110 protein-coding genes, 1 tRNA gene and 1 pseudogene (2 of these 112 cut by a window edge) are annotated in these 111,484 nt (G+C 63.3%); 54 read left to right on the plus strand and 58 right to left on the minus strand.

Annotated features, from left to right (window positions below):
• Positions 1-529, minus strand: partial view of an RNA polymerase factor sigma-32 gene (locus ACZ89F_RS34790; protein ID WP_109664843.1) — the 5' portion only. It extends 335 nt beyond the left edge of the window; the window shows 529 of its 864 coding nt (coding positions 1-529); it begins with the start codon at positions 527-529; its stop codon lies off the left edge, out of view.
• A gap of 323 nt (positions 530-852) precedes the next feature.
• Between ACZ89F_RS34790 and ACZ89F_RS34795 the strand changes: the two genes are divergently transcribed.
• From ACZ89F_RS34795 to ACZ89F_RS34805, 3 genes are all read left to right on the plus strand, one after another.
• Complete coding sequence (locus ACZ89F_RS34795; protein WP_476096724.1) at positions 853-1,626, plus strand: amino acid ABC transporter substrate-binding protein; 774 nt, start codon at positions 853-855, stop codon at positions 1,624-1,626.
• Positions 1,627-1,758: 132 nt separating this feature from the next.
• Positions 1,759-2,439, plus strand: coding sequence for an amino acid ABC transporter permease (locus ACZ89F_RS34800; RefSeq protein WP_476096725.1), 681 nt, complete (start codon positions 1,759-1,761; stop codon positions 2,437-2,439).
• Positions 2,436-3,209, plus strand: coding sequence for an amino acid ABC transporter ATP-binding protein (locus ACZ89F_RS34805; RefSeq protein WP_476096726.1), 774 nt, complete (start codon positions 2,436-2,438; stop codon positions 3,207-3,209). The genes ACZ89F_RS34800 and ACZ89F_RS34805 overlap by 4 nt, the downstream gene beginning before the upstream one ends.
• A 107-nt stretch (positions 3,210-3,316) precedes the next feature.
• Here ACZ89F_RS34805 and ACZ89F_RS34810 read toward each other — a convergent pair whose 3' ends face one another.
• The 6 genes from ACZ89F_RS34810 to ACZ89F_RS34835 form a co-directional block, all read right to left on the minus strand.
• Entirely contained in the window at positions 3,317-3,898 is a 582-nt protein-coding gene (locus ACZ89F_RS34810; protein ID WP_013529179.1) for a CarD family transcriptional regulator, read from the minus strand.
• 367 nt (positions 3,899-4,265) lie between these two features.
• The gene (gene fdxA, locus ACZ89F_RS34815; protein ID WP_476096727.1) at positions 4,266-4,604 is read right to left on the minus strand and encodes a ferredoxin FdxA; all 339 of its coding nucleotides are present in this window, start codon (positions 4,602-4,604) and stop codon (positions 4,266-4,268) included.
• 235 nt (positions 4,605-4,839) lie between these two features.
• Positions 4,840-5,226 (minus strand): RNA-binding S4 domain-containing protein, encoded by a 387-nt coding sequence (locus ACZ89F_RS34820; protein ID WP_476096728.1) that lies wholly within the window; start codon positions 5,224-5,226, stop codon positions 4,840-4,842.
• Between the two features lie 126 nt (positions 5,227-5,352).
• A complete protein-coding gene (locus ACZ89F_RS34825) occupies positions 5,353-8,787 on the minus strand; it encodes a helicase-related protein (RefSeq protein WP_476096729.1) in 3,435 nt (1,144 codons plus the stop codon).
• 731 nt (positions 8,788-9,518) lie between these two features.
• Complete coding sequence (gene phbB / locus ACZ89F_RS34830) at positions 9,519-10,244, minus strand: acetoacetyl-CoA reductase (protein ID WP_224700571.1); 726 nt, start codon at positions 10,242-10,244, stop codon at positions 9,519-9,521.
• 92 nt (positions 10,245-10,336) lie between these two features.
• Positions 10,337-11,515: an acetyl-CoA C-acetyltransferase gene (locus ACZ89F_RS34835; RefSeq protein ID WP_476096730.1), complete on the minus strand. Its 1,179-nt coding sequence runs from the start codon at positions 11,513-11,515 to the stop codon at positions 10,337-10,339.
• Positions 11,516-11,814: 299 nt separating this feature from the next.
• On the opposite strand from ACZ89F_RS34835, the gene phaR reads away from it, so the two are divergent.
• Positions 11,815-12,426, plus strand: a complete 612-nt coding sequence (gene phaR / locus ACZ89F_RS34840; protein ID WP_476096731.1) for a polyhydroxyalkanoate synthesis repressor PhaR — start codon at positions 11,815-11,817, stop codon at positions 12,424-12,426.
• A 79-nt stretch (positions 12,427-12,505) separates the two neighbouring features.
• On the opposite strand, the gene ACZ89F_RS34845 is transcribed toward phaR, so the two are convergent.
• Complete coding sequence (locus tag ACZ89F_RS34845; protein WP_476096732.1) at positions 12,506-13,645, minus strand: citrate/2-methylcitrate synthase; 1,140 nt, start codon at positions 13,643-13,645, stop codon at positions 12,506-12,508.
• A 93-nt stretch (positions 13,646-13,738) separates the two neighbouring features.
• On the opposite strand from ACZ89F_RS34845, the gene ACZ89F_RS34850 reads away from it, so the two are divergent.
• The 3 genes from ACZ89F_RS34850 (at position 13,739) to ACZ89F_RS34860 (ending at position 16,986) form a co-directional block, all read left to right on the plus strand.
• Positions 13,739-14,827, plus strand: a complete 1,089-nt coding sequence (locus tag ACZ89F_RS34850) for a citrate synthase/methylcitrate synthase (RefSeq protein ID WP_476096733.1) — start codon at positions 13,739-13,741, stop codon at positions 14,825-14,827.
• 196 nt (positions 14,828-15,023) lie between these two features.
• Complete coding sequence (locus ACZ89F_RS34855) at positions 15,024-15,806, plus strand: 3-hydroxybutyrate dehydrogenase (protein ID WP_476096734.1); 783 nt, start codon at positions 15,024-15,026, stop codon at positions 15,804-15,806.
• A gap of 49 nt (positions 15,807-15,855) precedes the next feature.
• Positions 15,856-16,986, plus strand: a complete 1,131-nt coding sequence (locus tag ACZ89F_RS34860; RefSeq protein WP_476096735.1) for a patatin-like phospholipase family protein — start codon at positions 15,856-15,858, stop codon at positions 16,984-16,986.
• Positions 16,987-17,019: 33 nt separating this feature from the next.
• On the opposite strand, the gene ACZ89F_RS34865 is transcribed toward ACZ89F_RS34860, so the two are convergent.
• On the minus strand, positions 17,020-17,616 hold the full coding sequence (locus tag ACZ89F_RS34865; protein ID WP_476096736.1) for a helix-turn-helix domain-containing protein: 597 nt from the start codon (positions 17,614-17,616) through the stop codon (positions 17,020-17,022).
• Between the two features lie 119 nt (positions 17,617-17,735).
• Between ACZ89F_RS34865 and ACZ89F_RS34870 the strand changes: the two genes are divergently transcribed.
• From ACZ89F_RS34870 to ACZ89F_RS34895, 6 genes are all read left to right on the plus strand, one after another.
• Positions 17,736-18,197 carry a (2Fe-2S)-binding protein gene (locus ACZ89F_RS34870; RefSeq protein WP_476096737.1) on the plus strand — a complete coding sequence of 154 codons (462 nt, stop codon included), beginning with the start codon at positions 17,736-17,738 and terminating at the stop codon, positions 18,195-18,197.
• 2 nt (positions 18,198-18,199) lie between these two features.
• The gene (locus ACZ89F_RS34875; RefSeq protein ID WP_476096738.1) at positions 18,200-20,473 is read left to right on the plus strand and encodes a xanthine dehydrogenase family protein molybdopterin-binding subunit; all 2,274 of its coding nucleotides are present in this window, start codon (positions 18,200-18,202) and stop codon (positions 20,471-20,473) included.
• Positions 20,470-21,078 carry a hypothetical protein gene (locus tag ACZ89F_RS34880; protein WP_476096739.1) on the plus strand — a complete coding sequence of 203 codons (609 nt, stop codon included), beginning with the start codon at positions 20,470-20,472 and terminating at the stop codon, positions 21,076-21,078. Before ACZ89F_RS34875 ends, ACZ89F_RS34880 begins: the two co-directional genes overlap by 4 nt.
• 154 nt (positions 21,079-21,232) lie before the next feature.
• Complete coding sequence (locus ACZ89F_RS34885) at positions 21,233-22,408, plus strand: efflux RND transporter periplasmic adaptor subunit (protein WP_476096740.1); 1,176 nt, start codon at positions 21,233-21,235, stop codon at positions 22,406-22,408.
• Positions 22,409-22,487: 79 nt separating this feature from the next.
• Positions 22,488-25,667 (plus strand): efflux RND transporter permease subunit, encoded by a 3,180-nt coding sequence (locus ACZ89F_RS34890; protein ID WP_476096741.1) that lies wholly within the window; start codon positions 22,488-22,490, stop codon positions 25,665-25,667.
• 119 nt (positions 25,668-25,786) lie between these two features.
• Positions 25,787-25,945 (plus strand): DUF3309 family protein, encoded by a 159-nt coding sequence (locus tag ACZ89F_RS34895; protein ID WP_269907514.1) that lies wholly within the window; start codon positions 25,787-25,789, stop codon positions 25,943-25,945.
• A gap of 60 nt (positions 25,946-26,005) precedes the next feature.
• On the opposite strand, the pseudogene ACZ89F_RS34900 reads toward ACZ89F_RS34895, so the two are convergent.
• Together ACZ89F_RS34900 and ACZ89F_RS34905 are read right to left on the minus strand one after the other, a co-directional pair.
• Positions 26,006-26,966 (minus strand): annotated as a pseudogene (locus ACZ89F_RS34900) (SDR family oxidoreductase).
• A gap of 47 nt (positions 26,967-27,013) precedes the next feature.
• Entirely contained in the window at positions 27,014-27,226 is a 213-nt protein-coding gene (locus ACZ89F_RS34905) for a DUF680 domain-containing protein (protein ID WP_476096742.1), read from the minus strand.
• Positions 27,227-27,321: 95 nt separating this feature from the next.
• On the opposite strand from ACZ89F_RS34905, the gene ACZ89F_RS34910 reads away from it, so the two are divergent.
• Complete coding sequence (locus ACZ89F_RS34910) at positions 27,322-28,230, plus strand: LysR family transcriptional regulator (protein WP_476096743.1); 909 nt, start codon at positions 27,322-27,324, stop codon at positions 28,228-28,230.
• Here ACZ89F_RS34910 and ACZ89F_RS34915 read toward each other — a convergent pair.
• The 3 genes from ACZ89F_RS34915 to ACZ89F_RS34925 all read right to left on the minus strand — a co-directional run bounded on the left by ACZ89F_RS34915 (position 28,194) and on the right by ACZ89F_RS34925 (position 30,620).
• Positions 28,194-29,369: an MFS transporter gene (locus ACZ89F_RS34915; RefSeq protein ID WP_476096744.1), complete on the minus strand. Its 1,176-nt coding sequence runs from the start codon at positions 29,367-29,369 to the stop codon at positions 28,194-28,196. The two genes, ACZ89F_RS34910 and ACZ89F_RS34915, sit on opposite strands and share 37 nt — an antisense overlap.
• A gap of 130 nt (positions 29,370-29,499) precedes the next feature.
• The gene (locus tag ACZ89F_RS34920; RefSeq protein WP_476096745.1) at positions 29,500-29,808 is read right to left on the minus strand and encodes a DUF1244 domain-containing protein; all 309 of its coding nucleotides are present in this window, start codon (positions 29,806-29,808) and stop codon (positions 29,500-29,502) included.
• 14 nt (positions 29,809-29,822) lie between these two features.
• Positions 29,823-30,620 carry an N-formylglutamate amidohydrolase gene (locus ACZ89F_RS34925; protein ID WP_476096746.1) on the minus strand — a complete coding sequence of 266 codons (798 nt, stop codon included), beginning with the start codon at positions 30,618-30,620 and terminating at the stop codon, positions 29,823-29,825.
• A gap of 287 nt (positions 30,621-30,907) precedes the next feature.
• Here ACZ89F_RS34925 and ACZ89F_RS34930 point away from each other — a divergent pair, with 287 nt between their 5' ends.
• The 3 genes from ACZ89F_RS34930 (at position 30,908) to ACZ89F_RS34940 (ending at position 33,958) form a co-directional block, all read left to right on the plus strand.
• A complete protein-coding gene (locus ACZ89F_RS34930) occupies positions 30,908-31,354 on the plus strand; it encodes a DUF1036 domain-containing protein (RefSeq protein ID WP_476097459.1) in 447 nt (148 codons plus the stop codon).
• Positions 31,351-32,787 carry a pyruvate kinase gene (gene pyk, locus ACZ89F_RS34935; protein WP_476096747.1) on the plus strand — a complete coding sequence of 479 codons (1,437 nt, stop codon included), beginning with the start codon at positions 31,351-31,353 and terminating at the stop codon, positions 32,785-32,787. The genes ACZ89F_RS34930 and pyk overlap by 4 nt, the downstream gene beginning before the upstream one ends.
• A 222-nt stretch (positions 32,788-33,009) precedes the next feature.
• Positions 33,010-33,958, plus strand: a protein-coding gene (locus ACZ89F_RS34940; RefSeq protein WP_476090555.1) for an IS630 family transposase whose coding sequence is annotated in 2 segments (ribosomal slippage) — positions 33,010-33,345 and positions 33,347-33,958 — 948 coding nt in all. Because the reading frame shifts where the segments join, the coding sequence is not laid out codon by codon here.
• 6 nt (positions 33,959-33,964) lie between these two features.
• On the opposite strand, the gene ACZ89F_RS34945 is transcribed toward ACZ89F_RS34940, so the two are convergent.
• The 3 genes from ACZ89F_RS34945 to ykgO form a co-directional block, all read right to left on the minus strand.
• A complete protein-coding gene (locus ACZ89F_RS34945) occupies positions 33,965-35,032 on the minus strand; it encodes an alpha/beta fold hydrolase (RefSeq protein WP_476096748.1) in 1,068 nt (355 codons plus the stop codon).
• A 227-nt stretch (positions 35,033-35,259) separates the two neighbouring features.
• Entirely contained in the window at positions 35,260-35,865 is a 606-nt protein-coding gene (locus ACZ89F_RS34950; RefSeq protein WP_476096749.1) for a tetratricopeptide repeat protein, read from the minus strand.
• Positions 35,866-35,979: 114 nt separating this feature from the next.
• Complete coding sequence (gene ykgO / locus ACZ89F_RS34955) at positions 35,980-36,105, minus strand: type B 50S ribosomal protein L36 (protein WP_006327841.1); 126 nt, start codon at positions 36,103-36,105, stop codon at positions 35,980-35,982.
• A gap of 229 nt (positions 36,106-36,334) precedes the next feature.
• Between ykgO and ACZ89F_RS34960 the strand changes: the two genes are divergently transcribed.
• A complete protein-coding gene (locus ACZ89F_RS34960; RefSeq protein WP_476096750.1) occupies positions 36,335-36,754 on the plus strand; it encodes a lysozyme inhibitor LprI family protein in 420 nt (139 codons plus the stop codon).
• A gap of 15 nt (positions 36,755-36,769) precedes the next feature.
• Here ACZ89F_RS34960 and ACZ89F_RS34965 read toward each other — a convergent pair whose 3' ends face one another.
• The 12 genes from ACZ89F_RS34965 to ACZ89F_RS35020 form a co-directional block, all read right to left on the minus strand.
• Positions 36,770-37,846: a 5-(carboxyamino)imidazole ribonucleotide synthase gene (locus tag ACZ89F_RS34965; RefSeq protein ID WP_476096751.1), complete on the minus strand. Its 1,077-nt coding sequence runs from the start codon at positions 37,844-37,846 to the stop codon at positions 36,770-36,772.
• Positions 37,843-38,340 (minus strand): 5-(carboxyamino)imidazole ribonucleotide mutase, encoded by a 498-nt coding sequence (gene purE, locus ACZ89F_RS34970; RefSeq protein WP_476096752.1) that lies wholly within the window; start codon positions 38,338-38,340, stop codon positions 37,843-37,845. Before purE ends, ACZ89F_RS34965 begins: the two co-directional genes overlap by 4 nt.
• Before the next feature lie 99 nt (positions 38,341-38,439).
• On the minus strand, positions 38,440-39,372 hold the full coding sequence (locus ACZ89F_RS34975; RefSeq protein ID WP_476096753.1) for an anti-sigma factor family protein: 933 nt from the start codon (positions 39,370-39,372) through the stop codon (positions 38,440-38,442).
• Complete coding sequence (locus tag ACZ89F_RS34980; protein ID WP_476096754.1) at positions 39,369-39,908, minus strand: sigma-70 family RNA polymerase sigma factor; 540 nt, start codon at positions 39,906-39,908, stop codon at positions 39,369-39,371. The genes ACZ89F_RS34975 and ACZ89F_RS34980 overlap by 4 nt, the downstream gene beginning before the upstream one ends.
• Before the next feature lie 46 nt (positions 39,909-39,954).
• Positions 39,955-40,299, minus strand: a complete 345-nt coding sequence (locus ACZ89F_RS34985; protein WP_476096755.1) for a cupredoxin domain-containing protein — start codon at positions 40,297-40,299, stop codon at positions 39,955-39,957.
• A gap of 24 nt (positions 40,300-40,323) precedes the next feature.
• A complete protein-coding gene (locus tag ACZ89F_RS34990) occupies positions 40,324-41,271 on the minus strand; it encodes a metallophosphoesterase family protein (protein ID WP_476096756.1) in 948 nt (315 codons plus the stop codon).
• Between the two features lie 156 nt (positions 41,272-41,427).
• Positions 41,428-42,633, minus strand: a complete 1,206-nt coding sequence (locus ACZ89F_RS34995) for an aminotransferase class V-fold PLP-dependent enzyme (RefSeq protein ID WP_476096757.1) — start codon at positions 42,631-42,633, stop codon at positions 41,428-41,430.
• A 27-nt stretch (positions 42,634-42,660) separates the two neighbouring features.
• Positions 42,661-43,122: a RidA family protein gene (locus tag ACZ89F_RS35000; RefSeq protein ID WP_476096758.1), complete on the minus strand. Its 462-nt coding sequence runs from the start codon at positions 43,120-43,122 to the stop codon at positions 42,661-42,663.
• A 38-nt stretch (positions 43,123-43,160) separates the two neighbouring features.
• Complete coding sequence (locus tag ACZ89F_RS35005) at positions 43,161-43,955, minus strand: amino acid ABC transporter ATP-binding protein (RefSeq protein WP_476096759.1); 795 nt, start codon at positions 43,953-43,955, stop codon at positions 43,161-43,163.
• Between the two features lie 4 nt (positions 43,956-43,959).
• Complete coding sequence (locus ACZ89F_RS35010; RefSeq protein WP_476096760.1) at positions 43,960-44,610, minus strand: amino acid ABC transporter permease; 651 nt, start codon at positions 44,608-44,610, stop codon at positions 43,960-43,962.
• Position 44,611: 1 nt separating this feature from the next.
• Positions 44,612-45,277: an amino acid ABC transporter permease gene (locus ACZ89F_RS35015; protein ID WP_056586659.1), complete on the minus strand. Its 666-nt coding sequence runs from the start codon at positions 45,275-45,277 to the stop codon at positions 44,612-44,614.
• Positions 45,278-45,492: 215 nt separating this feature from the next.
• Positions 45,493-46,365, minus strand: coding sequence for a transporter substrate-binding domain-containing protein (locus ACZ89F_RS35020; protein WP_136618361.1), 873 nt, complete (start codon positions 46,363-46,365; stop codon positions 45,493-45,495).
• A 240-nt stretch (positions 46,366-46,605) separates the two neighbouring features.
• Here ACZ89F_RS35020 and ACZ89F_RS35025 point away from each other — a divergent pair, with 240 nt between their 5' ends.
• Both ACZ89F_RS35025 and ACZ89F_RS35030 read left to right on the plus strand, forming a co-directional pair.
• Positions 46,606-47,688 carry a transposase gene (locus ACZ89F_RS35025; protein ID WP_123150424.1) on the plus strand — a complete coding sequence of 361 codons (1,083 nt, stop codon included), beginning with the start codon at positions 46,606-46,608 and terminating at the stop codon, positions 47,686-47,688.
• Between the two features lie 205 nt (positions 47,689-47,893).
• A complete protein-coding gene (locus ACZ89F_RS35030) occupies positions 47,894-48,607 on the plus strand; it encodes an IclR family transcriptional regulator (RefSeq protein WP_476096761.1) in 714 nt (237 codons plus the stop codon).
• A gap of 24 nt (positions 48,608-48,631) precedes the next feature.
• Here ACZ89F_RS35030 and ACZ89F_RS35035 read toward each other — a convergent pair whose 3' ends face one another.
• Positions 48,632-48,835, minus strand: coding sequence for a YdcH family protein (locus ACZ89F_RS35035; RefSeq protein WP_023757446.1), 204 nt, complete (start codon positions 48,833-48,835; stop codon positions 48,632-48,634).
• Between the two features lie 241 nt (positions 48,836-49,076).
• Between ACZ89F_RS35035 and ACZ89F_RS35040 the strand changes: the two genes are divergently transcribed.
• From ACZ89F_RS35040 to ACZ89F_RS35060, 5 genes are all read left to right on the plus strand, one after another.
• Positions 49,077-49,256, plus strand: coding sequence for a YdcH family protein (locus ACZ89F_RS35040; RefSeq protein WP_013529217.1), 180 nt, complete (start codon positions 49,077-49,079; stop codon positions 49,254-49,256).
• 331 nt (positions 49,257-49,587) lie between these two features.
• On the plus strand, positions 49,588-50,838 hold the full coding sequence (ispG, locus tag ACZ89F_RS35045) for a flavodoxin-dependent (E)-4-hydroxy-3-methylbut-2-enyl-diphosphate synthase (RefSeq protein ID WP_476096762.1): 1,251 nt from the start codon (positions 49,588-49,590) through the stop codon (positions 50,836-50,838).
• 5 nt (positions 50,839-50,843) lie between these two features.
• The gene (locus tag ACZ89F_RS35050) at positions 50,844-51,698 is read left to right on the plus strand and encodes a lytic transglycosylase domain-containing protein (RefSeq protein ID WP_476096763.1); all 855 of its coding nucleotides are present in this window, start codon (positions 50,844-50,846) and stop codon (positions 51,696-51,698) included.
• Between the two features lie 42 nt (positions 51,699-51,740).
• Entirely contained in the window at positions 51,741-52,292 is a 552-nt protein-coding gene (locus tag ACZ89F_RS35055) for a chloramphenicol phosphotransferase CPT family protein (protein WP_476096764.1), read from the plus strand.
• A gap of 60 nt (positions 52,293-52,352) precedes the next feature.
• Complete coding sequence (locus tag ACZ89F_RS35060) at positions 52,353-53,105, plus strand: Stf0 family sulfotransferase (RefSeq protein ID WP_476096765.1); 753 nt, start codon at positions 52,353-52,355, stop codon at positions 53,103-53,105.
• 18 nt (positions 53,106-53,123) lie between these two features.
• Here ACZ89F_RS35060 and ACZ89F_RS35065 read toward each other — a convergent pair whose 3' ends face one another.
• The 5 genes from ACZ89F_RS35065 to ACZ89F_RS35085 form a co-directional block, all read right to left on the minus strand.
• Positions 53,124-55,463 (minus strand): response regulator, encoded by a 2,340-nt coding sequence (locus tag ACZ89F_RS35065; protein WP_476096766.1) that lies wholly within the window; start codon positions 55,461-55,463, stop codon positions 53,124-53,126.
• Positions 55,464-55,691: 228 nt separating this feature from the next.
• The gene (locus tag ACZ89F_RS35070; RefSeq protein ID WP_476096767.1) at positions 55,692-56,498 is read right to left on the minus strand and encodes a class I SAM-dependent methyltransferase; all 807 of its coding nucleotides are present in this window, start codon (positions 56,496-56,498) and stop codon (positions 55,692-55,694) included.
• Positions 56,499-56,751: 253 nt separating this feature from the next.
• Positions 56,752-57,927 (minus strand): ComEC/Rec2 family competence protein, encoded by a 1,176-nt coding sequence (locus ACZ89F_RS35075; protein ID WP_476096768.1) that lies wholly within the window; start codon positions 57,925-57,927, stop codon positions 56,752-56,754.
• A gap of 10 nt (positions 57,928-57,937) precedes the next feature.
• A complete protein-coding gene (locus ACZ89F_RS35080) occupies positions 57,938-59,806 on the minus strand; it encodes a S8 family peptidase (protein WP_476096769.1) in 1,869 nt (622 codons plus the stop codon).
• Positions 59,807-60,272: 466 nt separating this feature from the next.
• Positions 60,273-61,190 carry a polyprenyl synthetase family protein gene (locus ACZ89F_RS35085; protein ID WP_476096770.1) on the minus strand — a complete coding sequence of 306 codons (918 nt, stop codon included), beginning with the start codon at positions 61,188-61,190 and terminating at the stop codon, positions 60,273-60,275.
• Positions 61,191-61,412: 222 nt separating this feature from the next.
• Here ACZ89F_RS35085 and ACZ89F_RS35090 point away from each other — a divergent pair, with 222 nt between their 5' ends.
• From ACZ89F_RS35090 to ACZ89F_RS35100, 3 genes are all read left to right on the plus strand, one after another.
• Entirely contained in the window at positions 61,413-62,174 is a 762-nt protein-coding gene (locus tag ACZ89F_RS35090; protein ID WP_476096771.1) for a transglycosylase domain-containing protein, read from the plus strand.
• A 141-nt stretch (positions 62,175-62,315) separates the two neighbouring features.
• On the plus strand, positions 62,316-62,498 hold the full coding sequence (gene rpmF / locus ACZ89F_RS35095; protein ID WP_008834724.1) for a 50S ribosomal protein L32: 183 nt from the start codon (positions 62,316-62,318) through the stop codon (positions 62,496-62,498).
• 244 nt (positions 62,499-62,742) lie between these two features.
• A complete protein-coding gene (locus tag ACZ89F_RS35100) occupies positions 62,743-63,144 on the plus strand; it encodes a hypothetical protein (protein WP_013529226.1) in 402 nt (133 codons plus the stop codon).
• A gap of 33 nt (positions 63,145-63,177) precedes the next feature.
• Here the strand turns inward: ACZ89F_RS35100 and ACZ89F_RS35105 are convergent, their stop codons facing one another.
• The 3 genes from ACZ89F_RS35105 to ACZ89F_RS35115 form a co-directional block, all read right to left on the minus strand.
• Entirely contained in the window at positions 63,178-63,609 is a 432-nt protein-coding gene (locus tag ACZ89F_RS35105) for a GlcG/HbpS family heme-binding protein (protein ID WP_476096772.1), read from the minus strand.
• A gap of 171 nt (positions 63,610-63,780) precedes the next feature.
• On the minus strand, positions 63,781-64,011 hold the full coding sequence (locus tag ACZ89F_RS35110; RefSeq protein ID WP_476096773.1) for a hypothetical protein: 231 nt from the start codon (positions 64,009-64,011) through the stop codon (positions 63,781-63,783).
• A gap of 77 nt (positions 64,012-64,088) precedes the next feature.
• A complete protein-coding gene (locus ACZ89F_RS35115; RefSeq protein ID WP_476096774.1) occupies positions 64,089-64,607 on the minus strand; it encodes a winged helix-turn-helix transcriptional regulator in 519 nt (172 codons plus the stop codon).
• 99 nt (positions 64,608-64,706) lie between these two features.
• Here ACZ89F_RS35115 and ACZ89F_RS35120 point away from each other — a divergent pair, with 99 nt between their 5' ends.
• From ACZ89F_RS35120 to ACZ89F_RS35135, 4 genes are all read left to right on the plus strand, one after another.
• Positions 64,707-65,543, plus strand: a complete 837-nt coding sequence (locus ACZ89F_RS35120) for an alpha/beta fold hydrolase (protein ID WP_476096775.1) — start codon at positions 64,707-64,709, stop codon at positions 65,541-65,543.
• 122 nt (positions 65,544-65,665) lie between these two features.
• A complete protein-coding gene (locus ACZ89F_RS35125; protein WP_476096776.1) occupies positions 65,666-66,322 on the plus strand; it encodes a glutathione S-transferase family protein in 657 nt (218 codons plus the stop codon).
• A gap of 5 nt (positions 66,323-66,327) precedes the next feature.
• Positions 66,328-66,663 (plus strand): ArsR/SmtB family transcription factor, encoded by a 336-nt coding sequence (locus ACZ89F_RS35130; RefSeq protein WP_476096777.1) that lies wholly within the window; start codon positions 66,328-66,330, stop codon positions 66,661-66,663.
• Between the two features lie 11 nt (positions 66,664-66,674).
• Entirely contained in the window at positions 66,675-67,139 is a 465-nt protein-coding gene (locus ACZ89F_RS35135; protein WP_476096778.1) for an SRPBCC family protein, read from the plus strand.
• 33 nt (positions 67,140-67,172) lie between these two features.
• Here ACZ89F_RS35135 and ACZ89F_RS35140 read toward each other — a convergent pair whose 3' ends face one another.
• Genes ACZ89F_RS35140 through ACZ89F_RS35150 form a run of 3 tightly spaced genes read right to left on the minus strand, consistent with a single transcriptional unit; the run spans position 67,173 to position 69,001 of the window.
• Positions 67,173-67,436 (minus strand): ArsR/SmtB family transcription factor, encoded by a 264-nt coding sequence (locus ACZ89F_RS35140; protein ID WP_476096779.1) that lies wholly within the window; start codon positions 67,434-67,436, stop codon positions 67,173-67,175.
• A 32-nt stretch (positions 67,437-67,468) separates the two neighbouring features.
• Entirely contained in the window at positions 67,469-68,806 is a 1,338-nt protein-coding gene (locus ACZ89F_RS35145) for an MFS transporter (RefSeq protein WP_476096780.1), read from the minus strand.
• On the minus strand, positions 68,807-69,001 hold the full coding sequence (locus tag ACZ89F_RS35150) for a DUF1192 domain-containing protein (RefSeq protein WP_476096781.1): 195 nt from the start codon (positions 68,999-69,001) through the stop codon (positions 68,807-68,809).
• A 113-nt stretch (positions 69,002-69,114) separates the two neighbouring features.
• Here ACZ89F_RS35150 and ACZ89F_RS35155 point away from each other — a divergent pair, with 113 nt between their 5' ends.
• Together ACZ89F_RS35155 and ACZ89F_RS35160 are read left to right on the plus strand one after the other, a co-directional pair.
• Positions 69,115-70,125 carry an NAD(P)H-quinone oxidoreductase gene (locus tag ACZ89F_RS35155; protein ID WP_476096782.1) on the plus strand — a complete coding sequence of 337 codons (1,011 nt, stop codon included), beginning with the start codon at positions 69,115-69,117 and terminating at the stop codon, positions 70,123-70,125.
• A 312-nt stretch (positions 70,126-70,437) separates the two neighbouring features.
• The gene (locus ACZ89F_RS35160) at positions 70,438-70,578 is read left to right on the plus strand and encodes a DUF1127 domain-containing protein (protein ID WP_091578925.1); all 141 of its coding nucleotides are present in this window, start codon (positions 70,438-70,440) and stop codon (positions 70,576-70,578) included.
• 460 nt (positions 70,579-71,038) lie between these two features.
• Here the strand turns inward: ACZ89F_RS35160 and ACZ89F_RS35165 are convergent, their stop codons facing one another.
• Positions 71,039-71,656 (minus strand): LysE family transporter, encoded by a 618-nt coding sequence (locus tag ACZ89F_RS35165; protein ID WP_476096783.1) that lies wholly within the window; start codon positions 71,654-71,656, stop codon positions 71,039-71,041.
• A 271-nt stretch (positions 71,657-71,927) separates the two neighbouring features.
• On the opposite strand from ACZ89F_RS35165, the gene ACZ89F_RS35170 reads away from it, so the two are divergent.
• Entirely contained in the window at positions 71,928-73,094 is a 1,167-nt protein-coding gene (locus tag ACZ89F_RS35170; RefSeq protein WP_476096784.1) for a helix-turn-helix transcriptional regulator, read from the plus strand.
• 43 nt (positions 73,095-73,137) lie between these two features.
• On the opposite strand, the gene ACZ89F_RS35175 is transcribed toward ACZ89F_RS35170, so the two are convergent.
• Complete coding sequence (locus ACZ89F_RS35175) at positions 73,138-74,277, minus strand: helix-turn-helix transcriptional regulator (protein ID WP_476096786.1); 1,140 nt, start codon at positions 74,275-74,277, stop codon at positions 73,138-73,140.
• Between the two features lie 526 nt (positions 74,278-74,803).
• Between ACZ89F_RS35175 and ACZ89F_RS35180 the strand changes: the two genes are divergently transcribed.
• From ACZ89F_RS35180 to ACZ89F_RS35190, 3 genes are all read left to right on the plus strand, one after another.
• Positions 74,804-79,006, plus strand: a complete 4,203-nt coding sequence (locus tag ACZ89F_RS35180; RefSeq protein WP_476096787.1) for an Ig-like domain repeat protein — start codon at positions 74,804-74,806, stop codon at positions 79,004-79,006.
• 326 nt (positions 79,007-79,332) lie between these two features.
• Positions 79,333-83,388: an autotransporter domain-containing protein gene (locus tag ACZ89F_RS35185; RefSeq protein WP_476096789.1), complete on the plus strand. Its 4,056-nt coding sequence runs from the start codon at positions 79,333-79,335 to the stop codon at positions 83,386-83,388.
• Between the two features lie 254 nt (positions 83,389-83,642).
• Positions 83,643-84,338: a DUF1013 domain-containing protein gene (locus ACZ89F_RS35190; RefSeq protein WP_056586700.1), complete on the plus strand. Its 696-nt coding sequence runs from the start codon at positions 83,643-83,645 to the stop codon at positions 84,336-84,338.
• A gap of 65 nt (positions 84,339-84,403) precedes the next feature.
• Here the strand turns inward: ACZ89F_RS35190 and ACZ89F_RS35195 are convergent, their stop codons facing one another.
• From ACZ89F_RS35195 to ACZ89F_RS35210, 4 genes are all read right to left on the minus strand, one after another.
• Positions 84,404-85,123 (minus strand): helix-turn-helix transcriptional regulator, encoded by a 720-nt coding sequence (locus tag ACZ89F_RS35195; protein ID WP_091578656.1) that lies wholly within the window; start codon positions 85,121-85,123, stop codon positions 84,404-84,406.
• A gap of 127 nt (positions 85,124-85,250) precedes the next feature.
• Positions 85,251-85,658, minus strand: coding sequence for a hypothetical protein (locus tag ACZ89F_RS35200; RefSeq protein WP_476096791.1), 408 nt, complete (start codon positions 85,656-85,658; stop codon positions 85,251-85,253).
• Between the two features lie 74 nt (positions 85,659-85,732).
• Entirely contained in the window at positions 85,733-86,323 is a 591-nt protein-coding gene (locus tag ACZ89F_RS35205) for a DJ-1/PfpI family protein (protein WP_476096792.1), read from the minus strand.
• Between the two features lie 83 nt (positions 86,324-86,406).
• Positions 86,407-86,574: a hypothetical protein gene (locus ACZ89F_RS35210; RefSeq protein ID WP_136618822.1), complete on the minus strand. Its 168-nt coding sequence runs from the start codon at positions 86,572-86,574 to the stop codon at positions 86,407-86,409.
• A 308-nt stretch (positions 86,575-86,882) separates the two neighbouring features.
• Here ACZ89F_RS35210 and ACZ89F_RS35215 point away from each other — a divergent pair, with 308 nt between their 5' ends.
• Both ACZ89F_RS35215 and ACZ89F_RS35220 read left to right on the plus strand, forming a co-directional pair.
• Positions 86,883-87,830 (plus strand): ring-cleaving dioxygenase, encoded by a 948-nt coding sequence (locus ACZ89F_RS35215; protein ID WP_476096794.1) that lies wholly within the window; start codon positions 86,883-86,885, stop codon positions 87,828-87,830.
• Positions 87,831-87,930: 100 nt separating this feature from the next.
• Positions 87,931-88,110 carry a hypothetical protein gene (locus tag ACZ89F_RS35220; RefSeq protein WP_056586713.1) on the plus strand — a complete coding sequence of 60 codons (180 nt, stop codon included), beginning with the start codon at positions 87,931-87,933 and terminating at the stop codon, positions 88,108-88,110.
• A 34-nt stretch (positions 88,111-88,144) separates the two neighbouring features.
• Here the strand turns inward: ACZ89F_RS35220 and ACZ89F_RS35225 are convergent, their stop codons facing one another.
• From ACZ89F_RS35225 to tkt, 7 genes are all read right to left on the minus strand, one after another.
• Positions 88,145-88,858: an SGNH/GDSL hydrolase family protein gene (locus tag ACZ89F_RS35225; protein WP_476096795.1), complete on the minus strand. Its 714-nt coding sequence runs from the start codon at positions 88,856-88,858 to the stop codon at positions 88,145-88,147.
• A 62-nt stretch (positions 88,859-88,920) separates the two neighbouring features.
• Positions 88,921-89,661 carry a DUF899 domain-containing protein gene (locus ACZ89F_RS35230; RefSeq protein ID WP_476096797.1) on the minus strand — a complete coding sequence of 247 codons (741 nt, stop codon included), beginning with the start codon at positions 89,659-89,661 and terminating at the stop codon, positions 88,921-88,923.
• Positions 89,662-89,895: 234 nt separating this feature from the next.
• Positions 89,896-90,921 (minus strand): class I fructose-bisphosphate aldolase, encoded by a 1,026-nt coding sequence (locus ACZ89F_RS35235; RefSeq protein ID WP_476096799.1) that lies wholly within the window; start codon positions 90,919-90,921, stop codon positions 89,896-89,898.
• A 135-nt stretch (positions 90,922-91,056) separates the two neighbouring features.
• Entirely contained in the window at positions 91,057-92,253 is a 1,197-nt protein-coding gene (locus ACZ89F_RS35240; protein ID WP_476096801.1) for a phosphoglycerate kinase, read from the minus strand.
• Between the two features lie 146 nt (positions 92,254-92,399).
• Complete coding sequence (locus tag ACZ89F_RS35245) at positions 92,400-94,289, minus strand: potassium/proton antiporter (protein WP_476096803.1); 1,890 nt, start codon at positions 94,287-94,289, stop codon at positions 92,400-92,402.
• Positions 94,290-94,506: 217 nt separating this feature from the next.
• The gene (gene gap, locus ACZ89F_RS35250; protein WP_476096805.1) at positions 94,507-95,517 is read right to left on the minus strand and encodes a type I glyceraldehyde-3-phosphate dehydrogenase; all 1,011 of its coding nucleotides are present in this window, start codon (positions 95,515-95,517) and stop codon (positions 94,507-94,509) included.
• A 158-nt stretch (positions 95,518-95,675) separates the two neighbouring features.
• Positions 95,676-97,667 (minus strand): transketolase, encoded by a 1,992-nt coding sequence (gene tkt / locus ACZ89F_RS35255; protein ID WP_476096807.1) that lies wholly within the window; start codon positions 97,665-97,667, stop codon positions 95,676-95,678.
• Between the two features lie 262 nt (positions 97,668-97,929).
• Between tkt and ACZ89F_RS35260 the strand changes: the two genes are divergently transcribed.
• From ACZ89F_RS35260 to ACZ89F_RS35275, 4 genes are all read left to right on the plus strand, one after another.
• Positions 97,930-98,202 (plus strand): DUF4164 domain-containing protein, encoded by a 273-nt coding sequence (locus tag ACZ89F_RS35260; protein ID WP_013529251.1) that lies wholly within the window; start codon positions 97,930-97,932, stop codon positions 98,200-98,202.
• 20 nt (positions 98,203-98,222) lie between these two features.
• Complete coding sequence (locus tag ACZ89F_RS35265) at positions 98,223-98,588, plus strand: cell division protein ZapA (protein WP_476096808.1); 366 nt, start codon at positions 98,223-98,225, stop codon at positions 98,586-98,588.
• A gap of 279 nt (positions 98,589-98,867) precedes the next feature.
• Complete coding sequence (locus ACZ89F_RS35270; protein ID WP_476096810.1) at positions 98,868-99,527, plus strand: peroxiredoxin; 660 nt, start codon at positions 98,868-98,870, stop codon at positions 99,525-99,527.
• 143 nt (positions 99,528-99,670) lie between these two features.
• Positions 99,671-100,543, plus strand: a complete 873-nt coding sequence (locus ACZ89F_RS35275; RefSeq protein ID WP_476096811.1) for an MBL fold metallo-hydrolase — start codon at positions 99,671-99,673, stop codon at positions 100,541-100,543.
• Positions 100,544-100,653: 110 nt separating this feature from the next.
• Here the strand turns inward: ACZ89F_RS35275 and rpoH are convergent, their stop codons facing one another.
• Both rpoH and ACZ89F_RS35285 read right to left on the minus strand, forming a co-directional pair.
• A complete protein-coding gene (gene rpoH, locus ACZ89F_RS35280) occupies positions 100,654-101,565 on the minus strand; it encodes an RNA polymerase sigma factor RpoH (RefSeq protein ID WP_013529255.1) in 912 nt (303 codons plus the stop codon).
• A gap of 190 nt (positions 101,566-101,755) precedes the next feature.
• A complete protein-coding gene (locus ACZ89F_RS35285; protein ID WP_476096813.1) occupies positions 101,756-102,805 on the minus strand; it encodes an RluA family pseudouridine synthase in 1,050 nt (349 codons plus the stop codon).
• A 26-nt stretch (positions 102,806-102,831) separates the two neighbouring features.
• On the opposite strand from ACZ89F_RS35285, the gene ACZ89F_RS35290 reads away from it, so the two are divergent.
• The 3 genes from ACZ89F_RS35290 to ACZ89F_RS35300 all read left to right on the plus strand — a co-directional run bounded on the left by ACZ89F_RS35290 (position 102,832) and on the right by ACZ89F_RS35300 (position 103,843).
• Positions 102,832-103,215, plus strand: a complete 384-nt coding sequence (locus ACZ89F_RS35290; RefSeq protein WP_476096814.1) for a fimbrial protein — start codon at positions 102,832-102,834, stop codon at positions 103,213-103,215.
• Positions 103,216-103,270: 55 nt separating this feature from the next.
• A complete protein-coding gene (locus ACZ89F_RS35295) occupies positions 103,271-103,678 on the plus strand; it encodes a VOC family protein (RefSeq protein WP_476096815.1) in 408 nt (135 codons plus the stop codon).
• 90 nt (positions 103,679-103,768) lie between these two features.
• Positions 103,769-103,843 (plus strand) — tRNA-Glu (locus ACZ89F_RS35300).
• 345 nt (positions 103,844-104,188) lie between these two features.
• Here ACZ89F_RS35300 and ACZ89F_RS35305 read toward each other — a convergent pair.
• Positions 104,189-104,401: a hypothetical protein gene (locus tag ACZ89F_RS35305; protein WP_476096817.1), complete on the minus strand. Its 213-nt coding sequence runs from the start codon at positions 104,399-104,401 to the stop codon at positions 104,189-104,191.
• Here ACZ89F_RS35305 and ACZ89F_RS35310 point away from each other — a divergent pair.
• From ACZ89F_RS35310 to ACZ89F_RS35325, 4 genes are all read left to right on the plus strand, one after another.
• Positions 104,393-104,725, plus strand: coding sequence for a hypothetical protein (locus ACZ89F_RS35310; RefSeq protein ID WP_476096818.1), 333 nt, complete (start codon positions 104,393-104,395; stop codon positions 104,723-104,725). The two genes, ACZ89F_RS35305 and ACZ89F_RS35310, sit on opposite strands and share 9 nt — an antisense overlap.
• 221 nt (positions 104,726-104,946) lie before the next feature.
• Positions 104,947-105,528: a VOC family protein gene (locus tag ACZ89F_RS35315; protein ID WP_476096820.1), complete on the plus strand. Its 582-nt coding sequence runs from the start codon at positions 104,947-104,949 to the stop codon at positions 105,526-105,528.
• Between the two features lie 22 nt (positions 105,529-105,550).
• Positions 105,551-106,414, plus strand: a complete 864-nt coding sequence (locus ACZ89F_RS35320; RefSeq protein ID WP_476096821.1) for a glutathione S-transferase family protein — start codon at positions 105,551-105,553, stop codon at positions 106,412-106,414.
• A gap of 287 nt (positions 106,415-106,701) precedes the next feature.
• A complete protein-coding gene (locus ACZ89F_RS35325; protein WP_476096823.1) occupies positions 106,702-107,070 on the plus strand; it encodes a hypothetical protein in 369 nt (122 codons plus the stop codon).
• 51 nt (positions 107,071-107,121) lie between these two features.
• Here ACZ89F_RS35325 and ACZ89F_RS35330 read toward each other — a convergent pair whose 3' ends face one another.
• A complete protein-coding gene (locus ACZ89F_RS35330) occupies positions 107,122-107,337 on the minus strand; it encodes a hypothetical protein (RefSeq protein WP_476096824.1) in 216 nt (71 codons plus the stop codon).
• 307 nt (positions 107,338-107,644) lie between these two features.
• Here ACZ89F_RS35330 and ACZ89F_RS35335 point away from each other — a divergent pair, with 307 nt between their 5' ends.
• From ACZ89F_RS35335 to ACZ89F_RS35345, 3 genes are all read left to right on the plus strand, one after another.
• Entirely contained in the window at positions 107,645-108,589 is a 945-nt protein-coding gene (locus ACZ89F_RS35335; protein WP_476096825.1) for a DUF2865 domain-containing protein, read from the plus strand.
• Positions 108,590-108,690: 101 nt separating this feature from the next.
• Positions 108,691-108,927 (plus strand): hypothetical protein, encoded by a 237-nt coding sequence (locus ACZ89F_RS35340; RefSeq protein WP_476096826.1) that lies wholly within the window; start codon positions 108,691-108,693, stop codon positions 108,925-108,927.
• A gap of 653 nt (positions 108,928-109,580) precedes the next feature.
• Positions 109,581-111,484 carry the 5' end (the start) of a PAS domain-containing protein gene (locus ACZ89F_RS35345; RefSeq protein ID WP_476096828.1) on the plus strand. Its footprint extends 2,677 nt past the window's final position, so only the first 1,904 of its 4,581 coding nucleotides appear in the window; its start codon is at positions 109,581-109,583; its stop codon lies off the right edge, out of view.

Here is a 111,484-nt window from a genome sequence, read left to right on the forward strand (position 1 = left end):
AGGAGTCGGGCGCCGACAGCCGCGAATCCATCATCGCGACATCGGCTTCGGAGACACCGAGTGCCTCCGACACTTCGCGATAGAGCGTTGCGTTGGACAGCGGCTCAGCGCCATTCGCCAGCCGCGCGCGCAGGCGCCGCAGGTTGAAGAACAGCGCCTTCTGCGCCGAGCTGGTGCCGCCGCGCACGATCGACCAGTTGCGCAGGATGTAGTCCTGCATCGAGGCGCGGATCCACCACGTGGCATAGGTCGAGAACCGCACCTCGCGCTCCGGCTCGAAGCGGGCGGCGGCTTCAAGCAGACCGACATGACCCTCCTGGATCAGATCGCCAAGCGGCAAGCCGTAATGGCGGAATTTGGAAGCCATGGAAATGACCAGCCGCATATGGGCGACGGTGATGCTGTGCAGTGCGTTCTGGTCGTTGTCCTCTTTCCAGAGCAATGCCAGCCGATGTTCTTCGTCACGTTCGAGGTAGGGGGCCCTCATTGCCGCGCGGACCATGATCCGTCCTGCCGTGTCTTCCATCATGAGGCGCTCCCTGGGCGATGCGGATGACTTTGCAACTTGGCTGGCGCCCGGGTTGAAATGGCGGCGTCGTGCCCTAGAACAGCCAGAACGTACGGCGCGCGGGAATGGTTCCCTGGTTGTTGCCAGGCGGATCGCTATGCTTGAACGATGTCTATACGGATCGGTAACGACTTCGAGTGCCGCCAGAAACCGCCATTTCGAGAATCTGATTTCAGAAACATTCTATTTTTGAAATCTTGTTCCTTATTTTTTCCGCTTGCATCTGCCATTTTCCAGCCCTCACAACATGCCGGATTTCAGGCCAAGGACGGGATCACAGAAAAATGAAATGGCTCAAGTCGCTCATCATCGCCGGAACGCTGCAGGCTCTGGCTGTCACCGCAGGCCACGCCGGTGCAAATCTCGACCAGATCAAGCAGGCCGGTGTGATCAAGGTCGGCACGGAAGGCACCTATGCGCCATTCACTTATCATGACACGTCCGGCTCGCTGGTCGGCTTCGACGTCGAAATCGCCAAGGCGATCGCCGACAAGCTCGGCGTCAAGGCTGAATTCCTCGAAGGCAAGTGGGACGGGCTGATCGCCGGCCTCGACGCCAATCGCTATGACGCCGTCATCAACGAAGTCGGCATCACCGACGCCCGCAAGGCCAAGTACGACTTCTCCGATCCCTACATCGCCTCCAAGGCGGTGCTGATCGTGCGCGGCGACAACACCGACATCAAGACCTTCGCCGATCTCAAGGGCAAGAAGTCTGCGCAGTCGCTGACCTCGAATTTCGGCAAGCTGGCCGAAACGAACGGCGCCGAGCTCGTCGGCACCGATGGCTTCGACCAGTCGATCCAGCTGCTCCTGACCGGCCGTGCCGACGCCACCATCAATGACAGCCTGTCGTTCCTCGACTTCAAGAAACACAAGCCCGACGCCAATGTGAAGATCGCCGCGCAAGAAGAAAACGCCGACTATTCCGGCGTCATCGTGCGCAAGGGCGATCCGGAGCTGGTTGCCGCGATCAACAAGGCGCTGGCCGACATCAAGGCCGACGGCACCTACAAGAAGATCGCCGACACCTATTTCGGGCAGGACGTTTCGAAGTAATCTTGTGAGGTGGGGCCGGTCTCCGGCCCTTGAGACATATCAGCGGCGAGCCGTCTTTGACGGCCCGCCGCTTTTGTCGTGATATGGCTGGCGCTTCGCGCCTCGACAAAGCGACCATCTGGAGGGTCTTACGTGCCGCACTGGCTGCAACTGATGCTGGAGTCGCTGCCTTCGCTCCTGTGGGCGGCGCTGATCTTCACCGTGCCGCTGACGCTGCTGTCCTTCGCTCTTGGTTTGACGGTCGGCCTGGGTGCTGCGCTCGGCCGGCTGTTCGGCCCCAAGCCGCTGGTCGCGCTTGTGCGCTTCTATGTCTGGATCTTCCGCGGCACGCCACTCCTGGTGCAGCTGTTCCTGATCTTCTACGGCCTGCCGTCGGTCGGCATCCTGCTCGACGCCTTCACGGCGGCGTTGATCGGCTTCACGCTCAACATCGGCGCCTACACGTCGGAAATCATCCGCGCGGCCATAGGCTCGGTGCCGAAAGGCCAGTGGGAAGCCGCCTATTCGATCGGCATGACCTGGAGCCAGGCGATGCGGCGCACCATCCTGCCGCAGGCCGGCCGGGTCGCGGTGCCGCCGCTCTCCAACACCTTCATCTCGCTGGTCAAGGACACCTCGCTGGCCGCCGCGATCACCGTGCCGGAAATGTTCCAGGCGGCGCAGCGCATCGTCGCCACCACCTATGAGCCGCTGATCCTTTATGTCGAGGCAGCGATCCTCTATCTGGCGCTGAGTTCGGTGCTGTCGGCCTTGCAGACGCGGCTGGAAACCCGGCTCAACCGCTATGGCGGCTTCCTGGAGGCACGCTCATGATCGGCCTCTCCAACATCGAAAAGCGCTTCGGCGACAATCTCGTGCTGAAGGGCGTGACGGTCACCATTGCCGAAGGCAGTGTCACGGCGCTGGTCGGCCCGTCGGGCGGGGGAAAAAGCACGCTGCTGCGCTGTATCAACCTCCTGGAGATCCCGACCTCGGGCACGGTGCGCATCGGCGACGAGACGCTCGAATTCCACCCCGGCGGCAGGGTTCCGGCCAGGGATATCCAACGCCTGCGGCTGCAGACCGGCATGGTGTTCCAGAACTTCCAGCTGTTTCCGCATCGCACCGCGATCGAGAATGTCATGGAAGGGCTGGTGACGGTGCTGAAATGGCCGCCTGAGAGGGCACGCGAGCGGGCGCTCGCGCTGCTGGAGAAGGTCGGCATGGCGCACAAGGCCGATGCCTGGCCGACGACGCTGTCCGGCGGCCAGCAGCAGCGCGTGGCGATCGCCCGCGCCTTGGCGCCGTCGCCGAAAGTGCTGCTCTGCGACGAACCGACCTCGGCGCTCGACCCGGAACTGGCGCAAGAGGTGGTCGACGTGCTTGGCAAGCTCGCCAGCGAAGGCACGACCATGGTGATGGCGACACATGATCTGCGCCTCGCCTCCAAGATCGCCCAGGAAGTGGTGTTCCTGGATGCCGGCGTCATCGTGGAGAAGGGGCCGGCCGCGGTGCTGTTCAACGACCCTGAGCAGCAGCGGACCAAGCGCTTCATTGCGACGCTGAAGCAGGAGGCGATGAAGGAAGGTGGCGGCGAGGTGTAAGCGCTGCCTTCGGTTTATCGTCACTTCCCAGAAAGCAAAAAACCCGGCCAGAAAGCAAAAAACCCGGCGCGAGGCCGGGTTTTTCATGAATTCAAAGGCGAAAAAGCTCAGGCAGCTTCTTCCTGCTCGGCTTCCTCATTGTCGGCCTTGGCGCCACGCTTAGGGCCCTTGTTGAGGTTGACCTCGATCAGGCGCACGGCTTCGGTTTCCGACATGCGGTTGACGGCCGCGATTTCGCGGGCCATGCGGTCGAGGGCCGCCTCATAGAGCTGACGCTCGGAATAGGACTGCTCCGGCTGGTTGTCGGCGCGGTAGAGATCGCGCACAACTTCCGAGATCGAGATCAGGTCGCCTGAATTGATCTTCGCATCATATTCCTGGGCGCGGCGCGACCACATGGTGCGCTTGACGCGGGCGCGGCCCTGCACGACCTTCAGCGCGCGCTCGACATAATCCTCTTCCGACAGCTTGCGCATGCCAATGGAGGTCGCCTTGGCGACCGGCACCTTCAGCCGCATCTTGTCCTTCGAGAAGTCGATGACGAACAGTTCCAGCTTGTGTCCAGCAACTTCCTGCTCGTCGATCGAGACGATCTGGCCGACGCCATGTGCCGGGTAGACGATGTACTCGCCGGTCTTGAAACCGTGACGCGCAGCGGTGGACTTCTTCTGCGGGGTGATCGTTGCCATTACGCCCTGAACTCCTTGTTGTGGTACCGGCGTCCTGCCGGCCCGAACTCGCGCGATCGGGGAAACCGATCGTTAGCCGCACAACAGATGAACCCATCGGAAAAGCCGGACCGGCAAACGCAACATTGCGGCCGCCTGGCCCAGATCGCTCTGGTCCGGAATGGGATTTTCACCTTTCAGTGATTTGGGGCGTCTGCGCCATAAATCGACGTTGTGTCACCGGCATGTTTGGCTGATGTAACACAAAAAGTCGGAAGAATCAAGGTTTTGCTGCATACGCGAAGGCCACAGCTCAACGCCGGCTGTCAAGCCGGTTAATGTGACGTGTCTCTTACCTTGCGTAATACCGGCCTTTGCGGCCGTGTTGTCAATCGCCTTCGCCGGGCTCTGCCGAGAAGTATTTCTCGAACTTGCCGGCCTCGCCGTCGAAGGATTTGGCGTCTGCCGGAGGCTCTTTCTTGGCGGTGATGTTGGGCCATTTATCGGCGTATTCGGTGTTGATCTGCAGCCATTTGTCGAGACCTGGCTCGGTGTCGGGCTTGATCGCGTCGGCCGGGCATTCCGGCTCGCAGACGCCGCAGTCAATGCACTCGTCGGGATGGATGACGAGCATGTTGTCGCCTTCGTAGAAACAGTCGACCGGACAGACCTCGATGCAGTCCATGTATTTGCATTTGATGCAATTGTCGGTCACGACATAGGTCATCGGTCGGCTCCGGGACGTCCCATTTTGTTGGGCTTTTTCCGTCAGGTAACGCCTTTATCGGCCGCTTGCAAGGGTAGCCATTGCGGGCGGTGCCGGTGTTTCCGGAATGGAATTCCAGACGGCAGGCCCGGCGGGAGTCAGTTATGTCCCGCGGACCGTCTTGTTTGCCGGGTTCAGTTCTTGCCTCAGGCGCGTCGTTGTCGCAAAATCGCTGCGTGTTTTTGAACGCCAGGCATCAATCTTCGCCGAGCAGTCGGTCGGTCTGGCGGCGTTCCTTCTTGGTCGGGCGGCCGCTGCCGGCCTCGCGCAGCCCCGGAATTGCATCGGGAGGGGCTTCGCCCTTCGGTGCGGGCGGTGGCGACATATCCTCGTAGAGCGTGCGGGCCTCCTCGGCCGGGCCGCGTCGAGTACCGGCGCTGAGCACCTTCCAGATGAAGATGCGCCGCTCGAGCGTGATGGTCAGCACGTCGCCTGGCTTGACCTGATCGGAGGCCTGCGCTGCTTTGTCGCGATTGATCCGCACGCGACCGGCAACCACCAGCTTTGCCGCCAGCGAGCGCGATTTCACGGCGCGAGAGAAGAACAGCCATTTGTCGATACGCTGGCGGCCTTCAGCAACCATCGAAGCGCCTAGAGCATGATGCCGAAAAGTGCGAAGCGGTTTTCGGACGGCATCATGCTCTATCTCTTGGTTTAGAGGCGGATTCAGATTTCAGGTCGATTCGACCTGAAATCATCCGGCTCTGGCCTACTTCTTCAGCTGGTCGCGCAAGGCGGCGAGCTTGGCGAAGGGCGAATCCGGATCGAAGCGCAAAGGGCGCTCCTCGCGTGGCTTCGGCTGGAAGGCGGGCTTTCCGCCTTGCGGACCACCCTTGCCATCCGGCCTGCCACCCTTCCAGTCGGGCCGGCCTTCACGGCGGTCGGGACGCTCGCCTTGCGGCCGGCCGTCACGCCGCTGTTCGCCCTCGGCCTGCGGCTTGGGTTTGAACTTCGAGCGGTCGAAGCGCGGCTTGCCGGCACCGTCACGCCGGCCTTCATGGGCCGGACGTTCTCCGGGTGCAGCCGCGGCCGGTGCGCCGGCGGCATCCGCGGGCGCATCGCTTCGGCCGCGCGCTTGTCCGTTGCGTGGGCGATTGTTCCTGCGGTTGTCGTCGCGGTTGCGCGGGCGCTGTTCGAAACGACCCTGACGCCACAACAGGATGGGTTTTGGCGCTTCGGCTTCCGGAGCGGGTTCGCCGACGGCTGCTTCAGCCACCGCTGCAGGTTCGTCCGGCGCGGCGTCCATTGCGGGCGCGGCATCTGCCGCCAGCTCGGCCGGTGCGGCTTCTTCTGCCGCTGCGGCTTCAATCTCGGCGGTCTCAGCCTCTGCCTGCGGTTCAACCGGCGCAGGTTCAGCGGCTTCGGCCGCAGCCTCGGCTACCGGTGCTTCGTCCTGCGCGGTTTCGACCGGAGCGTGCGCCTGTTCTTCCACGGCAGGCGCAGCAGGTTCCGCCGCGGCGTCAGCGATGATTTCGGCGGGAATTTCGGACGCCGTTTCCGAAACGGCCACTGCGTCCGATGCCGGTTCCGACCCTTCGACTGCTGCCTCTGCTGCGGCATCCGTTGCCGCGGCTTCGACCGCTTTGGCCTGCTCGGCTCGTGCAGCCTCTTCCGCCGCCAGTTTCGCCACCGCCGCTTCGCGCGCGGCACTGTCCTGTGCTTCGAGCCGCGCCTTGACCTCGACGGCCGGCTTCGGCTCGGCACGGTAGCCGAGACCTTTGAGGATCTCTTCCATGTCGTCGGCTGTGGCACCGAGGATCGACATCATCGGCGGCGTCACCATGAAGGACTGGCCGTCATAGGCGCCGTCCGGACGCTGGCCGAGGCCGGGCTTCCAGTTGGTTGCCGGACGGATCAGGTCGGCCAACCGTTCCAGGATGTCGATGCGCACGGCGCGGCGGCCGAGATTGCGGTAGCCGGCAAGCTTGTAGAAGGTCTTGTCGAAGGCCGGGTCGATGACCACCGAGGTGCGACCCGAGGCGAGCGCATGGACCACGTCGCCAAAGCCTGGCTTGTCCTTGCCGTCGTTCTTCAGCGCCCACAGCAGCGTCACCAGTCCGGCAGGCGCCGGCTTGATCAGCGCCGGCACGAAGACATGGTAGGCGCCGAAGCGCACGCCGAGCCGGCGAAGGGCGGCGCGGCCTTCCTGATCGAGCGACTTCATCTCCTCGGCGATGTCGCGGCGGTTGATGAGACCGAAATTCTCGACCAGCTGGAAGGCGATGCCACGGCCGATGCCGGAAATCTGATCGGCGTTCTTCAGGTCGACCAGCGGCTTCAGCAGCGTTTCGATCTGGAAATTGACGAACCGCTCGGCACGCGCGGCGACCTTGTCGCGCGCCGGGCCGGTCAGTTGTTCGTCGGCCAGCAGCACCAGGCGCGGCTTCAACGCGTCTTCGCCCGAGACCAGCGTACCGATCGGCGCGCCGATCCAGCGCAGCGTGCCGTCCGAGCCAAGCGCGATGTCGCCATTGGCCGAGGCGCCGAAGCGTTCGGCGCGCGCCTCGAACTCGGCGGCCAGCGCCTTCTGGGCCGCGGTGCGCACCGCCTTGGCGTCTTCACCGCCGGCGGTCTGGTCGGCGGTGAAGCGGAACCCTTGCAACTCGCCGACATGGTGGCCTTCGACAAGGACGGTTCCGGTAGGACTAATTTCGGCTTCAGGCATGGTATTTTCTCTAAGGCGCCGCATGAGGACGGAAGTCCTGCGGTCTACGAAGCGTTTCGTCAACCGCTCATGCAGCGCATCCGACAATCTGTCTTCGATTTCGCGCGTCTTTTCCTGCCAGTGTGCCTGATCGGCCAGCCAGCCGGGCCGGTTCGACACGAATGTCCAGGTGCGGATCTGGGCGATGCGATGCGACAGCGTGTCGATATCGCCCTCTGTGGTGTCGGCGCGGCGCACCTGTTCGGCCATGTAATTCTCGTCGACATGGCCGTGGCGTGCGAGGTCCGTGTAGATCGAGGCAATGAGGTCGGCATGCTGGGCCGGCGCGATCTTGCGGTAGTCGGGCAGCGCGCAGGCTTCCCACAGCAGCGCCACGCGCTTGGCGTTGGTGGCGAGTGCGCGGATGTCCTCGTCGCGCGACAGATGCTCGAGCGCCTGCGCGTCGACGGCAGGCAATGCCCGCGTCAGCCCCTCGACCGGGGCGTTGGTTTCGATCGAGCGCTTCAGCGCATCTAGGCTGGCAAAGTCGAAATGCGCGGTGCGCCACTGCAGCACCTTCACCGGATCGAAATCATGGCCTTCGATCTTCTTGATCAGTTCCTCGTCCAGCGGGTCGACCTGGCCGGTGACGCCGAAGGTACCGTCGCGCAGATGCCGGCCGGCGCGGCCGGCGATCTGGCCAAGCTCGGCCGCCGTCAGGTTGCGATACTGGAAGCCATCGAACTTGCGGTTCTGGGCGAAGGCGACGTGGTCGAGATCGAGGTTGAGACCCATGCCGATGGCATCGGTGGCGATGAGATAATCGACATCGCCGGACTGGAACAGCGCTACCTGGGCGTTGCGGGTGCGCGGGCTAAGCGCGCCGAGCACGACGGCGGCACCACCTTGCTGGCGGCGGATCAGCTCGGCGATGGCGTAGACCTCGTCGGCGGAGAAGGCGACGATTGCCGTGCGCCGCGGCAGGCGGGTCAGCTTCTTCGAACCGGCATAGGCAAGATGCGACAGCCTCGGCCGCGTCACCACCGAGACACCCCTCAGCAGGCGCTGGAGGATGCCGTGCATGGTGGCCGCACCCAGCAGAAGCGTTTCCTGGCGGCCGCGCAGATGCAGGATGCGGTCGGTGAAGATGTGGCCGCGCTCGAGGTCGCCGGCCAACTGCACCTCGTCGATGGCGACGAAGGCTGCGTCGGTCTCGCGCGGCATGGCCTCGACGGTGCAGACTGAATATCTGGCGCCCGGCGGCTGGATCTTTTCCTCGCCGGTGATCAGCGCGACCTTGTGGGCGCCGACCTTTTCGCAGACGCGGGCGTAGACCTCACGCGCCAGCAGCCTGAGCGGCAGGCCGATGATTCCGCTCTCATGCGCCACCATGCGTTCGATGGCGAGATGGGTCTTGCCGGTGTTGGTTGGCCCCAGCACGGCGGTCACGTCGCGGCCCGACAGGATCAGCGGCTCGGTGTGTTTGGGCTGGATGTTCATTGACCTAGAATAAGGCTTCCGGGACCTGGAAATAAGGCTTGCCGGCCTCTGGTTGTCGGGAGCGTGCCTCAAGTGGCGCGTATGACAGGCGACACATAGGGATTTCGGGCGCGAAGCGAAAGCGGAATGTTCCGCCGACGGCCAGAAGGTGGTTTTGTCAAGCTCTCAACCGGCTGCGGATTAACGGATAGAACGAGTCTGGAACGAATCGGCGACGAATCAGTGACTCCCGCAGATTCAGCTTTTGTTCACGGCTACATGTGGATTTTGCGACCGCGAGTCTCACCACATGCTGAATCGCTGAACTGGCCCGTTTCATGCTAAGAGGGCCTTGCCGTTAATCTTTGCCGATGAACGATCATAATGGCTTGGCGTGCCTCGGCCAAGGTTATGAAATTGTTGATCTTTCTTAATCGGCGTTAAGGAGTTGGCAGGCGATTCCGGCCGTCGGCGTTAACGTTCCGCTCAAAGCCGGAACGAATCGGCGACGAATCAGCGATGCCAGAATTTTCTTGGTTTGTTCACCCCAATATCTTGTGTTGTAAACAGCTTATCCACCGAGAATCCACAGGTTGCGAAGCAGCTTTCGCACAGGGCAGCGGCTGGCTGTTAACCTCTGCGTGCCGGATTGGGTCAACTGCCGTCGCGAGCACGTCAAAGGGACCATGCCGGCAACGAAAAACGGGCCGGTGTGCCGGCCCGTCGATCTCTCCGCCTACCTCGCCGCGTCGTCAGGCGAAGTATTGGCCGCCATTGGCTGTGAGGGTCGAGCCGGTGATGAAGCCGGCATCTTCGGATGCGAGGAAGACGACGCAGCGCGCGATTTCTTCGGGTTCGCCGAGGCGGCCGACGGGGATCTGCGGAATGATGCGCTCGTTGAGCACCTTCTCGTCGATCGCCTTGACCATCTCGGTGGCGATGTAGCCGGGGCAGATGACGTTGACGGTGATGCCGGCGCGAGCCCCCTCCTGAGCGAGAGCTTTGCTGAAACCGATGTCGCCGGCCTTGGCGGCGGAATAGTTGACCTGGCCGGCCTGGCCTTTCTGGCCGTTGATCGAGGAAATGGTGATGACGCGGCCGAACTTGCGGTCGCGCATGCCGCTCCACAGCGGATGCGTCATGTTGAAGACACCGGACAGATTGGTGTCGATGACCTCTTTCCACTGTTCGCGCGTGATCTTGTGGAACATGGCGTCACGGGTGATGCCGGCATTGTTGACCAGCACCGAGACCGGGCCGAGATCGGCCTCGACCTGCTTGATGCCGGCGGCGCAGGAATCATAGTCGGCGACCGACCATTTGTAGACGGGAATGCCGGTCTCGGCCTTGAATTTTCCAGCCGCGTCGTCATTGCCGGCGTAGTTCGCGGCAACCGAATAGCCGGCGGTCTTCAATGCGATCGAGATCGCCGCGCCGATACCGCGCGATCCCCCTGTGACGATTGCTACCTTGGTCATGCATTTCCCCTTTTTTGATATCGCCCTGTTGTCGGGCTTGGCAGGCACTGGATACAGAACGGGCGGCTCGCGCCGCCCGGTTAGTGACTTCTTCAGAGTGCTTCGATGCACATGGCGACGCCCATGCCGCCGCCGATGCATAGGGTGGCGAGGCCCTTCTTGGCGCCGCGCCGGCGCATCTCGAAGACCAGCGTGTTGAAGACGCGGGCGCCCGAAGCGCCGATCGGATGGCCGATAGCAATCGCGCCGCCATTGACGTTGACGATCGAGGGATCCCAGCCCATGTCCTTGTTGACGGCGCAAGCTTGCGCCGCAAAGGCTTCGTTGGCCTCGACCAGGTCGAGATCGCCGACCGACCAGCCGGCCTTTTCCAAGGCCTTGCGCGAGGCGGGAATAGGTCCGGTGCCCATGATCTGCGGATCGACGCCGGCGGTTGCCCAGGACACGATACGCGCCAGCGGGGTGATGCCGCGCCTCACCGCTTCCGCTTCGCTCATCAGCAGCGCGCCGGCCGCGCCATCATTGATGCCGGAGGCGTTGGCGGCGGTCACCGTGCCGTCCTTGTCGAAAGCCGGCTTCAGCTTGGTCATGGCGTCGATCGTGGCGCCGTGGCGGATGTACTCGTCCTGGTCGACGATGGTGTCGCCCTTCTTGCCCTTGATGGTGACGGCGACGATCTCGTCCTTGAACTTGCCGGCCTTCTGCGCGGCCTCGGCCTTGTTCTGCGAGGCGAGCGCAAACTGGTCCTGGTCGTCGCGGGTGATCTGGAACTGACGCGCGACGTTTTCGGCGGTGTTGCCCATGTGATAGCCGTTGAAGGCATCCCACAGCCCATCCTTGATCATGGTGTCGATCAGCTTGAAGTCGCCCATCTTGACGCCGGCGCGCAGGTGCTGGGCATGCGTCGAAAGCGACATTGATTCCTGGCCGCCGGCGATGATCACCTTGGCATCGCCGGTGGCGATCTGCTGCATGCCGAGCGCTATGGCGCGCAGACCCGAGCCGCAAACCTGATTGAGGCCCCAGGCTGTGGTTTCCTTGGGCAGGCCTGCATTGATCGATGCCTGGCGGGCCGGGTTCTGACCCTGAGCGGCGGTCAGCACCTGGCCGAGGATGACCTCATCGACCTCGCCTGGTTCGACACCGGCACGCGACAGCAATTCCCTGATGACGACGGCACCGAGTTCATGCGCAGGGGTGGCGGCGAAAGCGCCGTTGAAGGAGCCGACCGGCGTGCGCGCCGCACTGGCAATGACGATGGAAGCGGACATTTTCTTCTCCAGACTTCAAGGGTGTTGTTCTGTCGTTGAGGACTTTTCTTGCCCTTTCCCAACCCCAAGTCAAACCGGAAATGGGCATGGCGCCCATGCGCGGCAAGCAGGTCGCGCCTTGTCGTGGCGGCCGTTCGTCCATTGCTGCGCAGCATATTTTGCCCGCTATGCAGCATTTAGTGATCCCGCACTGCACAAACTGCTTGGAATTGTGAGGCTTTTGCGCATATCCTCAAAAAAGGCACAATCGTTATCGGCGGCTTACTCAGAGGCGCGCCGGTGTCCCCGGGAGGATGTAGATGGCCGCTAAAGACGATCCGATCATCATCAAGAAATACGCCAATCGCCGCCTCTACAACACCGGCACCAGCACCTATGTGACGCTCGAGGACCTCGCCGAGATGGTCAAGAAGGGCGAGGAGTTCACCGTCCAGGACGCCAAGACCGGCGATGACATCACGCATCCGGTGCTGACCCAGATCATCTTCGAACTGGAGAACAAGGACGGGCAGAACATGCTGCCGATCCCGTTCCTGCGCCAGCTGATCGCCTATTACGGCGACCAGATGCAGATGATCGTGCCGAGCTTCCTCGAACAGTCGATGCTCGCGTTCTCCAAGGAGCAGGAACGCTTTCGCGAGCAGATGAAGGGGGCGATCGGCAAGTCGCCGCTCGACATGATGAAGATCACCACGCCGATCAAGGCGCTGGAGGAACAGACACGCCGCAACATGGAAATGTTCCAGAATGCGATGCGGCTGTTCACGCCATTTCCGCCGGCTGGCTCCGTGCCAGCGGCTGCGCCAACGCCCGAGCCGGCCAGGAAGGAAACGCCAGAAAAACCCGACGACCTTCAGGAACTGAAGGACCAGATCGCGGCCATGCAGCGCAAGCTCGACACGATGTCGTGAGACGTTTGACGCAATTCCCAAGGGAAAGCGCTATCCGCTTTTCCCGGGAAAGCCGTTTCACGCTTTTCCTGGAATTGCTCTAAGGCAACACTCCCTCATAGCGGCCGCGCGGCCTGATGACACTTCCGCTTGTTATCTGTTCGACCGTGTGCGCGGCCCAGCCGACGCTGCGTGCGAGCGCAAACAGGCGGAACGGTGCATCGCGCGGCAAGCCTAGGCTGCGTGTCAGCGCGGCCAGCCCAAAATCGATGTTGGGAAGCGCGCCGGTCGCCGCAAGGGCAGCGTCGCGCAGCGACGATAGTGTGCCGTCAACCTCGATCACCGACAGCAGCACCGCCCCTCGGGGATCGCCGTCGGGATAGAGCTGATGACCGAACCCCGGCAATGGCCGATCGTGGCTGAGCCAGCGCCGGATCGTCGCATCGGCGCCATGTCGCGCCGCATCCTCGGCCAGTTGCATCACCGCCTCGCCGGCGCCGCCATGACGTGGTCCCGATAGCGTCGCGAGTCCAGCCAGCAGGCAGGCGGCCAGCGGCGCGCCGGTCGAGGCTGCGACGCGCGCGGCGAAGGTCGACGCATTCAGTTCATGATCGGCAAGCAGGACAAGCGCGCGGCGGATCGCGTCCGCGCCGCCGGCATCCACCGACCAGTCCTGCGCCAGCCGCTGATGGACCGGATCTGACCCTGCCGGTGCGCCCAGCGCACCGGCCAGCACGCCGACCGCGTGCGCGGCATCGGCATGCAGCGAGGCGGCGCTGCGCCCAAGCGATGAGCGCCCCTGGCCAGCAAGCACGGCAAGTCGGGCAAAGGCCGCGGCCCGGCCAGCCTGGTGGGGTGCATCCGGCGACGGTGCTTCGAAAGCCACCGGTTCCGGCAGAGCCCAGAGCACTGCGGCTGTTGCTTCCAATGTGGCATATGCAGAAAGCGCTGCGGCGTCCTGCCCGCGATAGATGAGCTGACCGTGCGATACGGTCGAAATCGCCGTTGCGATCGAGGGCTCGCCCCAGGCAATGGCGCTTTCGGCGATGACCGACGGGCTGCGGCCGCGTGCCCGGCGGGTTGCCAGGGCGGCAATGTCGTCAGCGCGATACTGGCTGCGGCGCGGATCGGCGCGGTCGGGCCGCATGCCGATTCGCCCACGGCTGACATAGGCGTACAGCGTCTGCGCCCGCACTCTGAGGCGCTCAAGCGCTTCTTCCCTGGACAACCACTCGGACATATCGAACTCTGATATTGATTCTATTGATCAAGATTGATGGACATGTTGCCCAGCCTTATCTCCGATCCGGAAATGCTTCAAGGAGACAAGGCTATGGCGAATGGGCTCGATGACGTGGTGGCGGCGGAAACCGTGCTTTCCGATGTGGATGGTCTCGGCGGCCGTCTGACGATCCGAGGTCATTCGCTGCCGGAGTTGGCCGGCCGCTGGAGCTATGCCCAGGTGGTGCGCCTGTTGCTCGACGGCTTCTTCGACGATCTTCCCGGCGATACGGACCTGACGCGGGCGCTGGGCCAGGCGCGTGCGGACGTGTTCGAGCGGCTTTTGCCCTCATTGCCCCTGCTGGCATCGCTCGATGTCTACAGCGCCATGCGCGCCGGCATGGCGCTGCTGCCGGACGGCGATACGCTGACGGACGCCTTGCTGTTGATCGCTGCGCCTACGGTGCTGACGCCGGCCCTGCTGCGCCTGCAGCGCGGCGAGGAGCCGATCGCGCCGGACAGCCAGGCCGACCATGCCGCCGACATGTTGAGGATGCTCAACGGCAGCGTTGCCTCGCCAGCGCTGGCGAAAGCGCTCGATACCTATCTGGTGACTGTCTGCGACCACGGCCTCAACGCATCGACCTTTGCCACCCGCGTGGTCGCTTCGACACTGGCCGGCCTGACGTCGTCCGTGTTGGCCGGGCTTGGCGCGCTCAAGGGGCCGCTGCACGGCGGCGCGCCTGGTCCTGTCATCGAGATGCTGGATGCGATCGCGGTGCATGGCGATGCCGCCGGCTGGCTGCACGACGAGGTCGCGCATGGCGAGCGCATCATGGGGTTCGGCCATCGCATCTACCGCGTGCGCGATCCGCGCGCCGACGTGCTGAAGGCGGTCGTGCGGCAACTCGGCGGCGAGGGCGAAACCGGCCGCCGGCTGGCCTTCGCGGAGACAGTGGAGCAAGCAGCGCTCGACGTGCTGCGGGTCGCCAAGCCGCAGCGCTCGCTGCAGACCAATGTCGAGTTCTACACCGCGCTGCTGCTGGAGGCAGCGGGCTTTCCACCGTCAGCCTTCAGCAATGTCTTTGCCGCGGGGCGTGTCGCTGGCTGGATTGCCCATGCACGAGAGCAGCAGACGACCGGACGGCTGATCCGTCCGCAGTCGCGGTATGTCGGGCCGGTGCCGGACCTCGTCGCCTGAGCCTTTTCGCGTTCGCTGGAGAGAGCGGCGCCTGCCAAAGCATCCGACGGATGTCCTTCCGGTGGGCGGCCGTGCGCCGCTCATGACGAAAATTTCATCTCGCCGCAAATTCTGGCCGCTGTTATTGCGTCGCATTGAGCATATATGCTGCACTGCAACATAAGTTCGCTCTTGCCACAACCAGAGGATTCCGCCCTTGGCCGCCAGAAAAACCGCAGTTGTCACCGGCTCCACGTCGGGCATTGGCCTGGCCATCGCTGAGGCGCTGGCGGCCGAAGGCCACACGATCGTCGTCAATTCCTTCTCCGACACGGCGGCCGACCACGCCATCGCCGATGCGATCGCCAGACAGCACAAGGTGAAGACCGCCTACATCAAGGCCGACATGTCGAAACCGGCCGAATGCCGGGCGCTGATCGCCAAGGCGGCCGAGACGTTCGGGTCGGTCGATATCCTGGTCAACAATGCCGGCATCCAGCATGTCGCGCCGGTGGAAGACTTCCCGATCGAAAAATGGGATGCCATCATCGCCATCAACCTGTCGTCGGCGTTCCACACCATCGCAGCCGCGATCCCACTGATGAAAAAGGCCGGCGGCGGCCGGATCGTCAACATCGCCTCGGCGCATGGCCTGGTCGCGTCACCGTTCAAATCGGCCTATGTCTCGGCCAAGCACGGCATCATGGGATTGACCAAGACCGTTGCGCTCGAATTGGCGCGTGAAAAAATCACCTGCAACGCCATCTGCCCGGGCTATGTGCTGACGCCGCTGGTCGAGGCGCAGATCCCCGACCAGATGAAAGCCCATGAGATGGATCGAGAGACCGTCATCCGTGAGGTCATGCTGGACAAGCAGCCGACCAAGGAATTCGTCACGGTCGAGCAGATCGCGGCAGCGGCGGTGTTCCTGTGTTCGGACGCGGCAGCGCAGGTCAACGGCACGCATCTCTCGGTCGACGGCGGCTGGACCGCCGCGTGAGGCGCAAAATCTTCTCATCTACCCAAACAGACAGATCAAGGACGACGCCATGACCAAAAACGGCAAGGCGGAGGAGACGAAGAAGATCAATGTGGCGCTTCAGGGCGGCGGCTCGCACGGAGCCTTTTCCTGGGGCGTGCTCGACCGGCTGCTGGAGGACGGACGGCTGGAGATATCAGCAGTGTCCGGCACCAGCGCCGGCGCCATGAACGCGGTGGCGCTGGCCGACGGTTTTGTCCGCGGTGGCGTCGAGGGAGCGCGGCAAAAACTTGACGATTTCTGGCGTGCGGTGGCGGCCAAGGGCCGGTTCAGCCCGGTGCAGCGCATGCCGTGGGATGTCGCCTGGGGCAACTGGTCGATCGAGAACACGCCGGGCTATCTCTTCTTCGACACCATGTCGCGGGTGTTCTCACCCTATGTCGCCAACCCGCTCGGCCTCAATCCGCTGCGCGACGTGGTTCAGCAGGAGATCGATTTCAAGAATGTCCGCGCCTGCAAGTCGATGGAACTGTTCATCTCGGCGACCAATGTCGAGACCGGACAGTTGCGCGTCTTTTCCGATGGCGAGATCGACCTCGACACGGTGATGGCCTCGGCCTGCCTGCCGCAACTGTTCCGTGCCGTCGAGATCAAGGGCGTGCCTTATTGGGATGGCGGTTATGGCGGCAACCCGGCGCTCTATCCGTTCTTCAAGACGGCTGCGACCGAGGACGTGCTTCTGGTGCAAATCAATCCGGTGGTGCGGGAGGGAACACCCAGGAGCGCCAACGAAATCCAGAACCGCATCGACGAGATCACTTTCAACGCCGGGCTGCTGCGCGAATTCCGCTCGATCGCCTTCGTCAAGGAACTGATCGCCGCCGGCCGCCTGCCACACGGCGAATACCGCGACATCCGCATGCACCGCATCGATGCCGACGAGGCGTTCAAGGATCTGTCGGCGTCGTCGAAGGTCAATGCCGAATGGGCGTTCCTGAGCTATCTCAGAGATCTCGGCCGCACCGCCGCCAGCGACTGGCTGGAAGAGAATTACGACGCCGTCGGCAAGCGTGCGACGCTCGATCTCTCCGGCGAGCTCGACGACGGCTTCAAGCCGGTGCGCGGTCCGGCACCTGGCCGCCGGGTCAAGGAATTCCTTGCTGCGCGCAAGAATCCCGAGGCGGAGCGCCGCCGGGCCTGAACGACCAATCGATGTTCATCGATCGGTTCGCGATCATGCTTTCAAGGTCAGGTTGATCACCCTGATCAGGGCGGCGGCCGCCTGCCGCTGTCCCTCCGGATCGCTGATCCGCGCCTTCATGCCTTCCAGACCGTCGAGCAGCATGTCGGCAAGCAGTTGCGTCGACAGGCCCCTGGCCGCCAGATCGACGCCGTTCCCGGCTGCTTCGCCTTCGATCGCGGCTGCGATATGTTTGCCAAGCCCGCCGCGCCAGCAGCCCACCAGATCGCCAAGGCTCGACTTCATGTCCAGCAGTTCGGCGCCGTGCGGCGAGGCAATGACGGCGCTCATCATCGAGATGAATGCCTCGTCGATGGCGTGCATCATGCGCTCAGTGAAGGTGCCGTCGCCGGCTAGAGCCATCTTTGCCGCCTCGACCGAGCGCGACAGGATCATCATGGCGATGGCGCGGAAAATGTCGGTCTTGTTCTTGAACAGGAGATAAAGCGCCGGGCGCGACATGTCGGCGGCGCGGGCGATGTCGTCCATGGTGGTGCGAGAGAAGCCATAGGCCAAAAACACCTTCATCGCCCCATCCAGGATACGGACGCGTTTGGGGTCTGCGGCGGCGATGTCTTCGATCTGATTCATGGAAAATTCCATCCTGCAAAATCCAGATTGACAAAATGACGTAATTTGTCAATCTGTTTGATGAAATGGCCGGTCGGCCATTTCGCCTTGGGCAGTGGACGACAACAAAGGGTATCCCCATGCGCCTCACCGTCGACGGTCAGTCATTCGATATCGATGCCGATCCGGACATGCCGTTGCTGTGGGCCCTGCGCGATCTCATTGGCAAGACCGGACCGAAGTTCGGCTGCGGCATCGCCGCCTGCGGCGCCTGCACGGTTCATGTCGATGGTCAGCCGGTGCGTTCCTGCTCCCTTCCGGTCGGCCAGGTCAGCGGCACTGTGACCACCATTGAAGGTATCGGCACTGCGGGCAAGCTGCATCCGGTGCAGCAGGCATGGCTGGAGGAACAGGTCGCGCAATGCGGCTACTGCCAGGCCGGCCAGATCATGAGCGCGGTGGCGCTACTCGACGAGGTCGCGGACCCGAGCGACGCCGATATCGACAACGCCATGGGCGGCAATCTCTGCCGCTGCGGCACCTATCCCAGGATTCGCTCGGCCATCAAGAAGGCTGCTGCGCTCAAGACGGCGGGGCTCTGACCATGGCCAGTATCGGAAAGATCGCCCGCCGCACGTTTCTGATTGGCGCTGCCGCCGTCGCGGGCGGCGTTGCCGTCGGCTACTACTATTATCGCAAGCCTTTTCCGAACCCGCTCGAGGCCGAGCTCGGCAAGGGCGAGGCGACCTTCAACCCCTATGTGAAGATCGGTGCCGACAACACCATCACCATCGTCGCGCCGCGCGCCGAGATGGGGCAAGGCATTTCGACGACGCTTGCCGTCATGGTCGCCGAAGAGCTCGATGTCGGCCTCGACCGGGTCAAGGTCGAGCATGGACCGGCCTCCCATGCCTATTACAACGCTGCGATCCTCGAAGAGGGCGGTCCATTCGCCTTCTTCGACGAGAGCATGACCGCGCAAGCGGTGCGCTCGGGTCTCGGTGTGGTCGGCAAATTCCTTGCCCTGCAGGGCACGGGTGGTTCGGCTTCGACACGCGATGGTTTTGACAAGATGCGGCAAGCGGGTGCAGCCGCCCGGCAGATGCTGATCGCCGCAGCGGCGCAAAAACTGGGTGTCGCCGCCGCCGATCTGGAAACGGCTGACGGTTCGATCCTGCACAAGGCGTCTGGCAAGTCGCTGACCTACGGCGCGGTCGCCGCGGCCGCCGCCGCGATGGCGCCGCCGGCCGAAGTCAGGCTCAAGGACCGGGCCGACTGGAAACTGCTGGGAAAGCCGCAAAAGCGCATCGACATGCTGGCCAAGGTCACCGGGGCGCCGATCTTCGGCATCGATGTCAGGCTGCCGGACATGCTCTACGGCACGGTCAAGATGAGCCCACGCTTCTGGGCCACGCCGGTCAAGGCGGACCTCTCCAGGGCCGGGAAAATACCCGGTGTGATCAAGATCGTGCCGCTCGAGACGAATTATGGCCATGGCTTCGGCATTATCGCCGACAATACATGGGCGGCGTTCAGGGCGGCCGAGGCGATCGACGCCCAGTGGTCCGATCCCGAATACCCACTCAGCAGCGCCGCCATTGCAGATGTGCTGAAGCAGGCGCTTGCCACCAAGGGCTCGGTGATGCGCGACAATGGCGACGTCGATACCGCCTTTGCCGATGCGCCGCGCGAAAGGATCCTCGAGGCCGACTATGAGGTGCCCTATCTGGCGCATGCGACGATGGAGCCGATGAACGCGACAGCGCAGCTCAAGGATGGTGTTTTGGACATCTGGTGCGGCAATCAGGCACCGACCCTGGTGCGGCAGCTTTGCGCCACTGCGGTCGGCATCGAGCAGGACAAGATCACCGTGCATACCACCTTCATGGGTGGCGGTTTCGGCCGGCGCGTCGAGATGGACTACGCGCTGTGCGCCGCGCTGATGGCGAAGGAGACAGGCGGGCGCCCGATCAAGGTGACCTGGACGCGTGAGGAAGACATGCGCCACGACGCCTATCGACCAGCCGCCATAGGCAAGTTCCAGGCGCGGCTCGGCGACGATGGCATGCCGGTCGCCGTCGACATGAAGATGGCCTCGCCGTCGGTGATTGCCGGCACGCTGCGCCGGCTGTTTCCTTCGATATCGCCGCTCGGTCCCGACAAGACCATTGTCGATGGCGCCTATGACCAGCCCTACACCATCCCGAATTATCGGGTCAGTGGTGTCGCGGCGCCCGTCTCCATCCCTGTCGGCTCCTGGCGCTCGGTCGGCAGTTCGGTCAACGGCTTCTTCCATGAAGGCTTCATGGACGAGATCGCCGCTGCCGGAAAAATCGATCCGGTCGAGATGCGCAAGAGACTGATGGCCGCCTATCCCTCGGCGGTGAAGGTGGTGGAGAAAGTCGCCGCCATGGCGAAATGGGGTGAGGCGCTGCCCGCCGGCAAGGCCAAGGGCATGGCCTTCACGCTGTCCTTCGGCAGCTGGGTCGGCGAGATCATCCAGGTGACGGACACACCGGCCGGCATTCGTATCGAGAATGTGTGGATCGCCGCCGATGTCGGCACTGCACTCGATCCCGGCATCATCGAGGCGCAGCTGATTTCGGCCGCCATCTACGGCCTGTCGGCGGCGATGGGTCAGGAAATCACCTTCGCCGACGGCATGGTCGAACAGTCGAACTTCCATGATTTCGATGCCATGCGGATCTTCCAGTGCCCGGTCTTCGAAGTCGCCATCCTGGAAAACTTCCACAAGATGGGGGGCGTCGGTGAGGTCGGCACGCCGCCGGCGGCTCCGGCGCTTGCCAATGCCATCTTCGCGCTCACCGGCAAGCGCATCCGCACGCTGCCGCTGTCGAAAACGGTGGCCTTCGCATGAAGAAGCTCCTCATCATGCTGACGCCTGCTGCCATGCTTGTCCTGGCAGTGCCGTTCGCGATCGCGCAAGAGAGCCAGACGCCGGCGCCGGTGACGGTCGACGCGGCGAAAGGCCTGTCCGAATGGGACAAGATCTATGCGGTGTTCTCGCATCCGCGCTGTGCCGACTGTCATGTCGCGGATGATCGTCCGCGCTGGTCCGGCGCGCATTACGGCGGCACCCGCGTTCACGCCTTCAACGTCCAGCGTGGCGCCGACGGTTCGGGCTTCGGCAATCCGGGCCTGCGTTGCACGACATGCCATTTCTCCAGCAATTCCAATGCATTGCATGGACCTCCCGGTGCCGAGAATTGGCATCTGGCGCCGGTCGAGATGGTCTGGTTCGGAAAGTCTTCGCCGGAAATCTGCGCCCAGATCAAGGATCCCGCCCGTAATGGCGGGCGCAGCCTGAAGGATATCGCGCTGCATGTTCGCGACGACAAATTGGTCGCCTGGGGCTGGGCGCCGGGGTCGGATCGTGAGCCGGCTCCGGGCTCCGCCGAAGCAACCTATCAAGCGATCGAAAACTGGGCGGCGGCCGGCGCATCTTGTCCGGTGGCGCAATGATCCCGCAACTTTCACACTATATTGCGATGCAACTTTGATGTAGAAGCGCGCTTCGCCGATCACGGCAAATTGAACACGGCCCGGCGCGCACCCATATCGGCGACGCGCCCGCGTTATGAGGACGCTGGCCGAACCCGCAGTGGAAAAAACGACGATGCCGAGAATCAGGTTTCACAAGCTTGCAGCCATTGTTGTGCTCATTGGTTTCGCAGCGTGGATGGCGACAGGCGAGTTTTCGTCGGTCGGCAGCGTAGCCGCCAACAAAGCCAAGGCAGCCGAAGTCGAGCAGGCCAAGGCGCCGGACGCGGCCAAGCCCAAGGCGGCGGAAGCCGAGCCGAAGGCACCGCTGCGCACCGTCGCGGTGGTGACGCCGCCGCGCAAGACCTATGCGCGCGCCATCCGCATTTCCGGACTGACCGAAGCCGACAAGCGGGCGGTGCTGGCAACGCGCGTCGCCGGCGTTATCGACAAATTGCCGGTCAAGCAGGGCGATCATGTCAAGACCGGCGATCTGGTGCTGATGCTGGCGGCGGAAGAAAAGATCTCGATGGTCGACAACGCCAAGCAGCTCGTGGTGCAGCGCCAGGCCGAGCTGGACGCGTCGCTGCGGCTGATGAAATCAGGAAATTTGCCCAAGCTGCAGCTCGACACCGCCCGCTCCAATCTGACCCTGGCGCAATCGCAGCTGGATACCGCGCAGGCCGAGCTTGACCGCAACGAAGTCAAGGCGCCGTTCGACGGCGTCATCGACCGGGTGCCAGTGGAACTCGGCAGTTCGATCATGCAGGGCGGCGAGGTGGCAACCATCCTCAAGCTTGATCCGGTGATTGCCCGCGGTGAAGTCAGCGAGCGCGACCTCGGCTACCTCAAGCTGGGCGATAAGGCCAATGTACGGCTGGTCAGCGGCCAGACGGTCGAAGGCACCGTGCGCTACATCAGCCGCGACGCATCGTCGGCGACCCGCACCTTCCGCGTCGAGGTGGCAATCCCCAATGGCGACGGCTCCGTACCGGCCGGCATGACGGCGGAAATCGCGCTCAACGCACAACCGACCGACGCGGTTCTGCTGCCGCGCTCGGTGGTGACGCTCGGCGACAAGGGCGACCTCGGCATCCGTGCTGTCGGCAAGGACAACAAGGTGGCGTTCTTCCCGATCGACCTCGTCGACGACACGCCGACCGGCCTCGTGCTCGGCGGTATCCCGGCAGACGCGCGCATCATCGTCGCCGGCCAGGAGTTGGTGACGGAAGGCGATCTGGTCAATCCGGTCGAGGCCGACCAGGCGACCATCAAGAAGCTGCTCGGCGAGGCAACTGCCGGCACGCAATAGCCAGGTCGTGGCGGACTAGCCCTGGGCGGGGACAATCGGCTGCGACGCAGCCCCTGAAATTCAAGAACAGGCGTTAGCCATGGATATCGTCAGACTCGCAATCAACAATGCCCGCCTGACCATCTCGGTGCTGGTCTTCCTCATCCTTGCCGGCGCGGTCGCCTACCAGTCGACGCCGAAGGAAGCGGAGCCCGACGTTCCGATTCCGATGATGTATATCAGCTTGATCTATCAAGGTATTTCGCCTGAGGATTCGGAACGGCTGCTGTTGCGGCCGATGGAAAGCAAGCTGAAGAGCCTGAAGGGCCTCAAGGAAATGCGATCGGCCGCCTTCCAGGGCGGCGGCTATGTGCTGGTCGAATTCCAGCCGCAGACCAACCTGGCCACCGCGCTGCAGGACACGCGCAGCAAGGTGCAGGACGGCAAGGCCGACCTGCCGCAGGCAGCCGAAGAGCCTGTTGTCACCGAGGTCAACATTTCCGAATTTCCTGTGCTTGTCGTCACGCTCTCGGGAAATCTGCCCGAACGCGTGCTGACAGCCGCCGCGCGCGAACTGCGGGACCGCATCGAGGAGGTGCCCGGCGTTCTCGAAGGCTCGCTGCAGGGGGCGCGCGACGATCTCGTCGAGGTCGTCATCGATCCGATGAAACTGTCTTCCTACGGGTTGCAGCTCGATCAGCTGATCGGAGCGGTCGGCGCTTCCAACAGCCTGGTCGCTGCCGGCAACATCGAGGGCTCGGAGGGCAAATACGCCGTCAAGGTGCCGTCGCTGATCGAGACGCCGGAGGATGTCGCGGCACTCCCGGTGGTCGCCGGTCCCAATGCCGTGGTGCAGGCCAAGGACATCGCGACGATCCGTTCGACCTTCGCCGATGCCGAGACGATCACGCGCCTCAACGGCAAGCCGGCCATCGCGATCGAAGTCAAGAAGCGCATCGGCTCCAACCTGATCGACACCATCGCCAAGGTGCGGACGGTGTCCGACGAGTTCGTCAAGACCATGCCTCAGGGCATGAATGTCACCTACACGCAGGACAAGTCGGTCTTCGTCAACCAGTTGCTGGGCGATCTGCAGAACCACGTCATGATCGCCGTCATCCTGGTGTTCATCGTCATCCTCTATGCGCTGTCCGGCCGCGCCTCGCTGCTCATTGGCCTGGCCATTCCGTCATCCTTCCTGATCGGCATCCTGCTGCTGGCGATGATGGGCTACACGATCAACATGATCGTGCTGTTCAGCCTCATCCTGGCCGTCGGCATGCTGGTCGACGACGCCATCATCGTCACCGAGTTCGCCGAGCGACGGATGAGCGAAGGCATGTCCAAGGAGGAAGCTTTCGCGCTTGCCGCCAAGCGCATGGCCGGTCCGGTCATCGCCGCGACGATGACGCGCATTGCCGCCTTCTCGCCGCTGCTGTTCTGGCCGGGCATCATCGGCGATTTCATGAAGTACATGCCGATCACGCTGATCGTCACGCTCTCGGCCTCGATGCTCTACGCGCTGGTCTTCGCGCCGACGCTGGGTGCGATCTTCGCCAAGGCGCCGCCGCATCACGAGGACGACAATCGCGACGGCTGGTACATGGCAATCGTCAAGCAGGCGGTGCGCTTCCCCATCACCGTGCTGGTGCTGACCGTCGCGCTCTTGTTCGGCGTCGGCTTTGCCTATTCGAAATACGGCGCCGGCGTCGAGTTCTTCCCAAATGTCGAGCCGGATTACGGCCTGCTCTACGTGCATGCCCGCGGCAATCTCTCGCTGGCCGAAATGGATACCGCAACCAAGATTGCGGAAAACAGGCTGCTCGGCTGGCCGGGTGTGAAGTCGGTCTATACCCGCGTCGGCAAGACGCAAGGCGGCGGCCAGGACGTTCCCGAAGACGTCGTCGGCGTCATCCAGTACGAATTCATCGACTGGCGCGAGCGTAAGTCGGCCAACCACATCCTGGACGATCTGCGCGGCGTCATGGCCGGCATTCCCGGCGTCGACGTCGAGGTGCGCGTGCCGGAGGCCGGTCCGCCGACCGGCAAGCCGATCCAGATCAGGCTCTCGGCCGTCGACCCCAAGGGGCTCGATGACAAGGCCCGTGCTGTCGCGGCGCGCATCGGCAAGGTGCCTGGCGTCATCGATATTTCCGATGGTTTGCCGCCGCCCGGCGTCGACTGGGCGCTCGAGGTCGACCGCGCCAAGGCAGCACAGTACGGCATCAGCCCGACTTCGGTCGGCACCGTGGTGCAGTTGGTGACCAACGGGCTGAAGCTCTCGGAATACCGGCCGGCCGGCGCCGACGATGCCGTCGACATCCGGCTGCGGCTGCCCGAAGACCGGCGCACGCTGTCGACGCTCGACGAACTGCGGGTGCAGACCTCGCAGGGCTCGGTGCCGATCTCGAACTTCGTTGTGCGCAAGCCCGAGCCGACGGTCGGCATCCTCAACCGGATCGACGGGGCGCGTACGGTGGTCGTCCAGGCCAATGTCGCCGCCGGCGCCCAGGTCGCGGCCGTGCAGGAGCAGGTCACCAAGGCCGTCTCGGAGATGGATCTGGGCAGCGGCATCCGCTGGAAGCTGGCCGGCTCGAACGAGGACAGCGCCGAAGCCAGCGCCTTCCTCAGCAAGGCCTTTGGAGCAGCAATCTTCCTGATCTTCCTGGTGCTTTTGGCGCAATTCAACAAGTTCACCAGCGTCTGGTTGGTGCTGTCCTGCGTTGTCATGGCGACGATCGGCGTGTTCCTCGGGCTGCTGATAACTGGCGAGACGTTCGGTATCGTCATGTCGGGCATCGGCGTCATCGCGCTGGCCGGCGTGGTGGTGAACAACAACATCGTGCTGATCGACACCTATGACCGGCTGCGTGAAGAAGGCTGGGACAAGGTCGAAGCGGTGCTGCAGACCTGCCGCGAACGCGCCCGCCCGGTGGTGCTGACGGCGGTGTCGGCAATCCTCGGCGTGCTGCCGATCGCCTTCGGCCTCGGCCTCGAAATCTTCCATCACGAGACGACGATCAACGCGCCGTCGACGCAATGGTGGATTTCGCTATCCTCGGCGATCGTCTTCGGCCTGTCGTTCGCCACGGTGCTGACGCTTGTGGTGACGCCGTCGATGCTGATGGTGTTCACCCGCGCCAAGGTCAAGCCGGGTGCACGGCGCGGCTGGTTCAGCCGACTGTTCCGGCGCGGCAAGGGCGAGATTTCTTCGACCGATGCGACGGGGCAGGATGTCGGAGCCGAGCCGGAGATCGCCTTTCCGAAAGCCGCCGAATAGACCATTGCCGATTTGACCGGCAAAGGCCGCCCGGAACAACCGGGCGGCCTTTTGCATTGTTCTTCCCGGATACAACGCAGAGCGTTGTCTCATAGCAACGTCAATGCGGGGAATTTCTTATGCCGATCACCACCATTATCATCATCGTCCTGATCCTTGTCCTCATCGGCGCGGTGCCGGCCTGGCCGCATTCGCGCTCCTGGGGATATGGGCCGTCGGGCATTGTCGGCGTGGTGCTGGTGGTGCTTCTGGTGTTGCTGTTGATGGGGCGGCTCTGAGCCGCCCCTTCAGTCTGTGGAGAGGCAGGCAGGCGCTAGTAGCCGCGCCCGCCTTGCCTGTCAGGCAGCCTTCGCAATGCCGTTCACGGTGGCGATGCCGATATCCCCGAGCGCCTCGGCGACCGCCTGATCGAGAGGCGTGTGGGGGATTTCGCCGATGATGCCCTCCAGCCTTGCCGAAGCCAGTTGGTGCGGCTCGAAGCGCAGATAGGACATCGACACGATCTCGCGCCACATCGCCACGAACGGGCTGCCGGCGCGCAGCACCCACCAGGCCATCGAGGTCATCTTGAGCGGGCGACCAAGTGCCTTTTCGGCTGCTGCCTTGATCTCCAGGTCGGTGACGGCATGGCCCGGAAAGTTCAGCGCTTCGTAGGAGCCGAGCCTGTCCAGGTTTTGCGCCAGTCCGACGAAAGCCTTGGCCAGGTCCGGCAGATAGGCCCATTCATGCACCAGATCGACCGGGCCGGGCGCGGTGTAGATGCCCTTGTTCATCTTGGCTGCGACGACCAGATCGAACCATGAGCCGCTGCCGGTGCCGCCGAAGAAGTCGCCAGCCCGCAGAAGAATGGTGCGAACGTGGCCGGCGTTGGCCTCACGGCGAAACAGGTCTTCCATGGCCACGCGGATGTGACCCTTTTCGGTCGTCGGGTGGAAGGGCGTATCTTCTGATATCACCGCCGGGATCGGCGAGCCGAAATTGTAGACGTTGCCCGGGTGCGAGGTGCAAAGCACCGTTTGCCCGGCAGGCGGCCATGACGTTCTCGGCCATCGGCATGCATTTGACCCATTCGGTGTAGATCGGGTTGAGGCCGTTGAAGATGATGTCGACGCCCTCCGTGGCGCGGATAAGCGCTTCGCGGTCGAGCCCGTCACCGGCAACGGCCGTTGCGCCCTTGAGTTCGGCCGGCACCTTGCCGCTGCGGGTAATGGTGCGGACATCATAGCCCGCATCGATGAAGGCCTTGGCGACCACGCGGCCGAGCCGGCCATTGGCACCGAGAATTGCGATCTTGGTCATTGGAAGTACTCCTGGGCTGGGATTGCGTGGTCGGACGGGAAACCTGATCAGCGGCCGAAAAGGTCGCGATTGCTGCCCTGAGCGACCGGGTGCTGGACGGTTTCAGCCGGCTTCGTGATCGACGTGGTGATCGTGCTGTCGGCGCTGGTGACAGGGGCAGCCGGCTGGCTGGCATTGTTCGAGCCAAACTTGTCGCTGCCGGCATAGGCGGAGGCGGTAGCAATAAGTATGGCGGCGGTGGTGAGTGCGATCTTTTTCATTTCTGGTCTCCTTGTTGGTGTTTGCAGTCCGAATATGATGGCCTCGAAGTTGAATTGAAATTGACTATGAATGGGGTTTCGATATTCATTTTTGAATGAGTGAAATCGACTGGAACCTGATCAAGAGCTTCGTCACCGTGGCGGAAACCGGCAGCCTGTCGGCTGCCGCGCGAAAACTCTCGGCAAGCCAGCCGACGCTCGGCCGTCACATCGGCGAGCTCGAACAGGCGCTGGGTGTCACGCTGTTCCGGCGTGGGCGGCGCGGCTATGAACTGACGGAGGCCGGCAGCACGCTGTTCGAACGCGGCAAGGCGGTCAGCGAGCAGGCAAGCGCCTTCTCACTGCTGGCGCTGGGTTCGGTCGAGGCCATCGAAGGTACGGTGCGCATCGCCGCCAGCGAGGTGGTGGCAGCCTATGTGCTGCCGCAGATGACGATGCGGCTGGGGATCGAGGAGCCCGGCATTGAGGTCGAGATCGTTGCTTCCAACCAGGTCGAGAACCTGTTGCGCAGGGATGCGGATATCGCCATCCGCATGGTCAAGCCGGCGCAGAATGAGCTGACGGCGCGCAAGGTCTGCGATATTCCACTCTGCGCCTGCGCCGCCAGATCGTATCTCGACAGGCGCGGCCGCCCGCTGAAGCCCACCGACCTTGTCGACCACGATTTGGTCGGGTTCGACCGCAGCGACGACATCATCAGAGGCTTTACCCAATATGGCATCCCGGTCACCCGGAGCAGTTTCCGCTTCAGGGCCGACAACCAGATCGTTCTGTGGGAGGCGGTTCGGGCGGGAAACGGCATCGGTCTCGGCCAGGAGCCGCTGGTCGACCGTGACCCATCGGTGGAGAAATTGCTGCCCGGACTGCCCCTGCCGGTACTGCCGGTGTGGCTGGCGATGCACCGCGATGTACGCACCAGCGTTCGCATCCGCCGGGTAGTGGATTTTCTCTACGAGGAGCTGAAACGCTATTCGGCGGGTGCTGCCGCGAATTCGGCGCGGTGAGCGAGCCCGGCCATCAGCAACACGACGATCAGCAGCCCTGACATAGCGACGAAGATCGGGCCGAAGCTGGAGTGCTCGGCAACGAAGCCGATCGCCGATGGCGCCACCAGGATGCCGGAATAGCCCATCGTGGTGACGACGCTCATGCCGGTGCCCGACGACATGCCTTCCTGGTTGCCGCCGGCCGAGAAGATGATCGGCACCATGTTGGCGATGCCGAAGCCGCACAGTGCAAAGGCGGCGATCGCAAGCCAGGGCGAGGGCGACAGTCCGGCGATCAGCATGCCGGCGGCCGCGACAACCGCCGAGCCGCGTAGCGTCGTCACCGCGCCGAAGCGATTGCGCACGCCGTCGCCGAAGAAGCGCATGATTGCCATGACACCGGAAAAGGCCGCGTATGCGAGGCCGGCGACGGCAAGGTCGGCGCCGAGTTCCTGCCTGAGATACAGCGCTGCCCAGTCGAGCACCGCGCCCTCGGAGATCATCGTCAGCAGGGCCATCAGGCCGACCAGATAGACCATCGGGTTTGCCGGCAGCGTGAATTTGTGATGCTCCGCCGCCTGCGGCCTGTCCTCGCCGACCAGATGGCGAACCGCCACCGCGATCACCGCGAAGGCGAGTGCGGTCACCACCGCCGCGTGAGTGAGATGGCCGTAAGTCTGGATGGCGAATCCGCCGAGGCCGCCGCCTGCGAATCCGCCGAGGCTCCAGAAGCCGTGCGACGACGACATGATGGCGCGGGAGAGCCGCCGTTCGACCACCACGGCATTGGCGTTCATGGCGACGTCCATGCCACCGATCGAGCCGCCAAAGATGAACATGGCTATGGCTGCCAGCGGCACGTTGGGCGCCAATGCCACGACCAGCAGGCCGAGGCTGCCGCAAAGGCCGAACCAACGCAGCACGGTGCGCGAACCATGTCTGGAGATCAAATGGCCGCACCAGGTCATGGCGGCGATGGCGCCGGCGCCGAACAGCAGGATCAGCAGGCCGAGCGTGAACTTCGAGATGTCGAGCCGGGTCAGGAACACCGGGATCTGCGGCGCCCAGCTGCCGGTCAGGAAGCCGTTGGCGAGAAAAATGGCTGCGACGGCCCATCGTCCACGAATGGCAGTCTGCATGGTGTTCGACGCGTTCATAAGGCGAATCCGGTCAGAAAATGGCTTCGCGCGGCAAATTAGATCGATTCAATTTTCAGTCAAGCGCTGTTCGGGAAAGCATTTAGCCCAAACAGACGATTGGAGGCGATTGAGGCTGTCGACGGTTGACCTAGTGGTCCTTGGGCCGCCTTGCCTCGAATTCGGCCTTCTTGGTGTCGGAGGCCTCGGTCTGGTTGAGCGCCTGCCATTGCGCATAAGGCATGCCGTAGACGATCTCGCGCGACTGGTCCTTGGTGAGGTCGATGCCGTCGGCATTGGCCGCCTCGCGATACCAGTTCGACAGGCAGTTGCGGCAGAAGCCGGCGAGGTTCATCAGGTCGATGTTCTGCACGTCTTTACGCTCGCGCAAATGCTCGACCAGCCGGCGGAAGGCGGCCGCCTCGAAATCGCGTTGCTGCTCGTCGCTGAGTTCAGTCATGGTCACAGCCTCCGTCATAGCGGCCCGGTGCGCGAGCCGAATTGCTTGACCACATGTATATCGGGACGGCGGTCGATGGCGTCAACGATCGGCGCCAACCGTTCGGCCCAGGCGAGCGCGCCCTTCTGGTCAGCGATCAGGTCCTGGCGGATCTCGATCAGCGCATGGGCGAAGCCGTTGACGATGGCATGCTTGTACATGGTGTCGCCGCGCAGAGCGCCGTCATAGGGCTCGTTGTCGCCGACAACGAGGTCGTTATCGGCGGCCAGCATGTCGATCAGCGGCCGCGCCACCCGGTCGTCGAGGTCCCACAGGATGCCGACATGCCAGGGACGCTGGATCCCTTGCATGGCAGGGGTAAAGGAATGCACCGAGAAGATGAAAGGCGCCTGGGCAGAGGCCTGCGCGACCGAGGCAATCATGGCGCCGACGGCGTCGTGATAGGGCCGGTAGAAGCCATCAAGCCGCCTTTCGCGCTCCTCGGGAGCGATGGGGTAATTCCCGGGCACGACGGTGCCGTCATAGAGCTGGCGAATGAGCGTCGGATCGTCCTCGCCACGATTGGGATCGATCAGCAGCCGCGAAAAATTGGCGAGCACCGCCGGCACGCCGAGCAAAGCGGCCAGTTCGCGCGTCACCGCCTCGACGCCGATGTCATAGGCGATGTGGCGGTCGAACTCCGCCGCCGGCAGGCCGAGGCTGCCATAGTCGTCGGGCAGGTCGCGGCGGGCATGATCGCCCAGGAGCACGATGCCTCGCTTGCGGTCGCCTTCGACAACATCGAAAGGCGCGAAAACTGTGGATCGGGTCATTGGCGGGAAATGGTCTGTTCGCTGGCTTCCGGGGAGGGTGCTATCGTCATTCCACGAAGACGACGCTTGCGCAATGCCGTTGTTTGGCCAAGGTTTCCCGAGAAATCTGGCAGCGGACGGCGAATTGTGCGCCGGAGCCTTTCTAAATCGATTGGAATTGAACAAAACGGTGCGTTGACATGCGCCCGGACTTTTCCGAAAAGGGGCGCAGAGAGATGCTGATGTGGTTCTTGAGGGGTTTTCGGATGAGTTCCGCCGGCAGGCAGCGCATGCGCTCTGCCTTTGCCATGCCGCTCCTCAGCCTTGCCGTGGGCCTGTCGGCGATGGTCATGGCCTCGCCGGCGCGTGCCGATTTCCGCGTCTGCAACGCCACGCAGAACCTCGTCGGCGTCGGCATCGGCTATCGCGCCAAGGCCGGCTGGATCACCGAGGGCTGGTGGCACATCGAGGGATCGAGCTGCAAGACGCTGATCGAAGGGCCGCTGTCATCAAGGTTTTACTATCTTTATGCAGAAGACGCCGAGCGCGGTGGACGCTGGGACGGCCCGATCAACATGTGCGTGGCCGAAAAAGAGTTCAAGATCGCCGGCGTAACCGACTGCGTCGCCCGGGGCTTCCAGCGCGCCGGATTCCAGGAATATGACACGGGCGAACAGGCAAGCTGGATGGTCCAGCTGACCGACGAGTCCACAACGGGAGGCGCTCCAGCCGCCCCGGGAACAAACAGTCAATGAGACGTAGCCGCAAGGTCAAGATCCTAGCCACCATCGGTCCGGCCTCCTCGTCGGAGGAGATGCTGAAGAAACTGTTCGAAGCGGGCGCCGATGTGTTCCGCATCAATATGAGCCATACCGATCACGAACTGATGCGCACGCTGGTCGGGCGCATCCGCGCTGTCGAGGAGGCGGTCGGCCGGCCGATCGGCATCCTGGCCGATCTGCAAGGGCCAAAATTGCGCGTCGGCAAGTTCGCCAATGGCAAGGAAGTGCTGACGCAAGGCCAGACCTTCACGCTCGACGACAATCCCGAGCCCGGCACCTCGACCAGGGTCTATCTGCCGCATCCGGAAATCCTGAGCTCGGTCGAAGCCGGTCACCGCCTGCTGATCGACGACGGCAAGCTCGAGCTGAAGGCAGTGAAGAGCGACGGCAAGTCGATCGTCTGCACAGTCGTTGCCGGCACCACGATTTCCGACAAGAAAGGCGTCAGCCTGCCCGACACCGACCTGCCGGTCGGCGCGCTGACCGAGAAGGACCGCAAGGACCTCGATGCCGTGCTGGCGACAGGCGTCGACTGGGTGGCGCTGTCCTTCGTGCAGCGGCCGGAGGATCTGGCGGAAGCGCGCAAGATCGCGCGCGGCCGGGCGCTGATCATGGCCAAGATCGAAAAGCCGCAGGCCGTTGCCCGGCTGGCCGAGATCATCGAACTGTCCGACGCGCTGATGGTCGCCCGCGGCGATCTCGGTGTCGAGATGCCGCTCGAGGCGGTGCCCGGCATCCAGAAGCAGATCACGCGCGCCGCACGCCGCGCCGGCAAGCCGGTGGTGGTTGCAACGCAGATGCTGGAATCGATGATCACGGCACCGGTGCCGACCCGCGCCGAGGTGTCCGATGTTTCGATCGCCGTCTTCGAAGGCGCGGACGCCATCATGCTGTCGGCGGAATCCGCGGCGGGTGCCTATCCCGTTGAAGCCGTGGCGATGATGAACCGTATAGCCACCAAGGTCGAAACCGATCCGACCTATGCCGGCATCATCAATGCCCAGCGCTCCGAGCCGGAAGCGACCGGCGCCGACGCCATTTCGCTGGCCGCGCGCGAGATCGCCGAAACGCTGAAGCTGTCGGCAATCATCACCTATACGGCGTCCGGCACCACAGGCCTGCGCGCCGCCCGTGAGCGGCCGCAGGTGCCGATCATCGCGCTGTCGCCGATCCTCAATACGGCGCGGCGGCTGTCGCTGTTATGGGGCACGCATTGCGTCGTCTCACCGGATGCAATCGATCTTGACGACATGGTCGACCGCGCCTGCCGCATCGCCTTCGACGAAGGCTTCGGCAAGCCGGGAGACCGCGTCATCATCACCGCCGGCGTGCCGCTGAGGACGCCGGGTTCGACCAACATGCTGCGCATCGCTTATATCGGGTCGGACACGCAAACCAGCCGCTAACCCTCTAGTGCAGTTCACCGTTTCACGGAAACGGCGAAGCGCTCTAACTCTTTGTTTTGACGCAATTCCCAAGGGAAAGCGCTATGCGCTTTTCCCGGGAAAACCGGTTCCCATTTTTCCTGGAATTGCTCTAGAGCGTTTCCTACTTTGAGAGAATCGTAGGATTCCCAAATCAGGCTGTTTGTGATTCAAGATGCAGGCTGGGTTGGAGGCCAGCATCTAATGACGCGAGCGCTTTCAAACGATCTTCGTGAGCGTGTTGTTGAAGCAGTTGGCGCAGGCGAGAATTGCCGTACCGTGGCATCGCGCTTTGGCGTTGCAGTTTCCTCTGTCGTGAAGTGGTCGCAGCGCTATCGAGCGACCGGCTCGGTGGCGCCGGGCAAGATGGGCGGACATCGCAAGCGCATTCTTGAGCCGCATCGGGCCTTCATCGTGGAGCGGATCAATCAGACCTCTGAGCTGAGTTTGCATAGGCTGAAAGACGAGTTGGAAGCGCGCGGGGTCAAGGTCTCGCACAATACGATCTGGATGTTCCTGCGCCGCGAGGGCCTGAGCTTCAAAAAAAACACTGTTCGGCCTTGAGCAGGCCCGCGCTGATATTGCCCGCAGGCGTCAGCGATGGCGGTCCTGGCAGGCGGGTCTCGATCCACAGTGCCTGGTCTTCATCGATGAGACCTGGATCAAGACCAACATGGCTCCGCTGCGCGGTTGGGGGCCGAAGGGCAAGCGGCTGCGCGGATTGGCTCCGCACGGCCATTGGCGCACGTTGACCTTCCTTGGCGCGCTGCGCTGGGATCGGCTCGCGGCACCTTGTGTCTTCGACGGACCGATCAACGGCCAATGCTTCCGGGCCTATGTCGAGCAACAGCTCATCACCGTTCTGAAGCCCGGCGACATCGTCGTCATGGACAATCTGGGAAGTCATAAGTCGGCCGCCATCAGGCAGATGATCAAGGCTGCCGGCGCCAGGCTTTGGTACCTGCCGCCTTACTCTCCGGACCTCAATCCGATTGAGCAGGCCTTCGCCAAGATCAAACACTGGATGCGCCAGGCCCAGAAACGCACTGTCGAGGAAACTTGGCGCCACATCGGCCACCTCGTCGAAACCATCGAGGCAGCCGAATGCAAGAACTACTTCGTAAATGCGGGATACGCTTCCGTCAAAACGTGAAACGCTCTAGGTCGGCGCCAGCTCGGCGTCCGGCACTTTGAGGTCGGCGCATTTGCCGGCACCGAAGGCGTCGTTGGCAATTCGTGCTTCCACCACCTTCGCCATCGCCTGCAGGTCGATGTCCTTGCCGGCGACCTTCTCGATGGCGCCGATGGCGAGGTCGGGCGCGATCCAGTCCGGCTTATGGCCAAGATTGTGCACCCAGACCAGTTCGGCGCCGGGGATATCGCGCACGAGGCCGACCGAATGGATCGTGGCATAGACCACCTTGTCGCGGTCACCGGAGAGGACAACTGTCGGCGCCTTGATCTCGCGGTAGTGCGGCGAGGCGTCGAGCGCATAGCGGTAAAGCCCCGCGACATCGGTGGCGTTGGCGCGAAAGGCCTTGGGCCTGAGCACCAGCGCAATCGAAGCCTCGCCGACATAGTTGTCCGGCACCCTGTTGGGCGAGAAGACGCAGGTGGTGGCGTCTGCCATCTGCAGCGTTCCGGCCGGGTAGGTCAGCGTTTCGGAAAACAGCCAGCCAACCACCGGCATGGTGGTCAGATTGTAATACCAGGACGTTGCGCCGCCCGGCCATGGGTGGGTCGCCGGTGCGAGGAAGACCAGGCCAAGCGTCCTGTCGGGATGCTCGCGGCCAAACGCCGTGGTCACGGCGCCGCCGAAGGAATGGCCGACGATGACAGCCTTCCTGATACCCAGACGGTCCATCAGCGCGGCGATGGTGTTGGCCTGCGCCGACGGGTCCTCGTTGTTGCCGGGGCCGCGTCCCGACCAGCCATGGCCTGGCCGATCGAAGAACAGCATTTCGGCGCGCCCTTGCAACAGCGGGCGCAGCGGTAGCATCTGGTCCCTGAGATTGGCGCTGGCGCCGTGGATGAAGACGATCGGCGGCAACTCGGCATTGGCGGGTGCCGGAACATGGACATAGTGGATGCGGGCGCCGTTGATGTCAGCGAATTCGCCGATCGGCGGATTGCGGCGCTCGATCAGCCATGAGCCGACGCGGGTGACGCCAGCCAGGCTGAACACAAGCGCCATCAGGAAAGCGAGGCCGGCGTAGAACAGGTTCATGGGGAGATATACGGGGGTGGAGGGGGATAAGTTGTAGGGCAGTAGGGCAGTAGGGCAGTAGGGCAGTAGGGCAGTAGGGCAGTAGGGCAGTAGGGCAGTAGGGCAGTAGGGCAGTAGGGCAGTAGGGCAGTAGGGCAGTAGGGCAGTAGGGCAGTAGGGTCGTGTGTTCCGCAGTGGAATCTATCCCCTACTGCCTTACTGCCCTATTGCCTTACTCCCTTCAGGGATCAAATGCCCTCGCCGGCAAGCTCTTCCGAAATCGTGCCGACCTGGTCCTGGGCGCTGCGCATCATCGGATAGATGGCCAGCACCTTCTGCCACGCCTCGAGCGCCGATTGCTTGTGGCCGGTCAGCGCCATGATCTGCGCCAGGCCGGACAGCGCACCGAAATGGCGTGGCTCAAGCTGCAGCGTATGGTCGATGTCGGACATCGACTTACCGTAGTTCTTCATCATGAAATGCACGGTGGCACGTCGGTTCCAGCCTTCGGCATAGGTCGGCTGCAAGGTCACCACCTGGTCGAGGAAATCGAGCGCGACGTCGAACTTCTGTCCTTCGACGGCCTTCTGCGACCATTGCATCATCAGGTCGATCGAGGCGCTGCCGGATTGCGACCACTCGTTCCAGATGTTGCCGGCAATGCGCTCGGCCGCCTTTTCGTTGCGCTCGCGTTTCAGGTCGCTGAACAACTGGTCGAGACGGGCCTGTTTCGTCGTTGCCACCGGCGGCGCGTCCTGGGTGGCCGGCGGTGCGACAGCATCATCCGCCCATGCCGGGTCATAAATGACGCCGGAAACGAGCAAAGATGTCAAAAATGCAAAAAGAATCCGCATCGCCGGACTCTAGTCCCGGGCGGCGGAAGGTCAAACTGAATTTGGCGTGAAAAGGCCGGCAGGCCGGCAACAAGCATCAATCGGGCGGAGGCAACGCGCCTCCGGCCGAAAACCTCAGCCCTGGCGTGCCTTGTAGCGCGGGGCGGTCTTATTGATGATGTAGACGCGGCCCTTGCGGCGAACCAGCTGGTTGTCGCGGTGACGCGCCTTCAGCGCCTTGAGCGAATTCTTGATCTTCATGGTCTTGCCTGTCGGTGTGGACCCGCTCCGGGTCGAAATTTTAAGGCGCGCCATAAGACGCGCCTTTGAACTGTGGGTGGCTCATAAACGAGGAGCCTTGTCCGTGTCAACCGCAAGCGTGCTTCGTCTCTCCATATCATCAAATATCCGCCATCTCCACCTGGCGGCATTGCGTGGCCCTGGGCCGGCTGGGATGATGCGGCTGCCGCGAAGTGATTTGGAGACGACCATGCGCCGAATGTTCCTGTCCGCCTGCCTTGTCCTGCTGGCGGGAGCCTCGGTTGCCCGCGCGCAGGAATGCGACCGCAGCGACGACAGCCAGCAGATGATGAACATCTGTGCCGGCGAGGATTACCGGGCGGCCGACGCCAGGCTCAACAGTGCCTACCAGGACCTCATCAGCTCGGATGACGCCGACGGCAAGAGGTTGCTGCAGGTGGCGCAACGCGCCTGGATCACTTTTCGCGATGCCGAGTGCGCGCATTCCACTGCGGCCAGCGAGGGTGGTTCCATCCATTCGATGGAGGTTTCGCAGTGCCTGACCAGATTGACCAATGATCGCATCAAGCAGCTCGCCGCCGCGGCCAATTGCGAGGAAGGCGATGCGAGTTGCGCCAGTCCCGACGAGGACGAGGGCGACATACAGTGAAGCGCGTTTCCCAGGTCAGGCGCGACGGCTGATCCGGGTGAAATGGCCCATCTTGCGACCGGCGCGCGCCTCGGCCTTGCCATAGAGATGCAGCATCAGATCGGGCTCGGCGAGAAGCTCCGGGACACGCAGCACATCGTCGCCGATGAGGTTCTCCATCACGCAGTCGGAATGGCGGCCCGGGCTGCCGAGCGGCAGGCCGGCGACGGCGCGGATGTGCTGCTCGAACTGCGAAACGATGCAGGCTGCCTCCGTCCAATGGCCGGAATTGTGGACACGCGGCGCTATCTCGTTGGCCAGCAGCGAACCGTCGGCCAGCACGAAGAACTCGACACCGATGACGCCGACATAGTCGAGCGCCGACAGGATCTTCGATGCCGCCGCTCGTGCGGCTTGCGCCGTTTCGGGCCTTATGCGGGCCGGCAAGGTCGATGTGTGGAGAATGCCGTTGCGGTGGACATTCTCGGCCGGATCGTAGGCGACGATCGCGCCGTCCAGCCCACGCGCCGCGATCACCGATATCTCGCGCTCGAACGGCACGAAGGACTCCAGGATCAGCGGCACATTGCCCATCGCCTCGCAGGTGCCGGCAAAGCCGCCGGCTTCCATGTTGCGGAAAACGCGCTGGCCCTTGCCGTCATAGCCCATGCGGCGTGTCTTCAGGATGCCGTTGCCGCCGAACGCCTTCAGTGCCGCCGTCAGCTGGTCATCATTGTCGACGGCGTGGAAGTCGGCGGTGGCAATGCCGATGCCATTGAGGAATGTCTTTTCGCCCACCCGGTCTTGCGCCACTTCCAGCGCGCGCGCCGGCGGATAGACCGGAACCTTCGCGGCCAGCGCGCTGGCCGCCGCGACCGGCACGTTCTCGAACTCGTAGGTGACGACAGAACTCGCCGCTGCCAGTTCGGCAAGGGCGGCCGGATCGTCATAGGCGGCTGTTATCTGCCGGTTGGCGACCTGTGACGCCGGGCAATCCGCTTGCGGCTCCAGCACTACGGTGCGGTAGCCGAGGCGGGCGGCAGCAACAGCCAGCATGCGGCCGAGCTGGCCGCCGCCAATAATGCCGATGGTCGATCCGGCGGGCAGGCTCACGGCGTGTCCGTCGGTTCGGTTGCGACCTTGGCGGTCTGCGCGGCGCGCCAGGCATCCAGACGGACGGCAAGCTTGTCATCGTTCAGCGCCAGCACGGCAGCGGCCAGAAGGGCTGCGTTGGTGGCACCGGCCTTGCCAATGGCCAGCGTTCCCACGGGAATACCAGCCGGCATCTGGACAATGGAGAGCAGCGAATCCTGCCCGGACAGCGCCTTCGATTCCACCGGCACGCCGAACACCGGCAGCGGCGTCATCGCCGCCGTCATGCCGGGCAGATGCGCCGCACCGCCGGCGCCGGCGATGATCACCTTGTAACCGGCCGCCTTGGCGCCCTTGGCGAAATCATAGAGCCGGTCCGGCGTGCGATGCGCGGAGATGATCAGCCGCTTGTGCGGGATGTCGAGTGCTTCCAGCGTTTCGGCGGCATGGCGCATCGTCGCCCAGTCGGACTGGCTGCCCATGATGATGACGACGTCGGCGCATTGATCGTCCAAGTCTGTGTTCCCCGGCGACAAAGGCGCGCCTTAGCGGAATTCGGCAGCCACGGCAAGGATGTGGAGCCACTGCCTCCGTTTGGCGAGACTGAAATCAGCCTATATCGCCGCCTTGCGGAAGCGGGCGACGAAGTCGTCGAGTTCGGGCCGCTCCATGTCGGAGATCGCCCAGTAGGAGAAGGCGCCGTCGCTCCAATGCACCAGCGAGAAGCCGCCCGACGAGAGATCGGCCGGCTCGGTGGTGCCGCCGCCCTGCTGCGGCTCGGCGACCAGCGTGATCAGGTGCTCGCGGTGGCGGTAGACCAGCGCCGGCACCGGCCGATCGGCGATCACCTCGACCCGCCCGCCGATGAGCGCATAGCCGTCCTGCGCGAGGTCGGGCGCCGGCGGCGATACGCCAATCCGGGCGTCGAGCCATGGCTTGACGGTGTGGCGGTCGGACGAAACGATGTCGATCGGGCTGGCGGCGAGCAGGCTGCGGCGATGGCCGCTGGCGACTCCCGCTGCGAAACTGTCGGACGCGTTGTCGACCATCACCCATTGCGTGGCTCCGCTGGCCAGTACCGCGCTGACCACGATCGACGCGGCGAGAGCGCGCCAGTCGAACGAGCCGAAGCGGCGCGCCCCTGGCAGCGCCCGCGTCTGCGATGGGCGTGTCTCGGCGTTTCGTCTCTGGCCGCCCCCGACCGGTGCATCCGCGATCAATCCCGGTTGCGGCGACGGTGTGCCCCGCTGCGGCCCGGCCGCTTCGTCCTGCGTCGGCACGTCTTGCGTCGGTTGTGCCGTGACCGTCGCGCCAAGTGCGGCGATGCGGGCCCGAAAGGCGTCGCTGACATCGGGGCGCGGCAAACGGCCGAGTGCGCCCCGCAAGGCAATGATGCGGGCGTGTTCGGCGGCAAGCTGCGGGTCGGCGGCAATGCGCCGCTCCACCGCAAGTGCGGCCGCTGCGTCGAGTTCGCCGTCGACCAAGGCGTGGATCATCAGCCTGATGCCCCCGGGATCGTTGGGCAGTCCGTCGTCATGGTTGGTCATGGCGCTCTCCCCAGTTCGGATACAAGCAGGCCGCGGGCGCGGGCCAGCCGCGACATCACGGTGCCCATCGGTACTCCCAGCATGGCCGCTATCTCGCGGTAGCTGAGGCCGTTGATGTCGCGCAGCACCAGCGTCTCGCGGAACGGCTGAGGCAGTGCTGCGATCGCCCCTTCCAGGGCTGCCGCATCGGCCCTGGCGATCAGGCTTGCTTCCGGGCCATCCTCGTCGGGCAGGCTGGTGCCGTGCGCTGCAGCCATCTCGTCGAGATCGCCGAGGTCACCGACAGCGAGGATGCCGCGCGGCCGGTTGCGCGACATCCAGGTATAGGCGGTGTTGCGCACGATGGTGAGCAGCCAGGCGCGGGCATTGCCGCCGGCATAGCCTGATATGCCGGCATGTGCCTTCACGCAGGCTTCCTGCACCACGTCCTCGGCGTCGGCGGCGTTGCCGGTCAGCCAGCGGGCGAGCGCAAGCGCATCACCGAGATGGGGCAGCACCACCTCGCCGAAGCGCTCGGCCAGGGCCTTTTCGCTCAAGTCAGCACCATGATCCGGCACTCCGGGCAGGATTTGCCGCGCCCGCTCAGGGAGCGACGGTGATTTTGCCCTGCATATGCGGGTGAAGCCCGCAGAAATAGGCAAAGTCGCCTGCTTTGGTGAAGGTGAATTCATAAGTGTCACCGGTGTCAAGCGCCTTGGAGCGGAAGGAGGAATCGTTGGCGACGACCAGATGCGGAATATCGTCGTCGTTTCTGAAGATCACGGTGGTGCCGGGCTTGACCGTCAGTACCGGCGGCGTGAAGGCGAAATTCTCGATTTTGACCATCGGCGCATCTGCCGCGCGCAGCGGCTGGCAGGTCGCCGTGGTCAAGGTGAAGGCGGTGAGGATCGCGGCCATGTGCCGGGCCGGAAGGCGTATGCAGAGCATGGTGATTTCCCTTGCTGTTCAGGCTCAAGCCAGCGTCGAATCGATGATGGCGAGATCCTGCCCGCCTTGCTTGACGGTGACGCTGCTGGTGCCGAGCAGGCCGCGCAGCTGTCCGGCCGGCACCGTCATTGGTCCGGGCGAAGCGGCGGTGCCTGGCGCCGGCTGTGGGAAGGCGGTCGAGCGCGCAGTGTGGAAGGTGATGTTGCCTTCCACTTTCTGCATGATCTGGTGGATGTGGCCGTTGAGCACGGTGACCGAGCCGAAGCGTTTGAGCAGGCTGAGCGCCTGTGCCGCGTCGTCGGTGCCCCAACCCCATTCGGGATAGACGGCCCATAGCGGGATGTGAGCGAAGACGACGATCGGCGTCGAGGCGCTGACCGCCTTCAGATCGTCCGCCAGCCAGGCCAGCTGTTCGGCGCCGAGATTGCCGAGCCCGCCCGCCTTGAGGTTGACGACATTGACCAGCGCCACGAAATGCACGCCGTTCTGGTCGAACGAATACCAGCCGGCACCCCTGGTGCCCTTGCCGTAGCGCTCGAGATAGGCCTTGCCGTTGCCATCGTCGATCAAATCGTGCTCGCCCGGCACGTAATGCACGTCGAAGCCGGCGCCGCCGATGATCTCAGCCGCATTGTCGAACTGTGCGGCCTTGGAAAGATGGGTGATGTCGCCGGTGTGGATCATGAAGGCGGGCTTTTGCGGCAGCGCCTGGATCTTGCCCATCGCTTCCTTCAGCGTGTCGATGGCATGCGGGTTGGCCGCCTTGTCGAAGCCGATATGGCTGTCGGATATCTGCAGGAAGGTGAAGCCGGTGGCCATGGCTTCGGCAGCTTGTGCTGCGCCCAGCAGGTTGAGCGACACCGGTATGCCGCCTGAAATCGTCCACAGCACGCCGGTGCCGGCCCAGATCATGCATTCCAGCGCATGGCGGCGGCTGATGTGCCCGTTCTCGTCGTCGTGATGATGGGTCATGTCGGTCTCCTCAACGCCAGGAGCGGCGTATGCTGAGGAGACCTGGGGCGGCGGCGGTTTATTCCCGGCTGGTGCTGATCCAGCCGTTCACGGTCGCGTGATGGCGTGTGCCGATCGTGGCCGGCGCATTTTCAAGCAAGTGGTCTGCCCGGTGTTTCAATCGGGCCAGCGCAAGACGCCGGATGAATCCTTGCGGGCAGGCTTCATGGCATCGGCGGGCCGCTCGGCCGCGGTCAGTATGGCGCGCAGCCGTTCCGCGACGATCTCGGCCTCGCCGGGATGGAGATTGCAGGGGTCGAGGAAGAAATGGCCGCGCTCCACCTCATGGTTGCGCACGATGATCGGGGGCGAGCCCGTCGCCAATGCCGAGGTGAGGCCGGCCGCCGTGAACCGGCTTTCGGGCAATACAAAAATCTGCAACCGGTCGAGAGGGTTGGCGGTCGGGTCGGGAATGATCTGGGCGACAATGCCCGGCAGCCCCCGCAACGTGTCCTTCCACAAATTGAGTGCCGCCTCTTCGCGGCGGCGGATGCCGGCGTGGTCGCGCTTTTCCCAGGCTTCCAGTGCGGCCATGGTACCGGCGATGCTTTCCTTGCCGACCTTCATGGCGCGCGCGACGCCGCGGTTCTGCAGATAGGCGGCTCGAACCAGATCCTTGCGCCCGGTGACGATGCCGCTGGTCGGTCCGCTCAGGAATTTGTGGCCGCTGTAGATGACGATGTCGGCGCCGCGCGCGAGGAAACGGCGCAAATCATATTCGGAAGCCGCGTCGACAATCACCGGGACGCCCCTGGCGTGGCAGATCTCGCAGAATTCTTCCAGCGACAGCATGCCGTACTGCACGGTGTGATGCGCCACGACATAGAGGCCCGCCGCCGTGCGGTCACGGATTGCGTCGCGGACGTGATAATCCTGCGTCACGCTGACCGTGCCGGCCGGGACAACCCTGGCGCCCGCCAGCCGGACCGACTGGTCGATCGGGGCGCCATAGTTGACGATGTGGCCGAGCTGGACGATCACCTCCGATTTGAGGTTCTCGGTGTCGTCAGGCAGGCGTTCGATGGCGAGCAGGTTGGTTCCCGTCATCGCGCCGGCGATCGCCATGGTGATGCCGCTGGCGCAGCAGGCGGTGATGAAACCGGCCTCGCCGCCGGTGAGGCGCGCGACGATCGTGCTTGCGGCACGCTGCAGATCGTCCATCTCGACCCATTGCGAGGCCATTTCCGCCATGGCGCTGATCGCTTCCGGGACGATGATCGACGCGCCGAGCGCCGTCATCGTGCCGGAGACATTGATGATCGGGCGAAGGCCTAGCCGTTCGCGGATCGTGGTGTTGGAGCCGTCGGTGGAATAGGTTTTCATCTCTGCGGGTCCCATTTTCTCGAGAGGTCAGGCGGCGATCTCGACGACCGCCTCGATTTCGACGGTGATGTTTCCAGGCAAGGAGCCGACGCCGATCGCCGAGCGCGCATGGCCGCCGATACTGTCGAACACATCGGCGAACAGGTCGGAACAGCCATTGACCACCTTCGGGTGGTCGCTGAAGGTCGGTATCGCATTGACGAAGCCAAGCAGCTTGACGATGCGCACGATACGGCCAAGGTCGCCAGTGGCCGCGTGCATGACGGCGAGAAGATTGAGGCCGGTGAGGCGGGCATGGCCATAGGCCTGCTCGACGGTGACATCGTCTCCCACCTTGCCGGTGAACAGCGTGCCGTCGGTCCGCAGCGGCCCCTGGCCGGACAGGAAGATCAGCCGACCGCTTTCGGCATGGGTGACGAAATTGGCGATCGGGGTCGGCGGCTCGGGCAGCGTCAGGCCCAACGCGGCGAGCCGGATATAAGGCGTCATGAAAAAAGGCTCCTTGCGACAGCGTTGGCTGTCCCGTTCTAGAAATGCGAGGCGCGGAAGCGTGCCAGGAAGGTGCGCAGGCGCTCGTTGTCGGTGTCCGCCGCCAGGATTTCGGCGGGTGGACCGGCCGCGCTGACGCCGCCATCGGCCATGAAGATGATGCGGCTCGAGGCATCGCGGGCAAAGGCCATTTCGTGCGTGACCATCACCATCGTCATGCCGTCCTCGGCCAGGCTGCGCACAACCTCGAGCACCTCGCCGACCAGTTCCGGGTCGAGGGCGGAGGTTATCTCATCGAGAAGCAGGATCTTCGGCCCCATGGCCACGGCACGGGCAATGCCGACACGCTGCTGCTGGCCGCCGGACAGCTCGGCGGGCAGGCTGTCGGCCTTGTGGGCGAGGCCGACCCGGCCGAGCCAGTGTTCGGCAATGGTGCGGGCCTCCGCACGGCTCTTGCCGCGCACCTTGGTGAGGCCGAGCATGATGTTGCCGGCGGCTGTCAGGTGCGGAAAGAGGTTGAAGCTCTGGAACACCATGCCGGTTTCAGCGCGCATCGCGGCGAGGTCGCGTTCGCTGCGGCGCTGGCGGGCTCCGGTTTCGCGAAAGCCGACCTCCTTGCCGTCGATGCGGATCGAACCGCTGTCATAGCTTTCGAGGAAATTGACGCAGCGCAATAGCGTGGTCTTGCCACTGCCCGATGGGCCGATGACCGTCACCACCTCGCCACGCGCCACCTGCAGGCTGACCGAACGCAGGACCTGGACGGTCCCAAAGGATTTGGAAACATCGGTGACATCGAGAAGGGCCGGGATGTTGGTCGAACTGGTGGACATCTTGCTATTCCCGGATGAAGGAGAAACGCCGCTCGAGCCGCCGGCTGGCCAGCGAAAGCGCGTAGTTGACCGCGAAGTAGATGAGCGCGCCGAGAACATAGAGCGGCATGGCTTCATAGGTGCGGCCGATGACCTGGTTGATGGCCTGCATGAGGTCGGTGATGCCGAGCAGCGACACCAGCGCGCTGCCCTTGACCGCGTCGGTGACGCCATTGATCCAGGGCGGCAGGAACCGCCTGAAGGCCTGCGGGAAGATGACGTAGGCCAGGCGCTGGCGAAAGGTCAGTCCGATCGCCATCGCCGCCTCGGACTGTCCCTTCGGAATGGATCCGACCGCACCCCTGAGATATTCGACGACCTGCGCCGTTTTGAACAGGGTCAGCGCCAGCACGGCGGCCCAGAAGGACGGCAGATGAAGCCCGATGGCCGGCAGGCCGTAATAGACAAAGAAGATGAGCACCAGGATCGGTATGCCGCGGATGGTGTCGCTGAAGATGCGCACGGCCCACTGCAACGGTACGGGGCCGTAGACGAGACCCACGCCCATGATCACGCCTGCGACCAGGGAGAACACCACGACCAGCAGGGACACCCACAGTGTCAGGGCAAAGCCCTGGGCGAGGAAAGGCAAGGCATAGGCGATCTGGGTGAGCATGTCAGCGCGCCGCCCTGAACCGGCGTTCGACAAGCCGAAGCGCAAAAAGCATGATGTAGCCGGTCACCAGATACATCGCCGTCACCACGAGATAGACCTCGACGATGCGGAAGGTGTTGAAGTTGATCCACTGGGCGCCATAGGTCAGCTCCGGCACCGAGATGACCGACGCGACGGACGTGTCCTTGAACAGTGATATGAAGGTGTTGGACAGTGCCGGCAGGGTAATGCGCAGCATAGTCGGCAGGCGCACGTTGAGCAGCCTTTGCCAGGGCGTCAGGCCGATCGCCTTGCCGGCATCCAGCTGTCCGCGCGGAACGGCTTCGAGCCCGGAGCGGAACACCTCGACCAGATAGGCGCCGCTGTAGAGCGACAGCGTCACGACAAACGAGGTCGGCGCGCTGTAAGCGATATCGACGACCGTCGGCAGGCCGTAGAAGACGAGATAGACGAGCAGGATCAGCGGCACGTTGCGGATGAATTCGACATAAGCGGCGATGATCGTGCGCACGATGCGCCCGGCAGACACGTACCAGACCGCCAGAACCAGGCCGATGACGATGCCAATGGCGATCGATATGACGGCGAGCTCGAGACTGAGCAGCAGGCCGCCCCAGAGCTTGTCGAAGTGCCGCCAGATCAGGTTGAAGTTGAGGGCATAGCCCATGCGTCCGCCTTAAAGGCTCGTTGATATTCAGGTGATGCCGGCCTGCAAACGCCGGTTTTCTGCGCTTCCGGTGCTCACGTACTTTAAGTACGCTCCGCTCCGGTTCTCGAAAACCACCGTTTTCGACTCGGCCTGACCTGAATCTCAACAAGCCTTGGTGCCGAGGGTTGTCGGAGGCGGAAGCGCGCTGAATACGCCCTTCCGCCTAGTGCAAGTCAGATAGCCGGGAAGCCGGGATGGCGCGCCGGCGGCTCCTGTCCGAAATAGTCCTTGAAGGCGGCATCGTAGAGTGCGTTTTCGTGGCCGAACATGGCTATGGTGAAGGTCGCGTTGACGAAGGTCAGCCAGTCGAGGTCACCTTGCCGCAGCGCTGCGCCATAAAGCATGCTCAGCCAGCTCTTGCCGGCGTCGAAATATTTGTCCGGATTGCGCGAAGCGAGCCAGCGCACCGTGGACAGATCGACAGCAGCGGCATCGACGCGTTTCGATTCCAGCGCCTGCAGCACGTTGGCCTGGGTATCGATCTGCATGACCTGGCACTGGGGCAGGACCGAATGCACCTGTGCCTCGGCATCGACATTCTGCAGGATGGAGATGCGTGTCGCCGCGCCGCCGGCAAGCAGCTTGTCGAAGGTCTTGTTCTCGGCGGTCGGAAGGCTCAGCAGGGCGACGCCCTCGACATAGTAAGGCCGGGAAAAATTGACCAGCTGCGAGCGCTGGGCGCTCATCGTCATGAACTGGATGGTGATGTCGACCTTGTTGGTGGTCACGTTGGGAATACGCTGAGCCGGATCCTGCATGACGAATTCGACCTTGGTCGGATCGTCGAAAAGGCCCTTGGCGAGAATGCGCCCCATGGTGATGTCCATGCCGACGAGTTCGCCGGCATCGTTCTCGAAATGCCAGGGTGCGTTGGTGCTGCCGGTGCCGACGATCAGCTTGCCGCGATCGAGCACGGTGCGCAGCAGGCTGTCAGGTGCTGCCTGGGCAGCGGCCTTCTGGGCATCGACGGTTGCGAGCACGCCAGCCGTGGCCAGCCCTGCCATTCCCAATTTCAGAAAATCACGTCTTCCGGATGTGTCGTTCACGGCGACCTCCTTTCGTGTTGTGTTCCCCTTGTGCACAGGCAAGGCACGCGTCGGTTATTTTGTCTCTTACAAGAGACGAGTGTATCCTGTACAGGACAGATATTAACACCGGGAATCGACAATGCAAGATGGCAATGGCTCGGCAGTTTCAGCCGGCGAGAAGATTTCGGGCTCCCGTGAAAAGGCATATGCGCTAAGATAGGTGTTGCAGCGGGGAATCGGTTGTGATTCTACGCTGCGATGACTCACGAATCGCTTGTAGATGACGGCTGGGCCGAGACGATTGAACTCCTCGGCGGTGAAGAGTTGATCACAGGGAGTGCTCGCGAGACGAGGGCGTTCCTGCGGCCGCGGGGTGTCAGGTCGGCTACTGATCTGTTGCGCCTGACGCTGGCTTATTGCCTTGGCAAGGTGGGCATGCGGGGCGTCGTGGCCTGGGCGGCGGCAAGCGGGATCGCCGACATCTCGGATGTGGCGTTGCTCGGCCGGCTGCGCAATGCAGGGCCGTGGCTGCAGCAGTTGATTGGGTATCTTTTGAAGCGCGAGGAGAAAGGCCTGGCCAAAGGCCGGCTGATCCGCATCCTCGATGCGACGGCGGTTGCCAAGGCCGGTGTGCATGAGAAGAAGAACAATGGCCTTTGGCGGATGCACTGCGCCTTCGAGCTTGAGCGCGAGCAGTTCGATTTCATCGAGATCACCGACCAGAGCGAGGCCGAGCTGATCGACCGCGTGCCGGTGATACCGGGCGAGATCCGCATCGGCGACCGCGCCTATCTGCAGGCCGAGCGGATCGCAAAGGTCCTGGCGCAAGGCGGCGACGTTCTCGTGCGCGCGGCGTGGAAGAATGTGCGATGGCTCGACGCCAGCGGCACGGCGTTCGATCTCATCGGCCACCTGAAGAGCTGCCGCGAGGAGGTCATCGAAACGCCTGTCTGGCTGGGCCTCAAGAAGGGCGATCCCCTGAAGATGCGCCTGATCGCCTTGCGCAAATCCGAGGCCGCGGCACAAGAAGCACGACGCAAGATCAACAAGGAAGCCAAGGCCAAGGGCACGCAGGTTCGACAGGAGACGCTGATTGCTGCCGGCTTCGTGATCCTTGTGACCTCGCTCGACCAGGATGAGTTTGACGCCGACACAGTTCTCAAGCTCTATCGCATGCGCTGGCGCATCGAGCTCGCCTTCAAACGTCTGAAGAGCCTGATCGGACTGCGCGCTCCCCCCGCCAAAGACCCAAGGATCGCAAAGCCTTGGATTCTTGCCCACTTCCTCATCGCGCTTGTGACCGAACCCCTCTCGCAGGAGTTTGGTGTCTCTCCCCCTTGAGCGACGGGCGCCCGCTACTGTGGCGCGCCACCCGCCAGATCGTCGCCTCTCTGATCGCAGCGATCTTTGCTCAACCTCCCTTGGCAATCCTGCGCCAAAATCTCCCTGCCTTGCGACATCGATGGCGTGAGCCACCACGAAAGCGCAAATTTCAGTCCATGCCAAAACTATCTTAGCGCATATGCGTGAAAAGGGGCTCAACCGGGTGCTCGAGATTCTGGAGTTTCTTCACACGACGCAGCGCGCGATCGGCATTGGCGACCTTGCCAAGGGCGTGAACGCGCCGCGCTCGACGACCTACACGCTGGTGCGGTCGCTGGTCGATGCGGGGCTGCTGGAAATGGAAAGCGACGGCAATCGCGTCTATTTCGGCAAGAAGCTCTATCTCTACGGAATGGACTATGTGCGGGGCAACGACCTCTTGAGAAGGGGGCGCCAGGAGGTCGACAATCTGTCGCGCGAGACCGGAGAGACCTCCGAACTGTGCATGCTGCAAAGCGGGCGCTATACGATCGTCCACGCGAGTCCCGGCACCAGGCCGTTCCGCATCAGTTCCGCCACCGGCTTGCAGATACCGCTGCCCTGGACGGCCTCGGGGCGGCTGCTTCTGGCGGGGCTGGAGAGGGCTGAGATCGAAGGCATGGTGTCGGACGACGATCTGGTGCTGCCCGACGGGCGCAAACTGCGGCTCGACGATTTCGTCGCCGACATCGCAAAAGCGCAGGTCACCGGCTATTGCGTTACCTCGGGCCTTGTCGATGCGTATACGAAATGTCTTGCCGCGCCGGTGTTTTCAGCACCCGGCAAGGTCGAGGCGACGATGTGCCTGGTGGTCCCCATCGATACGTCCGAGGTGCGGACCGGCGAACTCATCGGCCTGCTGCGTGATCGTGCCGCGAGGCTTTCGATCGCGGCCTAGGCGTGCCAACGAGCGAATGCTGGTTCAGGCAATGATGTCGGGAATGATCTTGTCCTCCAGCGCCATCAGCCGGTCCTTGAGGAACAGCTTTTTCTTCTTCATGCGCTGGATTTGCAGCGGATCGCAGGCCATGGCGATCATCGCGTTGATGGCCGCATCGAAATCCGCGTGCTCCTGCTTCAGCCGGGAATATTCGAGGCGGATATCAGCCTGTTCCTGATCGGACATTATCTACCGTCTGCACGTCTGCGGCGCCCAAGAATGGGCCTGATTGGGCGGGGCCGGCGGAATTTTGCAGCCGGCGCGCAGCCCATATCACATTTCACATTGTCGTGGAATGCTACCACGGATCATTCGACATCGTTGCCGGAAGGTGGCACACTGTCACCGTGCCGTCACAGAAAGCGAACCTGCGGTGGACGCGCCGTGACGGCTGCAATCGAGGAAACCATGAAAGGGAGAACCAATCATGTCTCTTGCATCCCATCTTGATGAGTTGCAGCGGAAACACGGCGACATCGAACGTGAAATCGATGACGCGATGAACCATCCATCGGTCGACGACCTCGAAATCGTGAATCTCAAGCGACGCAAGTTGGCACTCAAGGACGAGATTGAAAAACTAAGAGGGAAACCGACCACGCATTGATGCCCTCCTGATATAGCCGCTCACCATCCGCGGCCTCTTTCCCGGCGGTACCTGCCGCCGGTGCGGTGGGTTTTGATTTCCAGCGCCGGGTCATCAGCCTAAGCTGGACTTCTACCGGCTTAATTTCCGCTTCGGCCGTCGCCCGTTTTCTCCAGATCATCGATTGTTTCTGGCCACTGGCGGCGGATCGATTCCGGCCAGTGGCGACCTGTCGCCATTGACAAGCCATCTTTGCTCCTCCACCTCATGCCCGGACTTAGCGCATCGGCCCGGAGCGCATTTTGTGCGTTCAAGTGGACGCATGGCGCTCCAGAGACAAAAGGCTGCCGGCATGACCGGATATTTTTCCTCTCCTTTTCCCCGACGCACCTCGGTCGGCGTCGATGTCGGCGGCGTGGTCGTCGGCGGCGGCGCGCCCGTTGTGGTGCAGTCGATGACCAACACCGACACGGCCGATGTCGACCAGACTGTTGCGCAGGTTGCAGCACTCCACCGGGCCGGCTCCGAGATCGTGCGCATCACCGTCGATCGCGACGAGAGTGCCGCCGCCGTGCCGCGCATTCAAGAGCGGCTTCAGCGGCTTGGCATCAACGTGCCGCTGGTCGGCGATTTCCACTATATCGGCCACAAGCTTTTGGCCGATCATCCGGCCTGTGCCGAGGCGCTGGCCAAATATCGCATCAATCCGGGCAATGTCGGCTTCAAGGACAAGAAAGACCGGCAGTTCGCCGCGATCGTCGAGATGGCGATCAAACACGACAAGCCGGTGCGCATCGGCGTCAACTGGGGCTCGCTCGACCAGGAGCTTTTGACCCGGCTGATGGACGACAACCAGGACAAGGGTTTTCCGCTGACCGCGCAAGAGGTGACGCGCGAGGCGATCGTGCAGTCGGCGATCCTGTCGGCCGAGATGGCGGAAGAGATCGGCCTTGGCCGCGAGAAAATCATCCTGTCGGCCAAGGTCAGCGGCGTGCAGGACCTGATCGCCGTCTATACCGAGCTCGCCACCCGCTCCAACCATGCGCTGCATCTCGGCCTCACCGAGGCCGGCATGGGTTCGAAAGGTATCGTCGCTTCGTCGGCCGCCATGGGCATCCTGCTGCAGCAAGGCATCGGCGACACCATCCGCATCTCGCTGACGCCGGAGCCGAATGGCGACCGCACGCGTGAGGTGCAGGTGTCGCAGGAACTGCTGCAGACCATGGGGTTCAGGCAGTTCGTGCCGATCGTCGCCGCTTGCCCCGGCTGCGGCCGCACGACCTCGACCGTGTTCCAGGAACTTGCCCAGAACATCCAGGCGGATCTGCGCAAGAACATGCCGGTGTGGCGCGACAAATATCCCGGCGTCGAGAACCTCAAGGTCGCGGTGATGGGTTGCATCGTCAACGGCCCGGGCGAGTCCAAACATGCCGACATCGGCATTTCGCTGCCCGGCACCGGCGAGACGCCGACCGCGCCTGTCTTCGTCGACGGCAAGAAGGCGGCGACGCTCCGCGGGCCGTCGATCGCGGCGGATTTCGAGAAAATGGTCGCCGACTACATCGAGCAACGGTTTGGTCGCGGCAAGGCCGCGGCGGAGTAGGCGCGATGCGGCGTTTCCTCAGGGCGACGCTGGTTTTGCTTTGCGGGCTGGGCTGGTCGACAGCTGTTCAGGCCGATCCGCCGCAATCCGCCAAGCAGCGGCTGATCGACAGGGTCTGCACCCTGATCCAGGCCCATGCCGACCAGAACGGCCTGCCCAGGGATTTCTTCGCCCGGCTGATCTGGAAGGAGAGCCGTTTCGATCCCAACGCCGTCAGTCCGGTTGGCGCCGAAGGCATCGCCCAGTTCATGCCTGGCACCGCCAAGATGCGCGGTCTCGCCAATTCCTTCGACATCGACCAGGCGATCCCGGCCTCGGCCAGATATCTCGCCGAAATGAAAACCGGCTATGGCAATCTCGGCCTGGCGGCCGCCGCCTACAATGCCGGCGAGAGCCGGGTGTCGCGCTGGCTTAGCTCCGGCGGCTTCCTGCCGATGGAAACCGAAAGCTATGTCTTCGACATCATGGGCGAGCCGGCCGACAAGTTCACCGACCGGGCCTATGCCGGAAAGATCGAACCGCTCGATGCAAAGACGGATTTTGCCGTCGCCTGCCGCAGGCTGCCGGTGATCATGTCGCGGACCGTGGCGATGGCCTCGATCAACGTAAAGCCGTGGGGCATCCAGGTGGCCGGCAACTTCCGCCGCAGTGCCGCGATCAGCCAGTGGCTCAGGGTAAGGAGCCGGTTCCCGGCCCTGCTCAACGGGCACGATCCGGTGGTCAGCCGGGTGCGCACGCCAATCGGCCGACGCGGCATCTACGCGGTCAGGATCGGTGTCGACCGGCGCGCCGATGCCAATGTCATCTGCCAGAAATTGCAAAGTGTTGGTGGGGCATGCGTGGTGGTGCGCAACCGGTAATTTGACCCGTGCCGATGTTTTGTATGAGAGAGGCGTCTGAAGGTGAAAGCCAGGATCATTTTGCTCAATGGCGTCGGCAGTGCCGGCAAGTCTTCGATCGCCAGGGCGTTGCAGACAATCACCGCCGAGCCCTTCCTGCACGTCCAGATGGACACTTGCATCGCGATGCTGCCCGACGCCTTGCAGGACCATACGGATGGTTTCTCCTATGAAACCACGCGACAGGGCGACAAGCCTTCGGTCGAGATCAGGATCGGGCCGGTTGGCGCGCGAGCCGTGCGCGGCATGCGCCACGCCATCGCGGCGATGGCCGGGCAAGGCAACAATCTCATCGTCGACGACGTGCTCTGCAACGGCGAACTGCCCGACTATCTCGAGCTGCTGTCGGCCTTCGATCTCCATGTCGTTGGTGTCCGGGCGCCGCTGGAAGTGCTGGAAGCGCGCGAAGCTCGGCGGGCCGACCGGATGCCGGGGCTGGCGCGCTGGCAATATGAACGCGTGCACGAGAACATGGACTACGACCTCGAAGTCGACACCAGCGTCCTCACGCCACTCGAATGCGCCCGTCGCATCCAGCAAAGATTTCAGCTATAGCGGCGGCCATCTTTACCAGGGGCGACAGCCCTGCCTTTGACGAGCAGCATGGGCCGCAACATGTTCGATGGATACATTATCTGCGGCACGCCGCGGACCGGAAGCACTTTGCTGTGCAAGCTTCTGGAGTCGATGAAGACGGCCGGCACGCCTCACTCATTCTATCGGCGGCAGGACGTGTCGGAGTGGGCCGAAGAGTGGAAGCTGCCTGATCGCGGCACGATGAGTGAGCTCGAATTCAATGTCGCCTATCTCAAGGCGGCGATCGCAGCCGGCAAGGGTGGGACCGGCCTCTTCGGCCTTCGCTTGATGCGCGAAAATCTGGATGAGCTCTCGGCAATCCTCGACCGGATTTTCCCAAAACTTCCATCGGACAAGACTCGGTTCGAAAGAGCCTTTGGCCGCATTCTCTACATACACCTCTCCCGGGAGGACAAGCTTGCGCAGGCTGTCTCCCTGATCAAGGCCGAGCAGACCGGTCTTTGGCATATCGCTCCCGACGGCACCGAGATCGAAAGGGTCGCACCGCCGAAAGAGCCCCAATATGATTTCGAGCGGATCAGACGTGAGGTCACGGAACTAGAGACCTATGATGCGGCCTGGAACATCTGGTTCGCGCAGCAAGGCATATCCCCGCTGCGGGTCGGCTATGAGCGTCTTGCCGCGAACCCGGCCGCGACATTGCTAGACATCTGCGAAGCCCTGGGGGTCCGAGCCCCTGACGCCGAGGATGTAAGCCCCGGCGTTGCAAAGCTCTCCGACGAGACGAGCCTCGACTGGATGCGCCGCTATCATCTGGACGCAACCGTCTGACGCTTTGATGGATGCAGCCTAGGCGGTCTTGGCGACCACCGTCTCGCTGAGCCAGGTGCCGATCTTGGTGCCGAGGCGGTCGGGTGAAACGGGCTTCGGCAGGTAGTCGTCCATGCCGGCTTCGATGCACTTGTCGCGATCGCCCTTCAGAGCGTGCGCGGTGACGCCGATGATCGGTATGTGCGTGCCCGTCGAGGTCTCCATGGCCCGGATCGCGCGGGTCGCTTCGTAGCCGTTCATTTCCGGCATCGAGACGTCCATCAGGATCAGCTTGGGGCGAAGCGCCCGGTACATCTCGACCGCGGTGCGGCCGTTGCCGGCGATGCGGTAGCTCAAGCCCAACCCATTGAGGATCTGGCCGAACACCAGCTGGTTCACGTCATTGTCCTCGGCAATGAGGATGTCGATCGGTCCGTTCGGCGTGGTTGCCGATTCCGGCACTGAAGCGGCCGGCATTGCCGGGCCGCGAATGACGGTGAAGGCGGGAGGTGCTGCCGGGGGAGCCTGCACGATCGGTTCGCGGACGAACTGCGCCTTGCCGACCTGCGAGCGGGCCTTCTGCACGACCGAGATGACGGTGCCGAGCAGCACCGCCGAGCGCGCCGGCTTGGTCAGATGCGCGGCAATGCCGAAGTCGATGATCATCTTGCCGAAATCGACCTGGTCGACCGAGGTCAGGATAACGATCGGGATGGAGGACAGGCGGCTGTCGGCGGCGATGGCCCGGGCGACATCAGCGCCGTTCATGCCCGGCATCTGGTAGTCGAGGATGATGCAGTCGACGGCGGCGCCCAGCTGAAAGGCGCGGTCGAGGAAGGCCAGGCCGACGGCACCGCTTTCGGCGGCGGCACAATCGAAGCTCCAGCTCCTGAGCTGCTCGAGCAGGATTTCGCGGTTGACCGGATTGTCGTCGATGACCAGCACGCGCGCGCCGGTGACGTCGACCGGCACGACCTCGTCACGCGCCGCGGCATGATGCGCGGGCAGCGGCACAGCGAACCAGAACACCGAACCGCGGCCGATCTCGCTCTCCACGCCGATCTTGCCTGCCATCAGGTCGACAAGGCGGGCGGCGATGGCGAGGCCCAGACCAGTGCCCTCATGGCGGCGGGTCGACGAGCCGTCGACCTGGGCGAATTTCTCGAACACGTTCTGCAGTTTCTCGGCCGGTATACCGATGCCGGTGTCCTCGACGCGAACCTTGAGCTGCACCACATCGTTGACGATCTCGCCGCCGACATCGATCAGCACATGACCCTTTTCGGTGAACTTCACCGCGTTGCCGAGCAGGTTGGTGATGATCTGCCGGAACCGGCCGGCGTCGCCGACGACATGGGCCGGCAGGCGCGGGTCGACGCGCACGATCAGTTCGAGGTTCTTCTCGGCGACGCGCGCCGAGACCAGCGTCGCCACATCCTCGACCGCCTCGGAAAGGCGGAAGGGAGCAGGGTCGAGGGTGAGCTGCCCGGCATTGATCTTCGAGAAATCGAGGATGTCGTTGATGATGGTGAGCAGCGCATTGCCCGATTTGACGATGACGTCGGTGAAGGTCTTCTGGCGCGCCGTCAAATCGGTCTTGGCCAGCAGTTCGGCCATGCCGAGCACACCGTTCATCGGCGTGCGGATTTCGTGGCTCATATTGGCCAGGAATTCCGACTTGGCGCGGTCGGCGGCCTCGGCCTTGAACAGGGATTCCGCGGATTCGGCAAAGGCGCGGCGGATCGCCACTTCCATCGGGCGGAAGATCCAGAAGGCGACGATGGCAAGGGCCGCGAACAGGATGCCGCTCGCCCACAACAACAGCCTATCGCTGGAGGCATCGGCCAGGTGGCGCTCATCGTCCATGGCGGTGCGGACGCGGACCAGCATGGGCTGGGCGAACAGATCGTTCTGGTTGCGGATTTCGCGATAGCTCCACTCGTCGACCTTCTGCGCCACCGACATCAGGTTGAAATTGCGCACCATGTCGCGCGGCGACCAGAACAGATCGCCGTTGACGGAAGCGGATTGGAGCTCGTTGGCGGTCTTGGTCGACAGGCGCGGCTTGATCGCCGCAAGCTGGGCGGTCAGCGTCTCGATCTCGCCGGTCAGGCGCTCCGAATGACCGCGCGCCGATGTGGTCAGCGCATCGCGCGTCTCCGCCCGCCAGGCTGTGCCGGTCGTTTCGGCAAAGCTGGTCGCGTTGCGCAGGTCGCGGGTGAAGATGACGAGGTTGCTACTCAGCGCATCGATGTCACGGCGAAAGGAATTGACACGATCGAGCGCAATCACGATGCCTGCAGAAGCCAGCGCGAAGATCAGCAATCCTGAAATATAGCGAATCCGGACTGACCGGATGAAGGACGAATATTCCGGCATGCGCAACCCCAACACATACGCACCATTCTAATGGTCGGGATTACGCTTCATTTACATTAAAATTTCGTGTGGATAGGCGAACCACGGGAATCGCCGGATGGATGACAGATTTTGACCCTGACAATGCTATCGCAACGAAAGCATGTCGCGTCAGAACGAATTCAGACGACCCGCTAGTTTCTGTTCCTATGCCCGTCGTTCTCCCGAAACCGAGGTCACTTTCGGGCGTCAGGCCGCCACGACGACGAGGGCGCGGATGCGGCCACTCACCGGGCCTTCCCCGAACCGTTTTCCCATGGCATTCGCCACGTATCTCGTCGCTTCCTCCAGCGAGCCGCCGCGCGCCTCGATCTCGGCACGCAGGGGTGTGCCCTGGCAATAGGCCGCGGCCGCATCATAAGGCGACGAGGCGGCACTCACGGCATCCAGAGGCTCGATGGTGACGTCGTGGAAGCCGGCGGCATGCAGGTCACCGCGAATGGTGTCCGCATCGTGATAGCCGTGCGGCGTCCTCGCCATGAAGCGCGGCGGATCGGCGGGGAAGAAATGGCCGAGCGCCCGCGTCACTTCCTCGGCGAACTCGTTCTCTTCGATGGCACTCCAGACGTTGAACAGGAAATGCCCGCCCGGCCGCATCACCCGCCGGGCTTGCCGGTAGGCTCCCACCCGATCGGGGAAGAACATCGCACCAAATTGGCAGACCACGGCGTCAAACTGTGCGCCCTCGAAGGGCAGCGCCTGAGCGTCGGCCTGCTGCCAGACGATACGAGGATCGTCGGTCATCCGCGTGCGCGCGTGGTCAAGCATGGGCTGGTTGAGGTCGGTGGCCACGATGCGTGTTTGCGTAGGCAATCTGGCTGCAAGCGCACGTGTCACCACGCCGGTGCCCGCCGCCACTTCGAGCACCGATTGCGGCCCGAGCTTCGACACCCGCTCCGCCAGATCCCGCGCATATGGCTCGAAGATCAGCGGCACCATCGCCCGGTCGTAGACCTCGGGAATGGAACCGGTGAACAGCTTGTCGGTGGTCGACATGGCATCCCTCCAACTCTGTCCGCACCGCGTGGTTGCCGTGTGGATGGCAAAGCGATGTTGATCCTCTGCCTCGGCAGGCTTCCGCTCAAGTTCTATTTCTGAATTGGCCGGCGGGACCAGAGTGATCTAACCGGCCATGGACAAAGAATACGGGCAGTTTTGCCCATCGCCATGGTGTCCGGAAATCCCAATACATACGCATCATTTGATGGTCGGGATTGCGCTATATAAATCCCGTTCGTGGGTGTCGTGCCTAGAAATCGATCTTTATCGGTGTTCCGTCCGATACCGTGATGCGGTTGCCTCGTTGCCAGCGTTGGATGATCGACGTGATCGAGTGGATCGCGGGATCGAACTTGACTTTCTGGTTGCTGCGCCAGGCCTCGTGCTGGATGTCGCAGTCTTGCGCCGCCACGGTCAGGTAGACCTTGATCTTGCGGTTGCCGGTGCCCTGTTCCAGCATCTCGAGCGAGGCACGGTCGGGGTTACCGAAATTGCCGTTGGCCGAAATGATATAGTGCTTGGCCTCGATAATCTGGAAAAAGCTCGTCTCAAGGTCGCGGTCCGAGCCATGATGAGGCACTTTCAGCACGTCGACTTTCAGCTTGCCGTTCCTGATCAGGCCGGCCTTGTCGCACGCCTTGATGATCAGATCGCCTCTCGCATCGCCTGTCAGCAACATCGTGGTGCCGTTGTATTCGAGCAAAGCGACGATGCTGGCAAGGTTCGGGATTGAAGTGTCGAGGTATTCCGCGAGCGCTGCCGGGCCAGCGCCGGTGGGATCGAGTTTCTCTCGCCATTCATTGCGGAACTCCTCGACCTGCTCATTGAGCGGGCCAAGGATGCGCAGGGTCGCGTCGCCGACGGACATAGGCGGGCGATCGCCGGTGAGGAGGGACTGGTCGGGCGGGTTCCGCGTCACTTGCAGGAACGAGGCAAGCGACCCCAGCTTCAGCGCTTCTGGGTAGCTCTGCAGCACAGCCGCGGCCACAGGATCCGGCTCCGTTGCCAGTGCGAATGGTCCAGGCCCGCCGAAACTGGCAAGCGAGGCTGGACCACCCACATTGCGTGCTGCGGTTCCCTCCCCTTCGCCCAGGATGGCGTCAAAGCCATTATGCAGCAGCCATATCGGCTTGTAAGGCCTGGGGATGTTGCGTTCATCCGCGTCGCGCATGGCCTCGAGAAGCTGGATGATGCCGTTGATATGGTCCTGGTCGATGTGGCTGACCATGACCACGTCGAGCTTTAGTGGAACCTCGTCCGGGAAGGCCTGCTGCTCCTTTTTCAGCCTGACCTTGAGCGATGCGTTGAACACGCCGGGCGGACCACCATCGACGAGGATGCGGGTAGGGCGATCGTTGCCATTGCCAAATGTCAGGAAAAGGCAGTCACCGTATTTGGCGGGTAGGGCCTCGATGTGAAATGCCACTCTATGCCTCCTACCGGGTTTGCAGTGCGCGCAGGGCATCGACCAGCCCTGCGCCCTGGAAGTGCCGGTCGCGTTTCAGGTCGGTGGCGCTGCCGACAATCACCGCCTTCACGTCGCGCGGCTTGCCGATCAACTCCGCGTTGCGGGCCATCAGCAAGGCCGCCACCCCCGAGACGTGTGGCGCCGACATGCTTGTGCCATCCAGTCTGCCATAGCCCAGATCGGGCAATGGCCCGTCGATGCGCTCGCCGGGGGCCACCACGTCGGGCTTCAGGCGACCATCACCGGTAGGGCCGCGCGATGAGAAAAAGCTGACCCCATATTCGTGCGGACGGTCGCGATGCGTCGAGCCCACCGTGATCACCGATTCGGCGTTGCCGGGGTCGGCGATGGACGCGTCGGCATAGCCGTCGTAAATGTCGCCGCCATCGAGCACGAACTTCTGCGTGCCCCAGTTGCCAGCGGCGGCCACGACGACGACACCGCTGTTGACTGTGGCTTCGCACGCCAGGCACACCGGTGTCCGGCCGCAGGCATAGTTGGCCTTGTCGTGCACCAGCCCGATCGACAGGTTTACGCCGTGGATCGTCATGTAGCGGTTGCGGGTGTTCAGCCAGCGCACGAACTCCAGCGCACCAATGACGGCGAACTCGGTATCCTCTATCGTTTCCGCAATCACCCTCAGGTCGTACAACGTGAGGTCCGGGCAGACGCCCTGGAAGAAGACGTCGTCGCCGTTGCGCCAATCGGCCGCGAGGACCCCCGCCACATGCGTGCCGTGACCGATGGGACGGTCGCCCTGGCGCGGGGTCGGAAGACGATCGGGCCTCGTCGAGAGCAACTGGGACAGGACTTCCCAGTCGTAGGGACGTCCATTATCCGCGGCCTCCCACAGCCGTTGCACCGCCGCGCTCGCCACTGCCTGCGGCAGGCCGAGCTTGTTCACCATGATTCCGGTGAGGTAGTCGCGGTGTTGCGGCAGTACCATTGCATCATAGGCGACGAGCGAGCGGAGTTCGGCGAAATCATAAGCCTTCTTGACGCGGATGGAGAGATCGCCGGCAGCATGGTCGATGAATGCGGGGTGTGCGCCGTCGATGCCGGAATCGATCACGGCCCAGGTCACGCCTTGACAGTTGATATCGAACACACGGCGCGCCGCATCGGCCTTGATGGTGTCCACCGACGCAGCCATCATGGGGTGAACATCGCGATTGCGGGAGATGCGGTAGATCATGGGCTCCACACGACGCGTCAGATCATCGAGCAAGGCGTCGAGGTTGAGAGTAGTTCGTGATCGGGCGCCGCGAGATGTCGTCGGCTCCGGCGCCAGAATGAGCAAAACCAGCAAGGCAGTTCGCAGGTCGGGGGCGAGCCTCCCGAGGGTTCTCTTCTTGAGGTCGTCCAATTGGGCAAACGTTACCGTCTGGACGGGGGAGGCGCGAGACCCAGGTCCCGGCAGTGTATCAAGCTCCGACAGAGCCAGGGGCAACCCCGATATATCCTTCAGTTGGCGCACGGCCTGGTGGATGTCGAGCCCGGTGCAGGGCACGACCGTGGTCAGGAAATCCATAAACGTCAGCCTGACCGCGACGACGCCTTCGAGCGGTGCGATGCGACGTGCCGGGCGCCAGCGCCCATCGTCCTCGCCCGGATAGGTCGCGGTCGAGCGGTCGGCGAGCGCCGCAAGGAGATGCCGCGCGATCATCGATGCCTCGATACTGTCCATCGGCGTCAGCAAAAGGTCGACCGGCGCGCCGGGGTCGGCCGCGTAGGCTCTCCAGACATCGAGTTGTATAGCGGTCTCGTTCAACTGACGCCGGCCCGCTCGCCCGGACAAGAGGATGTCGTCGACAGTTGAAAAGGCAAGAGTAGCCATTGTACCCACAGACCTTTGCGCAAGCCCTAGTCGAGTGCAAATCTAGCTACATTGCCTGTCACACTCAATTGTCATTTTGATTTCAGCCGCGCGAATCAAAACGAGCTCGGTACGTGCCTTGTGCAGGTGACAGGAATATTTCCTCGAGCGGGCAATTCCCTGCATCCTCAAGACGCGCCCGGATATCTGTTACAGCATTTGCCTGATGTTGATGCCATGGACCGTCTTCCAATATCTGGCGTGCGATATATTGATGAGGGCGCGGTCGGCGGCTACAAAACCTCGAGCGCGGTGTGGCGATGCGGATCATCTGTGCAAGAATTGCAGATCCCATTGATGCGAGGCGGCTGGATGCGAGGCGACCCGGCAGGCGCACAGCCGGGATCAGTCGGCCGCGAAAGCGTTTGGGTGAAAAACAGGCGAAATTGGCAACCCGATCGAAGTGGCGCCTTGGTTGGCCCCGACCTCAGCTGTTACGCGCCGCCACGAATGTCGCCGCTTCCTTCAGCAATCGGGCGTCGTCGCCATAGGGCTCAAGCAGTGCATGCGCCTGGTCGACGAGGCCGTGCAACTGGCTACGCGCCCAATTCGCGCCATGCAGCGCGACCAGCGTCGCCTTGCCGGCGGCGGCGTCCTTGCCGGTCGCCTTGCCCATCTGGCTGGCATCGGCGGTCAGGTCGAGCAGGTCGTCGGCAAGCTGGAAGGCAAGGCCGATCGCGGAGCCGAACTCGGCCAGCCGCTCGCGATCCTCGCCGGCAGCGCCGGCGATGAGGGCGCCGGCCTCGCAAGCGAAACGGATGAGCGCGCCGGTCTTCATCGCCTGCAGCCGGATGATGCCGGCCTCGTCCGGTGGCGTCTGTTCGGCCTCAAGGTCGAGCTTCTGGCCGCCGACCATGCCGCCCGCCCCGGCCGCGCGGGCAAGCGCCAGCACCAGGGCTGCCCGCCGCTCCGCCGGCAGCACGGTCGCTTCGCCGGCGATGATGTCGAAGGCCAGCGTCAGCAAGGCGTCGCCGGCCAGGATGGCGGTCGCCTCGTCGAAGGCCTTGTGCACGGTCGGCTGGCCACGGCGCAGATCATCGTCGTCCATGGCGGGCAGATCGTCGTGGATCAGCGAATAGCAATGCACGCATTCAAGCGCTGCCGCGACGCGCAGTGCCGCCTCGCCGTCGGCGGAAAAAAGTGCCGCGCTTTCCATCACCAGGAAGGGACGCAGGCGCTTGCCGCCGTTCAGCACGCCGTGCCGCATCGCCGCCATAAGCCGGTCGGGGCGGGCGATCTCGCCCGAAAGCGCGCGGTCGTCGAGCAACCGGCGCAGCAGCACCTCGACGGCGGCAGCGCGTCGGATGAGCGCCATTTCGAACGCCATTTCGTCGTCATTCGTCATGGCCGGGACCGGTAGCCGACACTCAGACGTTGCGCAAGAAGGCAAGCGCCATTATGCCGGAGCAGTAAGAGCCCGTTTGGAAACTCTACTCCTGCGGTCATCTGAAGGCGTTTTCTGCGCTTCCGGTGCTCACGTACTCGAATGTACGCTCCGCTCCGGTTCTCGAAAACACCGTCATATGACTCACAGGAGCGAGTTTCGAAACGAGCTCTCTGGCACGGGTTGGGCGGCTTGGCGGAACCGATCGTCGATCATGAAACCGAAAAGCTGGACATGGCGACGAGATCGCGAGGCGTAAACCGCCGCAGTCTCAAGCGCTGGGTCCGGCGCGGCATTGTCGTGGCCGCGGTGCTGGCTTTGATTCCGGTCGTGCTGACGTTCCTCTATCTGCCATCCTTCGTGCATCCGGTCTCGACGCTTATGCTGAAGGACCTGGCGACGTTCTCCGGTTATGACCGCCGCTGGGTGTCGATCGACGACGTGTCGCCGGTGCTGGCCAATTCCGTCATCATGTCGGAGGACGGGCAGTTCTGCTTCCATCGTGGCGTCGATCTCGGCGAATTGCGGGGCGTCGTCGATGACGCGCTGGCCGGTGAAGCGACGCGCGGCGCTTCGACCATCACGATGCAGACGGTCAAGAACCTGTTTCTGTGGTCACGGCCGCTGGGTTCGGTGCGCAAGGTGGTCGAACTGCCGCTGGCCGTCTATCTCGATGCGGTGATGTCGAAACGGCGCATCATGGAAATCTATCTCAACATCGCCGAGTGGGGGCCGGGCATCTACGGCATCGAGGCCGCGGCACAGCATCATTTCGGCGTTTCGGCAAAACAGCTGTCGCGACGGCAAGCCGCCCTGCTTGCCGTCTCCTTGCCAAATCCGATCGCCCGCAATCCGGCCAAACCCGGACCGGGCCTGAGGCGGCTGGCCAATTTGATCGAGCGGCGCGCCGGCCGCTCTGGCGCCTATGTCGGCTGTCTCCGCTAGCCGACTCAAAAAAATTCGCACCAGTGCTGGCCAAAACGGCACAGGGCGTGTATAGGCAACCGACTTTCTCAGATTCCGGCCCCGACACGGCCCTTTCACGAGGGCGGGCGGGGCTTTTTGACCATGTAATGGAGCATATCCATGGCCGTTCCGAAACGAAAAACCTCTCCGTCCAAGCGCGGCATGCGCCGCTCGGCCGACGCTCTCAAGGCCCCGACCTATGTCGAGGACAAGAATTCCGGCGAAATGCGCCGTCCGCACCACATCGACCTGAAGACCGGCATGTATCGCGGTCGCCAGGTGTTGACGCCCAAGGAAAGCTGAGACCAGCTTTTCCAAAGGTTTGAATTACAAAAGGACCGGCCAGTGGCCGGTCTTTTTGCGTTTGGCGGCCGGTAGCGCGAATTTCGAAGCGCAGGCGGCAATCGTCGGGATGTTCCAGCCGGGCAGCCGGCTGACATGGTTGTTGCGCGCGGTCTTCGACCGTGTTCAGCGCTGCCACCGAAACATCTTGACGGCGTGCCTGTGGCGCATTCTACAAAGGATTGCCCCCACATGGAGACGCCAGATGTTCGGTGCCATTCCGCTGCTGATCGTGCCTTTCGTGCTCTACAATCTCGGACTGCTGGGAATTTTCGGCAGCGGTGACGATCCGTGGGCGAGCGAGGTCTTTTCCTTCAGCATGATGTCGGGCGGCGTGTTCTCGATGACGCTCGGCGACCTGATGGTGCTGATCGGGCTGATCTTCCTGTTCCTCGAAATGGCGAAGTCGGTGCGCACGACCAATGCCTCGATCATGGACCACCTTCTGTCGACGCTGGTCTTCGTGGCGTTCCTGGTCGAGTTCCTGCTGGTGAAGGGCGCCGCCCACTCCGTCTTCTTCACGCTGATGGTCATCGCGCTGTTCGATGTGCTGGCCGGATTCGCGGTGTCGATGCGGTCGGCCAGCCGGGATATCAATCTGAACTAAGGCTGACCTGAATCTCGGCGTAACCTTGGCCGCTCAGCCCGGATCGGCAGTAAAGCCGGCTGCCTCGATGCCGGCGATGGCAGCGGCTTCGTCATTGTCCGACGTGTCGCCGGAAATGCCGACGGCGCCGATGATGACGCCGGCCTTGTCGCGGACCAGAACGCCGCCGACGACCGGCAACACGCGTCCGCCCGAGACGTCCGAGATGCCGGCGACGAGATGCGGGCGCTCCTTGGCGAAGGCCTCGACCTTACGCGAGCCCATGCCGATGGCCAGCGCGCCATAGGCCTTGCCGGCCGACATTTGCGGGCGCAGGAACGAGGCGCCGTCCTGGCGCTGGAAGGCGACCAGATGCCCACCGGCATCGAGCACGGAGACGCCGAGCGGCTTGAGCTTGAGATCGGCGCCCTTGGCAAAGGCGGCATCGATGATTTGCCTGGCTTTTTCGAGCGGCAGTGCGGTCATGGCAGTCTCCTGTTTGAAACGCGTCGATCATTGACCGTCGGCGGGCGAGATAATATCCCGGTTTCGGTTGAAATTGCTTCGCGTGAAGAGGCGGGATGGCAAGCGGCCTTCGCCGACTCCCTCCGGGCATCGCGTTGCCGTTGTGTGGTTCCAGACGTGCCTGGGGGATGGCTATTTCTTGGCGCGGGCCGGCTTCTTGGCGGGTGCCGCCGGCGCGTTGGCGAGATCTTCCGCTTCCTTGGCGAGACGCAGCGCCCGCAGCTTGTTGGTCTTGGCCTGGCGGGCGTCGCTCTCGGCGACGTATTCGGCCATCGCCTTCTGGCGGACGGTTGCCGCCTCTTCCTGCTTCTTGAAGCGCAGGTCGGCGCGCGCGCGGGCAGCATCCCGAGAGTTTTCAACCAAGACCGTATCCAATCCCGTAAATTGTGATTTTCCGCCTCTTCTAGCAGAGCCGGCCCCAAAACGGGAAAATAAGTTGGTCAGGCGGCCGTGCTGACGGCGAGGGCCTTGCTGGCAACCACCGCCTCATAGGCGGCCTGCAAGGTCGCGCGGACAGAAGGGCCAGCTGTATCGAGCGGCATGCCGAGATGCTCGTGGCGCAACTCGTCCATGAATTTGTCCCACATCGGCTGTCCGCCCTTTTCCAGAAGTTCGGCGCGGATCGACAGTTCGTCGCTGACCGGCAGCCAGACGCGGCCCCAGGCGCCGAGATGGGCCAGGATCGGCACCAGCGTGATCGCCATCTCGGTCAGGCTATAGATCGCCTTCTGCTTGTGTGAGGGGTCGTCGGCCTTGGTCAGCATGCCCAACTCCATCAGCCGCTTCAACCGGTCGGCGAGGATGTTGGAGGCGATGCCTTCCATCGATCCGTTGAGCATCTCGCGAAAGTGGCGCCTGCCGCCGAAAATCATGTCGCGAAGGATGATCAGGCTCCAGCGGTCGCCGAACACTTCAAGCGACAGGTTGATCGGGCATCCGGACCGGCGATCCATGCTCATGAGATTTCTCCAACAAAACCGGTTGTATTATCGTATCAGTTTTATTATCGTGCAACCGATTGCGAAATGCAATCGGTATTGCAGAGAGGAGACCGCGCCATGACGGCGATCGAACGCCCCGAAATCATATCCGAAGCCTCTGGCGACCCGGCGAACCCACCGCTCTTGCTGATCATGGGAGCCATGGCCTCCATGCTCTGGTGGCCGGAGGCGCTGTGCCGGAAACTGGCCGATGCCGGCCTGTTCGTGATCCGCTATGACAATCGCGATACCGGCCGGTCGACCAAATATTCGCCGGGCGAGCCGCCCTATACATTCGACGACATGGCGGACGATGCGATGCATGTTCTCGACGACCACGGCATCGACAAGGCGCATGTCGTCGGCATGTCGATGGGCGGCATGATCGCGCAGCTTGTGGCGCTCAAGCATCCGTCCCGGGTCGCATCGCTGACCGTCATCAGCAGCTCACCCGTGGGAACCGACACCTCGCATCTGCCGCAAACGAGCGATGCCTATATCAAGCATTCAGCCGAGGGAGCCAAAGTCGATTGGTCGGACCGTGGCCAGGTGGTCGATTTCGTCGTCAGGGATGCGCGGGCGATTGCCAGCATCGCGCATCCGTTCGACGAGGCTGGGATGCGGGCTTTCATCGAGCAGGACTACGACCGCTCCGGCGGCTATCTGAGCGCGACCAACCATTTCATGCTCAAGGGCGGCGACGCATGGAAGGGCCGCTTGCACGAGATGGCGCCGCCGCTGCAGGTCATTCACGGCACGGCGGATCCGATCTTTCCGGTCGAACATGGCGAGGCGCTGGCCGAGGCAATCACTGGCGCGAAACTCATCCGCATCGAAGGCGGCGGCCATGAGCTGCATCCGGACGATTGGCCGGAGATATCCGCGGCAATCGTCGCTCACATTCAAGCCAATTAAGGCGGCACAGGCGGGTCTTGACGGACGGCGCTTGCCGCAATAGTTAAGTAAATGCTTCAGTTTTTACCCGGGCAAGCAGAACAGCACTGGCCACCGACGACCACCAAACAGACGAGCAAAAAATGTCCCTGACGCTTCATTTTCATCCGCTGGCCTCCTTCTGCTGGAAGCCGCTGATCGCGCTCTATGAGAACGCCACGCCGTTTACCCCTGATATAGTCGATCTCGGCGATGCCGCGTCGCGTTCGGCCTTCCTGAAGATTTCGCCGACGGGCAAGATGCCGGCGCTGCGCGATGATGCGCGCGACCGCACGGTGCTGGAATCGACCATTGTCGTCGAATATCTGGCGGCACATTATCCGGGGCCGGTCGACCTTGTTCCCGCCGACATCGACCTGGCGCTGGCAGTTCGCCAGGCCGACCGCTTCTATGATTTCTATGTGCAGGAGCCAATGCAGAAGATCGTCGGCGACCGGTTGCGGCCACAGGACAAGACCGATCCGTTCGGCGTCGAGCAGGCGCGCGCGCAGCTGCGCGGTTCCTATGCCATTATCGAGCAGGACATGCAGGCGAAGACCTGGGCGATGAGCGACACCTTCACCATGGCCGATTGCGCGGCGTCCCCCGCGCTGTTCTATGCCAACAAGGTCGAGCCGTTCGGCAACAATTATCCGGCTGTGAAACGCTATCACGACCGGCTGGTGCAGCGCTCCGCCTTTGCCCGGGTGATCGAGGAGGCGCAGCCCTACTTCAAGTTCTTCCCCTACAACAACGGCTGATCGCGATGCTGCACGATCCTGCCCAGCTCGACCGGATGTTCCAGGCGCTCGCCGACCCGGCACGGCGACAGATGGTCGACCAGCTGTCGCGCGGCCCCGCCTCGGTCAGCCAACTGGCCGAGCCGCTAGCGATGTCGCTGTCGGCCGTTGTCCAGCATCTGAACCTGCTGGAGGCGAGCGGCATCGTGCGCACGCAAAAGCTTGGCCGGGTGCGCACCTGCCAGATCGAGCCCGCAGTGTTGAGGGCGGCGGAGCATTGGATCAATGAGCGGCGTCTGGCTTGGGAACGTCGGCTTGACCGGCTCGGTGATTTTCTGGCGGAAACCAAGGATGAGACCTGAAGGAGGCTATCATGATCCAACGCTCCGTTGTCCATTCCACCTTCGTCATCGAGCGCAGCTATCCTGCGCCGCCAGCGAAAGTCTTTTTCGCGCTCAGCAATCCAGATGCCAAACGGCGCTGGTTCACTGATCCCGACAATCCGATGCCCAGCCGACATGAAATGGACTTCCGCGTCGGCGGCAAGGAAGTCAATGCCGGCTGCCCGAGCGACGGGCAGATGCATTTCTTCAACGCGGTCTATCAGGACATCGTGCCGGACCAGCGCATCGTCTACAGCTACGAGCTGTTGTTTGGCGAAACCCGTGTCTCGGTGTCGCTGGCCACGATCGAGCTTCTTGCCGAGGGTGAGGGCACGCGGCTGGTGCTGACCGAGCAGGGCGCATTCTTCGACGGCCATGATACGTCAGCCACGCGCGAACATGGCACTGGCGAGTTGCTCGATGCACTCGGCGCGTTCTTGCGTAGTGATGCTTGATCTTCGCGGCGAGTGCGCAGTTGGCCGGACGGGTCAGGCTTTCCAGAATTGATCGAGCCAGATGTTGAGTTTGAGGAAGCCGGTGCTGCTCACCGTGTAGACGCGCCTTGTCCCTTCCGGCTTGGCGTGGACCAGGCCGGCATCGAGCAGCACTTTCAGATGTTGCGACACGGCTGGACGAGAGACCGGCAAGCCGGCGGCCAGTTCGGTGACGGTTTTCGGGCCGCGGCGAAGTTCTTCCAGAAGATGGCGCCGGTTGGGATCGGCAATCGCCATGAAGGCGTCGGAAAACATCATGCCTGTATTAGTGAGGCAAAGCCTTTCGAATCTCAACCGTCTGCTTCTGCTTTTCTTCTGGGGTCGAGTCGCAATGCTTCCGGGGTGACCGAGCGGTCGGCCGGCTGCGTCTTGAAGGCGTCACGATCGCCGATCGGCACCGGCGCGCGGCGGCTGATGCGCAGCAGCGTGTAGCCGGCCAGGCAAAGATGCGCGAAGGCGGTCGCCAGGAACAGGCCTTCCGGACGCATCCAACCCATCAGGGCGGCGGCAAGCAAGGGTCCGATCATCGTGCCAAAGCCGTAGAGCAGAAGCAAGCCGCCCGACACCTTGACGAAATCCTCCGAGCGCGCGTGGTCGTTGGCATGCGCCACGGCGATCGAATAGAGCGTGTAGGCGAAGGCGCCATAGGCCGCGGTGAAGACGATGACGAAGACGCCGGAGCGTGGCTCGAACAGGAAGATCAACAGCGCGAACAAAGCCGCGCCGAAAGCCGCCCCCGCCAGCACGAAACGCCGGTCGGTCTTGTCGGACAGACGCCCGGCCGGAAGCTGCATGGCGGCGCCGGCAACGACCACAAGGCTCATCATCAGGGCGATCTCTGCCGTGGAAATGCCGATGCGGGCGCCGTAGACCGCGCCAAGCGTGCCCCAGGCGCCGTTGGCGATGCCGATCAACACGCAAGCGACCGCCGACACCGGCGAATTGGCATAAAGGCCTTTGACGTCGAGCGAGACGTCCTGCAGCGGCTTGGGGTGGGAAGCGCTCGAGACCGCGGTTGGAATGAGCGACAGGCAAAACAGGATGCCGGTGATCATGAACAGCGACGCCGATTTCACGTCGCCGCCGGCGACGATCATCTGACCGCCCATGATCGAGGCATAAGTGACCATCATGTAGAGGCCAAAGACGGTGCCGCGGTTCTCGTTGGTGGCCTTCTCGTTCAGCCAGCTTTCGATGACCATGAAGGCGCCGGCCATGGTGAAGCCGGTGAAGGCGCGCAGCAGGATCCAGACATATTCGTCGATGATCAGCCCGGTGAGCAGGGCTACGATGGCGCCCGACGCGGCAAAGGCGCCGAAGGCGCGCACGTGGCCCGCGCGGCGCACGATGCGCGGCGCGAAGAAGCAGCCGGTGACGAAGCCGCCTGCCCAGGCCGTGCCCATCAGGCCGAGCGATGCGGTCGAGAAGCCTTCCAGCTGACCGCGCAGCGGCAAGAGCAGCCCGTGCAATCCGGACGCCGCGAGCAGGAAGGCAGTGCCCCGAAGCAGCGAGAGGATCGGTCGGTAGGTTGCGAACATTGTTTGATCCGGCTCGAGTGTGGCGGGTGCGCTGGGTCTGAAGACAGTCGCATTCGGGCTTTTCGGCGGCGGGCTTTTTCGCCCGCGCATCTATCCGCGACGGAACAGTGCTTCGGCGGCCGATTTGGTGGTGTCCTTGGCCCTGAGCTCGGCCTCCAGCCTGGCGATCTCGTCGCGCAGGATGCCGATGCGTTCGGACAGCTCGCCGACGGAAAGCAGCGACAGGTCCTGCCCGATCTCGTGCGGGCGCGCCTTCTTCTTGGGTTCGTCGTCGAAGATCGCCATCGTCGCTCCTCCCTGATTTGGCCATTTGCCTGATTTGGCAATCAGCATACATAGGGCAGGGGCGTCGATGCAAACAGCCGATCGGATAACGGCGAGGAAAGACGGGAAATCTCATGGCGAGCGGACAGAAAATTCCGGCAAGAATGACGGCCATCGCGATCTCGGAGCCGGGTGGCCCGCGGGTGCTGAAGCCGGAAACGCGCGACGTGCCGCAGCCTGGTCCTGGCGAGATCCTGATCAAGGTCCATGCCGCCGGCGTCAACCGGCCCGATATCCAGCAGCGCAAGGGCGCCTATCCGCCGCCGCCCGGCGCGTCGGACCTGCCGGGCCTTGAGGCGTCGGGCGAAGTGGCAGCCCTTGGCGACGACATATCACGTTGGCGCATCGGCGACCGCGTCTGCGCGCTGACGCCCGGCGGCGGCTATGCCGAATATGTCAAGGTTCATGCCGGCAGCGTGCTGCCGCTGCCGGCCGGCTTCACTCACACCGAAGCCGCGGCCGTGCCGGAAAACTATTTTACCGTCTGGCACAATGTGTTCGAGCGCGGCGGTCTGAAGCGCGGCGAGACACTGCTCGTCCATGGCGGCTCGTCCGGCATCGGCACGACGGCGATCCAGCTTGCGTCGGCTTTCGGTGCCTATGTCATCACCACCGCCGGCAGCAAGGAGAAGTGCGATGCCTGCCTCAAGATCGGCGCTGATCGGGCGATCAATTATCGCGACGAGGATTTCGTCGCCGCGGTCAAAGAAGCGACCGGGGGCAAGGGCGCCAATGTCATCCTCGATATGGTCGGCGGCTCTTATGTCGAGCGAAACTACGAGGCGGCAGCAATAGAAGGCCGCATCGTCCAGATCGCCGTGCAGGCCGGTGCCGTCGCAAGCGCGGACTTTTCGAAGATCATGGTCAAGCGGCTTACCCACACCGGGTCGACGCTGAGGCCACGCACCGTCGCGTTCAAGGCGGCGATCGCGGCGGCGCTGGAAGCGCAGGTGTGGCCGCTGCTTGGCACCCGCAAGGTAGCGCCGGTGATGGACATGATCTTCCCGCTTAGCGAAGCCTGGCGGGCGCACGAGCGAATGGAAGACGGCGAACATATCGGCAAGATCGTGCTCGACGTCGGCTAGGCCGTATCGATATTCGGCCGGCGTGCAAATGAAGGGTTCTTGCGCTTCCGTACTTTAAGTACGTTCCGCTCGCCGCAAAGGCGACCCCGAAAGCCACCCGGTTTGGTCGCTGCGCCCGTCTTCGACTCCGTCTCGGACTGACCTGAATCTCAACACGTCCCGGGCATGCGCCTCACTGCCTACAAGATGAACAGAAGCTTAATGCTGCAATGCAGCATTTGCATCATTGCTATGCAAAATCAGCCATTCAAGTCCTCATCGATGACGCCTATTTGAGCACCATCGAAACGAACATCATTCTGGAGGACTACCATGAACCCGATCCGCGCTTTCCGTAACTGGCGTATGTACACCGAGACCGTCCGCGAACTGAACCGTCTCAACGCACGTCAGCTCAGCGATCTCGGCATCAACCGTGCCGACATCGAAAAGATCGCCCGCAAGGCCATCTAAAGCCAGGTCTGGTCCGCTCCGGCGGACCAAGCCGTAGAAGCCAGAGCCGCATCAGACGACTTTCGTCGCGGTTCCGAGCCCGCTGGACACAGTCCGGCGGGTTTTGTCGTTTAGGGCCGGGATCATCGACGACCGTCTCAACCGATGCGAGATATTCTCGGGGACCGATATCCTGGTCGCGGTAACGGCGGTGAACGCCAGTTCGATGGTGCCTCCGCCGATGCTGCTCGCCGTCTGTTCGATCTGACGCCGGCCGAGGCACACCTTGCCGCAGCGCTTTCGCAAGGGCGGCCGTTGAAGGAGGCCGCGGCAAGTTCCAACACCACCGTGAAGACCGGCCGCAGCATCTCGAACGGGTTTTCGCCAAGACCGAGCCGCGTCGGTAAAGCCATCTCGTCGCCTTGCTGAAGAGCACGAAACTGCCCAACCGCGGATGACACAGGACGCATATCGCTGTTGATCAATGTCCGAAGGCGGCGAAGCCGAGCGCCACCAGGGCGCCTCCCAGCACGATGTCCGCATGCTTTCGAAAACGACCGTAAAATCGGCGGGCAGCCGGTTGGGAAATACAGAGACCGAGTAGGCCAAACCAGGCAATGGCAATGGCAAAAACCAGCACAGCCAAGGATATGTGGGTCGCCCCGCGAGCCCCTAAACTCAGCGTGGAGGACGCAAAGAACAATGCGGTGGCGGGATTTGCCATTGCTGTGACAAACCCCAGCCGGAAGTATCGGGTGACCGGAACCGGCTTCGGCTCGTTGACGCCAATCTTGATCGACAGCGCCCGTCTCATCGAATTCCAACCGATGAAGACCAGCATCGCGCCGTAGAGGCTGGCAGCCATCTGGTGTGCGGTGCCCCCCATCGGCAACGCAGCAGCCCCAGACGCGACGATGGCCGCCAGCGAACTCGCGCCCAAGGCAACCCCGGCGGCAGCGGACAGAGCCGTGGCGCGCGAAGCGGTTAGCGCGGCCTGCGCGACGACGGCGAAGTTGGCGCCGGGCAGCATTGCCACCAGCGCATAGGAGATGGCGAACGGAAGCAACCCCGCCACGACGGCATGTCCGGTCTCGAACATCGATTGGCCCACCCGCAGCGCCGCCCCTGTAAACGCAGGCGGCGCATTCGAAGGCGAAACCTGGACGAAATGCATGTCCCCGAAAAGTCGTCATATGCCGACTGTAGGGTGTTTTTGAAGGTCGGCTGCGCATTGAGGTGCGGCGGGTCTTCCCTGTCGAACTGGCGGCTGCTTCGCTTCAAAACGGCATCAATCAGGGGCAATCCAGGGTTGACCTCAGGTTTCAGCATGGCATTTTGATTGTGCGGGAATCGGTTGGCGTCTGGGAGCGTTGGCGATCCGGGTCGGTAATGCTGACTCTGAAAAAGGCTTTGCGCCCATGTTCGACGATCTTACGGACAAGATCTACGAAGCCGCCTTCGTTCCGGATTTGTGGGCTGGTGCCCTGGAGGCAGCCAGCGGCCTTTCGGGCTCGGCCAGCGGCGCGATCTTCGTTCTCAGCGACGGCTCGCCTGTTCGCGGCAGGTTCAGCGGCGATTCCCCGGTTCTGGCCAGATCTCTCGAGCACATTCGGCCGGTGTTCGAGGAATTCCTGATCGGCGACAACTGGAAGTTATCCCCTGGCGTCATGCGGATGTACGACATGCAGCCGGCAAGCTTCGTCCATGTAGAAGCTTTCATGACTGCCGAAGAGATCGAGCGTGATCCCCAGCGGGTGCGTCTGAGAGCGGAGGGTATCGGCGCCCATCTTTGTTCGACAGTTGCCATGCCGAGCGGAGAACCGGTCACATTCGTCTTTCAGCGATGGACCACGGATAGCGCCTACGATCAGGCGTCGGTCGACCAGCTCGATCAGCTTCGTCCGCACTTCGCACGCGCTGGCCTGGTCTCGGCGCGACTGGGAATGGAACAAGCCAGGGCGAGCGTCTCGGCGCTCGAGGCCATCGGGTTGCCGGCTGCGGTGATGACAGCATCGGGACGGGTGCTGACGGCCAATGTCCTGCTGGACAATATGCCATCCGTTTTCATCGCGACGGCTCATGGTGGTCTCGCGCTTGCCAATGCGTCCGCCAATTCTCTTTTCCAGGAAGCCATCATCCATAATCGCCAGGATCGCATCGTGCGCTCGATTCCCGTTCCGGCCAGGGACGGCCAGCCGGCGCTGGTCATTCATCTTCTGCCGCTGCGCCGCGCCGCGCATGAGATTTTTTCGGGCGCGGACATATTGGTTGCGGCGACGGCGATGAGCCCCAGTTCCATCGTGCCTTCGCCAACCCTGCTTGCCGGTCTGTTCGATTTGACGCCCTCCGAGTCGCGCCTGGCCGCTGCCCTTTCGCAAGGGCGGCCCCTGAAGGATGCCGCATCCGACCTGAAGATCACGGTGAAAACCAGCCGTACCTATCTTGAGCGAATTTTCGCCAAGACGGGAACCCGCCAGCAAAGCCAACTTGTTGCATTGCTCAGGAGCGCCGAGCCGTTGCCGGGAGCACTGCGTTGACGGTCTCTGATCAGCAAATCCAAGAGAACAGGGGTCGTGGCGCCTACCGGCCACGCCCGCTGAGCGGTTCCGTGCTCTTCAGCAATGCCACCAGTTCGCTCTGCTGATGGGTGCGGGTCTTGGCGAAGATCCGCTCCAGATAGGTTCGGCTGGTCTTTACGGTAATGTTCGAACTGTCGGCGGCTTCCTTCAGCGACCGGCCCGATGCCAATGCCGTTGCAAGTCGCGCTTCGGCAGGCGTCAGGTCGAACAGGTGGCGGACTTGTGTCTCGAAGCCATCGGCGATGCGGCGGGCGACCTCCGTCACCATGATCACCGCGCAGCGCTCCGTCGCCAGGCCGTAGGCTCGGGCATCGATGAAGGGCGCCACCGACAGCACCAGCCGCGTCAGGTCCGATCGCTTGTGATCCGACGGCACCAGCAGTGTTCCGCCGATACCCGGCATGACGCCATCGCGCAGCGAGCAGGCGTCCACGACCAGTCGCTGCAGTTCCTGTGCATCCCTCGCATTGGCGGCGACAATTGTGCCGTCCTTCAGCCCGAGCGGACTGTCGGGCCGCGCCAGCATTGCTTCGGCGGCCTCGTTCATCTGCGCGATCTGCTGGTGGCCGTTGACCAGAAAGACACCGAAGGGCAGGTGTGAAAAGGCCGATGCCAGCGCTGACATGTTCTCCAGCTGCCGGCCGATCTGCCCCGCGCGCATCACATGCGGCACGATCTTTTGCAAAAGGTCGATGTCGTCGGCGCGGAACGCGTCCTGCCGTGAGCCGCGATGAATATCGAGCAGCCAGTGCGCGCCGCTGGAGGCGAGCAGATTACAGACCAGCCCTTGATACATGTCGCGCGGCCTCATCCAGTCCTGCCATAGTTCGCGGCGGCGGAACGCTGTCTCGTCGGATGTCAGCGGCCAACGATTGACCGTGCCGAGGGGCAAGGCGGCCGACGCCGCAGCCAGGGGATCGCGCAGCATGGCGTCGATGCCCTTTTGTGAATTGAATTCCGGATCCAGGTTGGATGCGACCGCGTCGAGCGTTTCCGGGCTGATGCGCACAATGCAGGAGCGCGAACCTCCGAACAGGTCGCGCAGGCCGGTTATCGCACCGAGCCAGCGTTCCTGGTCGTAGGCTGCCTCATAGATCTGGCCAACCACGGCGGAGACCGCTTCGATGGTGACGTCAGCCATTGGGAGCTTTCCGATCCTTGGGATGATCAGGTTTCGTGAAGAAGCCTAACACACGGAAGCTCTCGCGCAAGTTGCATCACCGCCGAACCTGGCGATGCTGCCGCTAATTCTGCCGAGTTGTTCAGTTAGCGCAAATGAATATGTGATCCGGCGGCAACAGCCTGATCCAGCAAGGTGGTAACCGCGCCACAAACCGGCGAACAGTCGTCATATGACGACTGTTCGCCGGTGGCCCTGTCTGCAATCTCCGACGCATCGGCGATTTGATATTGGGGGCACAGATAATGGTCGCAGGATGATCGATGGCCAGCATAGGCATGACGGGCCTGCCAGCGACCATCGGCAAATGTCGACTTTGCCTACCACCAAATCCTGGCGCATCAAAGCAACCGCGTCGTCTCGCGATGTGAACACTGGAAAAAGCATGCGAGATTCATTTCAAATGACGCGCAGAGCCTGTCTAGGCATTTCGATAGCGGACTTTGTCGCCCGATCGGCGTACATCGTCGCGTTTGTGTTTCAGGTAATGACGTTTCTCCTGGCTGCGGGGTACCCCGCCGCAGCCCAGGTTGCACCGACGCTGATGCTGGCGCAGTCGAGTTCGACCTCGGCGGCGGGCGATGCGGTGACGTTCACGGCGACGCTGAGCGGCGGCGCCAGCCCGACCGGTCAGGTCGAGTTCTTCGACGGCGCGACCTCGCTGGGCACGGTGGCGCTGGCCGGGTCGAACGCGGCGCTGACCATCGACACCCTGGTCGTTGGATCGCACACCATCAAGGCGACCTATGCCGGTGATGCCAACAACAGCGCGGCAGCTCCCGTCACCGTCGTCCACATCGTCACCGGCCTGCCGGCACCGACGCTGATGCTGGCGCAGTCGAGCTCGACCTCGGCGGCGGGCGATGCGGTGACGTTCACGGCGACGCTGAGCGGCGGCGCCAGCCCGACCGGTCAGGTCGAGTTCTTCGACGGCGCGACCTCGCTGGGCACGGTGGCGCTGGCCGGGTCGAACGCGGCGCTGACCATCGACACCCTGGTCGTTGGATCGCACACCATCAAGGCGACCTATGCCGGCGACGCCAACAACAGCGCGGCAGCTCCCGTCACCGTCGTCCACATCGTCACCGGCCTGCCGGCACCGACGCTGATGCTGGCGCAGTCGAGTTCGACCTCGGCGGCGGGCGATGCGGTGACGTTCACGGCGACGCTGAGCGGCGGCGCCAGCCCGACCGGTCAGGTCGAGTTCTTCGACGGCGCGACCTCGCTGGGCACGGTGGCGCTGGCCGGGTCGAACGCGGCGCTGACCATCGACACCCTGGTCGTTGGATCGCACACCATCAAGGCGACCTATGCCGGCGACGCCAACAACAGCGCGGCAGCTCCCGTCACCGTCGTCCACATCGTCACCGGCCTGCCGGCACCGACGCTGATGCTGGCGCAGTCGAGTTCGACCTCGGCGGCGGGCGATGCGGTGACGTTCACGGCGACGCTGAGCGGCGGCGCCAGCCCGACCGGTCAGGTCGAGTTCTTCGACGGCGCGACCTCGCTGGGCACGGTGGCGCTGGCCGGGTCGAACGCGGCGCTGACCATCGACACCCTGGTCGTTGGATCGCACACCATCAAGGCGACCTATGCCGGCGACGCCAACAACAGCGCGGCAGCTCCCGTCACCGTCGTCCACATCGTCACCGGCCTGCCGGCACCGACGCTGATGCTGGCGCAGTCGAGTTCGACCTCGGCGGCGGGCGATGCGGTGACGTTCACGGCGACGCTGAGCGGCGGCGCCAGCCCGACCGGTCAGGTCGAGTTCTTCGACGGCGCGACCTCGCTGGGCACGGTGGCGCTGGCCGGGTCGAACGCGGCGCTGACCATCGACACCCTGGTCGTTGGATCGCACACCATCAAGGCGACCTATGCCGGTGATGCCAACAACAGCGCGGCAGCTCCCGTCACCGTCGTCCACATCGTCACCGGCCTGCCGGCACCGACGCTGATGCTGGCGCAGTCGAGCTCGACCTCGGCGGCGGGCGATGCGGTGACGTTCACGGCGACGCTGAGCGGCGGCGCCAGCCCGACCGGTCAGGTCGAGTTCTTCGACGGCGCGACCTCGCTGGGCACGGTGGCGCTGGCCGGGTCGAACGCGGCGCTGACCATCGACACCCTGGTCGTTGGATCGCACACCATCAAGGCGACCTATGCCGGCGACGCCAACAACAGCGCGGCAGCTCCCGTCACCGTCGTCCACATCGTCACCGGCCTGCCGGCACCGACGCTGATGCTGGCGCAGTCGAGTTCGACCTCGGCGGCGGGCGATGCGGTGACGTTCACGGCGACGCTGAGCGGCGGCGCCAGCCCGACCGGTCAGGTCGAGTTCTTCGACGGCGCGACCTCGCTGGGCACGGTGGCGCTGGCCGGGTCGAACGCGGCGCTGACCATCGACACCCTGGTCGTTGGATCGCACACCATCAAGGCGACCTATGCCGGTGATGCCAACAACAGCGCGGCAGCTCCCGTCACCGTCGTCCACATCGTCACCGGCCTGCCGGCGCCGACGCTGATGCTGGCGCAGTCGAGCTCGACCTCGGCGGCGGGCGATGCGGTGACGTTCACGGCGACGCTGAGCGGCGGCGCCAGCCCGACCGGTCAGGTCGAGTTCTTCGACGGCGCGACCTCGCTGGGCACGGTGGCGCTGGCCGGGTCGAACGCGGCGCTGACCATCGACACCCTGGTCGTTGGATCGCACACCATCAAGGCGACCTATGCCGGCGACGCCAACAACAGCGCGGCAGCTCCCGTCACCGTCGTCCACATCGTCACCGGCCTGCCGGCACCGACGCTGATGCTGGCGCAGTCGAGTTCGACCTCGGCGGCGGGCGATGCGGTGACGTTCACGGCGACGCTGAGCGGCGGCGCCAGCCCGACCGGTCAGGTCGAGTTCTTCGACGGCGCGACCTCGCTGGGCACGGTGGCGCTGGCCGGGTCGAACGCGGCGCTGACCATCGACACCCTGGTCGTTGGATCGCACACCATCAAGGCGACCTATGCCGGCGACGCCAACAACAGCGCGGCAGCTCCCGTCACCGTCGTCCACATCGTCACCGGCCTGCCGGCGCCGACGCTGATCGGCCTCCAACCGGATAACGGTCCGACCTCCGGCGGGACAAGTGTGACGATCACAGGCACAGGCTTCACCGGCGTTACGTCGGTGAGTTTCGGCGGTACGGCTGCGGGTTCATTTACCGTGGTGAACGCGGGAACGATCACCGCGACGACGCCCACTCATGCATCAGGCACAGAGTCGGTCAGGATCGAGCGCAGCGACGGAGTGGCGGCGACCGGTCTCGGCTTTACGTACAATGCACCCGTTACAATTGCGATCACCCCGAACAGTTTGCCAGACGGCGTGCCGGGCGCGTTATACGATCAAACATTGAGCGCGACCGGAGGCACGGCGCCTTATGTATTTGCGCTGGCATCTGGTGTGCTGCCACCTGGCATTTCCCTGGACGCCGTTGGACGACTGACTGGCACGCCCACCGCACCGGGAATCTACAGCTTCACACTGAAGGCAACAGACACAAACGGGGCCGTCAGCAACCCCCATCAATATACATTGGCTATTGCCGGCTTCGTTGATCCTACGAATGACGCCGAAGTCATGGGTATCCTGAATGCCCAAGCCGACGCCACCAGACGTCTCGCAATCACGCAGATCGACAATTTTCAGGGCCATGTGGATCGGCTTCACGACAGCTCGGACCATGGTGAGGAAGGCGTCAACGTCGTCAATGGCATCAGCTTGTCGTTTGCGGACAATTGCAAGACGAGTGCCGATGTCCGCCAGTGCGGTGCTGAAACGCTTGGCGCAGACGCCTTTGGAATGCTGTCACATGCAACTTCGATGACGGCAACGACCACGATCTGGACGGCAGGATCGATTAATTTCGGTAAGCGAAGCGACGACAGCGGCTATGATTTCCAGACATCGGGGCTAAGTGGAGGCATCGACCGTCGAATTAGCCGTGCGTTCACGATTGGCGCTGGCGTGGGCTATGGTCATGACGATTCCGACATTGGCGAAAATGGAAGCAACTCGAAGGCCTACGCCTATACGGTTGCCGTCTATGGCAGCTATCACCCGACGGCCGGTTTGTTTGTCGATGGGTTGCTCGGCTACCAATGGCTGTCGTTCGATTCCCACAGGTTCCTTACCGGTAGCGCCGATGACTTCGCCGACGGATCCCGTGACGGGCAGCAGTGGTTCGGGTCTCTTAAGGGCGGTGTCGATCTGCCTTACAACAATTGGCTGGTGACACCTTACGTCCGCCTCGATTTTGCTCGGGCGACGCTTGATGCCTATAGCGAGTCAGGTGACGGGGCCGCTGCCCTGCATTTCTTCGACCAGCACGTCAGTACGGCAACCTCGAGTCTTGGCATCCAGTTGCAGTCCGCGTTTCCAACCGATCTTGGCACGTTCACGCCGAGTTTGAAGCTGGAGTACCAGCATGACTTTCAAGGCAACGGAACCGCTCTCATGAACTATGCCGGCGGCTTCGGTCCGATTTACAGAGCCGATCTGGATGGCATTGCCCAGGATCGCTTTTCTCTGGGGCTTGGCGCAATGCTCTCCGCCAACAATGGGAGCGGTGTGACTCTGAGTTATCGCAGTGTGTTCGGTCGTGACTATCTGGACAACGCGTTTGCGCTGCAAATCAGCCAAAAGTTCTGAAAGCAAGGGGCACTCCCCGCCATCCCTCGCTATTTGGAAAGCGGGGTGCCTGCTCTCGGCGCGGGATCCATTGAAAATCCTGCCAGCCAATGCCCCAAGCTGTCCTTTACCGCCGGCGATCATGTTGCGCTGAGGCAACAGGGGCCAGTAACCGGTCCCGATGTCGTCAAATGACGACTGTTCACCAAAACTCATTCCGTCACCTTCCGGCCACTGCCTCGCGGGCGCCCAAGGACCGAGCCTCGCCATGCAGCTTTGGGTGTTGGGGAATCGATCGAATGGATGCAACTGCAAATACAGGCCGGTCGCTCAGGCGCGCGAAGTGGATGGCGTCCACGGCATTGATCCTGGCCAGCATGGCAACGAGCCCCGCCTTTGCCGTGGAGTATCTGGTGGGTAACGAAGCCGAGCTGCGGTCGGCGCTGTCCAGCCAGGCAAACGGCGACACGATCACATTGTCGAACGACATCACCTTGACGGCGGGTGGCGGCAATCTGCCCGAGGTGAACAGCAATGTGACGATTTCGGGCGGCGGTCACACGCTTTCTGGCGGCGGCGTTTATCGCGGACTCTTCGTGGCATCGGGTACTGTGCGGGTGGAGAACCTGACCATCTCCGATGCGCTGGCCCAGGGCGGTACCAGCGTCTATGGCGGTGGCGGAGGAGCGGGACTGGGCGGGGCTCTGTTTGTAAACGCTGGGGCAACGGTCACACTCAGCGATGTAGACCTCTCCGACAATAAGGCTAAAGGCGGCGTGGGGCCGACCGGTGGAGTCACCAATCAAGGCGGGCCTGGTGGTGGTGGCCTGGTCGGCGACGGTGGCGTCGCGGTTTCGGGTATAGCCACTAACGGTGGCGGTCCAAATGGGGGTGCTGGCGGCGAAGGAGGCGGTTCGGCCTCGATTACCGGATCCGGGGGAGCGGCGGTGTCCGGAACCGGACAGGCCGGTACGGTGGGCGGCGCCGGCGGCACCGGTGGTGGTGGTGGCGGCGGTGGTATGGGATATCAATTCACTGTCAGCAACGCATTGGGCGCCAACGCCAGCGCAACCGGTGGCAAAGGCGCAGATGGGGGTGGAGGCGGTTTCGGCGGCGGCGGCGGCACAGGTGGGTCCGGTGGTGATGCAATTGCGTCTGTGACTGATGGCGGAACCGCGGATGCGACGGGAGGCCTGGGAGGAAATGGCGGCAATGGCGGCTTTGGCGCCGGTGGGGGACGGGGTGGGTCCGGCGGCAACGCCAACACCCTCTTGCACAACAGCGGCACGGGCCAGTCTTTGGGTGGAAACGGCGGGAACGGAGGGCTTGCCGGCTTTGGCGCCAGTGGAGGCGAAGGCGGAGCTTATGGTTACGGAGGCACGTCTTTTGACAACTGCGGGGCCGCCAACGCCAACTGTCCCTACACAGGCGTCCTTGGCGTTTCAGGTGCCGGCAGCGGCGACGGCAGCGGTGCCGGCATGGGCGGCGCGCTGTTCGTGCGCCAGGGCGGCCAGCTGATCGTCGAGGGAAACTTTGCTCTCAACGGCAATTCGGTTGCGGCAGGCGGCGCCGGCAGCCAGGCCTTCGGCTCCGGCATCTTCCTGCAAGGCAGCGGCAACCTGTCCTTCAAGCCAGATGCGGGCGAGACCCAGACGATATCGGACAACATCGACGATATGGTCGGTGTGGTGGCACAAGGCTATGTTCCACCCGCGGGCACCTATGTCGGCAATGAACGCTGGGGCGTGACGGTCGATGGTGCAGGCACGCTCGTGCTCTCAGGCACCAACAGTTTTTCGGGCGGCGTCCTGGTATCGAAAGGCACGCTGTCCGTCGGCGCCGACGCCAATCTCGGCAATCCGGATGGCGGCGTCGTGCTTGAAACCGGCACCTTGGCGACAACGGCGAGCTTTGCCACGCACCGCGACGTACTGATGTCGCTTGGCGGCACATTTTCTCAGGCCGCCGGCACAGCGCTTACGGTGAACGGCATCGTCTCGGGCGGTGGACGCCTGGCCAAGACGGGCTCCGGCACGCTGGTGCTGAGAGGCGACAACAGCTATGGCGGCGGCACCAGCCTGGGGGCCGGCGCGTTGAGGCTTGAGCACGACCACGCACTCGGTACGGGTTTGCTGAGCGCCGTCGCCGGAACGACGATCCAGTATGGCCTCAACGATCTCACGGTCGCCAATGCCGTGAACATCGAGGGCGACGTCAAGTTCGACTACGAGCAGCCGGGGCCCATCATCGTCGCGATACCCGAACAGGCGGGCGAGATCTCCGGCACGGGCCGACTCATCCGGACCGGCACAGGCGGGCTCATCCTCTCGCATGCCAACAGCTACGAAGGCGGCACGATCGTCGAGGGCGGAATGCTGATCGCGAGCGTGATGGGCGGGCTCGGCACCGGTAACGCGGACGTCAAGGGCGGAGCGGTGCTTGCCTTCATCGGCAGCCAGGCGACACCCACCGACGCAGGCTCGCGCACGATCACGATCGAGAATGACGGCCAGCTTCAGTTCTCGGACCATTCGAACGGCACGGCGACCACGGTGCTGAACGAGGCGGGTGGCCTTGTCGCATTGAAGAGCGACGCCGCACTGGTTGAGGTCGGTTCGCTCTCGGGAGCCGGCGACGTCGATCTCGACTTCGGCAAGATGGTCCTAGGCGGACTCGGAAGCGATGACACGATCTCCGGGGTGATCCGCGACGGCAATGTGCCACCAGTATTGCTACCGGCGGCGCAGGCGGGATCGCTGGTGAAGACCGGCACCGGCGTGCTGACCCTGTCCGGGATCAATGCCTATTTCGGCACGACCACGGTCGGGGAAGGTACGCTTGTCGTGAATGGTTCGATCGCCACCTCTTCGCTGACGACGGTCAGTTCGGGGGCGGTGTTGGGCGGCGGCGGCACGGTGGGTGCGTCACGGGTCGAGGGGACGATCGCACCGGGAAATTCGATCGGCAGCCTCAACGTGAAAGGGGCATTTACCCAGGTCGCGGGCTCGACCTATGCGGTGCAACTGGATGCCACGACCAGCGACCGCATCGCGGTAACCGGCACCGCCGAACTGCAGGGCGGCACGCTCGATGTCGAGGCCGCGCCGGGGGCCTACGCTCTCGGCGCACGCTACACTATCCTCACCACCACCGGCGGGCTGACGGGAGAGTATGCTGCCCTCACCGGCGACGCTGGCCCGCTCTCGGCATTCGTCAGCGTCATCGATAGCTATGACGCCAACAACGCCTATCTCGATGTGTCGAAGGTGCGCGACTTCGCCGATGCCGGGCTGACGCCGAACCAGATCGCCACCGGCGAAGGGCTGGACAGCATTTCGCAATCCGTCCCCCTGTTCAATGCGGTCGCCGGTCTGGCCACCGACGCCGAGGCCCAAGACGCCTTCGACCAGCTGTCGGGGGAGATCCATGCCTCGGCTAGGGGCATGCTGGTCGAGGACAGCCGTTTCCTGCGCGACGCGGCGGCCAACCGCATCGCTGCTGCCTTCGGCGATGCCGGTCCAGCACCGCTGCCGGTCATGGCCTATGGCGAAGGTGGCCCCGAAATGGTTGCCGCCGACACCGACCGATTCGCCGTCTGGGGCCAGGCCTTCGGCTCGTGGGGTAATAGCGATAGCGACGGCAACGCCGCCGCCTTCGACCGCTCGACCGGCGGCCTGCTGGCCGGCGCCGACACGATGGTCGGCGGCTGGCGTGTCGGGTTGCTCGGCGGCTACAGCCATTCGTCTTTCGACGCCGCCGCCCGCAATTCCTCCGGCAAGGCCGACAGCTATCATCTCGGTCTCTATGGCGGCACCAATTGGGGCGCCATCGCCTTCCGCACCGGCGCCGCCTACAGCTGGAGCAGCATCTCGGCCAAACGCTCCGTCGCTTTCGACGGCTTCACGGATGGGCTGTCGGCCGACTACGATGCCGGCACGGCGCAGATCTTCGGCGAACTCGCCTACAAGGCTGATGCCGGGCAATTCAAGTTCGAACCCTTCGCCAATCTCGCCTATGTCAGCGTGCATACAGACGGCTTCACCGAAACGGGTGGCGATGCAGCGTTGACCAGCGCCGGTTCGACCACCGACGCCACCTTCACCACGCTCGGCCTGCGCGGTTCGACCGACTTCGCGCTTGGCGGCATCAACGCCACCGCGCGCGGCATGCTCGGCTGGCGCCATGCCTTCGGCGATGTCACGCCGATCTCCAATTTCGCCTTCGCCGGGGGCGACGCCTTCACCATCGCCGGCGTGCCGATCGCCAGGGACGCAGCGGTGGTCGAGGCCGGCCTCGACCTCAAAATGTCGGCCAATGCCACGCTCGGTGTGTCCTACTCCGGACAGTTCGGCGGCAGCGGTGTCGCCCAGGGCGCAAAGGTCGATCTCGGAATCAAGTTCTGATCGCCGCAGAGCTTTTCAACAAAGCCGAACGCACTCTTGGTGATTTGACGATCGCCGGGAGTGCGCGATCCTTTCGATAAACCCATTTTGGTTTTGGCTCCGCTATGCTCAATGGTGCGAACGCAGTCCGGTCGCGTCTTCCAAAAACGTTGCGAAACGACCCGAGAGCGGTTATACAGACCGCGAATTTCCCATTTTGGTGGCTCTAAACCACCGCCCGCGCGGGAACGCGGGCGAACGAGAAGGATTTTTAAATGGCCAATACGCTGCTGATGCCCAAGGCGACCGCCGTCTGGCTGGTCGACAACACCGCGCTTTCCTTCGAGCAGATTGCGCAGTTCTGCGGGCTGCATCCGCTCGAGGTCAAGGCGATCGCAGACGGCGAATCGGCGCAAGGCATCAAGGGCATGGACCCGATCATGACCGGCCAGCTGACCCGCGACGAGATCGCGCGTGCCGAAAAGGATTCGAACCAGCGCCTGAAGCTTTCGGACCCCAAGGTGCGGGTGCCCGAATCCAAGCGCAAGGGGCCGCGCTACACGCCGCTGTCGAAGCGTCAGGACCGGCCGAACGCGATTCTCTGGCTGGTGCGCAACCATCCCGAACTCAAGGACGCGCAGATCTCGCGCCTCGTCGGCACCACCAAGTCGACGATCGAGCAGATCCGAGAGCGCAAACACTGGAACTCAGCCAATCTGCAGCCGATGGACCCGGTGACGCTGGGCCTTTCTTCGCAGATCGACCTCGACATGGAAGTCAACCGCGCCTCGCGCGGTCGCGAACAGGCGCAGCCGGTCGGTGACACGCTGCTGCCGGCGGCCCTGACCGAGCGGCTGGTGCCGGCTCCCGAGAAGCCAAAGGACGAAGATGCCGAACTCGACGCCAACGCCGTGTTCGCCAAGCTCTCGGCCTTGAAGTCGAAGAACACGGACAATGACGACGACGAGTGAGATTGTCCGGCATTCCAAGAAAAAAGCCCGCTTCGAGCGGGCTTTTTTGTGGGGTGCGTCAGGTCTCAGGTCCGCGCGGCGCGATCCGGCGCCATGCCATAATCCTCGCTGCGCTCCACTGCCCGGTAGAAGTCGGCAAGCTGCTTGCCGCGCTCCGGCTTGAAGATGCGGCCGGCGATGACCACGGAGGCGATGCGATCGATGCGGAAGGCGCGAAAGTCATCGCGCATCTCGCACCAGGCGACCAGCGTCCACACCTTGCCCCAGAACCACAGGCCAAGCGGTCGGATATCGCGGGCGGTGCCGCGGCCGGCCTCGTCGGAGTAGTCGATGGTCAGCACCTGGCGCTTTTCGACCGCGCGCTCGATCAGGTCGATGGCCTCGCGCGCGGCGTCGCTGACCACCCACATCGGCGTGTGGATCTCGGTACGGGCGATACGGTCTTTTTCGGCGTCGGGCAGCACGGCGCCGATCTTGACCAGCGCCTCGTCGGCGGCGCGCGCCATGGCGGCACCGCCAAAGGCGCGCACCATGCGGGCACCAGCGACCAGCGCGACGATTTCGTCACGCGTGAACATCAGCGGCGGAAGGTCGAAACCCTCCCTCATCATGTAACCAACACCAGCCTCGCCGTCGATCGGCACGCCGGTCGACTGCAGGTCGGCGATATCGCGGTAGATGGTTCGCTCGGAAACCTCGAGCCACGTGCCGAGCTTCTGTGCGGTGACCAGGCGGCCACCACGCAGATGCTGCACGATCTGGAAGAGCCTGTCGGCGCGGCGCATCGTATGGTCCCTCGGCGTTGTTCATATGCAGGCCACCCAAAACCGCAGAACACTTTTGGGCGGCGCGCATCGTGTTTTTGCGCATGTCGTTATCCCAAAACAGCGGAACGCTTTTGGGTGGCATGCATCATGGTTTCAGCCCTTCGCGCTTGCGCTGCGCGGCAACGAACTCCGTGCCGAAGGACAGTTTTCTCGTGGTCGGCGTCTTCGTGTCGAGCACGCGCCAGAAGGGTGCCACGTCGCTCAACGCCATGCCGCGCTCGAGATCCTCGTTGGCGGCCTCCGCAACAGTGCGCAGATGGTAGCCGATCGTGACCGGGCATGTCACTTCGGCGCCGTGCTCGATGGCAAGTGCGGTACGCAGCGCACGCACATCCATCTCGACACCTTCCGGAATCGAGCGGATGAAATCATCGACCTGACGCGCTGTCGGCACCAGCATCGGCTGACCCTCGATGACATCGGCCATCGTGCGGGGCGTCGGCTTCACACCGTTGATGCCTGGCGTGTTCAGTCTGTCGTTCCAACTCTTCATCGATCGTCCTTTCGACCGCCGATGCACAGTGTCCGAGGCTTGCATCATTGCACGCCCCTCCTGACAGCATGCTGTCAGGAGGCTTCAGCATATTCCTTGGCGAACAGCGTCCGCATCTGCGCGAGATCACTGCCTCTTTCGGGATAGAGCGCCTTCAGAAAGGCAAGCGCGAAGGTGCCTGGCGCCGAACCGGGCGCGGAAACAATTTTGCCGTCAGCCACGGCATGCGGCACATCCTGGTAGTTGCTGTCGCCGGCATAGCTGGCTTCATGACCGTTGATCCAGTCGCGGCCATTGCTGGTGTGTCTGGCTTTCTCGAACAGGCCGGCGCGGGCCAGCGCCAGCGTGCCGGCGCAGATGCCACCGACCACGCCGCCGCGCGATGCAACAGCGTTGAGCAGATCGGCGACATCCGGCGGTGCCTTACCTGCCCACTCGTCGGAGCCGATGACGGCGATGGCGTCGAGATCGGTATTTTTATTAGCTTCTGCCGGGCGATCGGGCGTCAGCCGGAAACCGCTGATGCCGGTCACCGGCTTGCCATCAGGCGTCAGCGACACGGCGCGGGCGCCGAACCATTCAACCGCCGAGGCCGCCAGCAGCCCATATTCCCAGTCGGCAAAGCCCTCGATGAAAAGAAAACCGATTGTCTTCTGTTCAGGCATAAGCTCGCTCCATCCCTCGCGCGCCGCACTTGTTATCTGGGCGTTGACGCGCCCATATCCAACCGCCGCATCGAAATTTCCTCTCAATTGCCGCGAAGGCGACGGTCGGCATACATGTCCGGCCAGCCGATATCCTTGCGAATGTCCGCCGGCAGCGAGTTCATGAACCGCTGGGTGCGGATCTCGTTGCGTATCGTGCGGATCTTGCCGACATAGTGCTGTACGCCGCGCAGAATGGTGGAACCGTTCATGGCTAGTCTCCTCTCTCTGATGGAGACACTATCGCACACCCCTCCTGACAGCAGTCTGTCAGGAGGATGGCAGGGCGCGTGACAATAATTCGGACCGGTGCGCCCCGCAGGAAAAGCACCCGCTTTTGCCGCATCAGACGTGCCCGGGGCAGGCTTGTGGATGCCGATTGTTCACCGCAGCGACCCCTGATCAAGGCTCCGTTGTTCATCCTCCAGCGACGGACTGTCGGAATACGTGGCCTTCAGCAAGGTGGCCGCAGTTCTGATATGGAGAGAGAAAATTCTTCCCCAAAACCAGGGAGACGACCATGAGCCTGCAACTGACAGGAATCCATCACCTGACCGCCATCACCGCCAATGCGCCGGGAAATCTTCACTTCTATACGAAGGTGCTGGGCCTCCGGCTGGTCAAGAAGACGGTGAACCAGGACGACACCTCGGCCTACCACCTCTTCTATGCCGACGGCGAAGCCACGCCGGGCACCGACCTCACCTTCTTCGACTGGCCGGTCGGACGTGAGCGGCGCGGCACCCATAGCATCGCGCGGACCAGCCTCAGGGTCGGCAGTCAGGAGAGCCTTGCCTGGTGGAAGCGGCACTTGGCAGACGAAGGCATTGTGACAGGAGAGATCGCCGACATCGGCGGCTACCCCAGTCTGGATTTCGAAGACCCCGAAGGCCAGCGCCTGCGGCTCGTCAGCGACGGCGGCAAGGGCCACAGCCATCCCTGGGCGCAAAGCCCGGTGCCGGCAGAGCATCAGATTCGCGGGCTCGGGCCGATCGTCATCAGCGTCCCCGACATCACCAACACCGAGGCGGTGGTGACCAAGGTGATGAACATGCGCAAGGCCCGCGACTATGCCTCGCCGGAGGGTCAGGTTCATGTCTTCGAAATGGGCGAGGGCGGGCCGGCGGCGGAGTTGCATGTGTTGGTGCAGCCCGGGCTGGCGCCGGCACGGCAAGGCGCGGGTGCGGTTCATCATGTCGCCTTCAGGGCGCCGGACCAGGAGACGCTGCATCAATGGACGGCGCGGCTGGCCGAGTTCCGGCTGCCGTCGAGCGGCGAGGTCGAGCGCTATTACTTCCGCTCGCTCTATTTCCGCGAGCCGAACGGCATCCTGTTCGAGATCGCTACCGACGGGCCGGGGTTTACCGCCGACGAGCCGCTGGAAACGCTGGGTGAAAGCCTGGCCCTGCCGCCATTCCTCGAGCCGAAGCGCGCTTCGATCGAGGCCGGCCTCAAGCCGCTGAAGTAGATCGCGCGCCGGTCAAAGGCAGGGGCCGCGTTTCCGGTTCGGGATCGCGGCGCCTGTTCTTTCTCAGGCAATAAAGGACGCGCTTTGACAGCCGGCCGCGTTGCTGGTCAAAGGCGGCATGTCGAAACTCCTCGCGCTCGTGATTGTTGGCATCATGGTCATCCAATTGATCAAGCCGCTCGGCTGGCCGGGGCTGAAACGGCGTAGCGACTTCTGGAAGCTGGCGCTGCTGGCGATGGCCGCGATTTCGATAACAGCCGTGCTTGGACATTGGACATAGGCCAGCACTCGGCAACGCGGCTCGTGTCGGCCCTCTAATTGGCTAGCACCAGGTCGACGAGATGCTCGGCCCAGGCCCGGTAACCCGCTTCCGAGGCATGAAAGCCGTCGGAGGCGAAGCCGGCCTCGGGATTGGTGATCGGCAGGCGCGGTGCGGGTACCGCGCCGCGCTCCAGGCAAAGGCGTTCACCCATCCGATTCATTTCGGTGGCGCGGATTTCGAGGATTTTGCCGAGCAGCGGCGGCATCGCCGGCGCCCGCGTGAACTCCAGCACCGGCGACCACACCACGCGCGCTTCCGGCCATTTGGCGCGCAGGCCATAGAGCAGCCCGCCGAACTCCTTCTTGAAGCGCGGCACGGAGTGAAAATTCTTGGTGTCGTTGGTGCCGATGGCCAGCACGATATGCGTCCACGGATCGGCCGACAGATTGGGCAGGACATGGTCGCGGATCTGGCCCGACGTCGCCGAATTGAAGCCGGCGGCACGCCAGCGCACGGCACGGCCGGTACTTTGTGAAATCAGCACCGCGAGTTGCGCGGCAAGCCCATCTTCCGAATTGCCGATGCCGACCGAAGCGGCGGAGGAATCGCCCAGCACCAGGAGCGAGATCGCTGGCGCCTTGCCTGATATTTCGTGCATGACCGGCCCCTGCGCCGGCAGCATGCGGGTGGTGCGGCGTCGCACGCCGAGGCCCTGCCAGATATAGACAGGGAAGGCGAGCCAGGTGAGGAGGGCCGGGAGGCGCATGACGATACCGTTAAACGATCAGCGGCAGGCTTAGCGCATGTTTGGGCTGACGTGAACGATCTTCAATCGCAGCAACTCGCCTGCGCTACCTGTCTGTCCTGATATTCATCGTGCAGGCGCACCCAGTCCATCAGGCCGTGATAGGGGCCGGTCTCGTTGCGGCCCTTCGGCGTCATGTCGAGATAGTCATACGTGCCGATCAGCGCCTCGCCGCCACGGGCGCGCGACAGGAAGGTGAGGAAGAGGTCGCCGGCCTCGTCCCTGTAGAAAACACTGGTGCCGGGAAGCTCCTTCGATGTCCTGGGACGGGTCTCGAAATTGTACGTGGTATCGCCGGCGGCGATCTGCCTGTCGGTGAAGGAAACCTGCATGTCGAAGTTGAAATCCGAGGCATAGGACGACACCCAGTCGAACTTCCAGCCCATGCGCTGCTTGTAGGGCAGAAGTTCCGCCAGCGGCGCGCGCGAAACCACGACCAGCGACACGTCGTGATGCCTGAGATGCTGATTGGCGCCGTCGATATGGTCGGCAAGGAATGAGCAGCCTTCGCAGTGATGGCTGCACCCAGGCCCGAACATGAAGTGATAGACGATCAACTGGCTGTTGCCGGCAAACAGGTCGGTCAGTTTCTTCGGCCCTTGCTCGGTCTCGAAGACATAGTCCTTCCTGATCTTCAACCACGGCAGTTCACGCCGCTCAGCCGCGATCCGCTCGCGAAGCCGCGTCAGTTCCTTCTCGCGGGCCAGGTGTGCCTTGTGCGCCTGGAACCACTCTTCGCGCGAAACGATCTTGTTGCGATGCATGAACCTCTCCCTGTCTGTCATCCCCAAGGACGTTCGGGACGGGCGCAAACCGACATCGCCGGCTGTTTGTTTGAGCATGATGTTTTCCGAAAACCGGATTCCGCTTTTCGGGATCATGCTTCAGCGCCGCAAAGGAGATAAGGACGTGGAGGCTCCGTCCCAAGCCTGGCAAAGCCGCAAACGAAAAACCCGGGCGCATCGGCCCGGGTTCGAAGGGGGAAGAAAGAACTGTGATCAGGCGGCTTGTTCCAGGCTCGCCTTCCATTTTCCAAGCGCCGCCAGATGGTTCATGTGAGCGCGATGGGTGAAGGCGGCCTGGCCGGCGGCGACGTTCGAGGCCTTGCCGCTCCAGGCTTTCTGTGGTGCGGCCTGCAGCGCGCGGCCGTAGGAGAAGGTCAGCTTCCACGGATGCGGGCCGATGGCGTTGATGGCGTTGAGATTGGCCGTCGCCTCCTCGTCCTCCTGGCCGCCGGAGAGGAAGGCGATGCCCGGCACTGCTGCCGGTACGGTCTCGCGAAACAGTTTTATGGTCTTTTCCGCGACCTCTTCCGGGCTGCTCACCTTGCCCGATTTCTTCCCGGCCAGCACCATGTTGGGCTTCAGGATGGTGCCTTCCAGCACGACGCGCGCCGCATGGAGCTCGTCATAGAGCTTGATCAGCGTTGCCTTCGAGATGTCGTAGCAGGTGTCGATGTCGTGGGCGCCGTCCATCAGCACTTCCGGCTCGACGATCGGCACGATGCCGGCCTCCTGGCAAAGGGCCGCATAGCGGGCAAGCGCATGGGCGTTCGAGCCTATCGAATTGGCCGAAGGCACGCCCTTGGCCTGGTCAATGTCGATCACCGCGCGCCATTTGGCGAAGCGGGCGCCGAGCTTGTAGTAGTCGGCAAGGCGCTCGCGCAGGCCGTCGAGGCCCTCGGTGATGGTGTCGCCGGGAAAGCCGGCCAAGGGCTTGGCGCCGGCATCGACCTTGATGCCGGGGATGGCGCCGGCCGCCTTGATGATGTCGACCAGCGGCGTGCCGTCGGCGGCCTTCTGGCGGATCGTTTCGTCGTAGAGGATGACGCCGGAAATGTAGCGGGTCATCGCTTCCCTGGCGCGGAACATCATCTCGCGGTAGTCGCGGCGGCTGTCGGCGGTCGATTCAACGCCAATGACGTCGAAGCGCTTCTTGATGGTGCCGGAACTTTCGTCGGCGGCCAGCAGGCCCTTGCCATCGGCGACGATCGCGGCGGCAATGTCTTCGAGACGTTCGCTCATTGTTGCTTCTCCTGAAGGGGTTCGTTCCGCGCTTAACGGAAGTCTACCGCCAAAGGAATGGCCTCGGAAAGCTCGAATCGATTGAAAGCCTCGGGCGCCCTTGTTCGCTCTCCGAGTGTTGATCGCCCCAGAGCCTCACCGCTTCAGCACATCGACGCCGGGCAGCGGCTTGCCTTCCATCCACTCCAAGAAAGCGCCGCCGGCGGTCGAGACATAGGTGAAGTCGTCGGCGACGCCGGCATGGTTGAGCGCCGCCACCGTGTCGCCGCCGCCGGCGACCGAGACCAGCTTGCCTTCCTTGGTGCGCGCCGCCGCGTGCTTGGCCGCCGCCACCGTCGCATGGTCGAAGGGCGCGATCTCGAAGGCGCCGAGCGGGCCGTTCCAGACCAGCGTCGCGGCGCGGTCGATCCATTCGCCGATGGTCGTCACGGTTCTGGCGCCGACATCGAGGATCATGCCGTCGGCCGGCACGTCCGATATGGCGACGGTCTCGCAGGCCGCGCCCGCCTTGAATTCCTTGGCGACGACCCCGTCGACCGGCAGGATGATGGCGCAGCCGGCCTCTGCCGCCTCAATCATGATCTGCTTGGCGGTTGCGGCCAGGTCATGCTCGCACAGCGATTTGCCGACATCGGTGCCGCGCGCGGCGAGGAAGGTGTTGGCCATGCCGCCACCGATGACGAGTGCATCGACTTTCTTCACCAGGTTCATCAGCAGGTCGATCTTGGTCGAGACCTTGGCGCCGCCAACAATGGCGACTACCGGACGGACCGGTTTTCCCAGACCCTTCTCCAGCGCTTCGAGTTCGGCCTGCATGGTGCGGCCGGCAAAGGCCGGCAACAGATGCGCCAGCCCCTCGGTCGACGAATGGGCGCGGTGCGCGGCGGAAAAGGCGTCGTTGACGAAGATGTCGCCATTGGCGGCGAGCTTTTCGGTGAAGGCCGGATCGTTCTTTTCCTCGGCTTTGTAGAAGCGGGTGTTTTCGAGCAGCAGCACGTCGCCCTTGTTCATGGCGGCGATGGCGCTTCCCGCCGTATCGCCGACGCAATCGCTGGCAAAACTAACGGGGCGGCCGAGCACCTCAGCCGTCGCTTTGGCGATCGGCTCCAGCGAAAACTCGGCCGAAGGGCCATCCTTCGGTCGGCCGAAATGCGCAAGCAGGATGACCTTGGCGCCCTTTTTGGACAGTTCGGCGATGGTCGGCGCAATGCGTTCGATGCGGGTGGCGTCGGTGACCTTGCCGTCAGCGACGGGAACGTTGAGGTCGACGCGCACCAGCACGCGCTTGCCGCTGATGTTGCCGATATCGTCGAGAGTCTTGAAGGCGGCCATGCGGGTTCCTTTTCGCGAAAAATCGCCGGGAACATACCCCGCGCCAACGATGATGCAAGGCTTAGGCCGGATTCGAAACGAAATTTTGAAGTTGGCACGATTCTGTGCCGACGGCGGATGAAGGGCAGCACCCACAATGGAAGCCGTCAGTTTTCGGTTGCTGCCTTTTCCGGCGCGGGCTCCGGGGCCGATTTCTCGTCCGCCTGCGACTCCGCCAATTGCGTTTCAGTCGGCTTGCGCCAGTTGCGGATGAAGGCGGAGACACGGTCGCCGATCTCGCCGGCACTGAGGAAAACCGGCACCCGCGCCACCGGCGCCGTCGGCTCGAAGGAAAGGCCGAGGCCGGTGATCTTACCCTTGTCGTCGACGTCGCGGACGATCAGCTCGATCGGGCCGAGCAGCACGCGATCGGCATATTCGGCATGGCCGCCGAGTCGCCCCGTGACCAGCGCGCCGACGGTCAGCTTTTGCTCCGCTTCGGTCAGGCCCGGCGTATAGGCCGCTTCCAGTTCGGCAGCGGAGCGCGCGGGGTCGACGGCGAAAGCCCCGAAGAAATCCGCATCTTCGGGATCGACCACGGCGCGGCTGGCGAACAGCTTGTCGAGCAGGCGCGGATAGCGATCCGGCACGAAGATGTAGACCTGGTCGCCGGCTGCGAGCCGGCCCATGTCCTGGAAGCGCATCGAGCGGCCGTCGCGCAGCACCAGCGAGGGTCGTGCCCAGCGCGGGATGCGCTCGCCGCGCGCCACCGGGCTGCCGTGTGCGACGCGATAGGCAAGAAGCTCGTGATGGGCCGAGCCCGGCAGTTCCAGCTCGACCTTGTCCAACGGGCCAAGCCGCGCCGGCACGATGAGGCCGAGGCGGCGCGCCAGCGGTCCAACCGTCCAGCCCTGGATGACCAACGACACCAGAACGATGATGAAGGCGGTGTTGAAGATGACACGGCCGTTTTCCAGCCCGCCAAGCAGCGGGGTGATGGCGAGCAGGATCGACACCGCGCCGCGCAAGCCCACCCAGGAGACGAAGGCGACTTCGGGGCGTGGCAGACGGAACGGAATCAGGCAGAGCCAGACGGCGATCGGGCGGGCGATGAACATCAGGAACAGGCCGAGCGCTACCGCCGGTACCATGATCGCCGGAAACTGCGACGGCGTCGCGAACAGGCCGAGGATGAGGAACATGATGATCTGCGCCAGCCACGACATGCCGTCCTGGAAGCGCTTGAGGATGGTGACGGCGCGGATGTCGGAATTGCCGGCGATGAGGCCGGCGATATAGACCGCCAGGAAGCCCGAGCCACCAATGGCGCCGGCGGCGGCAAACACCATCAGCGACAAGGTCAGCACGAAGATCGGCAGCAGGCCGTGGTCGAGGTTGAGCCGGTCGACGAGGCGCACGATGGCGAGGCCGCCGAGCACGCCGATGACGGCGCCGAGGCCCATGTTGAGGAGGAAGCCGAGGAACAGGCTGGTGACCAGGACATTGGTCTCCGGGTTGGCGTGGGCGGCGATGATCTCGACCAGCGTGATGGTCAGGAAGATGGCGATCGGGTCGTTGGTGCCGGATTCCACCTCAAGCGTCGAACGCACCCGTTCGCGCAGGTTGATCTCGCCGGCACGCAGCAGGAAGAACACGGCCGCGGCATCGGTGGAGGCGACGGCGGCACCGAGCAGGAAGGATTCCAGCCAGGTGAGGTCAAGCAGATAGTGGGCGGCGGCGCCGAACAGGCCGGTGGTCAGAAGCACGCCGAAGGTCGCCAGCGATAGAGCCGGGCCCGCCGCCTGCCGCAAGGCGTTGAGCGGCGTGCCGAAACCGGAATCGAACAGGATGACGGCCAGCGCCAGTGAGCCGGCAAAATAGGCGATGCGGGCGTTGTCGAACTGGATGCCGAGGCCGTCGGTGCCGCTGGCGAGGCCAATGCAGAGAAACAGGAGCAGAAGAGGGGCGCCGAAGCGGAAGGCGATCAGGCTCGAAAACGCGGCGGCGACGACAAGCGCTGTGCCGACCAGCGTGACGAGATAGATCGCATGCTCCATCCTGAAATCAGCCCCTCAAATTCGTCTGTCTCCTGCTTTACGAGAGAGTGGGGCGAAGACGTGACCAGTGCAAGGCGGCAGGGTGGCTTTTTGACCTATGCCGCTGATTTTCGGATGTTTTGGCGCTCAGGACACAAATCGGCAAGGCGCAAGCCGCCCTTATGAAAAACGCCCGGACAAAGCCGGGCGTTCCAGGTCTCGAAAAGAGAGCTTGCGATCAGGCGATGGTCTTGCCGAAGGCGACCGCGGTATCGCCCATGCGGTTGGAAAAACCCCACTCATTGTCGTACCAGGACAGCACCGAAACGAAGTTGCCGTCCATCACCTTGGTCTGGTCGAGCGCCATGATCGAGGACCGCGGATCGTGATTGAAGTCGATCGAGACGTTCGGATGATGGGTGACGCCGAGGATGCCCTTGAGCTTGCCGTTGGACGCGGCGATCACCGCGTCGTTGATTTCCTGCACGGTCGTTGCACGCTTGGCGATGAACTTGAAGTCGACGACCGAGACGTTCGGGGTCGGCACGCGGATCGAGATGCCGTCGAGCTTGCCCTTGAGGTCGGGCAGCACCAGGCCGATCGCCTTGGCGGCACCGGTCGAGGTCGGAATCTGCGACAGGGCGGCGGCACGGGCGCGGTAGAGATCCTTGTGCATGGTGTCCAGCGTCGGCTGGTCGCCGGTGTAGGAATGGATCGTCGTCATCATGCCCTTTTCGATGCCGACCGTCTCGTGCAGCACGGCAGCCAGCGGCGCCAGGCAGTTGGTGGTGCAGGAGGCGTTCGAGATGACGATATGGTCCTTGGTCAGCTGGTCGTGGTTGATGCCGTAGACCACGGTGAGGTCAGCGCCTTCGGCCGGGGCCGAGACGATGACGCGCTTGGCACCGGCGGTCAGGTGCGCGGCTGCCTTGTCACGGGCGGTGAAGATGCCGGTGCATTCGAGCGCGATGTCGATGCCGAGTTCCTTCCACGGCAGCTGCGTCGGATCCTTGATCGCGGTGACCTTGAACGTTTCCTTGCCGACGGTGATCTGGTCGCCCGACACCGAGACTTCATGCGGGAAGCGGCCGTGCACGCTGTCATAGCGCAAGAGATGTGCATTGGTCTCGACAGGGCCGAGGTCGTTGACGGCGACGACGTCAATGTCCCTGCGGCCGGATTCATGGATGGCGCGCAGGATGTTGCGGCCGATGCGGCCGAATCCGTTGATGGCAACTCTGACGGTCATTTTTCTCTCCCTGGGAGCTGTAGGGCTGACGATGGGTCCGCGGTTTCATAGCGGCGGAAGCGGAAAGAATCCAGCCGCAGCGAGGTGGATTTAAATCGATTAGGTTGGGCCAGCCCGGTGAAACCGTTTTCGCGATTTCGCCGGGCTGGCCCAGAATCTTACTTGGCGTGCAGGCGTGCTTCCGCCGCCTTGGCCGCCGCCTCGGCGGTGATGCCGAAATGCGGATAGAGCTGTTCGATGGTGCCCGAGGCGCCGAAGCCGGTCATGCCGATGAAGATGCCGTCGGAGCCGATCAGATGATCCCAGCCCTGGCGGATACCTGCCTCGATCGCCATCTTGATCGGCGCGTTGCCGATCGTCTTCTTGCGGTAGTCGGCGCTTTGCTGGTCGAACAGTTCGAAGCAAGGCACCGAGACGACGCGGGTGGGGTGGCCGTGCTTTTCCAGCAGGTCGCGGGCGCCGAGCGCGATCTCGACCTCGGAGCCGGTGGCGAAAATCGTCACCGCCGCCTCGCCGCTGGCGGCGGCCAGCTCATAGGCGCCCTGGCTGCTCAGGTTCTTCGCCGAGAATTCGGTGCGCACCGTCGGCAGGTTCTGGCGGGTCAGCGCCAAGGTCGACGGCGTCTTTTCCGACTCGAGGGCGATCTGCCAGCATTCGGCGGTTTCCACCGCGTCGGCCGGGCGGAAGACATTGTGGTTGGGAATGGCGCGCAGTGCCGCCATGTGCTCGACCGGCTGGTGGGTCGGGCCGTCTTCGCCCAGACCGATGGAATCATGGGTCATGACGAAGATCGAGCGGATGCCCATCAGGGAGGCCAGCCGCATCGAGGGACGGGCATAGTCGGAGAAGCACATGAAGGTGCCGCCATAGGCGATGAGGCCGCCATGCAGCGTCAGGCCGTTGATCGCGGCGGCCATGCCGTGCTCGCGGATGCCGTAGTGGACATAGCGCTGGCCATAGTCGTCAGGCGTGATGTTCTTGGTCTGGCTGGTCTTGGTGTTGTTGGAGCCGGTCAGGTCGGCGGAACCGCCGATGGTCTCGGGCACGGCGCCGTTGATGACTTCCAGCGCCATCTCGGACGACTTGCGCGTGGCGACCTTCGGCTTGTCGACGCTGAGCTTCTTCTTGTAGTCAGCAATGACGGCATCGAAATTCGATGGCAGCTTGCCGGCAAGGCGGCGCTCGAACTCGGCCTTCAGCTTGGCGTCGGCCTTGGCCAGGCGGCCTTCCCAGTCGGTGCGTGCCTTGACGCCGGCCTTGCCGGCGGTGCGCCAGGCGTCGAGGATGTCGGCCGGGATCTCGAAGGGCGGCGAATCCCAGTTGAAGAACTTGCGTGCGCCGGCGATCTCGTCGGCGCCGAGCGGCGAACCGTGCGCCTTGTTGGTGCCGGCCTTGGTCGGCGCGCCGAAGCCGATGGTCGTCTTGCAGGCGATCATCGTCGGCTTGTCGGAATGGCGAGCAGCTTCGATGGCATAGGCTATGGCTTCCGGATCGGTGCCGTCGATGTGGCTGGCATTCCAGCCGGAGGCCTGGAAGCGGGCGACCTGATCGGTGTTGTCGGACAGCGAGACCGGACCGTCGATCGAGATGTTGTTGTTGTCCCAGAAGACGATCAGCTTGTTGAGCTTGAGGTGGCCGGCAAGCGCGATGGCTTCCTGGGACACACCTTCCATCAGGCAGCCGTCGCCGGCCAACACATAGGTGTAGTGATCGACGAGGTCATTGCCGAAAGTGGCGTTCATGATGCGCTCGCCAAGCGCGAAGCCGACCGAGTTGGCGAGGCCCTGGCCGAGCGGGCCGGTCGTCGTCTCGATGCCGGTGGCATGGCCGTATTCTGGATGGCCGGCGGTCTTCGAGCCCAACTGGCGGAAGTGCTTGATCTGGTCGATGGTCATGTCTTCGTAACCGGTCAGATGCAGCAGCGAATAGAGCAGCATCGAGCCATGGCCGGCCGACAGGATGAAGCGGTCGCGGTCGGCCCAGTGCGGGGCCTTGGGATCATATTTCAGGAAGCGCGTGAACAGCACCGTGGCGATGTCGGCGCAGCCCATGGGCAGGCCGGGATGGCCGGAATTTGCCTTCTCGACGGCATCCATGGAGAGAAAGCGGATCGCATTGGCCATCCGGTCATGTTGTTCACGCGACGTCATGGTTCCTCCAGAAGTGGGGGTTTGGGGGCTTGGGAGAGCCCTTGAAAAGGGTGCGCGACACATAGCAGGCGCGCGCTTTTAGTCAACAAATCGGGTGCACATTTGCCGGTCTTGTGATGCCGGCGGCGGGTCTACATTAGCGTTAGCAGGGGACAGTCGCGAGAGCTTTGTTGACGTTGCCTTCACCCGGTGCCTAATGTTTCCCGGATAACGCGTTCTGAACGCGAACGATTCGGTGATGGGCAGGGCACAGGACGAAGCCATGACCGGGGAAGCCACACTCAAGGAAGTCATCGCCAGGCTGGGCAAGGCCATCGAGGGGCTGGAAAACGCCGTCGCGGCCAAGCTTGAGCATGAGCGCGATTACTCGGAAGCCGAGGCCGAAGTGCAGCGGATGAATGCCGATCGCTCCCGGCTGGCGCAGGAACTCGACAATTCCGAAGCGCGCGCCGAACGGCTGGAAGACGCCAACAAGGAAGTGTCGCGACGGCTGGTGACCGCCATGGAAACCATCCGCGCTGTGTTGGACAGGTAGGGGGCTGGACAGGTAGGCTCATGGCTCAAGTCACGGTTTCCATCGACGGCAAACAGTATCGGATGGCCTGCGACGAAGGTCAGGAAGACCATCTGATCGACCTTGCCGAACGTTTCGACCGCTATGTCTCGCATCTGAAGGACTCTTTTGGCGAGATTGGGGACCAGCGGCTGACAGTGATGGCCGGCATCATGGTGATGGACGAGCTTTCGGAGCTGCAGAAGCGCGTCAAGGGCATGGAAAGCGAAGTGCTGACCTTGCGCAAGACGCGCGACGATGCATTGACCAAGGCCGACAAGAACGACAGCGTGCTGACCAACGCGCTTGGCGCGCTGGCACAGCGCATGGAAGACCTGGCGTCGACGCTCGCGGTCAACAAGGCCTGAAGCGGGCGGCCCTTCGCTCGGCCAAAAGGCTTTCCCTCGCTTTTGGCTCGACCGCAGCATAAAAATGCTCGCTCTGTCGCCGACAAGAGTTTCATATTATCTCGCGGTCGCGATTTTTGCGCTAAGATGCGGCGATGCCGGAGCGTGGATACCTTGATGGCGGCATGGTTTGCCGCCCCTCGCTCTAACTCTTTAGTTCTGACGCAATTCCGGACGGAAAACCGTCTTACACTTTTCCTGGAATTGCTCTGACGGAATCTGTTGCAGGGGAGATGTGCCATGAGCCTTCGTATCAACGACATTGCGCCGGACTTCAGCGCCGAGACCACGCAAGGGACGATCCAATTCCATGAATGGATCGGTGACGGCTGGGCGATCCTGTTCAGCCACCCGAAGAATTTCACGCCGGTCTGCACGACCGAGCTTGGCACGATGGCCGGGCTGGAAGGCGAGTTCAAGAAGCGCAACGTCAAGATCATCGGTATTTCCGTCGATCCGGTCGCGAGCCACGACAAGTGGCAGGCCGACATCAAGACGGCGACCGGCCACACGGTGAACTACCCGCTGATCGGCGACAAGGACCTCAAGGTCGCCAAGCTCTATGACATGCTGCCGGGCGGCGCCGGCGAAACGTCGGAGGGCCGCACGCCCGCCGACAACGCCACGGTGCGCTCGGTCTACGTCATCGGACCCGACAAGAAGATCAAGCTGGTGCTGACCTACCCGATGACCACGGGCCGTAACTTCGACGAGATCCTGCGGGCGGTCGATTCCATGCAGCTCACCGCTAAGCATCAGGTGGCGACGCCGGCAAACTGGAAGCAGGGCGAAGACGTCATCATCACCGCCGCCGTCTCCAACGAGGATGCGATCAAGCGCTTCGGCGCCTACGAGACCATCCTGCCGTATCTGCGGAAGACCAAGCAGCCATCTGCCTGACCGCTCCTCGGAACAGTTTTTGGCTTTCCCGTCGCCGCGAGCGAAATGATACTTGACTGGCTCATCCGAGCGGACAACCATGCTCCTCTCGGGTGTCGCCAGAGAAAATCATTCCTGACGACCGAGAGTTGGGGAAGCCGAAATTGGACGTAGCTTTGGCCAGACCGCAGGTCAGCGGCTTCTATGACAAGCCGACCGGGGCCATTCAGTACGTCGTCGCCGACCAGGCGACGAAACGCTGCGCCATCATAGATCCGATCCTCGATTTCGACGAGAAATCCGGCGCCACGGCAACGACGAATGCCGATGTCCTGCTCGACTTCATCCGGGAAAACGGGTTGGAGCTGGAGTGGATCCTCGATACCCATCCGCATGCCGACCATTTCTCGGCGGCGCATTATCTGAGAGAGAAGACCGGCGCGCCGACAGCGATCGGCGACAGGGTCGTCGACGTCCAGAAACTGTGGAAGGCAATCTACAACTGGCCCGATTTTCCCGCCGACGGTTCGCAGTGGGACAGGCTGTTTGCGGAAGGCGAAATCTTCCAGGTCGGCACCCTTCCGGTCAAGGTGCTGTTCTCGCCCGGCCACACGCTGGCCTCGATCACCTATGTGGTCGGCGATGCCGCCTTCGTCCACGACACGCTGTTCATGCCCGACAGCGGCACGGCGAGGGCGGACTTTCCCGGTGGCAGTGCCGCGCGGCTCTGGTGCTCGATCCAGGACATCCTGGCGCTGCCGGACGAGACGCGCCTCTTCGTCGGCCATGACTATCAGGCCGGCGGCCGCGAGCCCTTGTGGGAAAGCACGGTCGCCACACAGAAGGCGACCAACACCCATCTCGTCGCCGCCCGCAGCGAGGCCGAGTTCGTCGCCTTGCGCGAGGCGCGCGACAGGACGCTGCCGATGCCGCGGCTGATCCTGCATGCGCTGCAGGTCAACATGAACGGCGGCAGGCTGCCGGAACCCGAGGCGAATGGCCGGCGGTACCTGAAGTTTCCGCTGGATGGGCTGTGACGCATCGCGCCAAGCCAGCAATCAAGCTCTCCCAATCGGACCCGACGGGCATAAAAAAAGGCGGCGTCAGTTTCCTGACACCGCCTTGATGTTCATTGCCGATACCGGCTTCACGCCGCGGGCTGTGCCTCGATGGTGCGCAGCGCCTGGGTCTGACGCTTGGCGGCGGCCTTGACCGCGTCCTGCACCTTCTCGAAGGCGCGCACCTCGATCTGGCGCACGCGCTCGCGGCTGATGTCGAACTCGGACGACAGCTCTTCCAGCGTCAACGGTTCCTCGGCGAGGCGACGGGCCTCGAAGATGCGCCGCTCGCGCTCGTTGAGCACGGCAAGAGCGCCCGACAGCATGCCGCGCCGGTTTTCCAGCTCGTCCTGTTCGATCAGCATCTCTTCCTGGCTTTCATGGTCATCGACCAGCCAGTCCTGCCATTCGCCGGATTCGCCTTCGCTCGCCCGGATCGGGGCGTTGAGCGAGGCGTCGCCGGACAGGCGGCGGTTCATCGACACCACTTCGGCTTCGGAAACGTTCAGCCTCGTGGCGATCTCGGCGATCTGGTCGGGCTTCAAGTCGCCGTCGTCCAACGCCTGAATCTTGCCCTTCACCTTGCGCAGGTTGAAGAACAGGCGCTTCTGGTTGGCGGTCGTGCCCATCTTGACCAGGCTCCACGAGCGCAGGATGTACTCCTGGATCGAGGCCTTGATCCACCACATGGCGTAGGTCGCGAGGCGGAAGCCGCGCTCGGGTTCGAATTTCTTGACGGCCTGCATCAGGCCGACATTGCCTTCCGAGATCACTTCGCCGATCGGCAGGCCATAGCCGCGATAGCCCATGGCGATCTTGGCGACGAGCCTGAGGTGGCTGGTGACTAGCTTGTGCGCAGCGGAGGTGTCTTCATGCTCGGCGTAACGCTTGGCGAGCATGTACTCTTCCTGCGGCTGCAGCATGGGAAAGCGACGGATTTCTTCCAGGTAGCGGCTGAGGCCGCCTTCGCCGGAAACGATACTGGGTAATGACTGGGCCATGATAGCGCCCCCTCTCTATTAGAGTGATGCCCCCGAAACGCGGCGGGCATGTGACGCGAGCACCAAAAGGCTCGCCCGCGACATCGGATCTTATACAGGAACAAAACCAGAAAAGACAGGCATTTGTTCAACACGAAACAGTGTGTCACGCTGAAGTGAACAATGCCGCTCAGGTTTTTCTGTGGCTGGTTCAGAGCTTGCGGAAACCGCCTACGAGTTCCTCCATGTCCCCCGGTATAGGCGCTTCGAACCTCATCGTTAGATGGGTAGTGGGGTGGCGAAATGCAAGGAGCCAGGCATGCAAAGCTTGCCGGGAAAATGCCTTGACCTGACTTTTCAGCGGTTCGGGCAGCCGGTTGGCCTTGGTGCGGAAGGCCTGGCCATAATCGGGGTCGCCGATCACCGGATGGCCGATATGCGCCATGTGGACACGGATCTGGTGCGTGCGGCCGGTTTCCAGCCGGCATTCGACCAGGCTGGCGGTGGCGAATTCCTGTTGGTTCTCGCCGAAGCGCTCCTGCACGGCGAAGTGGGTGACCGCATGGCGGGCGTCGTCGCGTCCTTCCGGCACCACGGCACGACGCACGCGGTCGGCGGCGCGGCCGAGCGGCGCATCGACCCTTCCGGTCGGCCTCTGCGGTATGCCCCAGACCAGCGCCAGATAGGCGCGTTCGAGATCGCCGGTCAGGCCGTGATCGGCGAAGGCTTCGGACAGCGACTTGTGGGCGCGGTCGGTCTTGGCGACCACCATGACGCCGCCGGTCTCCTTGTCGAGGCGGTGCACGATGCCCGGCCGGCGCACGCCGCCGATGCCGGAAAGGCTGTCGCCGCAATGGTGGATCAGCGCATTGACCAGCGTGCCGGTCCAGTTGCCGGCGCCGGGATGCACGACAAGCCCCGCCGGCTTGTTGATGACGATCAGCTCGTCATCCTCATAGAGCACATCGAGCGCGATGTTCTCGCCCTGTGGCGCCGGCGGCTCGGGCTCCGGCATGACCACCGAGACGCTTTCGCCCGGCGTCATCTTCCGCTTGGTCTCGTCGACCGGCTTGCCGTTGACCGAGACCGCGCCCTGCCTGATCAGCATCTGGACGCGGCTGCGCGACATGTCCGGGCCGAGGCTCGCCGCCAGCCACTGGTCGAGACGCAGGCCGGCCGCATCCGCGCCTGCCACCAGCACGGCGGGCTGCATGAACTGGTCCTCTATCAATTCGGGGGCCTCTTCGCTATGAGCGCTCATTGAAAAACCGTTCCGGATTATTTGCCATGGCCAGCCCAATTGCCGAGGAAGACCAGGAAAAGCCGCTCGACCCTGAGATCGACAAGGTACGCGGCAAGCTCATCCGCTTCATGGCCATCAATCTCGGCCTGCTTTTGCTGGCTCTTATGGTGGTGATCGCGGCGATTGTCTACAAATCCCGCAAGGCATCTCCCGAGAGCCCGCCACTGGCCGGAGACATCCAGACACCCGCCGGCGAACCGGTCAGCGGCGATATCGTGCTGCCGGTCGGCGCCAAGGTGATCAGCCAGTCGCTGTCCGGCAATCGACTCTCCATCGATGCCGAGCTTGCCGACGGCAGCCGCACGATCTTCGTCTACGATATCGCAGAGCGCCGCCTGATCGGCCGTTTTGCTATCCGCAACAAATGAGCGGTCGGCAACAATGCAACAAACAAGTTTGCCGCAGAATGAGCAAGCCTGAGGCATGACCGGGTTCGCCGAACATCGCCGTGTCGCGACCGTTGCCCTGGTCGTCGCCAGCTATGACGAGGCGATTGCCTGGTATGTTGAGCGGCTGGGTTTCCTGCTCGCCGAGGATGTCGATCTCGGCGGCGGCAAGCGCTGGGTCACGGTGGCGCCGGCCAACGGTCAAGGTGCCAGGCTGCTGCTGGCCGAGGCTTCCGACGAGGCACAAAGCAAAAGCATCGGCAACCAGACCGGCGGGCGTGTCTTCCTGTTCCTCGAAACCGACGACTTTGCCCGCGACCATGCAGCGATGCTGGAGAAGGGCGTCGAATTCCGCGAAGCACCGCGCTTCGAGCCCTACGGCACGGTGGCCGTTTTCGCCGATCTGCATGGCAATCTCTGGGACCTGATCGAGCCGAAACGCTAGGCCTGCAGCCGACCTTTCCCTGACAAGGTAAAGCGGCCGAACCCCAGTTGCTTTTTCCCAGCGCTCAGCCTATATCGCCGGTTCTTGAACGCGCCCATCGTCTAGCGGTCAGGACACCGCCCTCTCACGGCGGGAACAGGGGTTCGATTCCCCTTGGGCGTACCAAGCTTTCAAGTACTGAGCTTGAAGCCAGCTGAGATCGTCAAATAAGCATCCGCGCTCGGTGGCGGACGGATGCTCGCGCCGACGTGTCTAAGCCAGACATAGAGACGGCTGCTGGCTAGCCAGCCGCGGCGCCATCGTCGGGGTACTCTCCAACCAACATTGGTAAGGCGCTCGCCCCAGGCTTCCGCGATCACACCATAGGCTAACGCGGTCACACCGTTCACAATACAACTACAAGCGGTCGATTCCTTCAGGGATGTAGCCACTCCAAAAGCCCGCCGCAGGTCGCTCCTGTGGCGGGCTTTTCATTGATCAGGGACCAGGTTTTCGGGCCATGGCGCGGCGTCAGCGCCCCTTCTTCGCCTTCGGCGTGATCTCTTCGATCTGCGCCTTAACTCCGTCCTGGACCATCGCCTGTTCAAGCGCGCCTCTGCTTCTACCTTGCTCCTGGTGGCGAGCACCGTGCGCCAGTGCGGCCTCGGGCGTACCAAGGATTGTCCGCCAGATGTGATACTTGCGCGGCACGGCATGTTGCAGCAAGCTGGCGGCATGAAACAACTGGCCTTGGCCCTCCTCGTCTCCGTGTCCCTGATTGCCCAGTGTGGCCCGTCCTTCTCCAAGGACAGGAAGATCACCGGCACCATTCGAGGTTTCGAATGCGGCGACAATTGCTACCTGACCCTTGTCGACAGCAAGAAGGCCGAGCAAGTCGGCCTGTGTTCCGCGCCCGAGTGCGAAAGCTGGAACGAGCAAACCGTGATGCCCTCCCGCTACAAGGGAAAACGCGTGACGGTTACGGTCGGTCGAGGACAGCAGGTCGATGACAGCGGTAACGTCATGGGAGAGATGATGTCTTTCACAAAGATCAGATTTCTCGACTAGCGTGCCGGGATTGGAGGCAATTCGCTTTCGGTTCCAGACCGCGAATCTCCTAGGTCTCCCTCAATCGCCCGATCCTGTCGCGTTCGGGGACTTCTGGCGCTGCGGGGCCGATTGCATTAGCATCGCGTCATGGGTCCTGAGGCACGGCTCCAGCGGCGCGCAGAACGCCGGGTGTTGGGCGGATCCGGACGGGCAGTTGATGCCACGGGGGAGGGAGACCAATGCAGAAACTGCAATCGCAGGGCGTTCATCACATCACGCTGGTCGGCGCTGGGCGCCAGACCTCAATCGATTTCTGGGAAGGCGTGCTCGGCATGCCATTCATCTTCGAGCAGCCCAATCTCGACAAGCCCAGGGAAAGCCACCTCTATTTCGATCCGGGCGACGGCCGGCTGATCACCATCTTCACCGACGAGAGCCGCACGCCGGAGAAACGACGCACGCCGACCGATCCGGGTTGTGTCCACCACATCGCCTTTTCGGTGTCGCGCGTCACCTTCCTGCAGGCGGTCGCCCGGCTCGACGGGCGCGCCATCAAGCACAGCGGCGTGAAGGATCGCGGCTTCATGGATTCGATTTATTTCGAGGATCCGCTCGGCCTGCTGATCGAACTGGCGTCCTACCGCTTCGAGCCGCCGGTGGGCTTCACCCATGCCGACGTGCTGATGGAAGCGCACAAGATCCGTGTCGCGCGCGGCGACTACAATATAGCGGAAGTGCATCTCGCCGATGCGATCCAGGCGCTTGTCGAGCGGTCCCGCGCAACCTTGTCGGACGACCGGGCACCGAAGAACCCATACTGAACAGACCAGAGGGAGGAACAAGATGGCCAAGACAGCGACGAAGAGTGCTAGGAAACCAGCGGCCAAGGCAGCCGCCAAGCCGGCGGCGAAAGCTGCGGCAAAGCCGGCGGCCAAGGCAGCTGCAAAGTCCGCCGCGAAGGCGACGGCAAAAGCCGCGCCCAAGGCCAAGGCGAAACCGGCGAAGAAACCGGGCGTGAAGCTCAGCATGCTGAAGCCCAGCGTCAACAACATGACTGTCCGGGTGTTCGCGCGCGCGGCCGGGCTGGATGCCGCCGAGACCGATGCCTGGGGCCACACCCGCTCGCCGGAATTCATGGCGCGAAATCCCGCCCATTTGACGCCGATGATCGAGGACAAGGGCCTTCCCAGGGGTGTGTTGTGGGAAAGCTGCGCCATCATGCAATACCTCTCCAACAAGCATGGGCTGGAGAAATTCTATCCGAAGGCGCCGGCCAAGCGGGCGATGATCGACAGCGCCATGTTCTATCTGGTCGGTACGCTCTACCCCTATGTCGCGCGCGCCACCTATCCGTTCCTCGGCTTTCCGCAATATGCCGGTGAGGTCGGCCACAGCGACGCCCACCCCGACAAGAAGTCCGAAGCCCAGAAGGCAGCGATGGCCGCGATCGCCGAGCCGCTGGAGGTCTTCCACAGCTTCTTCAGGGACGGCAAGCCGTTCATCGGCGGCAAGCACCCGTCCATTGCCGATATCCGCCTGGCAGCGACGCTCGAATTCCTCGCCGTCATCGACTATCCTCTGCCCAAATGGGCGAAGGACTATGTGGCAGCGGTCGAGAAGAAGCTCGGCAAGGCCTATAGCGAGCCGGCCGGCGACGTGCGCGGCTACATCGCCCATGTGAAGTCGCAGGCCAAGGCCTCAGCTTAAGGATTCGTTAACCAAAGCCCTGTCTACTGGAGGCAATTCGCCTTCGGCCCGCGACCACGGATGTACTGGCGCAGAACGTCGTAGCGATAGGAAAGGTCGGCGCAATGCCGGCCTTTTTGCTTTTTTGAACGCCATCGCCGGGTGATCGGGCCACGCAGGCCTCGTCCAGTGTCGCTTTTTTGGCGTCAACTTTTGTCGAGAGATATTGTCATTGCCGGCGTTGGCCCTACCATCCATTTCGGCAGTCCGGCATGGATTGTCGGTCAGGCGCGTGATGAGGGCTGGCGATGAAAAGCGTTGCGAGGCGGGTTGCGGTTGCGGGCGTGATGCTGGCGGGCGCCGTTCATCTTTCAAATGCGGCTGAACTCAACACCATGAACGATGTCGGGGCCGCCATCCAGGCATGCTGGACGCCGCCGGCGGACGCCGGGACCGCCAGCGTCACCTTGAGCTTCAGCTTCAAGCGGGACGGCACGCTGATCGGCCCACCGAGGCCGACAGCCATCAAGGTGGATGGCGATGCCAAGGCGAAAAAATCGTTTGTAGACGCCGCGACGACGGCTTTGCAGAATTGCCTGCCCCTGACCTTCTCAGCGAAGCTGGCGCAAGGGATCGCCGGCAACGTGTTCACGCTGCAATTCGCTTCTCCCAAATAGTCAACGAGCGGCGCAAGCCGCATTTCCAAGATGCGCTCGGCGGTGCACGACTCAGTGGTGACTGCGCCTCGCCTTGGCATGCCGGGCAAGATCGGGCGTCTCGAAGACGTAGTCGTTCCAGGCCGATTCCGGAACCTGGCCGGCCAGATAGCATTCCAGCAACAGGCTTTGCTCGGGGTTGAGAGGCCTTGGCGTGCGCTCGTGATCCAGCCCCAGCGAGTGAAACAGGTTTCTTGTCAGGTCGGAGACAGTGAAGTGGATCGACATCTGCGTTCTCCTTTGGCCAGTCAACGCCGAAGAGCGGGCAAAGGTTTCAAAAGCACCTCGGATTGATTCCGGCCCGTTGCGCCGCGGCTCTCGGCGATCGTGGGGCTTGCCACGTTGTTTTAGGGTTCGTCTCAATCTTGAAATAAAAATGTAATATCGAATTTACAGGAGGCGACCTAATACACTGGGTAAAAGTCTCTTCAGTTTGAAAATCTTCTAAAAGTTAGACGTTACTCATTTAGTCGAAACTTGCCGAAGTCAAGGACTGTAATTCCAGGTTCTCCGCAACAAGGACCAAGTCGTTCCGATGACCCGTTTCTGGCCTCTCATGATGATCGCGCTGATATCGCTGGCGGCGGTTTTGTTCGGTACGCTTTCGTCCTACGCGGACAGCTGCGGCGCGATCAGAAGCCAGTTGCTTTCGGCTGGCCGCAGCGGCGGGGCGAGCCCGGAGCTTGGCCAGTTGCGCCGGCAACTTGCCGCCATCCAGACTATCGAGAGACAGCGCCAGTGCACGGCGAAAAGTTCGCTGGGTGGCCTGTTCAACGCTTGCGCCGACCTCGCCAGGAGCCGCACGGATGTGCAGCGCCGGATCGCTGCCGCGGTGAATTCGGGCCGGGACACATCGGGCCTGCAGGCGCGCTTCGTCGCACTTGGCTGCGCGCCTTCGGCAAAGCAACGATCGGCGCGCGCCGCGCCCGGCACCCAATCGACAGGGGCCACGCTCGGCGGCAATGCGATGCTGTTTTGCGTGCGCCTGTCGGACGGGTATTTCTTCCCGGCGCCAAAGTCGCAGTTCGCCGCCAGCGGCGATCTGAAGGAGACGGCCGACCAATGCCGTTACATCTGCGATGATCCCAGCGTCGACCTCTACACGTTGAGCGACGCCAGCCTCGAAACCGACCAGATGGTCGCGCTCGATACGCGAAAGCCCTATACCGAGCTGCCGGCGGCCTTCAGATACCGCGATGACAAGAATTTCAAGGCATGCGACGTCAAGCGCTACTACCAGCGGGTCACCGAACTGCGCGCCAGGACGGTGACGCCCGCCGACATGAGCAACGCCATCATTCCGCTGCCGACGGTAAAGCCGAATCTTGGCATCCCGGATCCTGGTACCCCGGATCTTGGCACCGTTGCAGCCGTTCCGGCGCCCGATGCCGAAGCTCCGGGCGCTGCCCAGCACCAGTCGATCGTGGCCAGCAAGCGGGCGGTGCGCGTGGTCGGCCCGGCCTTCTTTCCTGCCGACTGACCACCATTGGCGGAAGACCGCCTGCCGCAAGCCTGTTGTGATCCGGCTGGAACAGAGAGGCGCTCACGGCGTTGTGATCGACATCAGCCAGGAGAAACGCCATGGCCACGTTCAGGGAAATGCGGGTGCTGGAGATCGTCGAAGACGGCTCCCTGACCGCCGAACAGAAAATCGCCGAACTGCGCGAGATTGAATCCGAGGCGCGCGGGCTGCAGCGGGCTGCCTCGGAGAGCCCGATGGGCGATGATGATGGCTGGCAGGACGATCTGCGTCAGGTTCGTCTCGCACTCGACAAGCTCGGTGCGAAAGAGCCGAAAAAGGGCGCCGCCTCGCTGTGAACGCACGCTCATCGAAAGCTATTTGCCAATCGTTTCTTTGAGCGTGAATCTCTGGACAAACGGTTTCCGTTTGTCCGAGAAAACCGCTTCCCTTCTCAGGAATCCAGCTCTAGTCGCAGACCATGCGAGCCCTCTTGCCGGGTTCGCTGATGTTCTTGCATGTGAGCGGTTTCGCCGGGGCAGACAGGGACGCTGACGCGGGTAACCTCGTCTGGTGCCTTCTGGGCGCGGCATGCGTCATGACCCTGCGCTCTGAAAACCGCCTCGGCGGCTGTGGCGCCACCGGAAAGGCGCCGTTTTCGACCTCGGATGGCCCATAGTTGACATTCGGTGGCGGACGATCCCAGAAACGCCGGACATCGAGCGGTCTCGGGATGACGACGGTCCCGTCATAACTGCGCGAGCAGCCGCTGCCGAAAAGCAGCGCCAGCCCCATGAAAAAAGGCACAATCCGTCCAAGCATCAGCAATACCCCTGCCGGTGCTTATATAGCGGCTTCGATCCCGCCGACAACCGGGCGGAACAACGCAGGCGGTGCTGGCCGATATGTCTAACCGACCGTTAAGGTTAGCGGATCGTTAATGCTTCTCGGGCACATTCCGCCGACGAACCGCGGAGGAGGGTTCGGCCTTGGTTTTCGGGGTGGGGACGACATGGCGGAAGCGGACGAAACAATTGGCGCGCGCGGCAAGCGCGGGCCTCGCAAACCCACAGCGCATGGCGATGGTGCATCGTCGTCCGCCGCTTGCATGGACTCGACCGATGCGCTTCGCCAACTCGTCGAAGCCGGTTCGGACTGGATCTGGGAGACCGACGCCGAGCTGCGCTTCTCCTGGCTTTCTGAAAACTATCAGGCAGCCACCGGCATCGATCCGGCAAACGTGCTTGGCCGGTTCCGCTTCGACTTCCTCAACCAGGTCCTGGACGGCGACCGCAGTGGCGCCGCGCATCTGGAGGATCTGCAGGCGCACCGGCCTTTTCGCGACTTCGTCTATGAACTTAAGGGTGGAAGCGCCGATTGCCGCTGGGTTTTGACATCAGGCTTTCCAAGGTTCGACGGCGAGGGACGATTTGCCGGCTATCGCGGCATAGGCCGCAATGTCACGGCACTGGCCGGCGCCTTCAAAAGTCCGGGGCAGGGACCATCGACGGACGGCGAACCCGACCAGCATCTTCCCGACCAGCATCTGGCCGATCTCGAACGGACGATGGACGCCATGCACATGGGCGTCGTGCTCCTCGACGCCAGGCTCGACACGCTGATCGTCAACAAGGCCTATCGCGACCTCTCCAGGATTCCGGACGGCGCTGTCACCGTCGGCGCACCGTTCAGCCTGTTGATGGAACTCAACCGCCGCAACGGCATCTATGGCGACATCGACGAACAGCAATGGCAGCGCTACCTCGCCGCCCGTATCGACGAGATTCGTGCCGGCTCCGTCGCGCCGCGCGAGTTTGTCCACGCCGACGGCCGGACGATGATGTTCTCGGTGACGGCGCTGTCGGGGGGCAAGCGGCTGTTGACCTATTATGAGGTCACCGAGATCAAGAACCGCGATGCCGAGATCGAGAGCGCCAACGCCAAAATCGCCGAGACCTTCTCCAATCTCCACACGATGGTCGATCAGATGCCGATCGGTGTCCTCGTCCTCGATGCCGATATGCGCGCCGAAGTCATCAACCGCGCCTTCTACGATTTCTGGCAGATCGACGCCCGGCGCGCCGAGATCGGCTGCAGCTTCCGCGATCTTATGGACGCCAGCCGCGACATCGATCCGTATGGTTCCGACGACGCGACATGGCAGCAGCACATAGCCGAGCGCGAGGCGGAAATCAGGGCCGGGACCGCCGAATCGCGGCAGTTCCCGCGCAATGACGGCCGCACGCTGATATCGTCGATGGCGCCGCTGGCCGGCGGCAAGCGGCTGATCTCCTATGTCGACGTCACCGATATGAAGGACCGCGAGGCCGAACTTGCCGACGCGCTGGAGAAAGCGCGACTGGCGGAAGCTGTGATCAACGCCGTCAAGGATCCGATCTTCGTCAAGGACGACCATCTGCGCTTCGTTTTCGTCAACGAGGCGTTCGCCGCCTTGTTTGGCCAGACGCCGCAAGCCATGCTCGGCAAACCCGGCGGCGCGTTCCTCTCGACGAACGACACCGCGCTTTTCGAGCAGAGCGAACTGGACGTGCTTGCCACCGGGCACCCGTACGAAGTGGAAGAGAATTTCGAGGCCGATGGCGCAAGCCGCTCGCGCATCGTCAGGAAGAGCCGCGTCGGCATGGCCAGCGGCCGCAACTACGTTGCTGGTTTCCTGTTCGACATTTCCGACATGAAGCGCCGCGAGACCGAGGCCGAGGAAGCGCGCAAGCATCTCGCCAGCGTGCTGGAATCCCTGCCGGCGGCCGTTATCATCTACGATCGCGACGACAAGTTCGTTTTCGCCAACCGCAAGATCCAGGACACGCTGCCGGCCTTGAAGCCGGCATGGCAGCCCGGTTGTACATTCCGCGAGGCGCTCGTGCTGGGCCATGCGAACGGCTATTTCCGCAGCAG

Source organism: Mesorhizobium sp. USDA 3734 (genome assembly GCF_056279665.1).

What these genes read in the sequence shown, in the direction of transcription:
- ACZ89F_RS34805 (WP_476096726.1), top strand. Translation starts at nt 2,436, where the DNA reads ATGATCGGCCTCTCCAACATCGAAAAGCGCTTCGGCGACAATCTCGTG.
- ACZ89F_RS35000 (WP_476096758.1), bottom strand. Translation starts at nt 43,122, where the DNA reads ATGACGCCTTATATCCGGCTCGCCGCGTTGGGCCTGACGCTGCCCGAG.
- ACZ89F_RS35085 (WP_476096770.1), bottom strand. Translation starts at nt 61,190, where the DNA reads ATGACGAATGACGACGAAATGGCGTTCGAAATGGCGCTCATCCGACGC.
- ACZ89F_RS35230 (WP_476096797.1), bottom strand. Translation starts at nt 89,661, where the DNA reads ATGCATCGCAACAAGATCGTTTCGCGCGAAGAGTGGTTCCAGGCGCAC.
- ACZ89F_RS35150 (WP_476096781.1), bottom strand. Translation starts at nt 69,001, where the DNA reads ATGGCGATCTTCGACGACGAACCCAAGAAGAAGGCGCGCCCGCACGAG.
- ACZ89F_RS34905 (WP_476096742.1), bottom strand. Translation starts at nt 27,226, where the DNA reads ATGAAAAAGATCGCACTCACCACCGCCGCCATACTTATTGCTACCGCC.
- ACZ89F_RS35040 (WP_013529217.1), top strand. Translation starts at nt 49,077, where the DNA reads ATGTCTCTTGCATCCCATCTTGATGAGTTGCAGCGGAAACACGGCGAC.
- ACZ89F_RS34985 (WP_476096755.1), bottom strand. Translation starts at nt 40,299, where the DNA reads ATGCTCTGCATACGCCTTCCGGCCCGGCACATGGCCGCGATCCTCACC.
- ACZ89F_RS34875 (WP_476096738.1), top strand. Translation starts at nt 18,200, where the DNA reads ATGGCCAGTATCGGAAAGATCGCCCGCCGCACGTTTCTGATTGGCGCT.
- ispG (WP_476096762.1), top strand. Translation starts at nt 49,588, where the DNA reads ATGACCGGATATTTTTCCTCTCCTTTTCCCCGACGCACCTCGGTCGGC.
- ACZ89F_RS34820 (WP_476096728.1), bottom strand. Translation starts at nt 5,226, where the DNA reads ATGGTTGCTGAAGGCCGCCAGCGTATCGACAAATGGCTGTTCTTCTCT.
- rpoH (WP_013529255.1), bottom strand. Translation starts at nt 101,565, where the DNA reads ATGGCCCAGTCATTACCCAGTATCGTTTCCGGCGAAGGCGGCCTCAGC.
- ACZ89F_RS35120 (WP_476096775.1), top strand. Translation starts at nt 64,707, where the DNA reads ATGACGGCGATCGAACGCCCCGAAATCATATCCGAAGCCTCTGGCGAC.
- ACZ89F_RS35105 (WP_476096772.1), bottom strand. Translation starts at nt 63,609, where the DNA reads ATGACCGCACTGCCGCTCGAAAAAGCCAGGCAAATCATCGATGCCGCC.
- phaR (WP_476096731.1), top strand. Translation starts at nt 11,815, where the DNA reads ATGGCCGCTAAAGACGATCCGATCATCATCAAGAAATACGCCAATCGC.
- ACZ89F_RS35225 (WP_476096795.1), bottom strand. Translation starts at nt 88,858, where the DNA reads ATGCGCCTCCCGGCCCTCCTCACCTGGCTCGCCTTCCCTGTCTATATC.
- phbB (WP_224700571.1), bottom strand. Translation starts at nt 10,244, where the DNA reads ATGACCAAGGTAGCAATCGTCACAGGGGGATCGCGCGGTATCGGCGCG.
- ACZ89F_RS35340 (WP_476096826.1), top strand. Translation starts at nt 108,691, where the DNA reads ATGGCCACGTTCAGGGAAATGCGGGTGCTGGAGATCGTCGAAGACGGC.
- rpmF (WP_008834724.1), top strand. Translation starts at nt 62,316, where the DNA reads ATGGCCGTTCCGAAACGAAAAACCTCTCCGTCCAAGCGCGGCATGCGC.
- ACZ89F_RS35010 (WP_476096760.1), bottom strand. Translation starts at nt 44,610, where the DNA reads ATGCTCACCCAGATCGCCTATGCCTTGCCTTTCCTCGCCCAGGGCTTT.
- ACZ89F_RS34995 (WP_476096757.1), bottom strand. Translation starts at nt 42,633, where the DNA reads ATGAAAACCTATTCCACCGACGGCTCCAACACCACGATCCGCGAACGG.
- ACZ89F_RS35240 (WP_476096801.1), bottom strand. Translation starts at nt 92,253, where the DNA reads ATGGCCGCCTTCAAGACTCTCGACGATATCGGCAACATCAGCGGCAAG.
- ACZ89F_RS34825 (WP_476096729.1), bottom strand. Translation starts at nt 8,787, where the DNA reads ATGAACATCCAGCCCAAACACACCGAGCCGCTGATCCTGTCGGGCCGC.
- ACZ89F_RS34865 (WP_476096736.1), bottom strand. Translation starts at nt 17,616, where the DNA reads ATGAATCAGATCGAAGACATCGCCGCCGCAGACCCCAAACGCGTCCGT.
- ACZ89F_RS35195 (WP_091578656.1), bottom strand. Translation starts at nt 85,123, where the DNA reads ATGCGCCGCGCCGACAGGCTCTTCCAGATCGTGCAGCATCTGCGTGGT.
- ACZ89F_RS35135 (WP_476096778.1), top strand. Translation starts at nt 66,675, where the DNA reads ATGATCCAACGCTCCGTTGTCCATTCCACCTTCGTCATCGAGCGCAGC.
- ACZ89F_RS35235 (WP_476096799.1), bottom strand. Translation starts at nt 90,921, where the DNA reads ATGAGCGAACGTCTCGAAGACATTGCCGCCGCGATCGTCGCCGATGGC.
- ACZ89F_RS35180 (WP_476096787.1), top strand. Translation starts at nt 74,804, where the DNA reads ATGACGTTTCTCCTGGCTGCGGGGTACCCCGCCGCAGCCCAGGTTGCA.
- ACZ89F_RS34930 (WP_476097459.1), top strand. Translation starts at nt 30,908, where the DNA reads ATGCCGCTCCTCAGCCTTGCCGTGGGCCTGTCGGCGATGGTCATGGCC.
- ACZ89F_RS35065 (WP_476096766.1), bottom strand. Translation starts at nt 55,463, where the DNA reads ATGCCGGAATATTCGTCCTTCATCCGGTCAGTCCGGATTCGCTATATT.
- ACZ89F_RS35210 (WP_136618822.1), bottom strand. Translation starts at nt 86,574, where the DNA reads ATGAACGGTTCCACCATTCTGCGCGGCGTACAGCACTATGTCGGCAAG.
- ACZ89F_RS35060 (WP_476096765.1), top strand. Translation starts at nt 52,353, where the DNA reads ATGTTCGATGGATACATTATCTGCGGCACGCCGCGGACCGGAAGCACT.
- ACZ89F_RS35005 (WP_476096759.1), bottom strand. Translation starts at nt 43,955, where the DNA reads ATGTCCACCAGTTCGACCAACATCCCGGCCCTTCTCGATGTCACCGAT.
- ACZ89F_RS35035 (WP_023757446.1), bottom strand. Translation starts at nt 48,835, where the DNA reads ATGTCCGATCAGGAACAGGCTGATATCCGCCTCGAATATTCCCGGCTG.
- ACZ89F_RS34880 (WP_476096739.1), top strand. Translation starts at nt 20,470, where the DNA reads ATGAAGAAGCTCCTCATCATGCTGACGCCTGCTGCCATGCTTGTCCTG.
- ACZ89F_RS35140 (WP_476096779.1), bottom strand. Translation starts at nt 67,436, where the DNA reads ATGATGTTTTCCGACGCCTTCATGGCGATTGCCGATCCCAACCGGCGC.
- pyk (WP_476096747.1), top strand. Translation starts at nt 31,351, where the DNA reads ATGAGACGTAGCCGCAAGGTCAAGATCCTAGCCACCATCGGTCCGGCC.
- ACZ89F_RS34795 (WP_476096724.1), top strand. Translation starts at nt 853, where the DNA reads ATGAAATGGCTCAAGTCGCTCATCATCGCCGGAACGCTGCAGGCTCTG.
- ACZ89F_RS34845 (WP_476096732.1), bottom strand. Translation starts at nt 13,645, where the DNA reads ATGTCCGAGTGGTTGTCCAGGGAAGAAGCGCTTGAGCGCCTCAGAGTG.
- ACZ89F_RS35050 (WP_476096763.1), top strand. Translation starts at nt 50,844, where the DNA reads ATGCGGCGTTTCCTCAGGGCGACGCTGGTTTTGCTTTGCGGGCTGGGC.
- ACZ89F_RS34975 (WP_476096753.1), bottom strand. Translation starts at nt 39,372, where the DNA reads ATGACCAACCATGACGACGGACTGCCCAACGATCCCGGGGGCATCAGG.
- ACZ89F_RS35315 (WP_476096820.1), top strand. Translation starts at nt 104,947, where the DNA reads ATGCAGAAACTGCAATCGCAGGGCGTTCATCACATCACGCTGGTCGGC.
- ACZ89F_RS35175 (WP_476096786.1), bottom strand. Translation starts at nt 74,277, where the DNA reads ATGGCTGACGTCACCATCGAAGCGGTCTCCGCCGTGGTTGGCCAGATC.
- ACZ89F_RS34945 (WP_476096748.1), bottom strand. Translation starts at nt 35,032, where the DNA reads ATGAACCTGTTCTACGCCGGCCTCGCTTTCCTGATGGCGCTTGTGTTC.
- ACZ89F_RS35185 (WP_476096789.1), top strand. Translation starts at nt 79,333, where the DNA reads ATGGCGTCCACGGCATTGATCCTGGCCAGCATGGCAACGAGCCCCGCC.
- ACZ89F_RS34870 (WP_476096737.1), top strand. Translation starts at nt 17,736, where the DNA reads ATGCGCCTCACCGTCGACGGTCAGTCATTCGATATCGATGCCGATCCG.
- ACZ89F_RS35320 (WP_476096821.1), top strand. Translation starts at nt 105,551, where the DNA reads ATGGCCAAGACAGCGACGAAGAGTGCTAGGAAACCAGCGGCCAAGGCA.
- ACZ89F_RS35295 (WP_476096815.1), top strand. Translation starts at nt 103,271, where the DNA reads ATGACCGGGTTCGCCGAACATCGCCGTGTCGCGACCGTTGCCCTGGTC.
- ACZ89F_RS35155 (WP_476096782.1), top strand. Translation starts at nt 69,115, where the DNA reads ATGGCGAGCGGACAGAAAATTCCGGCAAGAATGACGGCCATCGCGATC.
- ACZ89F_RS35215 (WP_476096794.1), top strand. Translation starts at nt 86,883, where the DNA reads ATGAGCCTGCAACTGACAGGAATCCATCACCTGACCGCCATCACCGCC.
- ACZ89F_RS35260 (WP_013529251.1), top strand. Translation starts at nt 97,930, where the DNA reads ATGACCGGGGAAGCCACACTCAAGGAAGTCATCGCCAGGCTGGGCAAG.
- ACZ89F_RS35190 (WP_056586700.1), top strand. Translation starts at nt 83,643, where the DNA reads ATGGCCAATACGCTGCTGATGCCCAAGGCGACCGCCGTCTGGCTGGTC.
- ACZ89F_RS34860 (WP_476096735.1), top strand. Translation starts at nt 15,856, where the DNA reads ATGACCAAAAACGGCAAGGCGGAGGAGACGAAGAAGATCAATGTGGCG.
- ACZ89F_RS34915 (WP_476096744.1), bottom strand. Translation starts at nt 29,369, where the DNA reads ATGAACGCGTCGAACACCATGCAGACTGCCATTCGTGGACGATGGGCC.
- ACZ89F_RS34810 (WP_013529179.1), bottom strand. Translation starts at nt 3,898, where the DNA reads ATGGCAACGATCACCCCGCAGAAGAAGTCCACCGCTGCGCGTCACGGT.
- ACZ89F_RS34850 (WP_476096733.1), top strand. Translation starts at nt 13,739, where the DNA reads ATGGCGAATGGGCTCGATGACGTGGTGGCGGCGGAAACCGTGCTTTCC.
- ykgO (WP_006327841.1), bottom strand. Translation starts at nt 36,105, where the DNA reads ATGAAGATCAAGAATTCGCTCAAGGCGCTGAAGGCGCGTCACCGCGAC.
- ACZ89F_RS34910 (WP_476096743.1), top strand. Translation starts at nt 27,322, where the DNA reads ATGAGTGAAATCGACTGGAACCTGATCAAGAGCTTCGTCACCGTGGCG.
- ACZ89F_RS34990 (WP_476096756.1), bottom strand. Translation starts at nt 41,271, where the DNA reads ATGACCCATCATCACGACGACGAGAACGGGCACATCAGCCGCCGCCAT.
- ACZ89F_RS35245 (WP_476096803.1), bottom strand. Translation starts at nt 94,289, where the DNA reads ATGGAGCATGCGATCTATCTCGTCACGCTGGTCGGCACAGCGCTTGTC.
- tkt (WP_476096807.1), bottom strand. Translation starts at nt 97,667, where the DNA reads ATGACGTCGCGTGAACAACATGACCGGATGGCCAATGCGATCCGCTTT.
- ACZ89F_RS34925 (WP_476096746.1), bottom strand. Translation starts at nt 30,620, where the DNA reads ATGACCCGATCCACAGTTTTCGCGCCTTTCGATGTTGTCGAAGGCGAC.
- fdxA (WP_476096727.1), bottom strand. Translation starts at nt 4,604, where the DNA reads ATGACCTATGTCGTGACCGACAATTGCATCAAATGCAAATACATGGAC.
- ACZ89F_RS35330 (WP_476096824.1), bottom strand. Translation starts at nt 107,337, where the DNA reads ATGTCGATCCACTTCACTGTCTCCGACCTGACAAGAAACCTGTTTCAC.
- ACZ89F_RS35100 (WP_013529226.1), top strand. Translation starts at nt 62,743, where the DNA reads ATGTTCGGTGCCATTCCGCTGCTGATCGTGCCTTTCGTGCTCTACAAT.
- ACZ89F_RS35115 (WP_476096774.1), bottom strand. Translation starts at nt 64,607, where the DNA reads ATGAGCATGGATCGCCGGTCCGGATGCCCGATCAACCTGTCGCTTGAA.
- ACZ89F_RS34950 (WP_476096749.1), bottom strand. Translation starts at nt 35,865, where the DNA reads ATGCGGATTCTTTTTGCATTTTTGACATCTTTGCTCGTTTCCGGCGTC.
- ACZ89F_RS35200 (WP_476096791.1), bottom strand. Translation starts at nt 85,658, where the DNA reads ATGAAGAGTTGGAACGACAGACTGAACACGCCAGGCATCAACGGTGTG.
- ACZ89F_RS34835 (WP_476096730.1), bottom strand. Translation starts at nt 11,515, where the DNA reads ATGTCCGCTTCCATCGTCATTGCCAGTGCGGCGCGCACGCCGGTCGGC.
- ACZ89F_RS35285 (WP_476096813.1), bottom strand. Translation starts at nt 102,805, where the DNA reads ATGAGCGCTCATAGCGAAGAGGCCCCCGAATTGATAGAGGACCAGTTC.
- ACZ89F_RS35310 (WP_476096818.1), top strand. Translation starts at nt 104,393, where the DNA reads ATGAAACAACTGGCCTTGGCCCTCCTCGTCTCCGTGTCCCTGATTGCC.
- ACZ89F_RS35125 (WP_476096776.1), top strand. Translation starts at nt 65,666, where the DNA reads ATGTCCCTGACGCTTCATTTTCATCCGCTGGCCTCCTTCTGCTGGAAG.
- ACZ89F_RS35290 (WP_476096814.1), top strand. Translation starts at nt 102,832, where the DNA reads ATGGCCAGCCCAATTGCCGAGGAAGACCAGGAAAAGCCGCTCGACCCT.
- ACZ89F_RS35270 (WP_476096810.1), top strand. Translation starts at nt 98,868, where the DNA reads ATGAGCCTTCGTATCAACGACATTGCGCCGGACTTCAGCGCCGAGACC.
- ACZ89F_RS34920 (WP_476096745.1), bottom strand. Translation starts at nt 29,808, where the DNA reads ATGACTGAACTCAGCGACGAGCAGCAACGCGATTTCGAGGCGGCCGCC.
- ACZ89F_RS35165 (WP_476096783.1), bottom strand. Translation starts at nt 71,656, where the DNA reads ATGTTCGAGACCGGACATGCCGTCGTGGCGGGGTTGCTTCCGTTCGCC.
- ACZ89F_RS35025 (WP_123150424.1), top strand. Translation starts at nt 46,606, where the DNA reads ATGACTCACGAATCGCTTGTAGATGACGGCTGGGCCGAGACGATTGAA.
- ACZ89F_RS35130 (WP_476096777.1), top strand. Translation starts at nt 66,328, where the DNA reads ATGCTGCACGATCCTGCCCAGCTCGACCGGATGTTCCAGGCGCTCGCC.
- ACZ89F_RS35160 (WP_091578925.1), top strand. Translation starts at nt 70,438, where the DNA reads ATGAACCCGATCCGCGCTTTCCGTAACTGGCGTATGTACACCGAGACC.
- ACZ89F_RS35205 (WP_476096792.1), bottom strand. Translation starts at nt 86,323, where the DNA reads ATGCCTGAACAGAAGACAATCGGTTTTCTTTTCATCGAGGGCTTTGCC.
- ACZ89F_RS34890 (WP_476096741.1), top strand. Translation starts at nt 22,488, where the DNA reads ATGGATATCGTCAGACTCGCAATCAACAATGCCCGCCTGACCATCTCG.
- ACZ89F_RS35145 (WP_476096780.1), bottom strand. Translation starts at nt 68,806, where the DNA reads ATGCGCGGGCGAAAAAGCCCGCCGCCGAAAAGCCCGAATGCGACTGTC.
- ACZ89F_RS35325 (WP_476096823.1), top strand. Translation starts at nt 106,702, where the DNA reads ATGAAAAGCGTTGCGAGGCGGGTTGCGGTTGCGGGCGTGATGCTGGCG.
- ACZ89F_RS35265 (WP_476096808.1), top strand. Translation starts at nt 98,223, where the DNA reads ATGGCTCAAGTCACGGTTTCCATCGACGGCAAACAGTATCGGATGGCC.
- ACZ89F_RS35080 (WP_476096769.1), bottom strand. Translation starts at nt 59,806, where the DNA reads ATGGCTACTCTTGCCTTTTCAACTGTCGACGACATCCTCTTGTCCGGG.
- ACZ89F_RS35015 (WP_056586659.1), bottom strand. Translation starts at nt 45,277, where the DNA reads ATGGGCTATGCCCTCAACTTCAACCTGATCTGGCGGCACTTCGACAAG.
- ACZ89F_RS34960 (WP_476096750.1), top strand. Translation starts at nt 36,335, where the DNA reads ATGCGCCGAATGTTCCTGTCCGCCTGCCTTGTCCTGCTGGCGGGAGCC.
- gap (WP_476096805.1), bottom strand. Translation starts at nt 95,517, where the DNA reads ATGACCGTCAGAGTTGCCATCAACGGATTCGGCCGCATCGGCCGCAAC.
- ACZ89F_RS34895 (WP_269907514.1), top strand. Translation starts at nt 25,787, where the DNA reads ATGCCGATCACCACCATTATCATCATCGTCCTGATCCTTGTCCTCATC.
- ACZ89F_RS35335 (WP_476096825.1), top strand. Translation starts at nt 107,645, where the DNA reads ATGACCCGTTTCTGGCCTCTCATGATGATCGCGCTGATATCGCTGGCG.
- ACZ89F_RS35070 (WP_476096767.1), bottom strand. Translation starts at nt 56,498, where the DNA reads ATGTCGACCACCGACAAGCTGTTCACCGGTTCCATTCCCGAGGTCTAC.
- ACZ89F_RS34885 (WP_476096740.1), top strand. Translation starts at nt 21,233, where the DNA reads ATGCCGAGAATCAGGTTTCACAAGCTTGCAGCCATTGTTGTGCTCATT.